105 protein-coding genes and 8 pseudogenes (2 of these 113 only partly in view) are annotated in these 115,343 nt (G+C 57.2%); 75 read left to right on the forward strand and 38 right to left on the reverse strand.

The window, feature by feature from the left end:
- The 8 genes from ACX3M4_RS20300 to ACX3M4_RS20335 form a co-directional block, all read right to left on the reverse strand.
- Positions 1–2,258, reverse strand: partial view of an FtsK/SpoIIIE domain-containing protein gene (locus ACX3M4_RS20300; protein WP_459354798.1) — the beginning only. Its footprint begins 2,998 nt before the window's first position; 2,258 of the gene's 5,256 nt are visible here — the first part of the coding sequence; the start codon lies at positions 2,256–2,258; the stop codon falls past the left edge of the window.
- A 5-nt stretch (positions 2,259–2,263) separates the two neighbouring features.
- A complete protein-coding gene (locus ACX3M4_RS20305; RefSeq protein ID WP_459354799.1) occupies positions 2,264–3,793 on the reverse strand; it encodes a hypothetical protein in 1,530 nt (509 codons plus the stop codon).
- Complete coding sequence (locus ACX3M4_RS20310; RefSeq protein ID WP_459354800.1) at positions 3,786–5,561, reverse strand: hypothetical protein; 1,776 nt, start codon at positions 5,559–5,561, stop codon at positions 3,786–3,788. The genes ACX3M4_RS20305 and ACX3M4_RS20310 overlap by 8 nt, the downstream gene beginning before the upstream one ends.
- A 135-nt stretch (positions 5,562–5,696) precedes the next feature.
- On the reverse strand, positions 5,697–6,551 hold the full coding sequence (locus tag ACX3M4_RS20315) for a phosphoadenosine phosphosulfate reductase family protein (RefSeq protein WP_459354801.1): 855 nt from the start codon (positions 6,549–6,551) through the stop codon (positions 5,697–5,699).
- The gene (locus ACX3M4_RS20320; RefSeq protein ID WP_459354802.1) at positions 6,541–9,999 is read right to left on the reverse strand and encodes a hypothetical protein; all 3,459 of its coding nucleotides are present in this window, start codon (positions 9,997–9,999) and stop codon (positions 6,541–6,543) included. The genes ACX3M4_RS20315 and ACX3M4_RS20320 overlap by 11 nt, the downstream gene beginning before the upstream one ends.
- Entirely contained in the window at positions 9,992–10,942 is a 951-nt protein-coding gene (locus tag ACX3M4_RS20325) for a DUF4007 family protein (protein ID WP_459354803.1), read from the reverse strand. Before ACX3M4_RS20325 ends, ACX3M4_RS20320 begins: the two co-directional genes overlap by 8 nt.
- On the reverse strand, positions 10,935–12,128 hold the full coding sequence (locus ACX3M4_RS20330; protein WP_459354804.1) for a cysteine desulfurase family protein: 1,194 nt from the start codon (positions 12,126–12,128) through the stop codon (positions 10,935–10,937). Before ACX3M4_RS20330 ends, ACX3M4_RS20325 begins: the two co-directional genes overlap by 8 nt.
- Positions 12,121–12,489, reverse strand: a complete 369-nt coding sequence (locus ACX3M4_RS20335) for an XRE family transcriptional regulator (RefSeq protein WP_459354805.1) — start codon at positions 12,487–12,489, stop codon at positions 12,121–12,123. Before ACX3M4_RS20335 ends, ACX3M4_RS20330 begins: the two co-directional genes overlap by 8 nt.
- A gap of 873 nt (positions 12,490–13,362) precedes the next feature.
- Here ACX3M4_RS20335 and ACX3M4_RS20340 point away from each other — a divergent pair.
- The 8 genes from ACX3M4_RS20340 to ACX3M4_RS20375 all read left to right on the forward strand — a co-directional run bounded on the left by ACX3M4_RS20340 (position 13,363) and on the right by ACX3M4_RS20375 (position 21,739).
- Positions 13,363–14,559, forward strand: a complete 1,197-nt coding sequence (locus ACX3M4_RS20340; RefSeq protein WP_459354806.1) for a DUF932 domain-containing protein — start codon at positions 13,363–13,365, stop codon at positions 14,557–14,559.
- Positions 14,560–14,726: 167 nt separating this feature from the next.
- A complete protein-coding gene (locus ACX3M4_RS20345) occupies positions 14,727–15,215 on the forward strand; it encodes a JAB domain-containing protein (protein ID WP_459354807.1) in 489 nt (162 codons plus the stop codon).
- 268 nt (positions 15,216–15,483) lie between these two features.
- Positions 15,484–17,589 (forward strand): ParB/RepB/Spo0J family partition protein, encoded by a 2,106-nt coding sequence (locus tag ACX3M4_RS20350; protein ID WP_459354808.1) that lies wholly within the window; start codon positions 15,484–15,486, stop codon positions 17,587–17,589.
- A 177-nt stretch (positions 17,590–17,766) separates the two neighbouring features.
- Positions 17,767–18,807, forward strand: coding sequence for a DUF7146 domain-containing protein (locus tag ACX3M4_RS20355; RefSeq protein WP_459354809.1), 1,041 nt, complete (start codon positions 17,767–17,769; stop codon positions 18,805–18,807).
- Positions 18,808–19,129: 322 nt separating this feature from the next.
- On the forward strand, positions 19,130–20,065 hold the full coding sequence (locus ACX3M4_RS20360; protein ID WP_459354810.1) for a DUF2493 domain-containing protein: 936 nt from the start codon (positions 19,130–19,132) through the stop codon (positions 20,063–20,065).
- A gap of 158 nt (positions 20,066–20,223) precedes the next feature.
- Positions 20,224–20,640 (forward strand): hypothetical protein, encoded by a 417-nt coding sequence (locus tag ACX3M4_RS20365; protein WP_459354811.1) that lies wholly within the window; start codon positions 20,224–20,226, stop codon positions 20,638–20,640.
- A gap of 212 nt (positions 20,641–20,852) precedes the next feature.
- Positions 20,853–21,035, forward strand: a complete 183-nt coding sequence (locus ACX3M4_RS20370; RefSeq protein ID WP_459354812.1) for a hypothetical protein — start codon at positions 20,853–20,855, stop codon at positions 21,033–21,035.
- A gap of 302 nt (positions 21,036–21,337) precedes the next feature.
- On the forward strand, positions 21,338–21,739 hold the full coding sequence (locus ACX3M4_RS20375; RefSeq protein ID WP_459354813.1) for a single-stranded DNA-binding protein: 402 nt from the start codon (positions 21,338–21,340) through the stop codon (positions 21,737–21,739).
- 295 nt (positions 21,740–22,034) lie between these two features.
- Here the strand turns inward: ACX3M4_RS20375 and ACX3M4_RS20380 are convergent, their stop codons facing one another.
- The 3 genes from ACX3M4_RS20380 to ACX3M4_RS20390 form a co-directional block, all read right to left on the reverse strand.
- Positions 22,035–23,438: a radical SAM protein gene (locus tag ACX3M4_RS20380; protein WP_459354814.1), complete on the reverse strand. Its 1,404-nt coding sequence runs from the start codon at positions 23,436–23,438 to the stop codon at positions 22,035–22,037.
- Between the two features lie 16 nt (positions 23,439–23,454).
- On the reverse strand, positions 23,455–23,634 hold the full coding sequence (locus ACX3M4_RS20385; protein ID WP_459354815.1) for a hypothetical protein: 180 nt from the start codon (positions 23,632–23,634) through the stop codon (positions 23,455–23,457).
- A 192-nt stretch (positions 23,635–23,826) separates the two neighbouring features.
- Positions 23,827–24,165: a hypothetical protein gene (locus ACX3M4_RS20390; protein ID WP_459354816.1), complete on the reverse strand. Its 339-nt coding sequence runs from the start codon at positions 24,163–24,165 to the stop codon at positions 23,827–23,829.
- A 207-nt stretch (positions 24,166–24,372) separates the two neighbouring features.
- On the opposite strand from ACX3M4_RS20390, the gene ACX3M4_RS20395 reads away from it, so the two are divergent.
- Entirely contained in the window at positions 24,373–26,859 is a 2,487-nt protein-coding gene (locus tag ACX3M4_RS20395) for a hypothetical protein (protein ID WP_459354817.1), read from the forward strand.
- Positions 26,860–27,011: 152 nt separating this feature from the next.
- Here ACX3M4_RS20395 and ACX3M4_RS20400 read toward each other — a convergent pair whose 3' ends face one another.
- Positions 27,012–27,260 (reverse strand): helix-turn-helix domain-containing protein, encoded by a 249-nt coding sequence (locus tag ACX3M4_RS20400; protein WP_459354818.1) that lies wholly within the window; start codon positions 27,258–27,260, stop codon positions 27,012–27,014.
- 279 nt (positions 27,261–27,539) lie between these two features.
- Between ACX3M4_RS20400 and ACX3M4_RS20405 the strand changes: the two genes are divergently transcribed.
- The 17 genes from ACX3M4_RS20405 to ACX3M4_RS20485 all read left to right on the forward strand — a co-directional run bounded on the left by ACX3M4_RS20405 (position 27,540) and on the right by ACX3M4_RS20485 (position 43,456).
- Entirely contained in the window at positions 27,540–27,806 is a 267-nt protein-coding gene (locus ACX3M4_RS20405) for a DNA -binding domain-containing protein (RefSeq protein ID WP_459354819.1), read from the forward strand.
- A 122-nt stretch (positions 27,807–27,928) separates the two neighbouring features.
- Positions 27,929–28,156 carry a transcriptional regulator domain-containing protein gene (locus tag ACX3M4_RS20410; protein WP_459354820.1) on the forward strand — a complete coding sequence of 76 codons (228 nt, stop codon included), beginning with the start codon at positions 27,929–27,931 and terminating at the stop codon, positions 28,154–28,156.
- Entirely contained in the window at positions 28,140–28,697 is a 558-nt protein-coding gene (locus ACX3M4_RS20415; protein ID WP_459354821.1) for a DUF2285 domain-containing protein, read from the forward strand. Before ACX3M4_RS20410 ends, ACX3M4_RS20415 begins: the two co-directional genes overlap by 17 nt.
- Positions 28,698–28,833: 136 nt before the next feature.
- Positions 28,834–29,115, forward strand: coding sequence for a helix-turn-helix transcriptional regulator (locus ACX3M4_RS20420; RefSeq protein ID WP_459354822.1), 282 nt, complete (start codon positions 28,834–28,836; stop codon positions 29,113–29,115).
- 11 nt (positions 29,116–29,126) lie between these two features.
- A complete protein-coding gene (locus ACX3M4_RS20425) occupies positions 29,127–30,008 on the forward strand; it encodes a replication initiator protein A (RefSeq protein WP_459354823.1) in 882 nt (293 codons plus the stop codon).
- Positions 30,009–30,219: 211 nt separating this feature from the next.
- Positions 30,220–30,873, forward strand: coding sequence for a ParA family partition ATPase (gene parA / locus ACX3M4_RS20430; protein WP_459354824.1), 654 nt, complete (start codon positions 30,220–30,222; stop codon positions 30,871–30,873).
- On the forward strand, positions 30,870–31,121 hold the full coding sequence (locus tag ACX3M4_RS20435) for a hypothetical protein (RefSeq protein ID WP_459354825.1): 252 nt from the start codon (positions 30,870–30,872) through the stop codon (positions 31,119–31,121). The genes parA and ACX3M4_RS20435 overlap by 4 nt, the downstream gene beginning before the upstream one ends.
- A complete protein-coding gene (locus ACX3M4_RS20440) occupies positions 31,118–31,633 on the forward strand; it encodes a DUF2840 domain-containing protein (protein ID WP_459354826.1) in 516 nt (171 codons plus the stop codon). Before ACX3M4_RS20435 ends, ACX3M4_RS20440 begins: the two co-directional genes overlap by 4 nt.
- Entirely contained in the window at positions 31,633–32,202 is a 570-nt protein-coding gene (locus tag ACX3M4_RS20445) for a S26 family signal peptidase (RefSeq protein WP_459359472.1), read from the forward strand. The genes ACX3M4_RS20440 and ACX3M4_RS20445 overlap by 1 nt, the downstream gene beginning before the upstream one ends.
- A gap of 4 nt (positions 32,203–32,206) precedes the next feature.
- Complete coding sequence (locus ACX3M4_RS20450; protein ID WP_459354827.1) at positions 32,207–32,926, forward strand: lytic transglycosylase domain-containing protein; 720 nt, start codon at positions 32,207–32,209, stop codon at positions 32,924–32,926.
- 243 nt (positions 32,927–33,169) lie between these two features.
- The gene (locus ACX3M4_RS20455; protein WP_459354828.1) at positions 33,170–34,909 is read left to right on the forward strand and encodes a relaxase/mobilization nuclease domain-containing protein; all 1,740 of its coding nucleotides are present in this window, start codon (positions 33,170–33,172) and stop codon (positions 34,907–34,909) included.
- A 352-nt stretch (positions 34,910–35,261) separates the two neighbouring features.
- Complete coding sequence (locus ACX3M4_RS20460) at positions 35,262–35,630, forward strand: hypothetical protein (RefSeq protein WP_459354829.1); 369 nt, start codon at positions 35,262–35,264, stop codon at positions 35,628–35,630.
- Positions 35,627–37,033, forward strand: a complete 1,407-nt coding sequence (locus ACX3M4_RS20465) for a hypothetical protein (protein ID WP_459354830.1) — start codon at positions 35,627–35,629, stop codon at positions 37,031–37,033. Before ACX3M4_RS20460 ends, ACX3M4_RS20465 begins: the two co-directional genes overlap by 4 nt.
- A 117-nt stretch (positions 37,034–37,150) precedes the next feature.
- Positions 37,151–38,260 carry a hypothetical protein gene (locus tag ACX3M4_RS20470; protein ID WP_459354831.1) on the forward strand — a complete coding sequence of 370 codons (1,110 nt, stop codon included), beginning with the start codon at positions 37,151–37,153 and terminating at the stop codon, positions 38,258–38,260.
- Positions 38,257–40,875 carry a hypothetical protein gene (locus ACX3M4_RS20475; RefSeq protein WP_459354832.1) on the forward strand — a complete coding sequence of 873 codons (2,619 nt, stop codon included), beginning with the start codon at positions 38,257–38,259 and terminating at the stop codon, positions 40,873–40,875. Before ACX3M4_RS20470 ends, ACX3M4_RS20475 begins: the two co-directional genes overlap by 4 nt.
- 161 nt (positions 40,876–41,036) lie before the next feature.
- Complete coding sequence (locus ACX3M4_RS20480) at positions 41,037–43,022, forward strand: conjugal transfer protein TraG (protein ID WP_459354833.1); 1,986 nt, start codon at positions 41,037–41,039, stop codon at positions 43,020–43,022.
- Positions 43,023–43,027: 5 nt separating this feature from the next.
- Positions 43,028–43,456 (forward strand): CopG family transcriptional regulator, encoded by a 429-nt coding sequence (locus ACX3M4_RS20485; protein ID WP_459354834.1) that lies wholly within the window; start codon positions 43,028–43,030, stop codon positions 43,454–43,456.
- Between the two features lie 337 nt (positions 43,457–43,793).
- On the opposite strand, the gene ACX3M4_RS20490 is transcribed toward ACX3M4_RS20485, so the two are convergent.
- Positions 43,794–44,261 carry a MarR family winged helix-turn-helix transcriptional regulator gene (locus ACX3M4_RS20490; RefSeq protein ID WP_459354835.1) on the reverse strand — a complete coding sequence of 156 codons (468 nt, stop codon included), beginning with the start codon at positions 44,259–44,261 and terminating at the stop codon, positions 43,794–43,796.
- 274 nt (positions 44,262–44,535) lie between these two features.
- Here ACX3M4_RS20490 and ACX3M4_RS20495 point away from each other — a divergent pair, with 274 nt between their 5' ends.
- The 16 genes from ACX3M4_RS20495 to ACX3M4_RS20570 all read left to right on the forward strand — a co-directional run bounded on the left by ACX3M4_RS20495 (position 44,536) and on the right by ACX3M4_RS20570 (position 59,006).
- Positions 44,536–44,952, forward strand: a complete 417-nt coding sequence (locus ACX3M4_RS20495; RefSeq protein ID WP_459354836.1) for an organic hydroperoxide resistance protein — start codon at positions 44,536–44,538, stop codon at positions 44,950–44,952.
- Positions 44,953–45,016: 64 nt separating this feature from the next.
- Positions 45,017–45,772 carry an alpha/beta fold hydrolase gene (locus ACX3M4_RS20500; protein ID WP_459354837.1) on the forward strand — a complete coding sequence of 252 codons (756 nt, stop codon included), beginning with the start codon at positions 45,017–45,019 and terminating at the stop codon, positions 45,770–45,772.
- A gap of 153 nt (positions 45,773–45,925) precedes the next feature.
- Positions 45,926–46,960 (forward strand): alpha/beta fold hydrolase, encoded by a 1,035-nt coding sequence (locus tag ACX3M4_RS20505; protein ID WP_459359473.1) that lies wholly within the window; start codon positions 45,926–45,928, stop codon positions 46,958–46,960.
- Positions 46,961–47,076: 116 nt separating this feature from the next.
- Positions 47,077–47,643 (forward strand): TetR/AcrR family transcriptional regulator, encoded by a 567-nt coding sequence (locus tag ACX3M4_RS20510; RefSeq protein WP_459359474.1) that lies wholly within the window; start codon positions 47,077–47,079, stop codon positions 47,641–47,643.
- Between the two features lie 52 nt (positions 47,644–47,695).
- Positions 47,696–48,664 carry a quinone oxidoreductase family protein gene (locus ACX3M4_RS20515; RefSeq protein WP_459354838.1) on the forward strand — a complete coding sequence of 323 codons (969 nt, stop codon included), beginning with the start codon at positions 47,696–47,698 and terminating at the stop codon, positions 48,662–48,664.
- Between the two features lie 731 nt (positions 48,665–49,395).
- Positions 49,396–50,388: a P-type conjugative transfer ATPase TrbB gene (gene trbB, locus ACX3M4_RS20520; protein WP_459354839.1), complete on the forward strand. Its 993-nt coding sequence runs from the start codon at positions 49,396–49,398 to the stop codon at positions 50,386–50,388.
- Complete coding sequence (locus tag ACX3M4_RS20525) at positions 50,385–50,717, forward strand: TrbC/VirB2 family type IV secretion system protein (RefSeq protein WP_459354840.1); 333 nt, start codon at positions 50,385–50,387, stop codon at positions 50,715–50,717. The genes trbB and ACX3M4_RS20525 overlap by 4 nt, the downstream gene beginning before the upstream one ends.
- Positions 50,717–50,998, forward strand: a complete 282-nt coding sequence (locus tag ACX3M4_RS20530) for a VirB3 family type IV secretion system protein (RefSeq protein ID WP_459354841.1) — start codon at positions 50,717–50,719, stop codon at positions 50,996–50,998. Before ACX3M4_RS20525 ends, ACX3M4_RS20530 begins: the two co-directional genes overlap by 1 nt.
- A 15-nt stretch (positions 50,999–51,013) precedes the next feature.
- Entirely contained in the window at positions 51,014–53,446 is a 2,433-nt protein-coding gene (trbE, locus tag ACX3M4_RS20535) for a conjugal transfer protein TrbE (protein ID WP_459354842.1), read from the forward strand.
- Positions 53,443–54,198, forward strand: coding sequence for a P-type conjugative transfer protein TrbJ (gene trbJ, locus ACX3M4_RS20540; protein WP_459354843.1), 756 nt, complete (start codon positions 53,443–53,445; stop codon positions 54,196–54,198). The genes trbE and trbJ overlap by 4 nt, the downstream gene beginning before the upstream one ends.
- A gap of 18 nt (positions 54,199–54,216) precedes the next feature.
- Positions 54,217–54,489: a putative entry exclusion protein TrbK-alt gene (trbK-alt, locus tag ACX3M4_RS20545; RefSeq protein ID WP_459354844.1), complete on the forward strand. Its 273-nt coding sequence runs from the start codon at positions 54,217–54,219 to the stop codon at positions 54,487–54,489.
- A 3-nt stretch (positions 54,490–54,492) separates the two neighbouring features.
- Positions 54,493–55,845, forward strand: a complete 1,353-nt coding sequence (trbL, locus tag ACX3M4_RS20550; protein WP_459354845.1) for a P-type conjugative transfer protein TrbL — start codon at positions 54,493–54,495, stop codon at positions 55,843–55,845.
- A complete protein-coding gene (gene trbF, locus ACX3M4_RS20555; RefSeq protein ID WP_459354846.1) occupies positions 55,842–56,531 on the forward strand; it encodes a conjugal transfer protein TrbF in 690 nt (229 codons plus the stop codon). Before trbL ends, trbF begins: the two co-directional genes overlap by 4 nt.
- Positions 56,528–57,577, forward strand: a complete 1,050-nt coding sequence (gene trbG, locus ACX3M4_RS20560; protein WP_459354847.1) for a P-type conjugative transfer protein TrbG — start codon at positions 56,528–56,530, stop codon at positions 57,575–57,577. Before trbF ends, trbG begins: the two co-directional genes overlap by 4 nt.
- On the forward strand, positions 57,574–58,740 hold the full coding sequence (locus tag ACX3M4_RS20565) for a TraB/TrbI/VirB10 family type IV secretion system protein (RefSeq protein ID WP_459354848.1): 1,167 nt from the start codon (positions 57,574–57,576) through the stop codon (positions 58,738–58,740). The genes trbG and ACX3M4_RS20565 overlap by 4 nt, the downstream gene beginning before the upstream one ends.
- Positions 58,741–58,742: 2 nt before the next feature.
- Entirely contained in the window at positions 58,743–59,006 is a 264-nt protein-coding gene (locus ACX3M4_RS20570) for a DUF2274 domain-containing protein (protein ID WP_459354849.1), read from the forward strand.
- Here the strand turns inward: ACX3M4_RS20570 and ACX3M4_RS20575 are convergent.
- Positions 58,957–59,874 carry a LysR family transcriptional regulator gene (locus ACX3M4_RS20575; RefSeq protein ID WP_459354850.1) on the reverse strand — a complete coding sequence of 306 codons (918 nt, stop codon included), beginning with the start codon at positions 59,872–59,874 and terminating at the stop codon, positions 58,957–58,959. The genes ACX3M4_RS20570 and ACX3M4_RS20575 overlap by 50 nt on opposite strands.
- A 193-nt stretch (positions 59,875–60,067) precedes the next feature.
- Positions 60,068–60,469, reverse strand: a pseudogene (locus ACX3M4_RS20580) ((2Fe-2S)-binding protein); the annotation flags it as partial.
- 795 nt (positions 60,470–61,264) lie between these two features.
- Between ACX3M4_RS20580 and ACX3M4_RS20585 the strand changes: the two are divergent.
- The 5 genes from ACX3M4_RS20585 (at position 61,265) to ACX3M4_RS20605 (ending at position 65,035) form a co-directional block, all read left to right on the forward strand.
- Entirely contained in the window at positions 61,265–61,465 is a 201-nt protein-coding gene (locus ACX3M4_RS20585) for a hypothetical protein (RefSeq protein ID WP_459354851.1), read from the forward strand.
- Between the two features lie 446 nt (positions 61,466–61,911).
- Positions 61,912–62,862, forward strand: a complete 951-nt coding sequence (locus ACX3M4_RS20590; protein WP_459354852.1) for a LysR family transcriptional regulator — start codon at positions 61,912–61,914, stop codon at positions 62,860–62,862.
- Positions 62,863–62,959: 97 nt separating this feature from the next.
- Positions 62,960–63,670 carry an SDR family NAD(P)-dependent oxidoreductase gene (locus ACX3M4_RS20595; protein WP_459354853.1) on the forward strand — a complete coding sequence of 237 codons (711 nt, stop codon included), beginning with the start codon at positions 62,960–62,962 and terminating at the stop codon, positions 63,668–63,670.
- A 24-nt stretch (positions 63,671–63,694) separates the two neighbouring features.
- The gene (locus tag ACX3M4_RS20600; RefSeq protein WP_459354854.1) at positions 63,695–63,934 is read left to right on the forward strand and encodes a tautomerase family protein; all 240 of its coding nucleotides are present in this window, start codon (positions 63,695–63,697) and stop codon (positions 63,932–63,934) included.
- 30 nt (positions 63,935–63,964) lie between these two features.
- Complete coding sequence (locus tag ACX3M4_RS20605; RefSeq protein ID WP_459354855.1) at positions 63,965–65,035, forward strand: NAD(P)H-dependent flavin oxidoreductase; 1,071 nt, start codon at positions 63,965–63,967, stop codon at positions 65,033–65,035.
- Positions 65,036–65,077: 42 nt separating this feature from the next.
- Here ACX3M4_RS20605 and ACX3M4_RS20610 read toward each other — a convergent pair whose 3' ends face one another.
- From ACX3M4_RS20610 to ACX3M4_RS20620, 3 genes are all read right to left on the reverse strand, one after another.
- Positions 65,078–66,109: a D-cysteine desulfhydrase family protein gene (locus ACX3M4_RS20610; RefSeq protein WP_459354856.1), complete on the reverse strand. Its 1,032-nt coding sequence runs from the start codon at positions 66,107–66,109 to the stop codon at positions 65,078–65,080.
- A gap of 247 nt (positions 66,110–66,356) precedes the next feature.
- Positions 66,357–67,211 carry a pirin family protein gene (locus ACX3M4_RS20615; protein ID WP_459354857.1) on the reverse strand — a complete coding sequence of 285 codons (855 nt, stop codon included), beginning with the start codon at positions 67,209–67,211 and terminating at the stop codon, positions 66,357–66,359.
- A gap of 165 nt (positions 67,212–67,376) precedes the next feature.
- Positions 67,377–68,270, reverse strand: a complete 894-nt coding sequence (locus tag ACX3M4_RS20620; protein WP_459354858.1) for a LysR family transcriptional regulator — start codon at positions 68,268–68,270, stop codon at positions 67,377–67,379.
- 316 nt (positions 68,271–68,586) lie between these two features.
- Here ACX3M4_RS20620 and ACX3M4_RS20625 point away from each other — a divergent pair, with 316 nt between their 5' ends.
- Together ACX3M4_RS20625 and ACX3M4_RS20630 are read left to right on the forward strand one after the other, a co-directional pair.
- On the forward strand, positions 68,587–69,165 hold the full coding sequence (locus ACX3M4_RS20625; protein ID WP_459354859.1) for an NADPH-dependent FMN reductase: 579 nt from the start codon (positions 68,587–68,589) through the stop codon (positions 69,163–69,165).
- A gap of 284 nt (positions 69,166–69,449) precedes the next feature.
- The gene (locus tag ACX3M4_RS20630) at positions 69,450–69,815 is read left to right on the forward strand and encodes a helix-turn-helix domain-containing protein (protein WP_459354860.1); all 366 of its coding nucleotides are present in this window, start codon (positions 69,450–69,452) and stop codon (positions 69,813–69,815) included.
- A gap of 518 nt (positions 69,816–70,333) precedes the next feature.
- Here ACX3M4_RS20630 and ACX3M4_RS20635 read toward each other — a convergent pair.
- Positions 70,334–71,302, reverse strand: a complete 969-nt coding sequence (locus ACX3M4_RS20635; protein ID WP_459354861.1) for a GlxA family transcriptional regulator — start codon at positions 71,300–71,302, stop codon at positions 70,334–70,336.
- 122 nt (positions 71,303–71,424) lie between these two features.
- Between ACX3M4_RS20635 and ACX3M4_RS20640 the strand changes: the two genes are divergently transcribed.
- On the forward strand, positions 71,425–72,228 hold the full coding sequence (locus ACX3M4_RS20640; protein WP_459354862.1) for an SDR family NAD(P)-dependent oxidoreductase: 804 nt from the start codon (positions 71,425–71,427) through the stop codon (positions 72,226–72,228).
- A 56-nt stretch (positions 72,229–72,284) separates the two neighbouring features.
- Positions 72,285–73,466, forward strand: a complete 1,182-nt coding sequence (locus tag ACX3M4_RS20645) for a Bcr/CflA family efflux MFS transporter (RefSeq protein WP_459354863.1) — start codon at positions 72,285–72,287, stop codon at positions 73,464–73,466.
- Between the two features lie 146 nt (positions 73,467–73,612).
- On the opposite strand, the pseudogene ACX3M4_RS20650 reads toward ACX3M4_RS20645, so the two are convergent.
- From ACX3M4_RS20650 to ACX3M4_RS20665, 4 genes and pseudogenes are all read right to left on the reverse strand, one after another.
- Positions 73,613–74,136 (reverse strand): annotated as a pseudogene (locus ACX3M4_RS20650) (GlxA family transcriptional regulator); the annotation flags it as partial.
- A 406-nt stretch (positions 74,137–74,542) separates the two neighbouring features.
- Entirely contained in the window at positions 74,543–74,914 is a 372-nt protein-coding gene (locus tag ACX3M4_RS20655) for a response regulator (protein WP_459354864.1), read from the reverse strand.
- Between the two features lie 35 nt (positions 74,915–74,949).
- Entirely contained in the window at positions 74,950–75,816 is an 867-nt protein-coding gene (locus ACX3M4_RS20660; protein WP_459354865.1) for a hypothetical protein, read from the reverse strand.
- A 56-nt stretch (positions 75,817–75,872) separates the two neighbouring features.
- Positions 75,873–76,403, reverse strand: a complete 531-nt coding sequence (locus tag ACX3M4_RS20665; protein ID WP_459354866.1) for an MEDS domain-containing protein — start codon at positions 76,401–76,403, stop codon at positions 75,873–75,875.
- A gap of 135 nt (positions 76,404–76,538) precedes the next feature.
- Between ACX3M4_RS20665 and ACX3M4_RS20670 the strand changes: the two are divergent.
- The 6 genes and pseudogenes from ACX3M4_RS20670 to ACX3M4_RS20695 all read left to right on the forward strand — a co-directional run.
- Positions 76,539–76,839 (forward strand): annotated as a pseudogene (locus tag ACX3M4_RS20670) (LysR family transcriptional regulator); the annotation flags it as partial.
- Positions 76,840–77,329: 490 nt separating this feature from the next.
- Positions 77,330–78,625, forward strand: a complete 1,296-nt coding sequence (locus tag ACX3M4_RS20675; RefSeq protein WP_459354867.1) for an epoxide hydrolase family protein — start codon at positions 77,330–77,332, stop codon at positions 78,623–78,625.
- Between the two features lie 95 nt (positions 78,626–78,720).
- Entirely contained in the window at positions 78,721–79,530 is an 810-nt protein-coding gene (locus tag ACX3M4_RS20680) for an SDR family NAD(P)-dependent oxidoreductase (protein ID WP_459354868.1), read from the forward strand.
- An 84-nt stretch (positions 79,531–79,614) separates the two neighbouring features.
- Positions 79,615–80,643: a D-cysteine desulfhydrase family protein gene (locus ACX3M4_RS20685; RefSeq protein WP_459359475.1), complete on the forward strand. Its 1,029-nt coding sequence runs from the start codon at positions 79,615–79,617 to the stop codon at positions 80,641–80,643.
- A gap of 37 nt (positions 80,644–80,680) precedes the next feature.
- The gene (locus tag ACX3M4_RS20690; RefSeq protein WP_459354869.1) at positions 80,681–81,274 is read left to right on the forward strand and encodes an NADPH-dependent FMN reductase; all 594 of its coding nucleotides are present in this window, start codon (positions 80,681–80,683) and stop codon (positions 81,272–81,274) included.
- 182 nt (positions 81,275–81,456) lie between these two features.
- A pseudogene (locus tag ACX3M4_RS20695) lies at positions 81,457–81,677 on the forward strand (transposase); the annotation flags it as partial.
- Here ACX3M4_RS20695 and ACX3M4_RS20700 read toward each other — a convergent pair.
- Positions 81,643–82,201 (reverse strand): annotated as a pseudogene (locus tag ACX3M4_RS20700) (SDR family NAD(P)-dependent oxidoreductase). The pseudogenes ACX3M4_RS20695 and ACX3M4_RS20700 sit on opposite strands and share 35 nt — an antisense overlap.
- A 260-nt stretch (positions 82,202–82,461) precedes the next feature.
- Between ACX3M4_RS20700 and ACX3M4_RS20705 the strand changes: the two are divergent.
- Together ACX3M4_RS20705 and ACX3M4_RS20710 are read left to right on the forward strand one after the other, a co-directional pair.
- Positions 82,462–83,556, forward strand: a complete 1,095-nt coding sequence (locus ACX3M4_RS20705) for an NAD(P)H-dependent flavin oxidoreductase (protein ID WP_459354870.1) — start codon at positions 82,462–82,464, stop codon at positions 83,554–83,556.
- Between the two features lie 162 nt (positions 83,557–83,718).
- Positions 83,719–84,717 carry a YbfB/YjiJ family MFS transporter gene (locus tag ACX3M4_RS20710; RefSeq protein WP_459354871.1) on the forward strand — a complete coding sequence of 333 codons (999 nt, stop codon included), beginning with the start codon at positions 83,719–83,721 and terminating at the stop codon, positions 84,715–84,717.
- A gap of 205 nt (positions 84,718–84,922) precedes the next feature.
- Here ACX3M4_RS20710 and ACX3M4_RS20715 read toward each other — a convergent pair whose 3' ends face one another.
- Positions 84,923–85,603 carry a response regulator transcription factor gene (locus tag ACX3M4_RS20715; RefSeq protein WP_459354872.1) on the reverse strand — a complete coding sequence of 227 codons (681 nt, stop codon included), beginning with the start codon at positions 85,601–85,603 and terminating at the stop codon, positions 84,923–84,925.
- 320 nt (positions 85,604–85,923) lie between these two features.
- On the opposite strand from ACX3M4_RS20715, the gene ACX3M4_RS20720 reads away from it, so the two are divergent.
- Both ACX3M4_RS20720 and ACX3M4_RS20725 read left to right on the forward strand, forming a co-directional pair.
- On the forward strand, positions 85,924–86,598 hold the full coding sequence (locus ACX3M4_RS20720) for a type 1 glutamine amidotransferase domain-containing protein (RefSeq protein ID WP_459354873.1): 675 nt from the start codon (positions 85,924–85,926) through the stop codon (positions 86,596–86,598).
- 15 nt (positions 86,599–86,613) lie between these two features.
- Entirely contained in the window at positions 86,614–87,078 is a 465-nt protein-coding gene (locus ACX3M4_RS20725) for a YybH family protein (RefSeq protein ID WP_459354874.1), read from the forward strand.
- Positions 87,079–87,915: 837 nt separating this feature from the next.
- On the opposite strand, the gene ACX3M4_RS20730 is transcribed toward ACX3M4_RS20725, so the two are convergent.
- From ACX3M4_RS20730 to ACX3M4_RS20760, 7 genes are all read right to left on the reverse strand, one after another.
- Positions 87,916–88,956, reverse strand: a complete 1,041-nt coding sequence (locus ACX3M4_RS20730; protein WP_459354875.1) for an alpha/beta fold hydrolase — start codon at positions 88,954–88,956, stop codon at positions 87,916–87,918.
- A 647-nt stretch (positions 88,957–89,603) separates the two neighbouring features.
- Positions 89,604–91,925 carry an FdhF/YdeP family oxidoreductase gene (locus tag ACX3M4_RS20735; protein WP_459359476.1) on the reverse strand — a complete coding sequence of 774 codons (2,322 nt, stop codon included), beginning with the start codon at positions 91,923–91,925 and terminating at the stop codon, positions 89,604–89,606.
- Positions 91,926–92,080: 155 nt separating this feature from the next.
- Positions 92,081–92,941 (reverse strand): enoyl-CoA hydratase/isomerase family protein, encoded by an 861-nt coding sequence (locus ACX3M4_RS20740; protein ID WP_459354876.1) that lies wholly within the window; start codon positions 92,939–92,941, stop codon positions 92,081–92,083.
- Positions 92,942–93,242: 301 nt separating this feature from the next.
- The gene (locus tag ACX3M4_RS20745; protein ID WP_459354877.1) at positions 93,243–95,663 is read right to left on the reverse strand and encodes a PAS domain-containing sensor histidine kinase; all 2,421 of its coding nucleotides are present in this window, start codon (positions 95,661–95,663) and stop codon (positions 93,243–93,245) included.
- Positions 95,663–96,889, reverse strand: a complete 1,227-nt coding sequence (locus tag ACX3M4_RS20750; RefSeq protein WP_459354878.1) for a hypothetical protein — start codon at positions 96,887–96,889, stop codon at positions 95,663–95,665. Before ACX3M4_RS20750 ends, ACX3M4_RS20745 begins: the two co-directional genes overlap by 1 nt.
- A 323-nt stretch (positions 96,890–97,212) precedes the next feature.
- Positions 97,213–98,268 (reverse strand): N-acyl homoserine lactonase family protein, encoded by a 1,056-nt coding sequence (locus ACX3M4_RS20755; RefSeq protein ID WP_459354879.1) that lies wholly within the window; start codon positions 98,266–98,268, stop codon positions 97,213–97,215.
- Positions 98,258–98,746 (reverse strand): YkgB family protein, encoded by a 489-nt coding sequence (locus ACX3M4_RS20760; RefSeq protein ID WP_459354880.1) that lies wholly within the window; start codon positions 98,744–98,746, stop codon positions 98,258–98,260. Before ACX3M4_RS20760 ends, ACX3M4_RS20755 begins: the two co-directional genes overlap by 11 nt.
- Positions 98,747–99,493: 747 nt before the next feature.
- Here ACX3M4_RS20760 and ACX3M4_RS20765 point away from each other — a divergent pair.
- The 13 genes and pseudogenes from ACX3M4_RS20765 to ACX3M4_RS20825 all read left to right on the forward strand — a co-directional run bounded on the left by ACX3M4_RS20765 (position 99,494) and on the right by ACX3M4_RS20825 (position 111,765).
- Positions 99,494–100,093 (forward strand): annotated as a pseudogene (locus ACX3M4_RS20765) (IS6 family transposase).
- Positions 100,094–100,224: 131 nt separating this feature from the next.
- On the forward strand, positions 100,225–102,828 hold the full coding sequence (locus ACX3M4_RS20770; protein WP_459354881.1) for a PAS domain-containing protein: 2,604 nt from the start codon (positions 100,225–100,227) through the stop codon (positions 102,826–102,828).
- A 542-nt stretch (positions 102,829–103,370) separates the two neighbouring features.
- Positions 103,371–104,657: an epoxide hydrolase family protein gene (locus tag ACX3M4_RS20775; protein ID WP_459354882.1), complete on the forward strand. Its 1,287-nt coding sequence runs from the start codon at positions 103,371–103,373 to the stop codon at positions 104,655–104,657.
- A 70-nt stretch (positions 104,658–104,727) separates the two neighbouring features.
- Positions 104,728–105,270 (forward strand): hypothetical protein, encoded by a 543-nt coding sequence (locus ACX3M4_RS20780; RefSeq protein ID WP_459354883.1) that lies wholly within the window; start codon positions 104,728–104,730, stop codon positions 105,268–105,270.
- 16 nt (positions 105,271–105,286) lie between these two features.
- Positions 105,287–105,943, forward strand: coding sequence for a cysteine hydrolase family protein (locus tag ACX3M4_RS20785; protein WP_459354884.1), 657 nt, complete (start codon positions 105,287–105,289; stop codon positions 105,941–105,943).
- 69 nt (positions 105,944–106,012) lie between these two features.
- Entirely contained in the window at positions 106,013–106,435 is a 423-nt protein-coding gene (locus ACX3M4_RS20790; protein ID WP_459354885.1) for an organic hydroperoxide resistance protein, read from the forward strand.
- A 153-nt stretch (positions 106,436–106,588) separates the two neighbouring features.
- Positions 106,589–106,681 (forward strand): annotated as a pseudogene (locus ACX3M4_RS20795) (IS6 family transposase); the annotation flags it as partial.
- A gap of 158 nt (positions 106,682–106,839) precedes the next feature.
- Complete coding sequence (locus ACX3M4_RS20800) at positions 106,840–107,013, forward strand: hypothetical protein (RefSeq protein WP_459354886.1); 174 nt, start codon at positions 106,840–106,842, stop codon at positions 107,011–107,013.
- A 335-nt stretch (positions 107,014–107,348) separates the two neighbouring features.
- A complete protein-coding gene (gene fdhD / locus ACX3M4_RS20805) occupies positions 107,349–108,224 on the forward strand; it encodes a formate dehydrogenase accessory sulfurtransferase FdhD (protein WP_459354887.1) in 876 nt (291 codons plus the stop codon).
- Positions 108,217–108,459: a hypothetical protein gene (locus tag ACX3M4_RS20810; RefSeq protein WP_459354888.1), complete on the forward strand. Its 243-nt coding sequence runs from the start codon at positions 108,217–108,219 to the stop codon at positions 108,457–108,459. Before fdhD ends, ACX3M4_RS20810 begins: the two co-directional genes overlap by 8 nt.
- Positions 108,456–110,579, forward strand: coding sequence for an FUSC family protein (locus tag ACX3M4_RS20815; RefSeq protein ID WP_459354889.1), 2,124 nt, complete (start codon positions 108,456–108,458; stop codon positions 110,577–110,579). Before ACX3M4_RS20810 ends, ACX3M4_RS20815 begins: the two co-directional genes overlap by 4 nt.
- Complete coding sequence (locus ACX3M4_RS20820) at positions 110,569–110,772, forward strand: DUF1656 domain-containing protein (RefSeq protein ID WP_459354890.1); 204 nt, start codon at positions 110,569–110,571, stop codon at positions 110,770–110,772. Before ACX3M4_RS20815 ends, ACX3M4_RS20820 begins: the two co-directional genes overlap by 11 nt.
- 81 nt (positions 110,773–110,853) lie before the next feature.
- A complete protein-coding gene (locus tag ACX3M4_RS20825) occupies positions 110,854–111,765 on the forward strand; it encodes an efflux RND transporter periplasmic adaptor subunit (protein WP_459354891.1) in 912 nt (303 codons plus the stop codon).
- A gap of 191 nt (positions 111,766–111,956) precedes the next feature.
- Here the strand turns inward: ACX3M4_RS20825 and ACX3M4_RS20830 are convergent, their stop codons facing one another.
- Positions 111,957–112,139, reverse strand: a complete 183-nt coding sequence (locus tag ACX3M4_RS20830) for a hypothetical protein (RefSeq protein WP_459354892.1) — start codon at positions 112,137–112,139, stop codon at positions 111,957–111,959.
- 106 nt (positions 112,140–112,245) lie between these two features.
- Between ACX3M4_RS20830 and ACX3M4_RS20835 the strand changes: the two are divergent.
- Positions 112,246–112,341, forward strand: a pseudogene (locus ACX3M4_RS20835) (transposase); the annotation flags it as partial.
- A 257-nt stretch (positions 112,342–112,598) separates the two neighbouring features.
- On the opposite strand, the gene ACX3M4_RS20840 reads toward ACX3M4_RS20835, so the two are convergent.
- The 5 genes from ACX3M4_RS20840 to ACX3M4_RS20860 form a co-directional block, all read right to left on the reverse strand.
- Positions 112,599–113,057 carry a MaoC family dehydratase gene (locus ACX3M4_RS20840; RefSeq protein ID WP_459354893.1) on the reverse strand — a complete coding sequence of 153 codons (459 nt, stop codon included), beginning with the start codon at positions 113,055–113,057 and terminating at the stop codon, positions 112,599–112,601.
- Between the two features lie 322 nt (positions 113,058–113,379).
- Positions 113,380–113,802, reverse strand: coding sequence for an OsmC family protein (locus tag ACX3M4_RS20845; protein WP_459354894.1), 423 nt, complete (start codon positions 113,800–113,802; stop codon positions 113,380–113,382).
- A 20-nt stretch (positions 113,803–113,822) separates the two neighbouring features.
- Entirely contained in the window at positions 113,823–114,338 is a 516-nt protein-coding gene (locus ACX3M4_RS20850) for an NADPH-dependent FMN reductase (protein WP_459354895.1), read from the reverse strand.
- Positions 114,339–114,388: 50 nt separating this feature from the next.
- Positions 114,389–115,114 carry a hypothetical protein gene (locus ACX3M4_RS20855; RefSeq protein ID WP_459354896.1) on the reverse strand — a complete coding sequence of 242 codons (726 nt, stop codon included), beginning with the start codon at positions 115,112–115,114 and terminating at the stop codon, positions 114,389–114,391.
- On the reverse strand, positions 115,111–115,343 hold the 3' end of the coding sequence (locus ACX3M4_RS20860; protein WP_459354897.1) for an enoyl-CoA hydratase/isomerase family protein. Its footprint extends 721 nt past the window's final position; 233 of the gene's 954 nt are visible here — the last part of the coding sequence; the start codon falls outside the window, past its right edge; the stop codon is at positions 115,111–115,113. Before ACX3M4_RS20860 ends, ACX3M4_RS20855 begins: the two co-directional genes overlap by 4 nt.

Consider the following 115,343-nt stretch of genomic DNA (forward strand, 5'->3'; position numbering starts at 1 on the left):
AGCGAGTAGTCTCCCTGAGAGTCGGCGAGCGAAAGAAGCTCCGGTTTTCGACCCGTCCATGACACGACCACTTCTGGATAGAATATATGCCGCATGTCTTCAGCCAAGTCGCGAAAGAACAACTTCGTGTCCCCTTCGAGCCCGCCGGGAAGATCGATGATGCTCCGTACCACCTGCCGGGCGAGGTGCGCTTTCCGCCAGCTGGCGGCCAGCCTCATCGGATGCCAGGGAGCGACAATGGCAGATGCAGCCCCGTCGCCCACCGGGGCCTGACCCATTTCCAAAAGAGGACGAAGCAGGAGCTCTTTATTCCGGTCTCCCGGCGCCATCTGTCGAACTTTGTCGAGCAGATCTGCGTAGCGGCTTACCTGCTCGCGGCAGGCCGGGCTTGAGCTGCCCTCCTGTCGGAATTCCGCTATTGCCTCCTCATAGCTCTCGCAAAACCGCTCGAAGGTCGCCCGAAGTTGCTCGGCGAAGTCCTCACTGAGGAGGTTCTGTTCGCGCGCTGTAACAAGGTTAGCCTTCCAAGTCAGGCGGAGATCCCGGTCCCGCCGATAAGTGGGAACCAGGGAACCACGATCGCGGTCATATGCGGGAACAAGCGTCTTTACGTTGGAAAGGTCGATAGACCCCGGCCGGCGACCGGCGGTTCCGGGCTCGCGTCCACATCGAAGCGCAACAAAAGGGTGATCGCTCAAGCGGTCCCAGTCATCCGCCAGCTGGGAGGAGATTACGTCGGGTCTATATTTCCATATGAGCTGAGCTGATGCGGTCGTCGTCCCGCCGTCGAAATCGGTGGTCTCGAGTTCCAGATGGAATCGTAACTGCAGCGCCGCCTTTGCTACAGACCTGTTGACGGCGGACTTGTCCTTGCTCTCTCGCCATGCCTGCAGAACGGCCGGGTAATCCAACAGAGCGCCAAACTCGATCGAAACCCCTGGACCGAAAAGCTTTTGCAGTCCCGCATGGCGCAGCGAAAAGAAAAGGCCGGCTTCGGTGTTCAAGCCACGGAGATCTCTCTTGGTGGCAGAATCGCACCGAATGGTCAGATGCCGCTTCACGCCGATCATCGCGCGCGCATTCAGGGTTTCCATCATCAGAGCGACGCCAGACAGAAAGTCATCCGTCTCCAGGGGGCGGCCGTAGATGAACTTGTCCCAAGAGGATTTGAGTTTTCGATCCTCTCTTATCTCGTCACGATGGCGGTCATAGAACGAGATATCCTCGTCCTCCGGTGTTCCTGTGGTTTTGCGTTTGACTAGTAGTTCCAGGTACTCTTCGTCCTCGCTGGAAAGCAGGTCTTCGGGCCCCTCTGCGTAAAACCGTTGTGTATCCTGGCCGAGATTTGCCTTCTCTCGTGCCAGGCCCTCAAATAGCGGCTTGATGTGCTCCCATTGGCAGTTGGCCAGGGCCTCTGAGCTGGAATTCCAGCCAGGACGACTTTCGATGAAGAGCTCGATGACAGGATGCGCAATAACAGGAATGACATCGCGTGCTTTTTCGAATGCATCGCGAAGCTCTGCCTCAGATATGACGATTTGGTTGGGATTTTGCTTGAGGAGATAGGGATGCCGCTTGCGGCGCAAACCAACAAACACGCGGCGCCAGACCGAGGGATGACGTAGAGATCTATCCTTTATTCCGGCAAACGCAGCGGGATCGCGCGGCAGCTGAAGGGCTGGAAGCGCATACCCCAATGCCTCGACGACGGGGTATCCTTCGTCGATCACGGCTTCTCGTGTCGATACCACGTACCGGGCAAATCGCTCCAGTGCAGTTGAACCTACCTGCACAAGCCCAGCCAGAGACCTTTCCCACCAGGTCTTCGCATCTTCGGTGAGCGCCAGTCCCGAGCTTGCGATCGCGACCCATGCTGGCAAAAGTTCCATCAACTGTGCAGAGCCGATGGGCGTCACCTCATGAAGTGACATGTCTTCGGCCTGCCCCTCTTCAGAGGTCGCATTCGTAATGAGGAAGGCGGCTTTGTCACAGTCGGCGCTGCGATAGAATGTGGCGTTCCGGTCGGTAAGAATGTCCTCAGGTAAGCCATGGCCTTCGAAGAGCACGTTGGGCAGCTTGATCTCGATGCGTTCTGATAAGAAAACGTCAGCCAGCACGGCCCTTGTGACGGCAACAGTTTGCAGGACACTTAGCCCATCGAGCAGAAAGCGCGCTGTGCCTGCCTCTGCTGCCGCATCGCTCAACTCCTCTTTGAGGATCGAGCATGCAACCTTCCCAATCAGTTCGTGAATATCCATCGGCGTCACATCCTGAGGGAAAGCGGGTTTTCGACATAGGCGCAGGCATCCGACAGTCGGCGCAGCATGCCCAGAGTTCGCAACCGGCGTTCCAAACGCGCCGAATTCATCTGAAATGACTTGCGATCGAATTCATCGTCGGAGAGGACCTGGACTGCTTCTCGTTCGCCGATCACAAGCCCATACCGCCGATACAGCAGGTCTAGAAATTCGCTGTAGTCCATTCGGGTCGACACGTTTGCCAGGATCAGAGACTTCAGCAGGGCATCCGTCGGAGCATATCGCAACTGATTGGTCCCACGCCTGGAAACCAAACCACAGCCCGCGCCGTAGGATCTGTGAACCGCCGCTACATGCTGCCGGTGTCGTGCCTGAGCGGCCCGTTTGAGATCAAGAAGCAACGCCGTTTCGTCCGGAGGGCCGCTGTAGTCATCGTCAGCAGGCCAGCGCACCTTATCGACCAGCAACCGCCTGCAGTCGGGAAACGGAGTCTCGCCGCCTTGGCGACGTCGCCACTCGTCGCTTCTGCCGATGGCATCGATATATGCGTCAACCGCCCTCGACGGCAGTGTATCGTTTATCTGGAAATTCGAAATAGACAGCTCTCGGACGGGTGTTCGCCGCGGGGCAAGCACCTCGCAAATGAAATGCGGTTTGCTCACAAAACAATAGTCTGCGGCAACCAACAGCTGATAGCGCAGGAGATGGAGGCACGTTAGTGCAGCCAAATGAGGATAGGCATCAAATCGGGGCAGGGGACCCCGCAGCAACGCCAGCCAATCTTGCGCCAAATCATCGAACGTCTCATGGCTGGCATAAGGGAGGTAGCTGTTGCCGCGAGTTGACTTGTCTTCCTCATAGTCCGGCTCCAGCATTTGCAGCAGCCGGTCACAGGAATCGCCATCGAACATCTGAGTGATTTCCGGAGCGAGCTCAGCCGCCAGCTGGGAACGGCAGAGCATCTGGTAGACGAGTTCGCCCGGCAGACCAAAATTGATGTATTCGCGCGACGCCGAATTATTCCTGACGTTCAAGTCCTCGTAGAGCGCATGCCGGCCGAACGGAAACACGAAACGCGAGGACCAACGCTTGTTGGAACCATTCTCTATTGTCGTGCCGCGCAGCATCGACACCAACGCGACGAAATCCGAGAATGAGCTGAAGCGCTTTCGTAGGTAAGAAAAGTCCCGCACCGGTACGGCTTGCGCACGGTCGGCCATTGCCGTCAGCCATTTCTCCCAGGCCGCGTTGTCGGCCAGACCCTCATCGGCGATCCGCAATAACGACTCGTTGTTATAAAGGATATTGCGAACATACATCCGCTGCGCCGGTTTGAAGCGAAGCGGATACGGGGTGCCACCGTCGTCGAGCAAAGACCGATCACGCTCCTTGGCTTCAGCGACGCCGAGCAATTCCAGAAATATCAGCCAGGGATTTGTCGTGTCCCAAAGACGGTGGCCCCAAATCTGCTCGTCAACCCACATGTCATTGTTGGGATGATCGTTTCGCGGCGGCGGCGGAAGGGTCTCAAGCACAGTTCACCTCGATGACGTCGTCTACTGGCTCACCCGCGCTGTTGAGGCTGAGGATTCGGAAACTGAGATCATTGGAGTCTTGGCTCGGACGGGATCGTGCGAGTGCGGACAGGATCGTGCTTTTGAAGGCAAGGATGTCCTCGTGGCACTCCTTTGAGAAGCTGCCCGGCAAAGCGCCTCCGGCGACGCGCATAAGAAACTCGTATCGGACCAGGTTAAGATCCAGTCGCACTTCGATACCGCTGTCGATTTCGACGATCAGCGTCGGTAAGCTGCCAGCACGCAGCTCGATCCGCTCGTGACGACGTGGCGCCACGCTGATGCGCTCCACGAGTATCTGACTGAGACCTGCTGCCGATCCAGACAAGCCCGCAGCGACCAGCAGCTCGCGGTCCGTCGTGACCAGCATGCCGGTGAATATTCGATTGAGACCGTTTACCAAGCGACCTAGGATGGTGCGGCTCACTCGTCCGTTCTGGCGCAAGGGGATGACTACGTCCCGGAGGAATTCGCCAGCGTGACGAAACACGGTAAGGTCCCAGAGCCGCAACTCCTCTGACTGTTCTTCATCAATTTGAAAGAAGATGGCGCGGCGTTGCGCCTGCAGGCTATCCAGGAACAGGTGCTCACCGTCTTGTGTGCCATCGGGCCGTTCAAGATAGTCATTGCGCAGAGCCGACAACTCGTCGAGGGCTTGCGGGGAAAAGGCACTTTCGACGAAGTCGACATAATAGGGCCTCAGCGTTTCGTCAGAGGGCCCGAAAACAAGGATGTTGTCGATCCTGTTGGTTGTCTCGTCTCCGATGCCAAACCGGTTGAGAAACTCGAAAATTTCCAGGCTGTCACGACGAGGCTGGGTCAGGTTGGCCCCGAATAGGTTCTGGAAGATATCGCCTGAATGCGCCTTGCCGGACCGCAACAAGGGTCGGACATCGACAGGCGACATCAGTCTGTCTTTGGCAAGCGGGTGACCCAGGAGCATGTTTGCGATCAGCAGTAAGACACGCCTAATAGGTGTGTGAAGCTCGTTGAGATCCATCAGTTCAAAAAGCTGCCTGAGGCGCGATCTGAATCGCGGAGAAGACAGAATCTCGTAATTGCGGCGTATGGGACAGGCTTCCGAGAAAAAACCGTCAACCTCAGCTTCGGCATAGGCGGCCGCCCAACCGGTATGTCCGATGATCGCCTCGAGTGTCAAATCGAGGATCGTCGCACACGAGACCGTGCTCAGGTTGAAGAATGCCACTTGGCCTTGGCTTGCCGGTTTCCCCTCGACCAGACAGGCCTCAAGAAGCTCATAGCTTTCGTCGGACAATGGCACCTCGACAGCGCGCCGCCATGTATCGAGAAGTTGGCCATCATTGGCCGCTATTACAAAAATGAAATCGGGATCGGGATCGAAAAAACTGCGGTTGACGGCCCCAAGTAAGGCCGGCTTACCGGACCAGGCCCCGTAAATTCCGTTCGCTGGCAGTGCGGTCAAGTCACGGATGATCCCGACCGTGCGCGCACGACCGCCCACGACCGCCGAGATCTCCTGATAGATTTCGTTCGCAGTCCATTCGCTTGCATCCCCGCCCAGCTCGGTCCAAAGGCGCCCACAAAGTCGGCTTTTCCCGTCGCCCGCGGTGCCTGTGAGAACTATAGAGCAAGACCGGCTGACATCCTTGGAGACCGCAGCGAAAAGATCCGTTTCGAGCGGATGGACAAAATCCAGCGGTTCAACGTCGTAACGACGAGCAGACCGCCTGATCTGTTCGTCGTACATGTTGTCATTCCTGGAGATGGGTCCGTATTGCTTAACGAAGCGAACCCATCGGCTCCCCAGCCCATTCATCCGCCTCTCCCCCCTCACTTGTCCGCGCGACCGTGGTTATCCCTTCGCGCAGCGTTCGTTTCCGATCTAGATCGAGCATACCAGGCAACCGTCGCGTAGGTGGCTATCGTCCTCAACCTCAAGCCCCCCCAAGGTCTCGACGAGAGACAAGGACTTGCGGTTTGCCTTCTTGCGTGCCTGTGCCTTTTCCCAGTCAGCCTTGATCTTTGCGACTCGTTCCGGTTTCGCTAGTTCGCGCAGCGGCTCGTTCTGGCACCAGAAGAATTGCTCGCCGAACTGGACAGCCTTCTCCTCGTAGGCCTGTGCCAGTTCGAAATAGCTGGGATGGGTTTCGAGAAGCCGCACCCACTCGATCTTCTGCTGATAGAAGCAGAAATAGCAGCCGGACCGGGAGCGGCCCCAATCCATGTAGGGCGGAAGTCCCAAGCCCGACTCTTCCAGGATCCTCATAATATCGGACCGCACTAGCCCGTCGTCCTGGAATGGATAAACCGCCAAAATGTTCGGCTTTGTGCTGATGTAGCCAGACCGATTCTCGTCAGCCCGAAGGCCCACGTAATTGATGACCGGCCCGTCCCCGACATAGGCCTCAAACGGCTTTAGCTTCAGCATCTTGGTGCACCACCGCCGATGGTTGGACGGCAGCATTCCCCTGTAGACGGTCAGCCAATGGTCAAAGCTGTCGACAGGCGTCGTACGCACGATGGGCTTGCCCAAAATGGCCTCGAGCCGTCCGATATAGTCATATGTCTCCGGCAACTCCTTGTCGGTGTCGTGGAAGATATATTCGATCTCTGGAACCCGGTCGCGCAAGTAGATGGCGAGCGCGGCACTGTCTTTTCCACCCGATAGGCTCAGAATGTGGCGTGGCGGCTTTCCGCCGAAGGCGGTCGATATCTGTTGAGCGTAGTCAGTGGTCATGAGGTAGCCTTATCTCGGACGCGTCGGCAGTAGTGTCTTCGTCGGACGAAACTTGCCGAACACGCTCCAATTCCTCCCACAGGAGGTTCGCAAGAATCTGAATTCGCTGCGTCTCGCCTCGAGGCAGCCGCTTTGCCAACGCCTGCAAGGCTTCCTGATCTCCCTCGTCGAGCGAGACCGGGTGCAGGACCCGCACCAGATCCCTGCCATCCCCCCTGGTCAGGTTCAGCCGGATGGCGTCGATATCGGGACGATCCTCCGATGAAGAAAATATCGTGCTCTCGACCCTGGCGAATATTTCCGCCAGGGCGCCAATCTCTTCGGTGAAACGGACCTCGTCGCCGGGGAGCCAACGACTGGGCGGCTTGGCCACCACGAAGCTTGCCAAAGATTCAGCCCATGCCTCGTCGTGCAGAGCAGGATCCCGCAGTCGCAGTGCAAATGCCCGCAAGCGGGGTTCACGGGCCGCCAGGGAAACCCGAGCCGCCCGCGATGCCAGCGTCACGCGATCGAAATGCTCGGGATCCTGGCCGATCGCCTCGCTCGTCGCCTTAACGATGCGCTTGATGAGTTCGCCATAAGTGTTCTGCAACTCCGCAACGGCATCGGTGAAGCGCGCTATGAAATCATCGATCGAACCGCCATCGGCCTGATCGATCTGGAATGCGGCAAGCCCGCAGGCGTGGGGCAGGTCGGCAAAGAGCAAGCTCGCCGGTTCGCGAGCCGAGAGCAGCGCATCACGCACGGCGAGCGTCGTTGGAGAGAGAGCTTTGGTCCTGCGTGTGTATTCCGGCAGTTTAGCCGCGAACTGACAAAGCTGTGTCACAACATCCAGCAGGACCGGCTGGCGCCCTTCAACGCCGGTGGCAAAGAGACTGGCGAGCCTGACGAAAACGTCCGATCTTACGCCCTTAACGCTACAATATTGGATCTCGAATGTCTGCGGGGCCTTTGTGAGACGGAGAAATTCCATCGCCCCGAACTTTGGGAGGAACGTCCCGTTCTCATAGAGCGCGAGCTCATGTCCATGCTCCTTGATGACCAGAGCCAACAAGATCGGAGCCAAGCCGTTTCGTACACCGAAGGGGCGACCTGCCAGCCTGGCAAGAATGTCAGCGATCTGAACGCGGCAGCCGCGGCCTTTGCGTACCAGCTTGAGGATTTCAGTCAGGCTGGGGCGCAGATGGAGTGGATCCTGGGATGCAAGAGGGGTCTGGAGCACGAAGCCCTCGCCTTGGGCGACATGCAACGCGCCCTTTTGCAGGACTGACAAGTACATCGACTTTTCGGGCGGCGACTTGCGTTCATCGATTCCGAGAAGAGCCTTCCCCTCGGAGTCGAACATGCCCTCGATCAACCGCATGCGAGCTGACGCCGCCGCGCTGCTCAACACGTTGCGATTGACCAACTCATTGGTCACCCGCGGAGCCAGGGGATAGAGGTCCGAGCACAATTGCGAGACGATTTTTGGCAGATTGCCGACGTTTTCGAAGGGTTGGCCTTGATAAACCCACTCGACTCGTTCACCCGTGCCAACCTTTGTTAGCTCTTCGAACTGGGCTCGCAATGCCTGACGACAACGCGTGATCTGACGCTGCACTTCCGCAGAAGCAAAATCATCACTGGCGAGGTCCGGAGTATTGCCCTCGACCCACTGCCATATGACAACGTCGCGCAAATAGGCGGCAAGATGCCAAACAGGAGGAAGCAGGCCGATCAGGATCGTTGGCTCGCCGGCGATCTGCGGCGCGAAGGCTGCTTCCCTCGCGATCTTTTGATGTTCCTTCTGGTCGGCCAGCGACAAGATGATAAGACCGTCCGCCTCTGTCGGTCTGCTCGCAGCCGCGGCAACGTCCTCGACAGCCGCGTAGCGAAGCTCGAAATAGCGCATCGTCCCCGTCTCGAGATAGTGCCGGCGGGCCAGCACCATTTCGCCATCAAGAAGGCCGCCCAGTGCAGGGCCGACCGCCTCGATTGTCCCGACTGCTCGCCTGGCAGCTTCAACCGCTCCCTGCAGATTGATGCTCGATGTCGGCCAGAGCCGGTATGCCCCGGTGCCGCCGCGCTCAAACAGCAGTCCCGATCGACCGAGGCGTTCGATTGCCTCGTTGACCTTGCTGGGACTGAACATCGACAAGCAGGCTACAACGCTCTTGTGCGTCGGGAAGAGATCGTCCGAATCCAGGAGGTTCAAGATCCCTACGGTTTTCAGCACCTTAAGTTCAAGAGGACTCGCGTCAATACAAGCGTCGATCGTGGCGACGATACGGAGCCACTGATTTTGGTAGTTCGCCGCCGACAGACGATGTCCAAACGAACTGCGGACATAATCGTAGAATTGGGAGACGTCGAACCAGCCGGACCCCAACGGCGTTGTCTCGGCAAAGGCTTGCAAAGCCATGGGTTCGCTGGAAAGCAGGAAGCCGAAAAGGGAGCGCTCGCTTTGCCCGAACTGGGAAAAGAATCGCACCATCACCGGGAGGAGGGATGGGTGCAATGGGTAAAAGCTTGCCGCATCGATGTTAAGGCCACGCCCACCCAGCCATCCGATCTGAACAGCACCTTCAAGCGCGGCATTTGACCGAGATCGTACTTCATTAGAGAGCTTTTGCTGGTCGATCCCGAGCGCGCCTGCGATCAACGCGGCGGTATGAACCAGGGGCTGGTCGAAGACCACTTCCTCGAACCTGCCTGCCACCTTGTCCCACTCGTGACGGAGAGTCAGGGGCAGGCGCTCGGCATATGCTTGAAAGCCCTGGTGCAAAATGCCGACGAGCAAGAAAGGCCGATCACCACTTCGAGACGCCATCTCGCCAAGGCGCTGGAGTGCGAAAACGTCTTCATGGTCCGGGTTCATCGCCGCGTATTCGAGCAATTTACCCAGTTCGTCGATGACGAGCAGTACGCCAAGACCGCGGTCGGTGGCGCGCTTGACCAGTTGAGCAATTAGCTGTTCCAGCGCCCGCACCGTGCCCTCAGTTTCACAGACAGCAATGCTTGCCTCAATGCGAGAGTTGATCAGATCGGTGCTGCCCTGCTGTACCAGGCTTTCACGCACGCCACGCGCGACTGCGGTAGGGATGCCTTCTCGACTGCCCGTTACCAGGATCGGCAGAAAGTGCTTGTGCGCGGTTCCACTGTCCCAGCCAATGGCGTTCACGACCCGTTGCACGTCCTTCGCGTTCGGGTCGCAGAGAATGCGTGCCAGCACAAGGGCGAGGCTCGATTTACCGACCCCGTAGTCACCCGTGATGCGCCAAGCCCGGCGCTTCGATCCATCCCGAGTACAATCAAGCATCCGATGCAATGCGTCTGCCATGGGGGGCGTGACGATGTAACCTTCCAAAGCCGCGGGGTCCAGAAAGTCCTTCTCCAATTGGGCAGACCGCAGGAACCGGCCTGGCGCGGCGAATACCTCGGAAATTCTGGTGTCGGCCTGTTCAACCATGTCTGATCGCCCCATTCTGATAGACTGCTCTCGCGTTCGCCTTGATCATCGACTCGCGGGTCAACAATCCCTGGATGGCAGAGGGGCGATAGCTGAAACCATATGTTCCGTCGCGAGAGAGTGTCTCCAGGCGCGAGCGAACGTCTTCTTCGGGAAGCTTGAAGGCCTGTCCAGGCGCGCCCGGTGCCGAAACGACAGTCCTGATGAGCATCGTCTTTTCCGCCGGAGCAACGCGATCCCAATAGTCCAGCAGCGCATAGGCAAAGAGATCGTTCGATATCTCCGGCTTGGGTTCCCGTCGAAACGCGTAGACCGGCTCCCATCGTCCCGTATCACTTCGACGTTCCCCAGTCTGCTGGAGAAGGCGCAACTCAACGAAAGGGCCGTCAAGGGAGTCTTCGATGCCAACACGCGCGCTTCGCGCAGATTGATAGGTGTGCAGAAAGACATCCAGATGCTGGCTCAGTGTGACACTTGAATGGGTATAGCCGAGACGTTGGGATTGTCTGAGGAACGCGGTCAGCGCCTCTGAGCGGGAAAATTCCGGATAGGGCCACGAGCCCAGGAGGTAATTCCAGGCAAACAGGGCGGGCGCGGCGGCAGAGGAAAGGGTCCAGTGCAGCAGCCAAAGCGTCTTGGTTTCTTCGAGGAACGGGTCGCAGCCATCGTCTCCGAAAATCACATCTCCCAAATCTGTGATTGCGTGGGTCCTGTCGGCAGTCGGCCGCGCCACTCCCATGGCGTCCACCCAGAAACGCAGGGCGCGGACCATATTCTTACCGATACCCAACTCGACCATCGCGGCGTCTTCATTGAAGAAGATATGCGGATCTGCCTTGATCGCACGGTAGGCTTTGGGTAGCCAAGCATAGCGGCAGGCAAACGTCTCGTGTCCAGAAAATCGGTAGCTCGGTTGTCCCTCGGACAGAGCTAGGTCAAGCATGGTTTGCTCCAGAGAAACTCGCACGCAAGTCGTGTACCGCATCTGCGATCAATGTCACCGCAGCCTCGACGTCTTCCATCACAGTCCATCGGCCAAGACCGATCCTCAGGCAGCTTTCCAGCAGCGCATCCGGTAAGCCCATCGCCCGCAAGACGTGCGACGGCTCTTGTGCCCCAGTGTTGCATGCCGACCCTGTAGAGACCGAGAGCTTGCCTCGCAGTCTTGCGAGCACCACGTCGTTCGGGGCGCCTGGTACGGAAAAATTCAGGTTGTGAGGAAGACGATTGGACAGGTCACCATTGATGACCACGCCTGGCACCATGGCAAGCAGGCGTTCCTGCATTTGATCGCGCAAGTGTCTGAGCCGCGCGCTCTCCTGAGCTCCTTCAAGCTGCATAATCTCGCACGCTCGCCCCATAGCGACAATTCCGGCAACGTTGGGTGTCGGGCTATGTGCGCCCTGCAGACCGTAAACCACCGACCGATCAAACCTGGGAGCAACGAGAGCACCGATCCCTTTCGGCCCATATACCTTGTGTCCGCTCAAGGCGACATAGTCGAACATCTCGTCCTCGATATCGAAAGCCATACGGCCAATCGCCTGGGTCGCATCTACCAGAATGGCCGCTCCATGATCGTGACACGTCTTGGCGATCCGCCGCACAGGGTAGATTGTCCCGACTTCGTTGTTGGCGGCCATGATGCAGACCAAGTCGACACCTTGCGAGAGCACCCCCTCTAGGCTCGTCCAGTCCAGCCGAGCCTTGTCATCCACCAAGACCCAGGACGTCTCGACAAGACCCATTCGTTCGGCTCGCAAGACGGTGTCAATCACCGCCTTGTGCTCGACGCTCGACATCGCGATGCGCAGTGGCCCAGGGTGCACGGCGATCGCATGTGCGATGGCAAGTTGAATTGCCTCTGTAGAACCGGATGTAAAATGAACGTCTTCGCACTCTGCTGACACGATCTTTGCGACGAGAGCTTTGGCTTGTAACACCGCGTAGGCGGCTTGCTCGCCGTGAACGTTTTCTACGCCGTTCGCATTCCCGAAGTCCTCTGCCATCATCCGGATTGCGGTCTCAAGAACCCGGGGATCAACAGGGGTCGTGGCGTGATTATCCATGTATATCGGCCAACGTTCGGTAACGTCGGCAACTGCTAAATGCGGGAGAAATTTATTCATTGAACGTCGCCTTGATAGCGCCGCCCGTCGAAGCAGTTGGAAACTTCACGCTGATCTCCACTGTACATCCGAGCTGTACAAGCCAGCGCAATAGTTGATCTGAACTTACGCTGTCACTTCGACCCGACAAGACCTTTGAGAGCGTTGGCTGGTCGGTGAAACAAACCTTCGCCGCCCGTGTTTGGCTGAGTCCAGTTTCGGCGACAACGCGACCAAAGATCGCGCGCAAATCCGAACGCACCACCTGGGTGACGTCAAGAAGATCGTTGGCAATCACTGCGCGTAAGCCTGATTGTACCACAATTGCCCCCAGCAATGATTCGATGCAACCATTATGGGAAATTTTCCATAAGCTTGGCAAGGGTATCCCTTTGTCGTTGGCTAATAATCAAGAGGTTTTCGGCAGCTTTTTGCAGAATTATCTGAGTTATGCGGCTTTCGTAGTGTGTAGACCATCTCTGGAATCACGGATGAAGGTAAAAGCCTAAATATTATGTCGATTTATTTTTGATGTAAAATTGCCAACACGCAGAATGCGATTGTCATAAGCGAGTTAGTTCTAAGTTAGCCGGAAAGTATGATGTGCTGTATCCGAAATTTATTGAAACTAGTTCTTGGGGTGAAATGCAACGAAGGCGCGAAATAATTCAATATCTCCGCGCAAAGTGCACTAACTGAACGCAATCTATAGAATGACAAATCATTCCGCGGTCGTAAAACATCCCTGACCTTAAAGCTGTTGACGTTCCTTGATGGCTTCAACCCGGGGCTTGTCTAAATAGATGGCAAGGTCGATGAGATGTCCTTTCTTTGCGCATTAAAGATATATCTCCATGCGGACAAGAGGCAATACGATGTCGTCAGCGGACACTTTGCGGATAAACTTGTCAGTGGTTAGGACCGAAAAGTCCCGTGCTATGTCTTCGGTTGGGGGACCGGGCGGCCCGAATGCATCGCCATGAGCAGGAATGCGGTGTTCATGGTTCTGGACAAGAAGGCATAACCGTAAGGGAGAACGGTGGCCGACGACGCGATGTGAAGCTGAGTAGCGCAGAGTGAAATCAGAAAGACCGTTCAGAACACCGGTCTGTCCAATCGCAGACACGCAGCCGTGTTTTGGCAGGGTCCTGCGGTGAAATTGGATCTTATGAAGAGTGAGAGTGCGGGCGTGACATCCGTGACGGGTTGAAAGCTGGAGGAGAGCCTCCGGTGCTCGTCGTGGAGATATTTCCCCATGACCCAGGTTGAGTTTCTCGATGGCCGCAGTAACGCGCGTGGCGGCTACAAGGTGGACGTCACGCGCGGCGAACTGATCGATCGCGTGTCGTCTGAGTGGTTTTCGCGTCCGGACGATGAGCGCTATCTGTCGCTGGACGACCTGACCCGGTCGGTTCGCGCGCGCTCGGAGAGCAGCCGGTCCCGCGTCGTGGAGAGCGCGGCGATCCATGTCGAAGCGAACCGCGACAATCCCGAGCGGATGGTGCTGCATTTGCCCGGTGCGGAAGCGCCTGTCACCCCGACCCACTGGTCCTTCGGGCAACTGGCCAGCATGGTGGGCGCGCCGGCGGCCTATCTTCGCCAACTCCCTGCGGCACTTGCCAGCATCAACCTGCAATACGGTCTGGCCTCGAACCGGGCTGAACAGATCAAGACGCTGGAAACCGACAACGGCCGGGTCGATCTGCGCGCCGCCACCGGTCCGGATTACGGCAGGATCCATGACTTTGAACTCGCTGAAGCCGTGCAGAGGATCGCGGGCAACGGCACGGGCGATACCCGATGGAAAGTTCCCGGCGTTCTCGACTGGTCGACCGGGATCTACAATCCGCACGTCGATGTCACCAGGGACACGACCACGCTCTATGCCTCGGACCGCGATATCTTTCTGTTCCTGGTCGACGATCTCAATCCCATCGAGGCAGGCAAGCTGCCCGACGGGTCACCGGACATCTTCTTCAGGGGTTTTTATTGCTGGAACTCCGAGGTCGGTGCCAGGACGCTCGGAATCGCCAGCTTCTATCTGCGAGCGGTTTGTCAGAACCGGAACCTCTGGGGTGTCGAGGATTTCCAGGAAATCACCATCCGTCACTCCAAATATGCCGCCTCCCGCTTTGCCCACGAAGCGGCACCGGCTCTCCAAAACTTTGCCAATTCTTCGCCGATGCCCTTCATCAACGGCATCAAGGCGGCACGTGAGCGGATCGTCGCGCGCGACAATGGCGACAGGGCGAGCTTCCTGCGGAACCGAGGTTTCTCGAAAGCCGCAACAGTCAAGATCATCGACACGATGCTTGCCGAAGAAGGCCGTCCGCCGGAAAGCATCTTCGATTTCGTGCAGGGCATCACCGCGGTCGCCCGGGGCAAGCCTCACCAGGACGCGCGGCTCGAGATGGAAGGGAAGGCAAAGAAGCTGCTCGATCAGGCAGCCTGATTTCCGCGGAGCCGGAGATGCGTCTTTGCGTGTTTCCGGCCTTCCGTATTTGCATTTTTCCGGTTTTGCGGGTTTGCGCCGCTCTCTCAGAGGAAGAGGGCGGCGCGACGCCTCGTGACGGGTTGAGGGCTTTGGCAGAGTGCGGGCCGCCCGTCGGGAGACGTGACATGACCCGACATCAAAAGACATTTGCTTTGGAACCGCAGTCCGTACCGCTCTCGGCCGAAGAGCAAGGCGTCATCTATGAAGCCCGCCAGATCCTGCTGCGCCACCTCAACCTGAACCCGGTCCTGTCATCCTGGCAGGCGGTGCTGGATTATTGCGCCCTCACCATCCGCGGCGAGGTCGAGCGGTTTCATGTGCTTTATCTCGACAAGAAGAACCGGCTCATCGCGGATGAATGCCTCGCGACCGGAACGGTCGATCACGTTCCGGTCTATCCCCGCGAAGTTCTGAAACGGGGGTTGGAACTCAACGCGACCGCGCTGATCCTCGTCCACAACCATCCTTCCGGCGATCCTGAACCTTCGCGCGCCGACATTACGATGACCAAGGAAATCCAGACGGGCTGCAAGGTCCTGGGCCTGATGCTGCACGATCACATCATCGTCGGGATCGGCCAGGAGGTCAGTCTGCGCGCGCGGGGAGACATCTGATTGTTTTCTTCTGGTCCGGCTGTGCCGGGCTTACCCGCCAGGAGGCGCGGCCCGGGATGGTAACATGCAGAGAAGCTGCCCGATCCAAGGCCCAGATTCCCGCCGAGCCGGAGATGCGGCTTTCCGTGTGTCCGGCTTTACGCTTCTATCCTTTTCCGGATCTCCGATTTTGCGGCGCTGCCCTCCCAGAGTAAGAGAGTGGCGCGTTGCTTCGTGACGGTTTTTGAGTTGAGAGAGAGGCTCTCGGCGCCGTCGCGGAGAAAAGACCATGGCAAGTGCCAACCAGAAAATCACCCTCGCATCCTCGCGAGACATTCCCTTTAACAAGCTGGAGCTCAGCCAGGCGAACGTGCGGCGTATCAAAGCCGGCGTGTCGATCGAGGAACTGGCCGAGTCCATCGCCCGGCGCGGCCTGATCCAGAGCCTGCATGTCCGGCCGGTCCTCGATGGCGAGGGCGCGGAAACCGGACTGTTCGAAGTGCCGGCCGGCGGACGGCGGTTCCAGGCTCTGGAGCTTCTGGTCAAACAGAAGCGTCTCAACAAGTCCGCACCGGTGCCTTGCGTAGTGTCCGATGCCAATGACGGCATTCTGATCGATGAAGTGTCGCTGGCGGAGAACATCGAGCGCGCACCACTGCATCCGCTCGATCAGTTCCGCGCGTTCCTGTCCTTGCGCGAAAAGGGCATGAGCGATGAGGAGATCGCGGCCGCTTTCTTTGTCTCCGCTCAGGTGGTGAAGCAGCGCTTGCGGCTCACTTCGGTCTCGCCGTCTCTGCTCGAGGTCTATGCCGGGGACGACATTACGCTTGAGCAGCTGATGGCCTTCACGGTGTCCGATGACCATGCCCGTCAGGAACAGGTCTGGGAGGCACTCCAGCACAGCTGGCAGAAAGAACCCTACCAGATCCGCCGCATGCTGACTGAAAATACGGTCCGCGCTGCCGACCGCCGCGTGCGTTTCGTTGGACTGGAAGCTTACGAGACGGCTGGCGGCGCTGTCCTGCGCGATCTCTTCGAAGACGATCAGGGGGGCTGGGTCGAGGATGTTCCGCTCCTGGAACGCCTTGTTGCGGAGAAACTGAAGGCCGAAGCGGAAACGGTGGCCGCAGAGGGCTGGAAGTGGATCGAGGTTTCCGCCGATTTCCCCTACGGCCATACCCATGGCCTGCGCCGCCTGCAGGGGACGCTCCTGGATCTGACCGACGAGGACCATGCAACGCACCAGGCTTTGCGGGACGAGCAGGACCGGTTGGAAGCGGAGCACGCGGAGGCAGACGAACTGCCCGATGAGGTGGATGTCCGTCTCGGCGAGATCGAGGAAGCGCTGGAAGCCTTCGAAAACCGGCCCTTGCAATACGATGCCGGCGAGGTCGCGCAGGCCGGTGTTTTCGTCAGCATCCGCCATGACGGGCAACTCGCCGTCGAACGCGGGTTCGTGCGTCCGGAAGACGAGGCCACTGAGGAGTGCGAAAGCGGGGATGCTTCCGAGGAGAAAGATGATGCCGGCAACGAGACAAACCTGACTACCCACCACACCGTGATTTCCGTCGGCGGCGAGGTGGACCAGCCGGAGGATGAGGTGGACGATGGCATCAAGCCGCTGCCGGATCGTCTGGTGACAGAGCTGACCGCCGAGCGAACGCTGGCGCTCCGCAACAAGCTGGCGAACAACCCGTCCATCGCCTTCCTGGCCGTGCTGCACAAGTTCTGCCGGGACGTCTTCTCCCGCTACATCTCCTATAACCCGACTATGGAAGTCTCTGTGCGCAACACAGGCTTCTCTCTGCAAGCGCCCGGGTTGAGCGAGTGCCCGGCGGCGCAGGCCATCGAGGAGCGCCACAAGGCATGGGAGGCGCGCTTGCCGGCGGACGAAACAGCTCTCTGGGATTGGCTCGTCTCGCTCGACGGAGCCGAGCAGGCCGAACTCTTCGCGCATTGCGCTGCCTTTGGGGTCAACGCCCTCTACGAGAAGGCAGATCGCTATGGCGGCGGCACTGTCACGGCATATGGCATCCACCAGCGCCTCGTTGAAGCCAACCGTCTCGCACGGGCGACCGGGCTCGACATGGTGGAAGCCGGCTGGGAGCCGACGGTCGAAAACTATCTCGGCCGTGTCACCAAGGCCCGTATTCTGGAAGCCGTTCGCGAAGGCGCCGGCGAAGACCGGGTTCAACTCATCGATCATCTGAAAAAGGACGACATGGCCCGTGAGGCCGAGCGTCTGCTCGCCGATACCGGCTGGTTGCCGGAACCGCTTCGGCTACCCGGACAGCCTGTCGATCAAGCGGCCGAAGGGCCCGATGCCGATGACGAACCGAGCGAAGAGGTCGCAGCGCCCGTCGAAAACCAGGCGGTCGTGATCGCCGCGGAATAGCCACCTCGGAGTGGCTTTTTCCGTCCCAGACCTCATCGGAAAATCAAGCGCCCGGCCGATCCCTTGTGATCGCCGGGCGTTTCCATTTCCGTTTGCTAAAAGGGGCTCACCCATGAATATTCGGCCTCCCGCCGCCACGGCGAGGACCATGCCTCCGTCCTCAGAGGAAACCAGCTGATGTTCCGACAAGATGCATCGGATCTGGCATACCGCCTTGGCCGTGAGGCCGAAGCGGTATGCCGGCATTATCTTGCCCTCGGCCGCCGGCAGGGCAATTACTGGCAGGTCGGAGATGTCCGGGGCGATCCCGGCCGGTCGATGTTCGTCCGCTTGCACCAGACGGCCAGAGGTCCCGCGGGCAAATGGAGCGATGCGGCGACAGGGGAACACGGGGATCTGCTTGATGTGATCCGTGAGACGCTCGGTCTGACCGATTTCAAGGACGTTGTGGAGGAAGCACGCCGGTTTTTGAGCCTGCCGCGTCCAGCATTGGAGTCTGTGCTTCCAGCGGGAAGACAAAACTGCCTGCCTGTGCCTTCTGGATCGCCTGAAGCCGCGCGGCGGCTCCTTGCCATGGCGAAGCCAATTGCCGGAACAATCGCAGAAACGTATTTACGCAATCGCGGCATTACGGCTTTCAACGAAACTGGAGCCCTGCGCTTTCATCCGCGTTGCTACTATCGTCCGGACGAGACTGGTCCGACCGAGGGTCTTCCGGCCATGATCGCCTCTGTCACCGACCTTACCGGCCTCCAGACGGGCGCGCACCGCACCTGGCTCGCTCTGGACGGATCGGACAAAGCCACCGTCGATCTCCCACGGAAGGCGATGGGGAACCTGCTCGGGTCCGGCGTGCGGTTCGGCAAGGCGGAAGACGTGCTTGCTGCGGGCGAGGGAATCGAAACAGTGCTGTCCGTTCGCACTGTCCTGCCGCGCCTGCCGTCGTTAGCGGCACTCTCGGCGGGCCATCTCGGTGCCATCCTGTTCCCCGATGGCCTGAAGCGCCTTTACATCCTGCGGGATCGCGATCCCGCCGGCGACCGGGCCTGGGACACCCTGATTGCCAGAGCGAATGCAGAGGGGATCGAGGCGGTCGCGCTGACGCCGCTGCTGGGGGATTTCAACGAGGACATTCGGCATCTGGGGGCCGTTGCCTTGAGGACGGCTCTGCAGGACCAGCTTCATCCCGAGGACGTCGGCCGGTTCCTCGCTGCGTGAGGCCGTGGAAGGGTAAAAAGACCGGTCCGGAACAATTCCAGCGCTGCCGTCATTCCTGTCAGGTCTCCTTTGCCTGAGGGGAGGCCGCCCCCGGCCTTCTTGAGAGGGCAGGCGGCCCACAAGCGGACCGACCGGGCAATGGCCGCGCTTCGGCTATTTTCCGCCGCGCGCCGGTGGCGCGCTTTGCATCGCGAGACAAAATAGCCGGGCTTGGCCATCCGGAGCCTTCGCCTTGCTCAGGTGCCCGGCCGAACCGCCCGTGGGCTAGTCGCTACCACGAAGGCCGCGATGGGCGCGGCACTTCCGGCAAAGGAAACCCGACATGCCTTACCAAGACCGCGACAGGGAATTTGAACCGGCCCAGGGCTCTTCACCAACCGACCACGCTCTCACCGAACTCCAGCTCTACGGCTGGCGCCCGTTCCAGGACGAGCCCGACCCGAGGCCTCTACCGGAAGCCAACGTTGTCGCCTCGGCCGTCGCCGATATCTTCGATGCCCTGGTCGCCACGCTTGGCGAAACACGCCTCGAGCCCGACCTCGGCGAACTCCTCTGGGGAACGGTCAACCTCTTTCACCGCGCGACCACCCGGATCGAGCGGGACCTCGATGGTAACGAACAAGCGCAAAAGCGTCTCCAGCGCGAACAGGACGGCAGCGAGGTGAAATCCGTGGAGCTTGAGCGCCTGACGGCGGAAGGGCAGAGCCTGATCGAGCGCCGGAACGCACTGGAACTCTTCCGCGATCTCGCCACGGAGAGCTTCGAGCAGCACCAGGGCAAACCGTGGCTCCCCCGCAACGGCTCGCGGGTCAGCCATCGCAATCTGACTTCGGCGATGATCGACAGCCGCGACTTCCTGGCCGCGAAACGCCGGGCGGAAACCGAGATCCTGCTGCCTGCCGGTCCCAGGATCGCCATTACCGGCGGGATCGACTTCAACGATCACCGGCTGATCTGGGCAAGGCTCGATCAGGTCCATGCCAAGCATCCCGAGATGGTGCTGCTTCATGGCGGCTCGCCCAAGGGAGCAGAACTCATAGCCTCCCGTTGGGCGGAACATCGCAAGGTGATGCAAGTGGCCTTCCGCCCCGACTGGGCCAAACACGCCAAGGCCGCGCCTTTCAAGCGCAATGACGCCATGCTGGAGGCGCTCCCGATCGGGGTTCTGGTCTTTCCCGGAACGGGCATTCAGGAAAACCTCGCCGACAAGGCCCGCAAGCTCGGCATCCCGGTCCTGAAATATGGGGGCGGCGCGTGAGCGCCCCCTTTTCGTTTCCGACACCCTTGACCCCGGACGTCGTCCTGGAGTCAAATGATCAGACTTGCAAAACCGGCGAAGCAGCTTAGTCGCAGGCGGAGCGTATCCATAGGCAGCCTGTCGTGATCCCTCAAAAATCACCGACGCCGGAGGCTGTCATGACGCTCATTCTGCTCGCCATCTCTCTTTCCATCATGCTCTGCATGCTCGCCTTCAACTTCGCGGTCTACGCCCTGCCGGTCATGGCCGGGATTGTGGTGTTCCAGCATGTCCATGCCGCTGGCATCGGTTTCGGCATGTCGGCGCTTGCGGCGCTCGGCAGCGCGGCATTCTCCGTTGGTCTGGTGATCGCGGGACTGGGCTTTGCCAGGAACTTGCTTCTGCGTCTGGTGGCGTTGGCAGTGTTCGCTGCACCGGCGGCGGTTGCCGGCTATGCACTGGCCCATGGACTGGTGAAACACGCCCTCGACTCCGCGGTCGCACTCAATCTTCTCTGCGGAACCTGTGGGTTGATCGTCGCTGTCGCCGCGATGATCAATCTCAGCGCGCTCGGCGAGAATGTGCTGTCACGGTGACTAAACTTGAGCAGGAGACCTTCGAGGCGTTTCCAGCTTCGCACGTAATAAATACCGAACGCCCTTGCTGGGGACATATGGCCTTCTCTACCAAGAACGAGCTTCAACCGGTCTGTGATGGTCCGCCTGATCGTGGCCAACCTGGCAGGCTTTGGAATTCTATGAGTCGACAAACGTTTCGGTGTCCAATGGAGCCGCGCCGGAGCGGATTGATGGGTACCGTCACCGTGCCGGACGCAAACTTCATGCATTCCCGCGACTTGAGAGCCGGTTCCTCGTTTTTCCACAGGACCGGTGCCAGGGGCCCAAGCCCGGAACCATTCGCGCAATCTCTTCTCACCATGGAAGTCATTGCGCATTTGCCGACTGACGAAGTGGCCCGTCACCGGCATTGAGAGTGGGTGGCGGGACTGCCGATGAGTTCCTGCCAGCTGGGATGATGTTTCTGCACCGTGTCTCCGAAGACGCTTTCCCGAAAGATCCTGTCCCTCCTCCTGAGTGACTCCCTAAGCCCGTTCGGTTTCGGCCGGCAACCCCCGCGGCGGGACCCGTGTTGGCGCGTACCTCGCCTGCCCGCACCTCGTCCCGCCTTGGGGGTCGGGCGGATGCCAAGGCATCCGTGCAGGCCTCTCCCGACGGTCTTGGCCGGGCATCATCGGAGGGACGGTCCCTCCGGTTGAAGCAACGGAGACTGAACATGCAGAACATCGTCATCCTCGCCGGCAACATCGGTCAGGTCCCGGAAACCCGCACCACCCATGGCGGCACCTCTATCACCCACTTCACCCTTGCCACCTCGCGCCCACGTTATTCCGAAGGCAAGGTGATCCGCGACGCAGAAGGTCACCGCGTCCAGGACACCGAATGGCACCGCATCACCTGCTTCAACGGCCTGGGCAAGACGGTCCAGCAGTATTGCGAAAAGGGCATGAAGGTCCTGGTCCGGGGCCGCATTCACTACACCAAATGGACCGATCAGGCGGGCGTCGATCGCTACGGCTGCGAGATCATCGCCGAAACGGTCGATTTCCTGAGCCGGGCCAAGCAGACCGGGAGCGATGGTGACGAATCCGGTGACCAGGACGAAATCCCGTTCTGAGGCGGGTATTTTCGGCCCGGCGGAGCAATCCGCCGGGTCATTGAAATCTCAACCGCCCGATCTCGGTACTTCAACAATTGCGAGGAGACTTCCCAGTCGATGTGCGGATCCGTCGGAACAATCATTTGTTACTCTTGCGAGAGCGACTGGAAGGGGCCGTCTCCGATCATCTGTCTTGACCGTCTCGATCTGGAAAAGCTGTCATCGCTACACAATACTCATACTCACCGGTCTACTTGCATCGCCACACCAAATCTACACCCAACATACTGCAAGTCCCTACAAGGCGGTGACTCTAGTGGACATCCTGCGCTGAGGCTTTGAATTGATCTTTTGCCGTCAAGGCAAAATTGGCTGGTAGCTGCAACCCGAGCGATGAAGCCAATCGTCTTGGCAGCATCGTTCGCCAGAACTTGCTTTGTTGGTCGAGCAATGCCGTATCACGCTCGAGATGGAGCTTTGGGCATGCCCCCCAGCAAAGCGGCAGAAATGAACAGGCGCTGCACTTTTCATTGCGTGTCGGATCGAAGTCGTCCCACCATTCTTTTTGTGTGGCCTGCAGTGCCGTAGACTTTGCGTCGAGTTGACCGACAGCGCGGTGAGGTTCGGTCACCTGCAAGCCGCAATTGTAGAGCGAGCCATCGGCACCAATTACAACGGAATTCTCGGCAATCGCAGCACAGACGGACCGGCGCGGATGTGGATAACGATCCAATGCGGCTGTCTTGTCGAGATAGATCTCCGGGACGAAGGCGCGGACAACGTCCCTTGTCGCCTCGAATTCCGCGTAAGCTAGCTCTGTCTTGCGAATAAACTCAACCTCGCTCGAATAGGGCGTCAACTTGGCGATCTGCAGCTTTGCCCTCGAGCCTGGCTCGAACCAACCGTTCGCCATCCCGAACTCGGCAAGGGACACCAAATCCGCGCTGTTTTTTGCGCTCAAATTGAAGCGTATATCGACAGTCACATCCGTTTTCAGGGCACCGATCAGTCTGATCGCGCTCTGAAACTGATCCTCACCGGAAAACTCGCGCCGATAGCGACGCACCTTGTTATGGGATTTCGCAAATCCATCGAACGTGATCTGTACGCGCTCTATCTTATTAGCACGGGCGAACGCGAGCGGATCGTCCGGCCATAGCGTCCCGTTGGTCAAGATAGATGCCGAGTAGCGGCATTCGAGATCCTTGCAGAGCGCCTGGAGACGTGACGAGGCCCCTTCCAAAAAGGATCGGTTCAACATGGGCTCGCCGCCGTACCAGTCTATGTGAAGCGCGGACTTTCCGGAAGAGGTAAGAATAGTCTCGACGTGCCGAACGATCTTGTCGATATTGGTAGTCTCGAGCTTGGCCTCATTACGTTTCTGAAAGCAATAAAAACACCCAAGATTGCAATTGTTGGTCGTGGTAACCGTCACGATAATTGGAGATTCGGCCTTAGTCTCCAGGAAGAGTTCCCGGATCTGCTTTATTTCGTCGAACCCCTGTTCAACAACAAACCCCCCGCTCAGCAAGGACTCTGACAAGGTCTCCCTGAGGTTGGTCAGATCAATCTTTGCCGGATGATTACACAGAGCGAAACCGAGATCCCCAGCGTCGCTTCCCGCAAAATGACACGATGCGCCCGTGCGCGCATTGTAGAGAATGACACTGCCAGTCTTTGTGGGGATCGAGAAGTTGTAACGTGACGTTGAATACATGACACGCCGCCAAGCTTCAGCTTTCCTCGATCAACGCCACGCAGTAGGTTGTCTCATGGCCGCAAAGTGTCGCCAAAGGCTTCGATTGCCCCTTCTCGTCGGCAACTCTGATGTCGATCTGCTCGATGCTTGCGCCCGGTTTGATCTTAATTGTCGGCTCGTTCTCAGTTGACTCGATCAAAGTAATCTTTTTCATGGCCTACGATCCTTCTCCATGAAGATCCGTCAACATATGATCAACTAGAGCGGGTAGATTAGCAAGTACAATCGACCCAGTTGCTCCACAATCTAACGCTGCGCAATCACCGCTACCTTCTTCGACAGTCGAAATTGTCTTCAATAAACACGTGTCAGATATCCCGGGCGGCCATTCGCCATCGTCCGCGGTTCAACCGCGAAAAAAATCCATCACATTGGCGCGTGGCGACCGGGCCGTTTCCGCACCGGCAGCGCCCGAAATGACCTTCTGAAGTATGAGCGGGGTCAAGAGACCGATCTGGAATGCCGTCAACGCCTGCGCTTGGCTGCCAAAATTCAACCAAGTAAAAGCCCCCGATACAAGTATCATCAGCGCTGTTATAATCCAATACATTGCGCTCTTGAGATATTCGGGAAACCGCGGATTTGTTCTTAGGCCATACCAATGAACCAACTCGGCGACCAGCCCTCCGAAAAGGCCAACCAGAAAAACGCCAAGTGCGGTGGTCAAAGCAACTCCGCCGCTCATACCCAATCCTCCAGTTCGACTGATCATCGACCCAAGTACGTTTGTAGTATAGCTGCTGACCGCTTTTCCAGTCCGATCTTCATGGGTTCGCGGTCTCGGTTGCATTTTTCTGTGGAGGGAACCTTTGCGTTAGCCAGCGCAATTGCGGTCCTTCTGTCCTGCGATCCGCCTGTAAAACTCCACGATGAGGAACTTACCCGTGGATCGTTGGAAGACATGTTTCGAGGTTTAGGATCCAACGATAAGCAGGGTCACTGTGAACTCATTCTTGTGTTGTCGGGCCATGGCGACCAAATCGATACAAAAACCGGGTTTTGTACGTATGAGGCGCACCCTGATCGTGTAGACCTCACAGGCCGTGAGCTCGCATGTCTGGTTATGCTTGCCCGACCAGCCAAAGTGACGGCCGTGTTTGACTTCTGCTATGCTGGCGGCGTCGCGCAGGATTTTCGAACCGCGCTGTCAGATCACTTGGGTTGCGAGAATGTTCTGATTATTGCGGGTGCTTCGTCGCAGCAACTGGCTTACGAGCACCCCGCTCTCGGCAGGGGGCTGTTCACGATCGCTCTGCACGAAGCACTCGTTGACAAGCGGCTCTTCGCACTTGCGGAGGCGGCCGAGGCTACCCTGCAAAAATCGTTCTTGGAACCGGCATCGTGCGACCTGGCGCGACTCTTTGTTTTCGCAAGAGAGCGCACTGAACAGCTCGCCTATCTATTCGCCGGCGGGCGCATGCAAACGCCAGCACTGTACGGCGCCGGTCATCTTGCGCTTAGGTGGTCAGACGAAGCGGTCGGGCCGCCAACGGCGCCGGAATCGAGGCGCGCGTTAGCGCAGCGCGTTCGACGTGTGTTTAGCTGGAGCGCGACCATCGTTCTTACAGTCAGCTTGCTTCTCTACTTCCTGCAGTACCACATCGCTGTTCAGCCGAACGGCTGGATCGAGTTGCGGCCTGGACCTCCCTGGATGTCTTCTTTGCTTCCGGACGCGATGGGATCGGGAGTGCAGTTGGCGGTCGCCGTCGACGATCTCGAGCCTGCGTCACCTCGCTGGGATGATGAGCGGATCGTGGCACGGACGACTTTGATGCGAGGAGGCATAGGCGGGTTTGTCAATCACCCGATAGGCGATCAAGAGAACTGGGAAGCTCGGTTGGCCTCCGAGTTGTCTGAGGAAGCTGCACGGCGAATGGATTTCATCTCGTCGCACTCGGAGATGATCGACGTCTGTGAGTCTAAGGAAATTCGGCGTGACCGGTTCCGCGACTTTCAATTCGCGCTCGAAGCTGCATTGCTCGACCGCGGGCGGTCGTGCCCCGCCAGCTATTTTCTATTGAACGGTCCCGAGATCAACGATCTTTATGACGTCGAAGACGTTCGAATGGTCGCGGACTTTGGCCTTTCAAAGCTTTCCGATCAGGCTGTACGGATATACTTGGCCGGACTTGCTCTGGCTTACAGCGAGACTCGCGATGAGGAAGAGCGACGGCGCGCATTGGAAGCAGCAATATTGCTGGTCTCCTTTCGGGCAGAACGCGGTGTGGTGAGATCACCGGACTGGCTCGCCTTCTTACGGTTCGTCGAGGACGTGGCGCGAAGTCCCAGACTCACAGTGCCACCGAACGGTGCGGTCTTTCCACGTCTAGATAAATGTGGAGCGGGCTGGTGCGAATTGGCGATGAAAACTGCGGAGTATTTCGCGGCAGGCCCTGAGGCGTCTGGCATGGGCAGCGCCGCCGGCATGATGATGTGGCTGATGGCGAAAGACTCGGAGCGTCAGCCAGCGGAAGGTGACGCAACACACGCTTGGTCGCTCCCGCCCCTCCTGCTCCTAGCTCGCAGCGGTGGACTAGAAGAACGGGACCTCGATTTAATCATCCGGCGCTTTGGATTGTTTGCGGTGAGCGACGATCTTTTCTTTCTTGATCCAACGTGGTTGCCAAGGTTCGCGCGCGTCCTTCCTCTGAGTGAGGAGTGGACCGTTCCCTTGTGGCGCTGCGCGCTTGGCAAGACTGACAACTCACTTCCCTGCTTGCCACTCGATTCCGCTCTTGCTGCACGCGTATTAGCCGCGCAGGGCCGCTTCCTGAGCACCCAGGGCTTGGCTCAGCTCGTCGCGCGACTTGACGATGGCATTAAAGACCAGCGTGATGTCGTAACCTATGCCTCCGAGATAGTAGACCTTGCGTGTTGGGCGCCTATGCCGGACCGCTGGGTCGCAGGTCTGGAGAGAGGCGTTGCGTACGACGTTCAGATAGCACCGCCACGGGCTGCAGATCCGCTAACGGGCGTCCAAATCATTGAGGTAACAGATGTGTCGGTCGCACAGGCACTGGCGGCATCGGTGAAGAGTGATCACGGCAGCACGCCGGCATCCATAGACCTGCTGATTCGATACGCATCCAACCACTTGTCGTACACGGGTCTCGATGTTGTTTATCGCGCATTGGCAGATAAGCTGCGACAGACGAGCGATCCAACACCGTTTGACCTCGCGCGTTCGCTCCAGGGTTCAAAATCCAGTGCTCAGGCACGAGCAGTTCTGCTGCGCGCCCTAATAATCGCAACGGAGCATGACGTGCTTAAGGACATCCGCGTCGTGAGTGGCCCCCGTTTCTGGCGCCTCGATGCGGTCCTGGCCGCGCGCGGACAGCTTGGCGACTACCAGTTTGAACTGGACCAATACTGCGATTAAATAAAAGAACTTCATCTTTTAGCCAGGGATCGGATCGATTTAGCGTCCAAGAATGGACGTGATCGCACAGGCACAGCAACGCCGCACAGTTGAGTCCGGCCTAATTAGTACTGACGAGCAAGCGCATATCGAAGCGAGGTTTACAAATATTTCTAATCGTCAAGCACGGACTTCGAATTTTCTGAACCAGCAGAGGTTCGTTTCAGCAATTGCGCGGCTTCTACACCGAGCACTTGCGCCAATCTGTCAACGACATCGATGCTGGCGTTGTACATGTTGCGTTCCAAGGCGCTGATGTAGGTCCGATCAATCCCCGCCTCGTGCGCAAGTTCCTCCTGTGACAGGCCTTTAGCCTGCCGCAAAGCTCTCAGGTTTTGCGCGAACACCTCTCGGATTTCCATAAATCCGAGAGCAGCGCCTTGAAGAGTATTTCACCACGGAGTATTCTCTACAAACGAACTTCGGCGGGCTTGATCCTCGGGTTGCATTCGTACGCTTACGCAGAAATCTCTGAGTAATCGACGGTTATTGCGGGCCGAATTCGTTGTTTTTCGCCCGTTCCGATGCGCTGCGTGCATCACGCGATGCGTTGGGCGAACCTTACAGCCATTCTTAATTGTTGTTACAAAGAGATAGGCATCACCGCTTTCACGGCGGTACCAGGTAAAGGGGGACGCGCGATGACTGAGCCGGGATTTCTCGATCAGGCACCGGACACAAATCAACTCACCGACTACGACAAAAAGCACTTCAAGCTTTATATGCGTCTCCTCGACGCCAAGGCGGACGGTGCAGATTGGACAGAAGCCGTCCAGGTCCTGTTCGGCCTTGATCCGGACCGCGAACCCGAGCGGACACGGCGCATTCACGACAGCCATCTGGCACGCGCGCAATGGATGACGGAACACGGCTACCGGCTGCTCCTGGCGGAAGGCGAGGGGAATTGACCTCATTTGGCGATGCATTCCGCGCATCATGTTCTCCCAACCCAAGGGGTTCCAATCCCTACTACAACTTATGATGGTTCCGGCCTCCAATTGCATGTTTCCTGCATTTCAGGAGGTTGCCGATGGTGCCGGATGTTTCGCAGTGGCGTTCAGCCGCTGCGTACGAATATTTTGACGATTCGAGTGTCCCCAACCTTTGCTGGGAGGGCCTCAGACGAAGTTCTAATTATCAGCGAGAATTTGCAGACCTGAAAGCCGAAGGGAGGTCTCCTGACGAGATGGACGCATTGCTCCGCGCTCGCTGGGGGATTTCGTTTCGCAACAAGTCCGGATTTGACGGCTCTGGATGAACCCATTCACTGGGAGCCGGTTGCCGATACGTCGAAGCTTATCCTGAAAAAAGCGGTAACCGGGTTCAGAACGGACGAAACTAGCCTTTTCAATATTCAAACCCTCCGCGGCGGGATCACCCGTCATAGCCCTGATGGAATGCATGTCATCCTCGGAAAAGGGCTGAAATCCGTCCATCTTCTGCTTCAGGACACTCACTTTACCGAATATCCGCTCACTATTTTTTCCCCACTGGACCACAGTGCGCGCGCCCGGCACAGGGCAATGGGGCGCTTCCTGGATTTCCTCGAAGGCAAAGAGATGGGTGCGGACCGCCGACTTACCCCGCAGAAACGCCTTCGGTTCAAATCCATGTTGCGGGCGGTTGATGGCCGCTCAAACGGTGCCTCCTATAGGGAAATTGCCGAAAACCTCTTCGGCGCCAGGCGGGTGGCGTCAGAGCCATGGAAAACCTCTCCCCTTCGCGACACGACCATGCGGCTTGTACGGGACGGCCTCGCCATGGTTGCCGGCGGCTATCTGGACCTGCTTCGCCGCTAGGAAGCCCGAAAGTTCGAAGGGGTGCGATTTTCGTCCTCCCATCTTCGCACTCCCTCTTCGCTTCTTCCCTCCGCCATCGTGACCTCCATCGGCCGCTGCTGACCAGCGGCGCTCACCAATCCCTGGAGGTTCGACCATGCCCGATCCGCTCGCCGGAATGCCGCCGCGCTTTCTGCGCACCCCCGAAGCTGCGCGTTTTCTCGGCCTCTCCGGCCGCACGCTCGAAAAGCATCGCACATATGGAACGGGCCCTGCCTATCGCAAGCTCGGTGGCCGTGTCGTCTATTCGCTCGAGGACCTGCAGGCCTGGGCCAATCGGGGCGCTGTCACGTCGACTTCCGACCCGAGCGGGCAGGTGCTTCCGGCCAAGCGCCACAATGCGCAACAGACAGACGGCTCCGGCCGTGCCGTGCGGTGAGGCGTGCCGTGATGGACCGCGAGTCCCCTTCACCTCACGATCAGCTCGATCTTTTCCGGGCGCTGCCCGGAGATCTTGCCCCGCGCGATGCGCAGGATCTGATGGCCTATCCCTTCTTCTCGCTTGCCAAATCCAGGCGCTTGAAGCCGATAGACTTCAGGGCAGGGCCAATCGTCATTCGTGTCGAAGCGGTGGCAGAGCACGGCATGGCGACCATCTGGGACGCGGATATCCTGATCTGGGCCGCTTCGCAGATCGTCGAGGCACGTGATGCCGGTCTTCGGACCTCGCGCCTGATGGCGGCCACTCCTTACGAGATCCTGACCTTCATCGGGCGGGGTGTCAGCCGGAGGGATTACGATCGGCTCAAAGCCGCTCTCGACCGACTGCAGTCGACGACAGTCGCGACCTCAATCCGTCAGCCGACCGAACGGCGCATGCATCGCTTTTCCTGGATCAATGAGTGGAAGGAGAGGGCCGACCATCGTGGTCGTCCTCTTGGCCTCGAGTTGATCCTGCCCGACTGGTTCTACGCCACCGTTCTCGAAGACGCCCTCGTGCTGACCATCGACCGCGCGTATTTCAGCCTGACCGGCGGTCTCGAGCGCTGGCTTTACCGGCTCGTACGCAAACATGGCGGCCGCCAGGAATATGGCTGGAGCTTCTCGCTCAAGCACCTCCACGCCAAGTCCGGCAGCCTCTCACCGCTCAAGCACTTCACCTACGACCTGCGTGACATTGTCCGCCGGCAGCCTCTGCCGGGCTATCGCCTGGAATTGGTGCGGGCGTCAGATGCGCCACCGCGCCTGTCTTTCGCGCCGACCGGTGAGGCGTCTGTCTCCCGCACATCTCGTCAACGCCGCACCAACATTCGATCTGGGGGAAAGCTGTGAATTCACTCGTGCTATCAGGGACCGAAACTGTCGTGCCATCGGGGACCCGAACCTCGTGCTATCGGGGACCGAAATCGGCAAATCCGGCAGCAGAAGCAATAGGTTATTCGCCCCGTAACTTTCCTAACCAGAATTCCTTCGGAATTCTTCTAACGCCGGCGCGGTTTTGGGCCTCTACGGATAAGTCCCCAAAGTGTCGTGGAGCAGCGACATGATCATCGCGTTGCTCAACCAGAAGGGCGGTGTCGGCAAGACGACGCTGGCGCTCAATCTCGCGGGAGAATGGGCAAGACGCGGCAAGCGCGTCACGCTCATCGACGCCGACCCGCAGGGATCGGCTCTGGACTGGTCGGAAGCTCGCAGTCGGGAGGGCCTGCCGAGACTGTTCGGAGTAGTCGGGCTTGCCCGAGACACGCTGCATCGGGAAGCTCCGGATCTCGCCCAGAGCGCCGATCATGTCGTCATCGACGGACCGCCCCGCGTCGCTGGCCTGATGCGCTCGGCGCTGCTCGCCGCCGACCTGGTTCTGATCCCGGTGCAGCCATCGCCGCTCGACGGCTGGGCGTCGGCGGAGATGTTGGCTCTCGTGAACGAAGCGCGGATCTACCGGCTGCAGTTGACGGCGCGCTTCGTTCTCAATCGCTGCGGCGCCCGGACCGTCATTGCCCGCGATACGGCCGAAGCCCTGTCCGACAACGATCCGCCAGTGCTTGTCCAAACCGTCGGCCAACGTGTTGCCTTTGCGAGTGCCGCGCAGTCCGGCCGGCTTGTGAGCGAACCGGACAAGGTGACGTCGGGTGCCAGGGAAATCGCAGCCCTGGTGTCGGAGATCGACAGGCTCGGGATCGAAAGGTCCGGGCCATGAGCAAGCAGTCCAACCGCCAAGGCTTTGCATCGCGGCCGGCTGATCCCGAACGTTGGATCAAGTCGGCTGAGGGCAAATCAAATGCCACAGTCGCGAACGGCTTTACCGCCCGCCTTACGATCGACGTGACACCCGATCAGCGCGCCCGGATCAAGATCGTGGCCTTCCAACGCGGCATCACCGTTGCCGACATGCTGCGCGATCTCTTCGCGCGCGAATTCCCGATCACCGACGGAGAAAAGCCATGAGCGAGAAACCGCGCCGCAGATGGATGGGCAATCCCTTGCCCGATGACGTCACCTCGGAGATGACCTTGGTCGAACTCACATGGGAAAAAGGCAAGATCGAACACTGGATCCGTTTCGGCCGCCAGTCCTATGAGCATATTCTCAACGGTAGCGACCGCATCGTCGGGTTCGCGCCCGGGTCGATATTCTGTTTCGTCCGTTGGGCGGCGAACGGCTACGGCACCATCGTCTCGCGCATCGATATCTTGAGTGCGGTCGGACGCGGCGCCCCTTACCAGACATTGCCCTTCGTGCGGCCCGGCGGGGAATTGCTTCTGAAGATCCATGGCTGGCCGAAGGTTGAGCGGGTGCTGCAGGCAATCGACGCGATCGAGACGCTCGCCATCGAGCCGGCGGATGCCTCACCGGACTATTGGCGTCATCTTCACAACCGCCTGACCGTCGGAGAAGAAGCCCATCCCTATACGCGGCCCGAGCATCACGCCTGGCTCAAACGGCGGCGGGCACAATGATGCGCAGGCGTAGATTTATCTTCGCGGGAACTGCCTTGTCCGCCGCGCTCACCCTGACGCCAGTGGTAGTCGATTGGCGCCCGCGCCTGATCTGGAATGCCTCGGCAAGTGTGCCGGTCGGGCTCTATTTTGCGCAATCCGTAGGTCGTTTGGAGGTCGGTAATCTGGTTGCCGTCACGCCGCCCAAAGAACTCACCGACTTCCTCGCTCAACGCGAATACCTTCCGCGTGGTGTGCCATTGATCAAGCACGTGCTCGCGCTGCCGGGCACCGCTGTCTGTCGCAAGGGGGCGACGATTTTCGTAGACGGCAAGCCGTTTGGACAAGCGCGGGAACGTGACCGGTTGGGCCGTTCTCTGCCGCGCTGGCGGGGTTGCGGCTTGCTTGCTGAAGGCGAAATCTTTCTCATGAACCCGGACGCGCCTGACAGTTTTGATGGCCGGTATTTCGGGCCGCTCCCGGTCACCGCGATTACCGCAAAGCTCACGCCGGTCTGGACTGACGAGCCCGCTCACTTCGAGCAATCACCGAACCGCCGCCCTCCTTCCCGATCGAGCGGGCAGGGGTAATGCCATGCGTCACACTGCCTACCTTCTCCTTACCGGCCTGTTCCTCGATTGCATTTCGGCTCATGCGGAGCCGGCAAGTGCCGAGACATTCAGGTTGCGAGCGGCAGGTGATCCATATGCCGCTCACATCGCGGAAGCTTCACAGCGTTTTGGCGTTCCGGCGCATTGGATCAGAGCGGTCCTGGACATGGAAAGCGACGGCAATCCGAATGCGGTCTCCGCCGCCGGCGCCATGGGGCTGATGCAGGTGATGCCCGAAACCTGGGAGGAACTGCGCATCCGATACGGTCTCAAGTCGGATACATTTGATCCACACGACAACATCCTCGCGGGCACGGCGTATCTCCGGGAGATGTTCGACCGGTACGCCGACATCACTGGCATGCTTGCCGCATACAATGCCGGTCCAGCGCGCTATGACGCCTATCTGGAAGACTGTCGAACATTGCCTGCTGAAACGCGGACTTATGTCGCGCTGCTCGCCCCGGCACTCGGCGGCCATCCGCTCCTGGACGTCAGCGGTACATCCGCTTGTTCGTCGGATTGGCGCGACGCACCTCTCTTTGCGGGTAGTGAAACCGCCGATGCGACGGCAAATCGGCAGCAATACGACGGTAGGTCCAGTGCAACCCGGCGTGCAGCTGAAATTGGCCACAGGTACGCTCGTTCCGAGACGGATGAAACTCTGTTTGTCTCCAGATCTTCAGGTGAGGGTTTTCGATGAGCGCGGTCGACGGAGCCCGCACTCTGGAGTGCATCTGCGCAGGACTGAGCAGATTAGGGCCGGCGGCGTGTGACGCGGCCGGGGGATGGCGAGATAAAAGGGCGCAAGGTGCGCTTGGGTCGGTCGGTTGTTTTTGCTTGTCTTTTTGTTGTGTTTCGCAATGTGCTGCCAAAATCCGCAATCTGCGCTCAACGCTTATCGTTCTGAACTTGCTTGGATTTTTGCACCTTGCGGAGATGCATCATGTCCGATGAGCACGATTTCCGCATCCGGCCCGGACGCGTCCGGTCATCGCGGGCGCAGCGGACCCGCCCGTTTATTGCCCAAGCACTGGCGGCTGCCCAGAAGGCTGGCGGACATGTGTCGCGCTCGGGCCGGATCAGCACCGGCAAACAGTCGCGCTTTGGACGCGGAAAAAGGGCGAGCGTTCAGGCCAATAGGTTGCTAACCGGAAGATCCCGTGTCGTGGTCATCAAGACGCGGGTCGTTCGGCATTCAGCGCGATCCGCGCCACTTTCCGCGCATCTCAAATACCTTGGCCGGGAAGGGGTGACGCGGGACGGGGAAAAGGCTCGGATGTTCGGTCCAGGAGACGATGCTGTCAATCCGATGGAATTTGCCGAACGCTGCAAGGACGACCGGCATCATTTCCGTTTCATCGTCTCGCCGGAAGACGCCTCGGACCTTGCAGATCTCAGACCTTTCAGCCGGAATCTGATGTGTCAGATGGAAAAGGACCTCGACACAGACCTCGACTGGGTCGGCGTCGATCACTGGAATACGGACAATCCCCATGTCCACATCATCCTGCGTGGGAAGGCCGACGACGGCAAGGACCTGGTGATCTCCCGGGATTACATTAGGGAAGGCATGCGTGCCCGCGCCCAGGATCTGGCGACACTGCAACTCGGACCGCGCACCGACCTCGATATCCGAAACCATCTGGAGCGCCAGGTCGAGGCAGAGCGCTGGACCCAGCTCGATCGCCAGCTTGTTCGCAACAGTCGCAGAACCGGCATCATTGACATGGCGCATGACCCGGCCCAGCAGCCGGATGAATATCACGCCCTGAAGGCTGGACGTTTGCGCAAGCTGGAGGCTCTTGGCCTGGCAGATCAGGTCGGTCCCGGTCAATGGGTGATTGGCGACGGTGCGGAAGCAACACTGCGCGAACTCGGCGAGCGTGGCGACATCATCAAGCGGATGCACCGGGCGTTGACCGATCGGGGGATCGAACGTGGGTCGGCAAGTTACGTCCTTGCTGCAGAGAGCCTGGACTCGTCCATCATCGGCCGCCTGGTCGAACGCGGTCTGGACGATGAGCTGAGGGGATCTGCTTATGCCGTCGTCGACGGTGTCGACGGGCGGACCCACCACATCAGACTTCCCGCCATTGACGCCGCCGGCGACAGCGCACCGGGGTCAATCGTTGAACTTCGACAATTCAACGATACACGCGGACAGCGGCGTGTGGCGCTTGCGGTCCGTTCCGATCTCGACATCGAGCGGCAGGTCACCTCCTCAGGCGCAACCTGGCTCGACCGGCAGAACATCGCCCGCGAACCTGTTGCGATCTCGGAGGGTGGTTTTGGAGCTGAGGTCAGAGACGCTCTTGAGCGCCGGGCAGAGCATCTGATTGAGGAGGGCCTTGCCGAGCGGAAGGCTCAGCGTATCACCTTCGCCCGAAGCCTTCTCGAGACGCTACGTCGACGCGAACTTGGTGCCCTTGGCGAGAGACTGGCAGCCGAGACCGGGCAGCCATTCAGCCGTTCTGCTTTCGGTGACCATGTCGCCGGCACCTACCGCCAACGCTTCGACCTCGCCTCCGGCCGCTTCTCCATGATCGATGACGGTCTCGGCTTCCAGCTCGTACCCTGGACACCCTCACTCGAAAAACACCGCGGCAGTCATGTCTCCGGCATCACTCGCACCGATGGCGGTGTGGACTGGAATCTCGGGCGCAAGCGCGACTTGAGTATATAGAAAGTAAACATTGAGCCAATCAGTATTTCATAGTGCAACTTTTGCAACTAGCGTTGAAGAATAGGTAAGAATTTTGCAAAAATTGATTTTAATATATATTTTTCTCGAGTATTTAATAAATTCTTTTTCAGAAACCGAAAATCAACGGTTTGAAAAGCGTACAACGTAAAAGCGCATAAAGCGGGTTAATAGCAATTATTACGCAATATTCTATCCCACTCTTCAGCAAATGCAGAATCGGAGTGAATGGATTAGTTGAGTGGCCGGGGCTTGTTCGACTTAGCATTGTAAATTAAGGTGTTTACCAGATGATATTCTTCTACTTGATCTATTGTAGTGGGGGTGGTGGCTGATGGCTTCGAATGATCTGGTCGGCTTAGAAATTGGCAAAGTGGTTGTCGACGAGCGTGTTTCAAAGCAGGAGATGGAAGCGCACATCGCGGCCATTCTCATTATGGCGCAGAAGGACGACAGCCTAAGCACCCAGGCCAAAGCGTTAGCAAAGCAAGAAGGTGTTTTTAGTATCGATCGCGGGGCCAACGTCGGCCTCGTTGAAGGTACTTTACTTTATACATTTGTTGTTGCTGTCGGCAAAGGTGCAGCGTCTGCTGCGGGTGCAATCATTGTTAAGGAATTGTGGGGATTCGTTAAGCAGCGACTGCAGCGGCGTGATCCGACTGGAGTTCGAGAAGTAACTGACGGAAGAGCTGAAGGTAATTGAAGAGTTTTCCTGTGTCGGTTCGAAAGTTCGATCTAGACTACTCCGGCCCTGATCGAGACTTTCGGGTGCGAGCTTACCTGCGCGCTAAAATTGCTTGTTGTTTGGAAACCCCAGCGCTCTTTCCCGGAAAGGACATTGGCCCTGCCGGGTATGAGCGCCTAAAAATGATTTACAGGTCGCTACTACTGGAGATCGACGAAACGGAAAATCTCTTTGAGGCATATGATAAACTTACAACAATAGCAAATGACCAAATATTGTCGGCTGTGGGAATTGTGAGGGAACAAGCTATAGTCCCCAATTCCTCGCAAACTGATGAGCAGACTAAGCATTTTGAGGACTTGGTACAGCGCTTCGCGTATTGGTTCGGGAATGGTCGAATTTGCTCCTGTGAAGTTTGCAAGAATGATCACGACCCATTCGACCTCCCGCCAGCGAGTTTTAGGCAAGACGATACGGACCCTGTGTCTGCCTGCCTGCGACGGCTGGTGCGAGAAGTTGAGCTCGCGCGTTTCTTTGTCGAGCAGCTTTATGGTGAATTATTGCCGTCTGGCGGAGTACGTATTGATATTGCATTTGCTAAGCCGGCATCGGACCAACTTCACGTAAATGGGTCTACGCAGTATCGTGACCCAAAAGCAATGCGTCGAAAAATCCGCGAGCCATTACCTATACGCACAGCAAGTGTGGTGTTGAGCTTACCAAATAAACTAAACGCTGAGACGTTGCATTCTATTCTCTATGTTGCAGCTCATGAACTAGGTATTCACAGCGTTCAGCAACTGGGACTCAAGAGCGCTCCGAACGCGGACGATACAGATCCAATTTTCTCCGAGGGAATGGTCGAAGCAGCTATCCATGATGCGCTGCAAGAGATTATTCGGGAGGAAGAGGGGCACATGAAATTTCTTAAAGCGAAAGCGTATCAAGAAGCGAGCTTAAAGCGGCACTTTCTGCACACATCTCCAACGGCGAGGGGCATGACTGATCCGGTAAAAATTTATATCGGCGCGGAATGTTACGGGCGGTTGAAAACCTTTATAAACGCGGCAATGGCCGCTCGCTTACTAAAGGCAGAAGAATACATCAAAGGTGTACGGCCGATACTTCAGCTTTCTCGAGCTCGTAACGGTGACCGTTGGGCGCGGCGCTTGATGTTGGCTTTCAATCTGCTTCCATTCAATAGCAGGCAGCAGGAACAATTGTATTATTGGCTCGAGAAGCAAATGAGCCTGTTCAGCCCATTAGAGAAGTGGCTTGCAGAACTGAGTGACTGCAAATCCAAGGGAGGTCTTCCTCCTGAGGATGAGTTGGTGCGATTTCTGCATTTGCTGCAGCAAATTTGGCGAAATCCCCACAATCCGCGGTTCCAAACTCGACTGCTGCACGAAATTGAAGGTTAAAATTAGCAATTTTGCGTTGCATCATCGGGCGGCTAGTTATATTACGTTACCTTAAGAAATGTAAGGTAACGTAATAGGCGTGCGATAAATCCGCGACGATAGCCGAAGGAGCATGGTGTGGAGCCGGGGCCAAGCGACATCAAATCGACTCCAAATGATTTGCCGTTGACGCAGGTGCAAAAACTTGTCGTCCGCGCGGCTTTGTCTGAAGAAGAGTTTAGCTATTTGGATTTGGCAGATCTGACAGGTCGATCACTAGGAAATTTACGCAAAATCAAGAGCGGCCTGAATGATCGCTTTCCGGATATTTTTGTAGAAGTTGGGCGGGAAGAAGCGGAGATCGGTCGAAAGTCCAGCCTTTGGTCGGTCAACCCTAAGTACGTAAAGATCCTCAAACAGCTAACTTCAGTGGAAGCAGTAGAATCGCAGAGGCGAATGCCTCGAATCGAAGAGTTTCCAATCCTTGGTCATGTGCGAAGTCTGTTGGACTCTGTTCATGGCGTCGAACCGGACAAGCGTTTTGGCCTTGTCCTAACTGCGCAGAATTTGATTGAACGCACGCAGAAAACTTTCGATGCCGTTATTGGGGGTGGGCAGCACATTGACTCTGTTCTACTGAGCGCTCTTGATGCAGTCCGGAAGAGCGCTGAGCAGATCGATAATGAATTGCGGGGGCGAGATGCTAAAACCGCAAACATGATTTTGAACTATTGCGGCAAGAATGGCGAGGACACCTCAGTCTCTGTGAGGAAAGTCAAACCACTGCGAAATTTGGTCCAATTCATTTGCAGTGCACTTCCGGGTGCCGGTAACAATCACGTTTTTGAATTCGACACAGCCCTAATTTGCAGCGTGGAAGATTCAGGCGCTACCGAAGAGCGCAAGCAGATTTCTCGGGCTGCGGACAATCGTATCTTTCTAGACAATGTAGCGCAGAGCGCCTTCACGACGCTACGCAATGCAACGCGCGTAAAAGCTTATGAAGATGTTGCCAAGTACCTTATCGATAGTCTGTTGTCTCTCGGATTAAAGCCGGATACGGCGACTGCCAATAAGATTAAGGGTGCAGCAGAAATGGACGGTCTCGACCCGCAATTGAAAGAGGAAACTCGCCGGCTGGCGGATACGTTGCAACCACGCGGCATGCTCGCAGGAGACACAAAGGCGCAGCCATTTACTCTCCCAGAGGAGTTTCGTGACTCACTTGCTGACAGGAGCGCAGCATGACCGGTTCACAGATTCATTCCCAAGGAACAGATACCCAGCAACAGATTTCTCAGCATCAGCTCGACTATTTGGGTGAGGTCATCCGACTGCGCCTAATCCAGGAAATGAATGTTCTCGACACTGCGCGGAGTCATGAGGGTAAAGAACAGATCACTTACGTTGCGGATTCAAATATATTCTATTTTTACATCAATACATTTGCCAGGAATGAATATCTAAAGGCAATTGCTTTGCCACAAGTGGCCAAATTGATAAACGATCACGCGACAACTGAACAACATAAGTTATCGAACAGGAGAAATGTATCAACTGCCGTAATAACGGCAGAGTATCTATTTTCTGGGCATCTACCAGGTCAAAACAGATTTCCAATCTACATCACCGACGAACATGCAGGCGAGTTTCAAAAACGTGTATCTGAGATTCGGAACGAAATAGTCGAAACCGCACATACGCTGACCGACGATGAACGACAAAACTTGTCGAAGCGCGTGAGGCGGCTTGCGCGACGCCTTACAAAACTTGGGATGGGAGAGTCGTCGAGCAAGGAGGCGATGGTCACTCAACTTCGAGATATTCTAGACAACAAACTACCTGAACTAATTTCGGATTACGCGCTCGCTGAAGTCGATCGTGCAGTAAATTTACTTCATCTGATGGAGGATGATGTAGCTCGACCACTTCGGCTTGCACCGGGTTTAAACCGTGCGCTTGTTAATCGCAGCCCGGACAGCAAGCGTATAGGCGAATGGGAGAAACTTCTCCAGGATTTTCATGAAGCCGAGCTAAGGTTTGAAACGAAGCGGAACTCGGAAAAAACTAAGGATCTATCATGGAACGTGAGCGCGGATGCGCGGGCGTTGGCCAGATTGGAAGAAATTAACGAAGATTGCCGCAGTCGAGGAATTGCGAATAGGTTCGTACTGATCACCGCCTCGACGTCCATTCTGTCAGCGAGCGTTTTTCGCTTAGCCGAAAAAAAACACACAATTGATCATAGTTTTGTACGACCGCTCATTCAATTCATACCGATCCTCAACTTTCAAGATATGCCTAACTTTGTCAAAAGCCATGATGCGTCTTTCCGATTACGCACCGCACTTGACGGTTTGTTTCAATGGAGGCTGGCAAGTGGTAACGAGGGTTGGGTAATGTTTTTACAGCAACTTGACATACATCTTCGCAATTTAAACCGACTTGGCGAAAGAATTAACTCCGCGAAACAAGATGAAGAAATTATCGCGAGGCAAAAGGACATCCTTATTGCATTGCGTCAGGAAAGAATGAACAAAGTTTTCCAAGGTATGAATTTGGAAACATTCGATAAGAGCCTTCGTAACATAGGTGATCTATGGAGCGGCATGGTCGAAAACGCGATAGGGCTGAATGCGGAGCTATTAGTCGAACACTATAAACGACACCTCGGTCGTCTGGCGGAAGGACTCGCTTCTCTTAAAACAGAGACAAACGTGGCGACCACTTTGAGTGTTTCTTACGAGGGAAAACAATTTGATTTAATCGACAAATTATCTCGGATGCATCTCAAGATGGCGGTGAGATTAATGATGGCAAATCCACATAGCCCATCTGGGCGCCTAATAAAGGTCGTGCGTGGTGCCCGCCCATCGCTGTATCTCGGGGAGGAAGATGAACAAGCTCTTTTCAACATAGTTGATCTGCTAACTGCGGGTGATTTGGTTCGCGCAGAATCTCAGCTTATGAGTTTCATTGATCATGATCATTTGAACTCGGCTGAACTCAATCTTGCAATTGCGACTATCGCTCTACGAGTTGGACTTTGGGATAACGCGGTGAATTTTGCCCGCCAAGCAGAAACTCATGCGATGGAGTGTGTACTCGGCAAAGAGGTTGGAATTCAGAGGAGTCAAAGTTCAAAATTGCTTGCAGCCGAAGCAACCTGGCTTGCGGGAACGGCCCGCCGGATAGCGGCGACCGAATACGCGCGTGATAAACTTTTCGATTCTCGACCAGTCAAGTTTGGTTTGAAGAGAGCCACAGAATATCAAAAGAAGGCGGCAGACGCTTTTAGTTCACTCGACGATTTTCTAGGCCAAGCTCGGAGCGCCACCGAACTAGCACTCATTGATACGGCGCTGATCATGGCTGATTTGGAAAGCGGTGAGCCTGTATTGGAAACACGAGTAATCGAATGTTGGAATAGAGCTCTCGATGCAAACATACGAATAGGTGGTCTTATCGCGAATGAACTAGGGATGAACCTTAAGACGATTGTAACCAGGCGAACTAGACTGATGGCACAGATGGCTCTTGTCGAAACTGTACTCCTAAGTAAATTGCTTAATATTACGATCGACGAAGTGTCCCGGGAATTTATATTATCTATCTCCATCACAGCAAAGGGAGACATGAACGAAATAGGATATGAGTCTTTTTGTTGTTGGCCGGTTTTTTTGGAACTTTTAGATTTCGCAATTGCAAAGACTTCTTCAGCAAATAGCATAGATATGCTCCAGAAGAAGGTCGAAAAGGACATGGAAAATAATGGTGCGATAGCAACGGATTTGGAAAGGAGATTTGCATTTCGGATTCTTAGTGCTTTTAAAAAGGAGGAAAGCAATTTCCGTGTGATCTGAAGGGGACTGGGAGAAATAATTTCATTGTGTATTTGAAACTTTATAGTGCTCTATATTTTTTATTTTTTCGCTAAAGCGCTCTATCATACGTGAGGCGTTAAATTTTACTTGAAATCCACGTGCCGATCATCCGATTTGTCCTGCGCATGGGAGATCGACAGGTGTCTGGAACGAAAATTCTATGGGGTCAAATTGTTGTCGTCACCCTAATCAATACGACATCGATTTGGAGTTCCACACAGTACGTCGCCTGGAGTCTGAATTTTCAGGTGCAGCTCGGAGCCCCATGGTTCGAACTGTCTGGTTGGTCGGTCTACTACCCGCCGGCCTTTTTCTGGTGGTGGTACTTCTATGATGCGTATGCGCCGAACGTCTTTCTTCACGGCGCTGTCATCGCTGCTTCCGGCGGATTTCTATCCATTGCCGTTGCCATAGGCATGTCGGTCTGGCGGGCGCGCGAAGCAAAACGCGTCGAAACCTACGGGTCTGCTCGATGGGCCGACAAGAAAGAGGTGAGGGCGGCGAACCTTTTCAATCCTGACGGCGTCATTCTCGGCTGCTATGAACAGGTCTATCTCCGTCATGATGGATCGGAGCACGTGCTCTGCTTCGCCCCCACCCGCTCCGGTAAGGGTGTCGGTCTGGTCGTCCCCTCGCTGCTGACCTGGCCGGGCTCGGCCATCGTTCACGATATCAAAGGAGAAAACTGGCAGCTTACCGCCGGCTTCCGCGCCAGGCACGGCCGGGTTCTGCTGTTCGATCCCACCAACCCGAAATCGGCTGCCTACAATCCGTTGCTTGAAGTGCGCCGCGGTGAATGGGAAGTACGCGACGTCCAGAACATCGCGGACATCCTGGTGGATCCGGAAGGGTCGCTCGAAAAGCGGAACCACTGGGAGAAGACGTCCCATGCGCTTCTCGTCGGCGCGATCCTGCATGTCCTCTATGCCGAGAAGGACAAGACACTGGCGGGTGTCGCGGCTTTCCTTTCCGATCCGAAACGTCCGATCGAGTCGACCTTGTCCGCGATGATGAAGACCGCCCATCTGGGGGAAGCCGGACCGCACCCTGTAATCGCGAGTGCGGCGCGCGAGCTTCTGAACAAATCCGAGAACGAACGTTCAGGTGTGTTGTCGACGGCCATGTCGTTCCTGGGGCTTTACCGGGATCCTGTGGTTGCCCAAGTGACACGCCGTTGCGACTGGCGGATCAATGATATGGTGAATGGCGCTCTGCCCACAACGCTCTACCTTGTGGTGCCGCCCTCTGACATCAATCGCACCAAGCCGCTGATCCGCCTGATCCTCAATCAGATTGGCCGCCGCCTTACGGAAGACCTTCGAGCAAACTCGGGCCGGCACCGGCTGCTTCTGATGCTCGACGAATTTCCGGCTCTGGGCCGCCTGGATTTCTTCGAGTCGGCGCTCGCCTTCATGGCCGGCTATGGCCTCAAGAGCTTCCTGATCGCGCAATCTCTGAACCAGATCGAGAAGGCCTACGGGCCCAACAATTCGATCCTCGACAATTGCCATGTCCGCGTCAGCTTCGCCACGAATGACGAGCGGACCGCCAAACGTGTTTCCGATGCTTTGGGCACTGCGACAGAAATGAAGGCAATGAAAAACTATGCCGGCCACAGGCTGAGCCCCTGGCTCGGTCATCTGATGGTCTCCCGGTCCGAGACAGCACGTCAGTTGTTGACCCCCGGCGAGATCATGCAGCTCCCACCGACCGACGAGATCGTCATGGTCGCAGGGACGCCGCCGATCCGGGCGAAAAAGGCGCGCTACTATGAGGACAAGCGGCTCAGTGAACGCATCCTGCCACCACCTGAGCCAGCTGCACTCGTCCAACGACAGGCTGATGATTGGAGCGACCTGCCGCTTCCATGTGGTTCTGACGTCAGCCGACAAACGTCGGAGTTTGTCGAGGTCGACGAGGATCCAACCGGATCCGAACGCCGGCACCAACCGGAACTCAGCAGGGTTGAGCCTGTCGAAGCGAAATTACCAAGCGAAAACGAATTCGAGATCGACGTAGTGGACGAAACTGAAGACGACACAGTGCGAAACAGCCGGATGACCAGGGTCATGCAAGGTGTGGCGCGACAAGTCTCGCTTGATCCTGGCGATGGCATGGAGCTGTGACGGCGATGGCGGCTCGAAAGAAAAAGGCTCAGATCTCTGCCTATCTCGACCACGACGTCATGAAGATGCTGTCCGACTATGCCGCGCGCCAGGACCTCTCGCGGTCATTGGTCGTCGAGGCTGCCATTGCCTCCTTTCTGTCGCCGGACGCAGATGAGCGGCGTGAGGCGGCTATCACCAAACGTCTTGATCAGATCGATCGGCGGATGACCAGGCTTGAGCGGGATCTCGGGATTGCTGTCGAGACACTCGCCATCTTTGTCCGCTTCTGGCTTGCGACAACACCGGCGCTACCGGAGCCGGCAGCGCAAGCTGCGCGCGCGAAGGCGGGAGAGCGATACGATGCTTTCGTCACTGCGCTGGGGAGACGATTGGTCAAGGGGCCGAAGCTGAGGCAGGAGATCTCGGAGGATGCTCCAGGCGAGCCAGATTAGGGTTTTCCGATAGTGGTAGCCCTTTCTGGGCCCGAAAGAGGGAGGATTTGATTTCAGAACATCCGTAGAGCGCCCTTGTTTCGTTCATTAGGCGGTTCGCGACCTGAGCGTGAAGGCAGCCTTTTCCGCGGCGCAAATTGGCGCTGAGGACGGGAATGCAAACCTGCTTAAGCGTATTCACCGTACCGTAGCAAGTTGGCACTTTGGTAGAATATCTTCAAAACTGGTATCAATTGGACGCTCAAGTTCATCACCAGCGGCGGCAATTGGAAGCCTGTGTCAACCGTGTTTCACTGCTGCAGACTTTAGCGTGCCTTCATTGATGCCGACGCTTATGTCAGACGTCATCCTCGACGGACATAATGAGATTGTTCCGAAGTCTTGCCACTGCCTTTTGAAGCACGGCAAATTCGTCCGGTGCGAGGCCTGAGGCTGCCACGGTCTGCTTGCCGAAGCCAAAACCTTTCTCCCGCAGGCTCCTGCCTGCTTCTGTCAATGAGACCCAAACAACTCTCTCATCTTCCAGATCTCTGGTGCGGCTCACGTACCCCATTGCCTCCAGCCGCTTGATCATCGGCGTGATGGTGCTTGGTTCCAGATAGAGCTTTTCCGCCAGGCCTTTCACCGTCAACTTGCCGTCCTCCCACAGGGCGATCAATGCGATGTATTGCGGATAGGTCAGTCCCAGTTTTTCCAGAACCTGCTTGTAGGCACGGGAATAGGCGAGGTTCGTCGAATAAATCGTGAAGCACATGAAATCCGCCAATTTGACTGCGTCGGCGGGCGAATTGGTCTGATCAGCCACGGGTTCCTCCATCAACTTTTTGTCAGAATGATTATCACGCAAAGTTTCTTATTGACAAGCATGTAATTATTTCGCAAATGATTATCGTCATAATTTAATAGGAACTGCAGATGCGCTTGATCGTCATTCTGTCCGCAGTCGCAGCAACGCTGATAGCGCCTTGTGCATGGGAAACACCCTTGGCCCAGGCTCCCTGGAATGCGGCAGCCGCGCTGCTTCAGGCGGCATTCGGCTGACTCTGCGTCTTCAAACCTGAAACACGAAAGGAAGAGACATGTTCACCGTCGAAAATATTCTCTACACGGCAAAAACCCATACGACCGGCGGACGGGATGGAACGTCCCGCAGTGACGACGGCCGGCTTGACATCAAGCTTTCCAGACCCGGCAGCGCCGGAGCCGGTACCAATCCGGAACAGCTCTTTGCGGCCGGCTGGTCCGCCTGTTTTGAAGGTGCGATGGGACGGGCGGCCCAGAAGCTGAAGATCAAGATGCCCGCCGGTGTTGCAATCGACGCCGAAGTCGATCTGGGAACGGCCGGCGACGAGTTCGGTCTTCAGGCGCGCCTGTTCGTCAGTCTGCCCGGACTTGACCAGGAAACGGCACGTTCCCTGATCGAAATGGCCCATCAGATCTGCCCCTATTCCAAGGCCACGCGGGGCAACATCAACGTCAGCCTCAATCTGGCCTGACATTTGTTCGCCGAAGCCGGTTTTTCTCCGGCCACGGCTGATTGCTTTGCCCAAGGAAAATCAGATGAAACGCCTTCTAGCAGGACTGCTTGTCGCCGCAGCGGCAATTACCACTCACACAGTCTCTTCTCAGGCAGCAGAGCCTACCGTCGTGCTTGTGCACGGGGCCTTCGCGGATGGCTCGAGTTGGTCGAAGGTGATCCCGCTCCTGCGTGACACAGGACTGAACGTCGTGGCCGTGCAAAATCCATTGTCGTCGCTTGAGGCCGATGTCGACGCGACGAAGCGGGTGATCGATCAAATTGAAGGCCCGGTTGTCCTTGTCGGACACAGCTGGGGCGGCGTGGTTATCACCGAAGCCGGCAACGACCCGAAAGTGGAGTCGCTGGTCTACGTGGCGGCCTTTGCTCCGGACAACGGAGAGTCGATCGCAAGCATGACGGCGGACGCGCCGCCACCCCCGTATGCGCCATATCTGCAGAAGGATGAAGGTGGTTACCTTACCCTGACTGCGGAAGGCGTTCAGAAGCAGTTTGCGCAGGATCTTTCTTCCGATGAAGCCGATCTGGTCGCGATCACACAGGGGCCGTGGTCACAGTCTTGCGTGAGTGCCAAAGTCTCGCACGCGGCGTGGCGGGACAAGCCTTCCTGGACCGTGATCGCCGAAGACGATCACATGATCCCTTCTTCGCTTCAGGAGACGATGGCAAAACGGATCAATGCGACCGTGACGAAAGTCGCGGCCAGCCACGTTGTGATGCTGAGCAAGCCGAAGGAAGTGGCTGAAACCATTCTTGCTGCGGCCGCAAGCGTGCATTGATCGTCGCGCATGACATGAATGCAAGAGGGGCGGCAGACGAATTGCCGCCCCGGACCCGGCTCAAGGAACAATTTGGCCTCAATCAGGTTCCCGGGATCGCACAACTTGAGTGCGGGCAAAGCGTCACCACGAAAATCCCTTATGGAGAAAATCATGTCCAACGAGTTGGATTTCAGCCGTCGTCGGTTCCTCGGTATGTCAGCTTTGACACTTGCAGCCGCCGAGTTCGGTGCGGCATCCCTTGCAAGGGCGGCATCAAGCGCGGGGGCAACCGTCTCCGGCGGTTCCGTTGCTTTCCAGAACCTCAAGCAGATCAAGGCCGGGGTTCTCGACATCGGGTATGCGGAGGCAGGACCCGAAGACGGACCTGCTGTCCTTCTGGTTCACGGCTGGCCTTATGATATTCATAGTTTCGCCGACGTCGCGCCCATTCTCGCATCGCGAGGATACCGGGTCATTGTGCCCCATCTTCGCGGGTATGGAACGACCCGCTTTCAGTCCACGGATGCACCGCGCAATGCGCAGCAGTCCGTGTTTGCCGCAGACATGATCGCACTGATGGACGCCCTCGGCATCGAGAAGGCGATCGTTGCGGGTTTTGATTGGGGCGCTCGCACGGTCAACATCATGGCGGCCCTCTGGCCGGAACGCTGCCAGGCGATGGTGTCGGTCAGCGGTTATCTGATAGGCAGCCAGAAAGGCAACGGCAAGCCGCTGCCTCCGGCGGCGGAACATTTGTGGTGGTACCAGTTTTACTTCGCGACGGAGCGAGGCCGTCTCGGCTACGAAGAGCATACTCGCCAGTTCGCGAAGCTGATCTGGCAGACGGCGTCACCGACATGGAAATTCGATGACGCGACTTTCGACCGCTCGGCCATTGCGCTCGATAATCCGGATCACGTGGCGATTACCATTCATAACTATCGCTGGCGGTTGGGGCTTGCTGAAGGAGAACCTCAGTACGACACCTTTGAAGCCAGGCTCGCCACAGGACCCGTAATCACCATTCCCACAATCACGATGGAAGGTGATGCAAACGGTGCTCCGCATCCCGATCCGGCAGCATACGCAGGGAAGTTTGCCGGGAGGTACGAGCATCGCACCATTACCGGGGGGATCGGCCACAACTTGCCTCAGGAGGCGCCTGAAGCCTTCGCACAGGCGATCCTCGATGTAGCCGCTTTCTAGGCCAAGCCAGGTAATAGGAGTGCCGGACACTGGGACGATCCGTTTCAAAGAGAAGACATTCTACGGAGTGCAATTCTTTATTGAACGATCGTTCCAGTATAGCTATAGTCCTGTGCATGGCGAGAATTAGAGAGTTTGATACGGATGCAGCGCTTGACGGCGCGATTGCCGTCTTTCGAGAACACGGGTTCGAGGGCAGTTCGGCCCAGATGCTGGTCGATGCGATGGGGATCGGGCGCCAGAGCCTTTATGCTGCCTTCGGGGACAAATGGCAGCTCTATTGCGCAGCCGTGCGCCGGTATGGGATGGGCGAATGCTCCGCCCATTTCAACGCTCTTCGAAGCGGAGCCCGCGCACTTGAAGGCATCAAAGCAATGCTTCGTCGCGTCGTTGAAACGGCCAATTCCCCTTGCCTTGGTGTAGGTTCAATTTATGAGTACGGAACGTCGCGACCGGACTTGAACGAAATAAACTCAGTTTTGGCAAAGAGCCTTAAGGACGCAATCGCAGCCCGCATTCGGGACGGTCAGCGGGAAGGCGATATCGTCCCGGATCTCGACCCGGCGAATGCTTCCGAGTTTTTGATCGCAACGATCGCAGGAATACGGGTTGCCGGCCGTGCCGGCGCAGATAGAAGCAGTTTGGACAACTTGGCGGACACGGCTTTGAGAGCATTGAAATAGGTCCTGTTTTTTTGTCCAATTATGGAACGATCGTTCAAGAAAGGAATGAAAAATGAAAGCCGTTGTGATGAATGGCATAGGCGGAGCGGACCAACTCGAGTTCGCCGAACGCCCGGACCCCGTAGCCGGGCCGGGCCAGGCCTTGATAGAGGTTGCCTTCGCAGGCGTTAACTTCATGGATATCGGTGTGCGGCAGGGGATGGCCTGGACAGATGTTCCAGACCCTAAGATCCTCGGTGTCGAGGGGGCTGGCCGTATATTGGAAGTCGGAGCAGGCGTTGAGGATTTCCACCCCGGTCAGAGAGTTGCGTGGGTTTATGCACCTGGCAGCTATGCAGAGAAGGTTGTCATCCCGACTGCAGCCCTGGTTCTTGTTCCGGATTCCATTGAAGATCGCGTGGCGGCTTCGGTCATGATGCAGGGAATTACCGCCAGCCATTTCGCGACAGATTTCTATCCGGTTCAGCCGGGTGATGTTGCCTTTGTCCACGCCGCAGCGGGCGGCCTCGGACTGTTGCTGACACAGATCATCAAGCTACGGGGCGGCACGGTCATCGGACGAGTGTCGTCGCAGGAAAAGGCGGACCTTGCCAAGGAGCACGGCGCAGATCATGTAATCGTGGATCGCGACGGGCAGTTTGTCGATGAGACCTTGCGGCTGACCCGTGGTGAGGGAGTGCATGTTGTCTACGACGGTTCCGGACCGGCAACCTTCCAGGGATCGCTTGATATACTGCGCCGGTCAGGCACGTTTTGTTGGTATGGCCCGGTTCTTGGCGGTCCGGGACCACTCGACATCATGAGCCTGCCAAGAAGCATCAAGATCGGCTACGCGGTGTTCTTCGATCATATACACACGCCCGATTTATTCCGGAAAAGCTCTGCACAGCTCTTTGCATGGTTGTCAGAAGGCAAGATCAAGATTCACCCCGGAGGTGAGTATCGACTGGCTGAAACTGCAATTGCTCACACCGACATGGCTGGCCGCAAGACAACAGGCAAGCTCCTCCTGGTCCCATGAACACAGCCTAGGTATTGGATTTCGATTGGCCGTGCGGTATTCGCGCGGCCAATACTCTGTGTCACGTCGAAGGCAGGACGTTTTTGGAAGGAGATTTGGAACCATAGCCACTCGCCGAACAAGTGTAGCCTCAGTTAAGCTGACTTGCGTGAGCCATAGCGTCACGGCTGGTCGCGATAAATACGTACTGCATCGCAGCAATTTGTAGCTAAAATTGGGCCTTTAGGTTGCCCATTGTAATATACTTACTTGCGCTTTTCGCAGATATATTAAGCCATCAATCTCTCGGTCTTACTCATTGGGCGTAGTTGATAATTTGCACGGTTGCCGGATCGGCAAAAATGACCCTCAACGAATTCTCGCCTCGGGTCGATTTTACCGAACCGGAATAGGTCCACGACTGGGAAAGTGCAAATCTGCGGTAGCGAGCGCCACGTTAAGCAGACATGCTCTTGACAGGGCCGTGAGGACCCTGTTCCGGGCGCCTATTCCCTTCAAGGCAGCGCCCGGCTCAGTTAATACTTCTTCTTCCAATCCCCTTTCGGTTCCTGCCAGTTGTTCACCCGAGCAGTCGGACCACGCTATTTGTATTGGTCTAACCGCCCTTTCCCTGTCTTTCTTCGCCACACTACTCCGCTGCCAAATAGCTATTGAACCCCTCCAATATCAGGTCCTTTTAATCATCCCCGTCCGGGAGCGTTTCTATCGCCCCCGGCAGCAACGGGGATCCCATGGCACCATCACACCAAGACCCGGAAGGTCACGCACGTAGCGCGCGGATGCTCCGCACGGCACTCGGGCCGGCGATTGCCCGTCTTCTGGAAGATCCTGCTGTCATCGAGGTGATGCTGAACCCGGATGGGCGCATCTGGGTCGACCGTCTCTCCGAAGGCCTGTCCGATAACGGAGAGCGGTTGTCACCGGCCGACGGCGAACGCATCGTACGCCTCGTCGCGCACCATGTCGGCATGGAAGTCCATAGCGGTGCGCCGCGCGTTTCGGCCGAGCTTCCCGAGACGGGTGAACGCTTCGAGGGCCTTCTGCCGCCGATTGTTGCCGCTCCGACCTTCGCCATCCGCAAGCCCGCCGTTGCTGTCTTTACCCTTGAGGATTACGTTGCCGCCGGGATCATGACGCCGGCACAAGCCGAGACACTCCGCTCGGGCGTCGTGACACGCGCAAACATTCTCGTCGCCGGCGGCACGAGTACCGGCAAGACCACGCTGACCAACGCCCTACTGGCCGAAGTCGCCAAGACCTCAGATCGTGTGATCCTCATAGAAGACACGCGCGAGCTTCAGTGTGCCGCACCCAACCTCGTCGCCATGCGCACCCGGGACGGCGTCGCCTCGCTGTCCGATCTCGTTCGCTCTTCCTTACGCCTTCGCCCCGACCGCATCCCGATCGGCGAGGTGCGTGGGCCCGAGGCGCTCGATCTTCTGAAGGCTTGGGGAACGGGTCATCCAGGTGGCATCGGCACGATCCACGCTGGATCTGCCATTGGAGCCCTGCGCCGGCTCGAACAGCTCATCCAGGAAGCCGTCGTTACCGTCCCACGCGCCCTGATCGCGGAAACGATCGACCTGATCGCCGTGCTCGCCGGCCGCGGTTCTCAGCGGCGGCTTGTCGAACTCGCCCGAGTGGAGAGCCTCGGTCCCGACGGCGACTACCGCATTTTCCCGGCCGTTCCCGCAACTTCCTCCCACTCAGGAGACCAATCATGATCCGAACCATCCTTCGTTTGTGCCATCCCATCGCGACGGCCGTAGCTGTTGCCCATGTCAGCGTGTTGTCAATTTCCGCCGCACACGCTGCCGGGTCTTCCATGCCCTGGGAGGCGCCGCTTCAGTCGATCCTGGAATCCATCGAAGGTCCAGTCGCCAAGATCGTCGCGGTGATCATCATCATCGTGACCGGCCTGTCGCTGGCCTTCGGCGATACATCCGGCGGCTTCCGGCGTCTGATCCAGATCGTTTTTGGTCTGTCCATCGCCTTCGCTGCCAGCTCCTTCTTCCTGTCGTTCTTCTCCTTTGGCGGCGGGGCGCTGGTCTGATGGTGGAGACCTTCGAACAGTCTGACGTGGTGCCGGGTTTTACCGTGGCAGTTCACCGGTCGTTGAGCGAGCCAATCCTGCTTGGCGGCGCGCCCCGTGCCATAGCGATACTGAACGGCACTTTAGCAGGGGCCGTCGGTCTCGGCCTGCGCCTCTGGCTGGTCGGACTTGCCATCTGGCTCATTGGCCATCTCGCCGCCGTCTGGGCCGCAAAGCACGATCCGCTCTTCGCTGAAGTTGGACGCCGGCATCTGCGCTTTCCCGCGCATCTGATCGTGTGAACGAGGAACCGGTTTATGATGAACCTCGCAGAATACCGAACGCGCAATAGCCGCCTTGCCGATTACCTGCCCTGGGCCGCGCTGGTCGAAAAAGGCGTGGTGCTCAACAAGGACGGCAACTTCCAGCGCACGGCCCGGTTCCGCGGTCCGGATCTCGACAGCGCCGTTCCAGCCGAACTCGTCGCTTTCACCGGCCGTCTCAACAATGCCTTCCGCCGTCTCGGGTCCGGATGGGCGATCTTTGTAGAGGCTCAGCGCCAAGCCGCCAATCACTACCCCGACAGCATCTTTCCGGATGCGGCCTCCGCACTCGTCGATGCTGAACACAAGGCGAGTTTTGAAGAAGCCGGCGCGCATTTCGAGTCAAGCTATTTTCTGACCTTCACCTATCTGCCGCCCGCCGAAGAAGCCGCACGTGCGGAACGCTGGCTGTTCGAAGGCCGGGAGACCAATGGCCTCAATCCGCAGGAAGTGCTGACCGGTTTCGTCGATCGCACCGACCGGATTCTCCAGCTGATCGACGCCTTCATGCCGGAATGCGAATGGCTCGATGATGAGGGGACACTGACTTATCTGCATTCGACGGTCTCGACCAACCGGCAGAAGGTCCTCGTGCCGGAGACACCGGTCTATCTGGATGCGCTGCTTGCGGATCAGTCACTCGCCGGTGGCCTGGAGCCTCGGCTTGGGGACAAGCATCTGCGGGTCCTGACCATCACTGGATTTCCGACGGCGACGACGCCCGGTCTGCTCGACGACCTCAACCGGCTGGCCTTTCCCTATCGCTGGTCGACCCGCGCGATTCCGTTGGACAAGACGGACGCGACAAGACTCCTGACCCGGATCCGCCGTCAGTGGTTCGCCAAACGCAAGTCCATTGCTGCGATCCTGAAGGAGGTGATGACCAACGAGCAATCCGCGCTCGTCGACACCGATGCCGCGAACAAGGCGGCCGATGCCGATCTGGCGCTGCAGGAACTTGGCGCGGACCATGCAGCCATCGCCTATGTCACGGCAACCGTGACTGTCTGGGATAGTGACAGCAAGATCGCCGAGGAGAAGCTGCGGCTCGTGGAAAAGGTCATCCAGGGCCGCGATTTCACGTGTCTGCCGGAGACCCTGAATGCGGTCGACGCCTGGCTGGGCAGCCTGCCGGGTCATGTCTACGCCAATGTCCGCCAGCCACCCATCTCAACCCTCAATCTCGCCCACATGATCCCCTCTAGTGCGGTGTGGGCGGGGCCGGAGCGGGACGAGCATCTTTCGTCTCCTCCCTTGCTCTACGGCAAGACGGAAGGCTCGACCCCGTTCCGGTTTTCCCTTCATGTCGGTGATGTCGGCCATACGCTGGTTGTTGGACCGACTGGGGCGGGCAAGTCCGTCCTTTTGGCGCTGATGGCGCTGCAATTCCGCCGATACCGGAACTCCCGGGTGTTTGCCTTCGATTTCGGGGGATCGATCCGCGCGGCATGTCTCGCCATGGGCGGCGACTGGCATGATCTCGGCGGCGGCCTCACCGAAGGCGGCAGCGTGTCGCTGCAGCCCCTTGCCCGGATCGATGCCGCCGCCGAGCGCTCCTGGTCCGCCGACTGGATCACCGCCATCCTCATGCGCGAAGGCGTCACCGTCAACCCGGAGGTGAAGGACCACATCTGGACGGCGCTGACATCACTCGCCTCAGCGCCGGTAGACGAACGTACGCTCACCGGGCTTTCCGTCCTGCTCCAGTCCAACGACCTCAAACAGGCCCTGCGGCCCTATTGCATCGGCGGTGCCCATAGTCGCCTGCTCGACGCGGAAAGCGAACAGCTGGGGTCAACCAGCGTTCAGGCCTTCGAGACCGAGGGGCTGATCGGCACGGGGGCGGCACCCGCCGTGCTCGCCTATCTGTTCCACCGGATCGAGGACCGGCTCGACGGATCGCCCACCCTGATCATCATCGATGAAGGCTGGCTGGCACTCAACGACCAGGGGTTTGCGGGCCAGCTCCGGGAATGGCTGAAGACGCTTCGCAAGAAGAACGCCTCCGTCGTCTTCGCCACACAGTCGCTGTCCGACATCGATGGCTCTGCCATCGCGCCAGCGATCATCGAGAGCTGCCCGACGCGGCTGCTGCTGCCGAACGAACGGGCGATCGAGCCGCAGATTGCCGGTATCTATCGCCGCTTCGGTCTCAACGACCGCCAGATCGAGATCCTCGCGCGGGCGACACCCAAGCGCGACTATTACTGCCAGTCCCGTCGCGGCAACCGGCTCTTCGAACTGGGACTTTCCGAAGTAGCCCTGGCCCTCTGCGCAACCTCCTCGAAGGCCGATCAGTCAGCCATCTCCCGCATCCTCGCGGACCACGGCCGCGAAGGTTTCCTCGACGCCTGGCTGCGCCACCGCGGTCTTGCCTGGGCGGCAGATCTCATCCCCGACCTTACAAACCTGGAGACCTCGTCATGACGTTCCGCCGATCCCGCGCGCTTGTTGCAGCCGCCGCACTCCTCACCATTCCCACATTGGGCTCCGTTGCCTTTGCCCCGCCGGCCCATGCCTGGAGGGTCGTGTTCGATCCGTCGAACTATGCCCAGAATGTGCTGACAGCGGCCCGGACGCTGGAGCAGATCAACAATCAGATCGTCCAGCTTCAGAACGAAGCCCAGATGCTGATCAACCAGGCCCGCAATCTGGCCAGTCTGCCTTATTCGGCGCTGCAGCAGCTCCAGCAGTCGGTGCAGAGGACGCAGCAGCTTCTCCAGGAGGCTCAGAATATTGCCTTCGACGTCCAGCAGATCGATCAGCTGTTCCAGCAGCAGTATGGCAACATCGACCTGAGCGCGACCGAGCAGCAACTGATCTCTGGAGCGCGCAGCCGCTGGCAGAACACGGTCGGCGGCCTTCAAGACGCCCTGCGCGTGCAGGCGGGCGTCGTTGGTAATATCGAGACCAACCGTGCGCAGATGTCCGCGCTGATCGGACAAAGCCAAGGGGCGACCGGCGCGCTTCAGACGGCCCAGGCCGGTAACCAGCTTCTGGCTCTCCAGGCCCAGCAGCTTTCAGATCTCACTGCCGTCGTTGCCGCCAATGGCCGGGCGATTGCCTTGAGCGAAGCGGAACGAACGGCCGCCGCCGAACAGGGTCGTGTGCAGCGGCAGCGCTTCCTGACGCCGGGCTCCGGCTACCAGCCCGGCAACGCACGCATGTTCAACAACTGATTTTGGGAGGACATCCCCATGGACGGCAAGATGCTGGCCCGGCTGGCTGCGATCGTTTTTGCGGCGATCGCCATCACCGCGAGCCTGATCGAGATGTCCCGCAAGGACGAGCCGGCGCCTGTCCTGTCTGCACCGGTCGCTCCCTCATCCTCCGATCCTATGCGCACGGATCTACGCCGCTGTCAGCAGATGGGCAGGGCTGCGCTCGACGACAAAGACTGTCTGGCAACCTGGCAGCAGACCCGGGACCGCTTTCTCGGCCGGGCTCCTCAAAGCGGCGAGGAGCGGTGATCCATGGGCGGCACGGGTGTCATCGATAATTTCCTTGGGGTCTTCAGCAGCTACATCGACAGCGGCTTTGGTCTGCTCGGTGGTGAGGTGGCCTTTATCGCGACAACGCTCATCGTCATCGATGTGACGTTGGCCGCGCTCTTCTGGCCCTGGGGTGCCGATGACGACATCGTTACCCGTCTCGTGAAGAAAACGCTGTTCGTCGGCGTCTTCGCTTATCTCATCGGCAACTGGAACAGTCTCGCCCGGATCGTTTTCGAGAGCTTTGCCGGTCTCGGCCTGATGGCCTCCGGCACCGGATTTTCCGCCACAGATCTGTTGCGCCCGGGCAAGGTGGCGCAGGTCGGCCTCGCTGCTGGAAGGCCGCTGCTGGAATCGATCTCCGACCTGATGGGCTGGGTCGCCTTCTTCGAGAACTTCATTCAGATCGCCTGCCTGCTCTTTGCCTGGGCGCTGGTGATCCTGGCCTTCTTCATTCTCTCCATTCAGCTCTTCGTCACGCTGATTGAGTTCAAGCTGACGACCCTGGCAGGCTTCGTGCTCATTCCGTTCGGCCTCTTCGGCAAGACGGCCTTCCTGGCCGAACGTGTGCTCGGCAACGTCGTATCTTCAGGCATCAAGGTGCTGGTGCTGGCCGTCATCATCGGCATCGGCTCGACGCTGTTTGCGCAGTTCACCGCCGGCTTCGGCGGTGTCACGCCCACGATTGACGAGGCGATGGCCGTGGTTTTGGCGGCCCTGTCCCTGCTCGGCCTCGGGATCTTCGGCCCGGGCATCGCGAACGGCCTCGTTTCAGGCGGACCGCAACTGGGTGCCGGATCCGCCGTTGGCACTGGCCTCGCGGTTGGCGGCGCTGCCGTCGCCGGAGTTGGGGCCGCCGGGCTCGCGGCCCGTGGTGGCGCGCTCGCCTTGTCCGGGACCGCCGCTGCCGCTCGCGGCGGTGCAGCGATGGCGGGTGGAGTCTCGACCGCCTACAGCCTCGGGTCGGCCGGCCAGTCAGGCGTTTCTGGTGTCGCGTCCGGCCTTGGCGCTGTGGCAAGTGCCGGGGCGCAGGCCGCGGCATCGCCGCTCAAACGGCTGCAGTCAAAGGCAGCGGAAAGTTTCCAGGCGAGCCATCAATCCGGAGCCCGGACAGCCTTCGAGGCGACGGGTGGCACGATTGGTGACGGAGGCACGCCTGATGCCTCGGCCACGCCCCCAACTCCCGCTGCCGATGGCCCGCCTGCCTGGGCAAGGCGCATGAAGCGGTCCCAGCAACTTTCCCACGGTGTGTCCGCTGCTGCCCATGCCGTTCGTTCGGGTGACAGCCACGGTGGCGGCGCTTCTATCAATCTCCAGACAAGCGATCGCTCATGAGCCTCTTCAAACGGTCAACCGTTCACTACGGCAAGTCCCCAGAGCCCATCACACCTTACCAGAAGGCCGCCCAGGTCTGGGACGAGCGCATCGGCTCGGCTCGCGTCCAGGCAAAGAACTGGCGGCTGATGGCCTTCGGTTGCCTCATCCTCTCCGGTGGTTTTGCCGCGGCACTCATCTGGCAGTCTGTCAACGGCACCGTCGTGCCCTGGGTGGTGCAGGTGGACAAGCTCGGGGAGACGCAGGTGGTTGCTGCCGCCAACCCCGATTATGAACCGTCCGATCCGCAGATTGCGTTTCATCTGGCGCGGTTCATCGAGAAGGTCCGCAGCATTCCGGCCGATGCCATTGTTGTCCGCCAGAACTGGCTGCGGGCCTATGAGTTCACCACCGACCGCGGGGCGCTCGCCCTCAACGATTACGCACGCTCAAACGATCCCTTTGCCAGGGTCGGCAAGCAGCAGATCGCGGTCGAGGTCTCCAGCGTCATCCGGGCCTCGCCCGCCAGTTTCCGCGTTGCCTGGATCGAACGGCATTACGAGAACGGGCAGCTTTCCGCGACAGAACGCTGGACGGCGTTTCTGACCATCGTGATCCAGCCACCGCGTGATGCGGAGAGGCTGCGGGCCAATCCGCTTGGCATCTACATCAATGCCATCAACTGGTCGCGGGAGATGGGGCAATGAGGACGGCTTTCCGTAAATCCGCGTTTCCGGCTTTCCGGATCTCCGCAAGCACGGCTTTGCTTCTCTGTGCAACGGCTTTGGCGGGCTGCGCGACCTACACGCCTCCGCAGATCACCTACGATCAGACTGTGCCGCCCCTGCCGGCGGTACCCAAGACTGAGAGCGATGAGCGGCCAAAACCCCTCCATACGCCGCCGGCATGGCCCCCGGCCAAAGGAGGCAAGGTGGCAAAAACGTCAGCTGGCAGGATCGAGAATGCCAATGCGGCTGCGCGCATCGAGCCGCGCCGGGAAGGTTATTACAATGCCATTCAGATCTATCCCTGGTCGGAAGGCGCTCTCTATCAGGTCTATACCGCTCCCGGAAAGATCACTGACATTGCGCTGGAACCGGGGGAAGCCCTGACCGGTGCCGGCCCGATCGCGGCAGGCGACACGGCCCGCTGGATCATCGGCGATACGACCAGCGGCTCCGGCGAAGAGCCCCAGGTCCATATCCTCGTCAAGCCGGCGCGCCCGGACATCGAGACCAATCTGGTCGTCACCACAGACCGGCGGGTCTACAGGATCGAACTGCGCGCAAGCGAGGGCTCCTATATGCCCGCGGTCGCCTGGAACTATCCCCGACCTTCGTCTTCACAGCGTCCCGTCGTCCCGGCAACGCCGCGCATTCCGGCAGTCTCTGCACGGAACTATCGCTATGGACTGACCGGCGACACTCCGCCCTGGCGTCCGGTCGCCGTCTATGACGACGGCAGGCGGGTCTATGTCGAGTTCCCGGGCGGAATCGTCCAGGGGGAGATGCCGCCGATCTTCGTTCTCGGACCCGATGGAAAGCCGCAAATCGTCAACAGCCGCGTCTACAGGAACATCCTGATCGTCGACCGGATTTTTGGTGCCGCGGAACTTCGCCTTGGCAGCGGCAAGCATCAACAGACAGTCAGGATTGTTCGAACGAATGGAAAACACCATGACCTGACAAAGGAACATGGTGCTGGTGATCCTTCAGAGCAACCAAAGGTCGGCAATAGAGGCGAGGGGGCATGAACGATCAAGAACAGAAAAGGGAAGGTGGCGATCCACACACCAATGCTGACGTTAGGGCGGCAATGCGGCTGCGACCCGATCCGCCCCGGGTCACGCGTCTTTCGCGCAAGGTGCTGGCGGGGGTCGGGTTCATTGCCTTGCTGGGCATCGGCGGTGCCTTAATCTATGCGCTTCAATCACGGGACCGGAGCGAAGGAGGCGAGGAACTGTTCTCGACGGAAAACCGCAACACCGCTGATGGCCTGAGCACTCTGCCGAGCGACTACACCGGCCCGGTACTCGGCCCGCCCTTGCCGGGAGATCTCGGCCGGCCGATCCTCAAGGCACAGGAACGCGGGCAGCCGGTTGTGCCGCCGTCGATCCAGACACCCAAACTCGATGAGCAGGAACAGCGCCGCCTCGCCGAGGAAGAGGCGGCGCGCACCAGCCGCGTCTTTTTCCAGACGGGACAGGCCGCGTCGGGTGGTGCAGGGCTCGGCGCAGTGCCGTCGATCGGCGGCAGTGCTCCAGGTGGTGTTGCGGCACAAGACAGCAATACCGCGTTCCTGAATGCCTCCGTGGACCGCCGGACCACGGCACCCGATCCTGTCATGGCGCCGGCATCGCCATATGTGCTGCAGGCCGGGTCCGTCATTCCTGCCGCGCTCATTACAGGGATCCGCTCCGACCTGCCCGGGCAGATCACTGCTCAGGTCACTCAGCATGTCTATGACAGTCCGACCGGGAGACTGCTTCTCATCCCGCAGGGCACCCGTATTATCGGCGAATATTCCAACGATGTCGGCTTCGGCCAGCGCCGTGTGCTGCTCGTCTGGAATCGGCTGATCTTTCCGAATGGCCGCTCCATCGTGCTCGAACGCCAGCCAGGAGCGGACACGCTTGGACATGCCGGGCTGGAAGACGGTGTCGATTACCATTGGTGGGATCTTGCCAAGGCGATCGGGCTGTCGACGCTGCTCAGCGTTGGGGCGGAGCTCGCGGCAAGTGACGACGATCGCCTGGTTCAGGCGATCCGCGAAGGCGCTCAGGACACGATCGACGATGCTGGGCAGCAGATCGTTCAGCGCCAGTTGCAGGTCGCTCCAACGCTGACAATCCGGCCGGGGTTCCCGGTGCGGGTAATCGTCACCCGTGATCTCGTGCTCGAACCCTATGGAGGCTGACCATGGTAAAATTGAAACTGGGGCCGTTGCCGGACGACAAGCCGGTCAAGGTGAATGTGGAGTTGCCGGCGAAACTGCATCGGGATCTGGTGGACTATGCCGAGATACTTGGAAGGCAGAGTGGGCAGTCCGTTGAGGATCCTGCAAAGCTGATCGTTCCGATGCTGGAAAGGTTCATTGCGACGGATCGTGGGTTTGCAAAGGCGCGGCGTAGTGTCAGTCAAGACCGGCAGGTGAGGGGTATCGCTCTTCCAGAAGAGCGATGAAGTTGGCCAATGCCGGATTGTCGTTGTCATGTCGCCAATGTGCCGCATAGTTTATCCGGCTCGGACCGTTGCCATCACAAACTTCACGGTAGACAACACCGGCATATTTTGCGCCCATAGAAGCTTCCGCTGTAAGAGTTATTCCGAAATCCGCTCCCACCAAGCTTTTGATGGTTTCTCGACTAGCTTCATGAAGAATGACATTCGGTCGCTTGCCGGGCCGCGCTAATTTGGCTTGGATAATATCCGAGAACTCCAATCCTGGATCATTTTGGCTAATCAGAAACGTGTCATCCTTGAGATCTGTCCAATGCACGACGTTGTGCTTGGCAAATCGATGGGATTCAGGTAACGCCGCTATAACGCGTTCCGTCCATAGTGTCATTGATTGTGCCTTACCGGAAAGCGGTGTTCCGGTTGTCACGGCAACATCAACGGCACCGCTAGCAAGTCCGGAACGCAATCGTTCACGTGAGCCTTCAACCGTTCGAATTTCGACGTTGGGAAATCGATGCCAAAAGTCGATCAGGCTGGCTCGAAGTTTGCCGGTCGAAAGAGAGGTGTTAAAGCCAATCGTGACGCGACCGGCATGGCCTTGGCCAATTTCCTCAGCGCTCAAAAGCAAGTGATCGAAGGTATCGACCAAATATCTTGAGGTCCGCATGATTTCAACACCGGCTGCCGTAAGTCGCACACCTCCGCTGGATCTTTCAAATAGCAAAACACCAATTCGAGCCTCCAACTGTAATACACAGCGACTTAAGGTAGATTGCTTAATGCAAAGCTCTTCAGCAGCGCGACGAAAACTTCCCAATTGTGCAGCAATAGCGGCGTATCTCAGATGCCTTAACCCGATTTCCCTTTTCAAGGTATCTGTCTCCGTTGTCGTCAGTTTTTCTTGCTTGCTGCAGTTGGGTCATTTTCCCGAAACGAAAATTAACTTTATTAGTAGCGATAAGAGCTGAATATAACGCGTAATTACTGGTACATTCAGTTGTCAGACTTCGGAATCTACCTTTGTCCGATCGATAAGCCCAATCGGAGTTCAGATCTCTTGTTTGATCGCGAATGCGTTGATTGGTGCCACAGCGGCAAAGGTTCCCCGACATGACCTCATCAATTTCCACGTCGCTTGGCTCGGGGCTCTCCGACAGCAGCGCAGATGCCGACATGATCTGTCCGGACTGGCAATAGCCGCACTGAACGACTTCCTTGCCGAGTCAGGCTTTCTGGACCCTGGATCCGGCCTCGGTGTTCTCTATCGCCTCGATTGTAGTAATCTGGGCGTCATCGATGCCGTCGACAGGCGTGACACAGCAACGTGTTGGCCGACCGTCGAAATGAACGGTGCAGGCGCCGAAAATTGCCATACCGAAACCGAATTTTGTCCCGGTCAGTCCCAGTACGTCTCGTAGTACCCAAAGCAACGGGGTGTCGCCATCGACATCGACCTCATGCTCCACAACGTTTACCCGAAGTACGGTTGTCGTTTTGAAAGTCTCTCCCTGTTAACATTTGATCTAGTTTCCAGAGTAAGGTCCCGAGGCAATGTCTCATATGTCATTTAGGCGGCGATTTATGACATAGCCCTGCCGATGGACGGGATGCGAGCATCGGTGGAGAATGAACACCGCGCAGGCCGCCAGACAGCGCTGCAGGCTTTGGTGGGTGGATGATTTAGGGTTGGTGCGGGCGTGCCCTAAATCGCCGTTTATTTGACCTTTTCGAAATAAAATTTTCGCACAAGCAAGATGAAACAGTCTAGAAAGAATGCGTCATGCAGCGTTTAGCGCTTTCCCGCAAGTTTGGAACAGTGTTGCGCAATTCCTTGCAATTCCTCACGCTGAAAACGGCCCGACGTTGATGGAGTGTCGTCTGCACGGCGGCGCAAAATAGTCGGTACAATGCTGACACCCTCACCGACGGAAACCTTCTGGCGATGCGGTCCGTCTAAGCATCAGAACATGACGTTGGCGGTGCAAAACAGTCACTGCGGCAATCATTTCGAAAGCCGATTGGCAGGCTGCTGCATTTCGCAGCAATTGTCGGAAAGGGGCAATTACGCCATGGAGGGGGAAGCTGGCGATGGATTGCGACAAACACGGTGTTTGCAATCAACTCAAACGCCGAATTCGCAAAGGTCAACTTGATCGCGGTCGTTCGTACGCCTTCCGGAAGTATTAGGCATCCTTGCCACGATTGCTTCTTTCGTCGGCGATCATGCCATCGCCGTGGCCAGTGCGGAGCAGGATCTCGAAATGCCTTCAGATGCATCCACCCTGGTCCGGGAAGGCGCGGAGTTGATGGATCTCAGCGTGCAAGATGACAAGAGCTTCAACGTGGTTCACGGTTACTCGCTGCCCAATTTGAAGCGCGACGACTTCACCTTGGCACCACCACACGCCGCCAGAACGACTAACCAATCCCAATTTCAAACCAGTGCCGTAGAAATACGGTAATGCCAGACGCGACAGTTGCCTCGTAACATTGAAGGGGGGACAGCTTTACGGCAGGTGGATTAGACCGAGAACTGCAGGGGGCGAAAGCTGGTATCGTCGAGCGCAGGCTTGTCCTCCCATATGGTATTTTCCAGTGAGATTTTGGAATGCTACCCCTCATGCCCTGGGGATGGGATATCGTCTTTCAGGCCATCGACGATCGCTTCGATGAGGGCCGCAATTCGTTGCGGACGAACTGACGAGATGGATGAAATGCGTGGATCGGCAACTCCGGCTTTGCCCACTCGGGTAGTACTTCCACCAACTCTCCAGACTTCAAATCATCGCATACTATATTGATGCGTTAAAACTAAAATAGCTAGGTAGTGCAATTATGTTAACGAATTATCTATGGTTATTTTATGACAGACTTGGAAAGTCTTTTACTTGTTTTGGGGGATATATAAGTGGATAGAATAGACGCAATGAAAGTCTTCGTCTCGGCTCTTGATGAAGGCAGTTTCGCCGGAGCAGCAAGACGTCTGGGAAAGTCGCCGGCAGCTGTCAGCAGAGCCGTTGCCTTCCTGGAAAGGCATGTCGGAGCCGAGTTGCTTCATCGCACAACACGTTCTCTGAAATTGAGCGATGCGGGCGAACGCTATGCTGCTGCCTGTCGGCGTGTGCTTGCGGAACTGGAAGAAGCCGACATTATCGTTGCCGGTGAGCGCTCCTCTCCACGTGGACTGCTAACAATCACAGCACCTGTGGCTGCCGGAGAGGAAATTCTTCGGCCGATTGTCGACGATTTCACGGAAATCCACCCCGCCGTCAGCGTTAGGCTGCATTTTCTCGACCGTCCGGCCAATCTGATCGACGAAGGTATGGATCTGGCGCTTCGCATTGCTCATCTGGCCGATTCAACACTCATCGCGATCCGTGTCGGTGAAGTCCGGCGCGTGATTGCCGCCGCACCTCGCTACCTCGACACCAATCCCGTCATTCGAGAACTGGGCGATATTGCCAATCACCAGATCATCGCCATGACTCATTTCGGCATCGACAGCTGGAGCTTTCCTTCGGCAGACGACTCAGCGGTCCCGCGCACAGTCAGATTTTCACCGCGCCTGATCGTCAACAGCATTCGCGGTGCAGTTGCGAGCACCGTCGCCGGACACGGCCTCACGCGCATGTTTTCATACCATATCGCAGAGCCGCTCGAGAACGGTTCGCTCAAAATTCTGTTGCCCGAAACAGAAGCAGCCCCTTTGCCGGTGCACCTGATCGCTCCACAGGGCCGGCTTCAAGTCCCCAAAGTGCGCGCCTTTGCTGATTTTGCGGTCCCGCGGCTCAAGTCGCATTTTGCAAAACTGAGCATCGATGCCGATCGCGCGGCAATTCAATCGCCCGGCGGAAGATAGACTTCCAGTCAGCGGCTATTCGAACGCCATTTGCTCCATCCCAAATGTTCGGTGACCGGAAAGACCGGTTTGAAACTTGAACATCAAGAGGACTGTCATGAGTACCGAAAAGAAAGTCGCTGTCATCACGGGTGCATCGCAAGGGATCGGAGCCGCATTGGTCCGTGCCTATCTGGACCGCAACTACCGTGTCGTCGCCACCTCGCGCTCAATCAGAACGTCCAGTGATCCGGATGTGCTGACGATTGCCGGCGATATTGGCGATCCTGCCACTGGTCGGCAGGTTGTCGAAGAAGCGGTGCAAAAGTTCGGCCGCATCGACACGCTTGTAAACAACGCAGGCATCTTTGTCGCAAGCCCATTTACGCAATACTCTGCCGAACAGTATGCCCAGGTGGTTTCGACCAACATCAACGGATTCTTCCACATAACCCAGGCTGCGGTCGACAAAATGGAAAAACAGGGAAGCGGTCACGTTGTCAGTATCACAACCGCTCTGGTGAACCAGCCTCTTTCGAAGGTTCCATCCGTCCTTGCATCACTCTCCAAAGGCGGTATCGACGCAGCAACACGCAGTCTCGCGGTGGAATATGCCGGCCGAGGTATCCGGGTGAATGCCGTCGCGCCTGGCGTCATCAAAACGCCAATGCATGCGCCCGAGACCCACGAATTCCTGGCAGCGCTGCATCCGGTCGGACGGATGGGTGAAATCAGCGACATCGTCAATGCGGTTCTTTATCTGGAATCGGCTGGTTTCGTAACAGGCGAGACGCTTCACGTCGATGGCGGCCAAGCCGCAGGGCACTAACCAATTCACTTAAAGGGAAACGAGATGCCTTTCGTAACAGTTCAACTGACTCGCGAAGGAACCGAGGCCGGCGTTGATCACGTCACAGCCGAAGAAAAGGCCGCCATCTATGACGGCATCAGCAAAGTATTGCAGGACGTTCTTCGCAAGCCTCCGGAATGGACTTGGGTCGTGATCCAGGAAGTCGAACTTGAGGATTGGGGCTGGGGCGGATTGCCTGTTGCTCAATACCGCAAAAAACTTGCCGAAACCCAGTCCGCTTAATCGGCCTGGCACACCAGCGAGGAGAAGCTCATGTCATCGTCTCATCATCTCCTTGAACGAATTGGCATCCGATTGCCAATCGTCCAGGCACCGATGGCCGGCGTCTCCTCGCCGTCTATGGCTGCGGCGGTCAGTAATGCCGGAGCGCTTGGCTCTATCGGCGTCGGGTCCACCGACACCGCGGGCGCTAGGGCCATGATTGCCGAGATACGTGCCCAATGCGCGCTGCCTTTCAATGTCAATCTATTCTGTCATCGGCCTGCTGTTTCGGATGCTGAACTCGAAACGAGGTGGATAGATCGGCTTCGTTCGGAATTCAGCATTTTGGGGTCAGCACCTCCCGATGGCCTGACAGAAATCTACAGAAGCTTTGTCGAAGACGATGAAATGCTCGCGATGCTGCTGGAAGAACGGCCTGGGGTCGTTAGTTTCCATTTCGGACTTCCTCGCAAAGACGCGATCCGGGCACTTCGGGAAGCAGGAATTCTGTTGCTTGCCTCCGCGACAAGCCTTGCCGAAGCCCGTTTAGTGGCAAATTCGGGCGTGGACGTGATTGTGGCTCAAGGCTGGGAGGCCGGTGGACATCGCGGCGTCTTCGATCCCGATGCCCCGGATGATCGCATCGGTGTAATGGCTCTTACCCGTTCGATCATTGTCAACACCGGTTTCCCTGTAATCGCCGCAGGTGGAATAATGGACGGCGCAGGGATTGCTGCCGCACTTCGGCTCGGGGCATCGGCCGCGCAGCTCGGTACGGCCTTCATTCTTTGCGAAGAAAGCCTCGCCGACGATGGGTATCGCACCGCACTTCGCGGAGAAGCCGCATTTCACACTGAAATGACCAGTGTAATTTCCGGCCGCCCTGCCAGATGCCTCCCGAACAAATTTACGAAATTTGGTGCAGGTATCCAAGCTCAGAGCGTGCCGGATTATCCAATCGCCTATGATCTCGGCAAAACCCTGCATGCATCTGCGAAGGCAAAAGGAGATTTCGGGTTCGGTGCGCAATGGGCAGGTCAAGGAGCTCCGCTCGCTCGCGCGATGCCGGCAGCCGCGTTGGTGGCCGAACTGGAGACAGAGCTCCGTCAGGCGACACGCTGAGACGATCGCCTTCAACGGTGTCCTAGACGCGCGGCGCTGATCTCAATGGTGTGCGACCAAGTGGTGGGAATAAGCGAAAAGTCCAGGACTGCCGCCTGTCATGACAAATAAAATCTCTTCGCCCGGGTTGAATTTCCCCTCCGCAAGGTCGGCCAGAATTCCGGCGAAAGCCTTGCCGCTATAAACCGGATCGAGCAACAAGCCTTCCTGTGTGCCCATGAGGTGCACTGCCTCCACCATAGACTGCGTCGGCAGTCCATAGCCGGCGCCCAACTGGCTATCGGTTGTGTGAATGTCGTCTGGAACAAGTGTGGGCTGGTATCCCAACATCTCCAATGTGGCATTGGCCTTGTCCAAGGTTGAGCCGCAAGCCGCTTTGGCGTCTGTCAATACCGAGTAGGATCTGATTTCATCAGATCTGTTCCCGAGCGCGCACCATCCTGCTAGCAAGCCGGCATGGGTGCCTGCGCTACCATTGGGAACCAAAATTGAAGTAAACCGAGTGCCGAGCTCCCTTGCTTGCTTCTCGATTTCAAGTGCGCATTCAACATAGCCTAGACACCCGATTGGCGACGACCCGCCAAGTGTTGCGACATAGGCGGATCGACCGGACCGGGCCAGGTCTTCAACTAGCCGACTTACGTATCCGCCGACTTTATCGCCCGAAGACAGCTCATGAATTCGCGCCCCAAAGATTTGATCCAGCAACACGTTCCCGCCATGCACATAGTCAGGATCTGAAATCTCAACCATGTTTGCGAGTACAAGTTCACACGACAGTCCGTTGCGGGCAGCTGCGGCGGCTGCCAAACGAGCAAAATTTGACTGACGACCTCCGGTCGCAATCAACGTGTCAGCGCGTTGCGACAGGGCGTCGCCAAGAAGATATTCTAGTTTTCTGAGTTTGTTGCCGCCACCGCCCAATAGCATCACATCATCGCGCTTGACGTAAAGCTTGATGCCAACAGCGGTCAGATTAAGCGCTTTCTCGACACGTTCCAGTCGGTGAATAGGTGTTCTACCACTCATCAACTTACATTTGGGCCAAACTTTCAGGGCGTCGAGCAGTGACATGGGTGTTCCTCTGCGAGTTCATCGAACCAGAGCAAATTTCGGCAAGAGTAGTCGCCTGTGGATTTCACGATTAGACTCAAATCTTTTCCGCAGTAGCTTTGACCAATGAGGAATTACCCCATGTCTCGTCCCAGTTCTAAAAAGGTGAATATTGTTCTATTTGATCGAATCTCAAAGCGATGCGACATAAGGAGCGCTTCATTTCTTCAATCAGAGAACGACCCCTTGAGTGAAGATTGCAATAGTACTAAAGACGCCCTTCCTTTTGTAAGTCTTGCTGAATTCTGTATATGCGCTCTTCGGCTGCTGACAATGCGAGAGGATGCGTGTGAACGGAAAATCGGCCGAGCACAAGATCGTAAGGATGAGGTGCAGCTGATCCGATGACTAAGTCGGTAGGTTCACAAGCCAAGAACGTAATCGCGCCACCACCTGGCTCGAACACGACAAACTCGCCTGCACCTATCGGCGCGGGTGTGCGGAGGCTGCCGATACTGACTGCTGCCCATCCCACAGTGTGTCCCTCGGGTGGCTGATATGTCCAGATCTCATTGGCTTTTAGCCTCACAGCCAAATAATTAATGGGTGACGGAGACACCCATGGACTTGTCGCGTTTCCGTACGTGCCAATGATGACGCTGGCAGGACCGATTGTTTCGATCTCCGTTTCGTCCCGGTAAAGGCTGAACGGGTCGGCAAGCTCTTTGTCTCCAGGAAGGGCGATCCAGAGCTGAAAGCCGCGAGCTTTTTCACTGTCGCCTGCCCCACCCCCATGCCAAGCACCCCCACCAGCGCTGAACCACTCAACGCTTCCTTGTTCAAGCAACCCAGATTGCCCGTTGGTGTCTTCGTATCTCACATTGCCTTCGAACAGGTAGGTTACGGTCGCAATTCCTGAATGCGGATGCATGTCCATGCCTGGAAAGGCGTTGCGATTGAGATCAAAATGGTCGAGGAAAACGAAAGGTTTTAGAGTCTCCCCCAGATCACTTGGACTCACAAGACGTGTGATCCCGTTGTGACCATTTCCCCGCGTCCGCCCTACGATGTTTCTGGTCGGAAAAATGTCAGCGATTGAACAAGGGTCCGTTTGTTGCATCATGTGGCTCTTTTTCGTCAGGTGGAGGACAAACCGCGAAATTTGTAGATAACCTTCCGACAGATATCGCTACGGTCGGCAAGGGTAAATCCGAATAAATTTGACAAAATTTTTCAATTTTTCTGAATAAGGCCAATCGGTTTCGTTGCTCTCCCGGTACATCACCATTCACAACCTTTGACAAATCTGCTCCATCATCCAGGTTCCTGCCGGTCCAGGTGGTGCATCGTTCCGATAGGCAATCTGCATTGGATATTTACCTCCAGGGAAGTCACGCAGCTTGAGTGCGTAAAGCAGACCGGCTTTCAGATCATCTCGTACCATCGGTTCGGGCATACCGCCCCAGCCAATCCCCGCAACCAACATTGCGCGCTTCGTTGTCAGGTCTCCGACGCGCCAGAGCAATCCTGACACGACACCGTATGCGTTCTGATCTATCGCCTCTTCACTTTCCGTGAGCACGATCTGAAGATGCTCACGCGCTGCACCCGATTTTTGAAGTGCTGGTCGCGCCAATGGGTGATCCGGGGAAGCAACAGGAATGATGTTCACCCCATCTAGCTGATGTGTCGTAAGGCCCGTGTTGTCCATATGCACCAGGCCACCGATCCCGATTTGAGATCGGCCAGACCTGAGCAGTCTTTCGACTCCTTGCATACTGCATCGTCTTAGCCGGAGCGGAACCGTGGGAAAATTTTCGCGAAAAGCCTTGCAGAGTTCAGTCAGCACTCGCACGCAAACCATCTCGTCGACTACAATGGAGACTTCAGCTTCTAATCCTTCCTGCAGGCCCTTCACGCGCGCGCGCAAAGTGTCTGCAGCATGCGCAAGCGCGCGCGCCTCCGCCACCACAGCTTCGCCGGCGGCAGTCAGCCTTGGCCGGCGCGTCGTGCCCCGGTCAAACAATGCGACACCTAATTGCTCTTCAAGCGTGTCAATTGCATAGCTGATGGCCGACGTAGCGCGATTGAGCTTGCGAGCCGCCGCAGCAAAGCTTCCGGTTTCGACCACCACAAGCAAGACCTGAATTTGATCAAGGCTGAGCGCAGGCGCGACAATCATATCAAAAATCCTGAATAGTTTTTTCGATATTATCCATATTTTCCTACTGCTGCCATAGTCGGTAAAGCTAGCTGCAAGCGATTTATGCCGCTTGGCGGTGTTGCGTGGACCGGACTGCGGCGATCCAGTTCGTCACTCGCCAATTCAGTCCTGAATTCCAATGCGCTCAGAGGCCAGCTGTGTTGGAGCGTCGGGCAAATGACTGGTACCGAATTGGGGTCGCCGGACTCCGGGCAAGAACGCTGAGAGCGCATTCGGAAGTCGCCATCAGCAGAAATGACCTCTCTTTTGTCTAACTTGAAAGGAAATTCAAAACATGGCGGTGCCGAAAATAGCAATAATCATTGGCAGCACGCGTGACGGACGGTTTGGTGAAAAACCAGCCAAATGGATCCTGGAATTGGCCAACGCTCGCGGCGATGCGGCTTACGAAATCGTAGACATCCGCGACTATCCACTCCCGTTCTTTGACGAAGGCGTGCCACCCACTTATGCATTACCCCAAAATGAAGTGGCTCAACGATTTGCTTCGAAAATCGCTGGTTTCGATAGCTTCATATTCATCACTGCAGAGTATAATCACGGCATTCCGGCGGTACTGAAAAACGCTTTGGATCATGTCTATCAGGCGTTCAACCGAAAGCCGGCAGCGTTTGTGGGCTACGGTGGTGTCGGTGCAGCGCGCGCAGTAGAGCAGCTTCGTCTAAACTTGATTGAACTTCAAATTGCTCCGCTCAGGAATGCGGTCCACATCGGAATGGTCGAATTTCTAGGGCTATTGAATCAGGAAAAGGTCTTTTCCGATTTCCCTCATCTGGAGGCTTCTGCGAAAGATATGCTCGACGACCTCTTCTGGTGGACGGAAGCTCTCATGGTTGCCCGAAATACTGGCTAGCTTCTCAGTCCCGATATTTGATACGACCTGCCACTGATCATTTATCCAGCTGCAGCCAGAGTCTGGTTGTTTTTTACGCCGTTTGGCCCAGGTAGAGCATCGCTCGCCGCGCTGAGATCTTATCTTGCTCAGCGGGCGGGCGGTTGCTTCGGTCAGGGTTCGTCCATAGTCAGCCGGGGTCTGGTGTTCAAGGCTGAATGCGGGGGGGTTAGGTGTTGTATGACCTGGCAAGCGAAAACCCTAGCCTACAGCGGGTTTCAGATTGATCATTAGGAGCGCCTGGATTGAAATCATCCGAGACAGATTCAGGCCGCCGTTCGCTCGGTCAGTACTTGGCGTCCACCCGCCAAGATCGGAAATTGACGTTGCAAGATGTTGAAGAGGCCACCGGCAAAGAGGTCTCCAACGCCTATCTGTCACAAATGGAGAATGACAAGATCAAGAGGCCATCTCCGAATATATTACTTGTTTTGTCAACAGTTTACGACATTAGTTACGAACAGCTGATGGAGATGGCCGGGTATTCCACTTCTTCGAAGAAAGCAAAACCTGGTCGACGGAAGGTTCCCACATTTGCCGAACACAACCTGACCGCCGAAGAAGAACAAAAACTGTTGGAATACCTCCAGTTCCTCAGAAGCAGGAAGTAGAAGTCCAGCACCAACAGAGCGTCTAATCAGGGCCTCTCGCAGGCGGGTGAAAACGCGGTAAATGCTTGGTTTTGATGATTATTCTGTAACTTTTGGAGGAGTTGTTTTGATCAAGACGTTTCAAGCGGCATTTGTATCGGCCAATTGAGGCAATAAGGCCTATTTTAGATTCTGACGTACATGACATTTACGCAACGATTTATGACATAGCCTTCTCATAGCCACTGACTCAGATGAATAATGAGGTAATTTGAAATCGAGAGTTTCAGCGAAATCAGAGAAGCTGTCCAAGAAGTGTTGAAATCGGCCGGATTTTTGGAATTGCTCACGTATCGGTTCACAGCCTAAAACGCGCTCGGCTGCAGCTGTGGTGCAGAGTTGGGGCGGCCAACTCAAGTCTGTCGGCAGGGCAAAGGGATTTCGGAGCCGTTTGCCGCACCGCCCACGCGATTTGCGGGACTGTCTGTTGGGAAATACACGTTGCGGGCCGTAATGCCCTTAATCTGCCCAGTCGGGGATCAAATCGTCGCCTCGGCAATTTGCGTGTCCGAACCATAGACACGGCGCAGGCTGCGACGCATGGCTTGTGGCGGTTGCCCGTAAACGCGTAGAAAGGCGCGGCGCATGCGTTCGCGGTCTCCGAAGCCTGCGTCTCGAGCCACTTCGTCAAAGGAGTGCCGACCTTCTTCCAGCATGGTGCGGGCAAATTCAAGGCGTAGTTGTTCCACCATTTTGGCTGGGGGCATTCCGGTTTCGTCGTGGAAAACCCGGCTGAACTGACGCGGACTTAGGCCTGCGACATCGGCCAATTCCTCGACCGACAGTGTCGATTGCAGGTTCTCTCGCGCGTAAGTCAGCGCTCTGCGAACGCGGTCCGAGCGCGGCTTGACATCGAGCAGCACCGAGAACTGCGATTGGCCACCAGTACGCCGGTAGTAGACCACGAGCCTCTGCGCGACGCCGCGGGCAATTTCTGCGCCGAGATCGTCTTCGATGAGAGCCAGTGTCAGATCGATGGCGGCGCTCATCCCGGCTGAGGTCCAGACATTGCCGTCATTCACGAATATCCGATCTTCTTCGACGCGGACGTCCGGATAGTCCTGCTGCAAGTTCCTGGCGTAGACCCAATGGGTCGTGGCGGTGCGCCCGTCGAGCAGCCCCGCCTCAGCCAGAACAAAGGCTCCGGTGCAAACGCCGGCAACGCGCCTTGCCTCTTTTCCTGCGCGGGCAAGATAGGCCTTGAGTGTCTCCGTGATCGGCTTGGGCTTCATCTTGCCCAACACCATTAGTGTGTCCGGCATAGCGTCCAAAGGTTCTGTCTGGATGCACAAACCCAGCGACGAACGCACCTGTGAGCCCGCCTCGGACATGACCGTAACTCGGTAAAACTCCCGTCCAACCAGCATGTTCGCGAAATCGAAAGCTGAGAGGGCGGCGAGACCCATGACCTGGAAACCATCCTCCGTCACGAAGCCAACTGTCCTCATGTCGCTGATCCTTCTCAGTTGGGGGATGTCTTATTTTGTTGTTTATATGACATTTAAGTCAGACATGTCCAGAGCTATGATCCGTTCAATCAAACTCGTTTTACGATTGAAAGGAAATTGCAATGACCACGTCAAAGGGCGTCGTGCTTATCACCGGAGGTTCTTCAGGAATCGGTGCCATCTATGCAGATCGATTTGCGTCCAGAGGACACGACTTGATCCTGGTGGCGCGCAATTCGGAGAAACTTAGCGCCGTCGCAAATAACCTCAAAACCCTATATGGCGTCGATGTTGAAAAGCTTGTGGCCGATCTCACCGAGCATGGGGATCTAGCTGTTGTAGAGCGTCGACTTGCTGATGATCGTTCAATCACCCATCTGGTGAATAATGCCGGCTTTGGCGCAGTGGCGCCGCTCGCCCAATCCGACGCAGACGACATGGAACGGATGATTGCGGTCAACGTGACCGCGCCGATGCGATTGTCTCGTGCCGTAGTGCCGGCTTTTGTCGAGCGCGGACAAGGTACGATCATCAATATCTCTTCCATTCTCGCTATTTTGCCGGAAATCGCGAACGGCGTTTACGGCGGAACCAAATCCTTCCTTCTGTCGTTCAGCCACAAGCTCCGGTCCGAACTGGAGGGCACTGGTGTCCATTTGCAAGTCGTCCTGCCCGGGGCAACAGCGACTGAATTCTGGGACGTGGCGGGCCTGCCGGTCTCGAACCTTCCGCAAGAATGGGTGATGTCGGCAACCGATCTCGTCGACGCTGCACTGGTGGGATTGGATCGGGGTGAGTACGCCACAATTCCTTCCCTGAGCGACGAGAGCCAGTGGGACGCTTGGGAAGCCGCGCGGCAGGCGATGAACTCTCATCTGTCAAACGTGAATGTTGCGCCTCGTTACACAACATCAAGCGCTGCATAAGCAAACGGATGGGTCGGCAGTTGCCCGGCCCAACCTCCAGTGTTTTGGGAAATGTCATGACCGGGTCCTCTTTCCTTGAACTTTCGTCGGCGAACCGCGGATTGATTGCTCTGCTTGCAAGCCTTGCTGCCATCGGCGCACTCTCCACCAATATCATTCTTCCTGCCTTTCCCGATATGGCAGCTGAGCTGGGTGTTGGGTCGCGGGCGATGGGTTACGTTCTGTCTTGCTTTCTATTTCCGTTCGCAGTTGGCCAGCTTTTCGTCGGACCCTGGTCCGATCAGGTAGGGCGCAAACCTGTGATTCTGAGCGGGCTTTTGCTCTTTGCTGCCGGAAGTATCATTTGCGCTGTGGCACAGGACCTTTCGTTGCTGCTCGCAGGACGCGCCATACAGGCTCTCGGTGTTTCTGCGGCAACGGTGTTGTCGCGCGCCATTGCGCGAGATCTTTTCGAGGGTGAAGCGCTGGCAAAGACTCTCGCCCTCACGATGACCGCCATGGCTGCCGCTCCAGGATTTTCCCCACTATTGGGAAGTGGTCTCGCCGCGACGGTTGGCTGGCGCGTCACTTTTGTGCTGGTTGGGGCGTCAGGAATCGTCATAGCTGGGATCTATTCGTCCAGGCTTGGTGAGACGCGCTCTTTGCACTTGCGACAGCGTCTGAGTTTCGTGACTATTGTTTCTTCCTACATTGCTATCGGGCGAGACCAGCGGTTCATCCAGCCAGCGCTGGCTGTCGCCCTGGTGCTTGGCGGGCTTTATGCCTTTTTCGGCATCGCGCCGTCGATCCTGTTGGGGCGTATGGGATTATCGCCGGTGCAACTTGGTCTGTTCTTTGCAGCGACTGTCTTCGTGGTCTTTGGCGCGGGAATGGCTGTGCCGCTGCTGGTTCACAAATTTGGAGCCACAGCACTCTGTCGTGCCGGGACGCTGTTTGCCATCGTGGGAGGGGGCGTCCTAGTGTGGCAAGGCGATAACCTGCCGGGTTTCAGCGCGGGTCTGGTCCTCTACCTGTTGGGCATGGGATTGCTGAACCCCGCCGGAACCGCGTTGGCGCTGCAACCATTTGGCCGTGAGGCGGGACTCGCGTCAGCCCTTCTCGGGTTTCTGCAGATGGTGGTCGCCGGCTTTGGAACCGCTGCGCTCGCGACCTTTTCAGTTTCGCCTACGCTGGCCCTGGGAACAATGCTGACAATTCTTGCGTTCCTCGCGTTTTTTGTCATTCCGCGATCGCACTGATGTGAATGCCCCTTCCCTGACTGATAGTGTTTATGAGTTTGCCTCTTGCGGGAGCAATGTCGGCAGGCGACCCGGTTCCGCCCCGAGGGGCGCCGTGCTTCCCGTACGAGGTCAAACGCACTTGCTGTTGATCATCAGGTCTTTCATCATCCAGAATTGACAGCGTGGGCAATGGTCTGGTCAGGACAATCAACGCAAGTGGCGGATATCCAGTGAAATCCGCATATCGGGAACGCTTGCGCCACCGGGTACCCGTAAACGCATAGAAATGCGCGGCGCATGCGTTCGCAGTCTCCGAAACCTGCGTCTCGAGCCACTTCGTCAAAGGAGTGCCGACCTTCTTCCAGCATGGTGCGCGCAAATTCAAGGCGTAATTGTTCAACCATTTTGGATGGGGGCATTCCGGTTTCGTCGTGGAAAACCCGGCTGAACTGACGCGGACTTAGGCCTGCGACTTCGGCCAACTCCTCGACCGACAGTGTCGATTGCAGGTTCTCTCGCGCGCAAGTCAGCAGATTGAGCGCGGCTCGAGATCGAGCAGCACCGAGAACTGCGATTGGCCACCAGTACGCCGGTAGTAGACCACGAGCCTCTGCGCGACGCCGCGGGTAATTTCTGCGCCGAGATCGTATTCGATGAGAGCCAGTGTCAGATCGATGGCGGCGCTCATCCTACACCTAGGTATGATTAACTTCCGGCCCTACCTCAACTACCGTTGCGTCATTCGCATCATCGTATTCCTCCCCAGTGATGCGTATGACGTGCACCGTACTTGAGCCGGTATCTGCCCCTCGGCTGAAGATCCCCAATGCAACGTCTCACTTGACCGCCTCCTTCCCCCAGGAGGCGGTCTTTTTCTATTGGCGCTGATGCCAGGAGGAAATGAAAACTCCAGATTCAGGCGCTCCGAACTACGGGTCAAAGCAATTAACCGAAGGACTCCGCGCTGAACTGGAAGAAGTTTATAGCTGGTCGCAACCCATTGAGAGGGGCAAAGCTGCCTCGCAACCGGTCTTCGGTATGTTCTTTTTCTCCCGGAAATGATCGCTCAATGGTTTGCGACAAGGACTCTCGGATTATTTCAAAGCTCGATCCAGCGCATCCTGCAATGCGACGTCGCTGAATGGCTTGACCAAGCAGTCCACTGCGCCGCTTTGAAGAAGTGGAATTCTCTCATTCTCATTCTTGTGCGCAGTGATGAATACAATTGGGATCTTTTCCCCTCTTCGAAAAAGCTCTTCCTGGAGTTCAGGACCTGACATGCCTGGCATTGCTACGTCGAGAACAAGACAATCCGTTTTTTTCAGCCATTCGGACAAGAGGAATTCGGCCGCAGAGGAGAATGCACGGACGTCAAAACCAAAAGTCCGGATAAGGTCGGGTAGGGCCTCCCTAACTGACTCGTCGTCATCGACGACTGAAACGAGTGGATCTTGCATCTTGATCATGAAATTGGTTCCGAAGGCGGCGTGTTATTCTTTGCTCACCTGTTGACTGGTAGAGCGAAGCCAAAAAAGGCGCCACCGGAAGAATTATGTTCCTCCCAGATTCTTCCTTGATAGGCCTCGACAATGGAGCGGCTGACCGTTCCATCGTCACCCAAAACGGGATTGGCGCGAAACAAGCACCATCGAGACTGCCTGTTCCATCTTATAAGTCGTGCCTCGGTTTCTCCCAGAGCGCCTGACGCGAGCAACCACTCCCACACGGATTGGAGTAGATCAGAGTCATCAGAGCGTGGCGCCGCCGTCCGTCCCGCAGCCCTCTCTGTGATGATCCCAAGATATGCCAAGAAGTGCTCTTTGAAGAAATCCGCGCTGCCATCTGGTTCCGTCGACCAAGCCATCTCAGGGATGGCGTCAATCACATTGTGTAGTTCGCCAGCGGCTAAGGCGCGGGTGTCGGCACGAAACCACAATGCCTCGTCGGCTGCAATAGCCGCTTGGCTGACGGCAATGTGCAGGACGATGCGATCCTCATCGCTAGAAAACGATGAGGCCATTGATCCGGCGACGAGCACTCCGACTCTTCCGTGGATACCGAGCTTTTCGGTCGCACCTTTAACAGGATACTGACTGCAGTCGAGATCGGCATAGCGTGGCCAGTCGCTTGCGTTCGTTTCTACGGTTTCGATCAAGTCATCGATCAGTGCCGATACGCACCCAACTGAACGTTCGTCATAACGTTCAAGCAGTACATCGGAGTAGTCCCCATGCCCGACAACTCTCAAAAAGAGGAAGTCGGCATCGAGTATCGCACTTAATGCATCGAGCAACACCACACCGATGTCCTTGGCGGTCCCGCCAGTCCATACTGCCGGAAGAGCTGGTTCACTCAAGATATCGTTCATGCAGCGCCGGAGCCTTTCGTTCTCTGGCGCCACCATGACCATTTCTGGCATCTCATTCAGCAGCGGCCGACTGCTCCCCCTTTTGCAGAATTTCTTCCATGCAACTCCTTTAAAAATTGGGCTGGCGGGATATAGAACGGGTTCTCCCGAAGAACGCCGCCGATGCCCACGACCGGGTGTGTCCGCAGAATGTCAACGATTGTGTCGCCGCTGAACTTTGTCAGATCGTAAGCACTGATCACGACGTCATCGTGCTGGTCCCACAGATCGTTGACACAGGACTCGAACTCAATGAGATCAGGAAGATGCCGCTGGCTGTCGGCCGCCCATTCCAAGTCACAGACGTTGGTCCTCAAGGGAAAGATTCCTTGCGGATTGCCACTCACCAGAGCGGTGAAATCATCCACCATGCGATCTTGATCGAAGATGCCGGCACTTAGGTAACCGTCGACGATGGTCCGAACTTGAAGTTGACCGGAACGCTGCATGGCTGCGGGCTGTATTTTCATCACGCGACCCCGCTTATCGAGCATGCCGATGTTATCTAACTGCAACCGTTTTCCATCCGCACGTGATTCCAAGCGCATGCGTTAGAGGCTGCACGATGGATTTTCCGTAGGGTATTGTCCAATGGTATCGGGTCGTGAGCGGCTGCGATCGGCGGCTTTGCCTCGGATTGTGCTGCAAGGATGTGAGGATAAGAACGTCGCTGGAGCTGGGCAATGGATCGTATTGACGCGATGAAGATGCTTGTCACTGTTGTGGAGGAGGGGACTTTGGCAACTGCCGCTCGGAAGTTGCAGCGCTCGTCTGCAGCAATAAGCCGGGCGCTAGGTCTTTTTGTAAAGCATGTAGGCGTCGAACTTCTCCATCGCACCACTCGCAGCCTAAAGCTCAGCGAAGCCTGACAGCGTCATATCGAAGCCTGCCGAAGAGTAATTTTTTGATTTCGAAGAAGCAGATATTATTGCCGGAGGCGAGCAGTCTCCGCCACGCGGGGTGCTGACAATCTCAGCGCCCCCTACCAGTCCGTTCAGTGCTCGTTGTCGTTCCCCCCCCGTTCTTTTCTCATGCTCTTAATGACCAGCGGCCGCGCAGCGAAGCGCTGATGCATGGTCAGCGGCCGAAACTTAAGCCGAAGCCATCGCATCGATTCGACCGAGAAGGCGACTGGTCATTTCCTGGAAAATCCAGCCGTTCCCACCAGGATCGCTGAACGAAGCGAAGGTTTCATAGCTCTCGCGTCAAGGGGGCGGACCAGGAGGTAGATTTCTTTATCGCGACGGTGAAACACATCGCCTGCGTCATGGAAAACGCCGCTCTTCTCGGCGCCGCAGGAGGCAAAAGCCGAATGAGCCAACTCGATGTCGGCTGTCCATTATCCGGTCGTGTCCGCTTCCGACCTATTTCGGCCAATCCATAAGTATCGCCGATACCATGGTGCAATAGCGCCAGAGCGGCCACCGACTGACCCTAGACACAGCTGATAGGTGTCAAATCAACGGAGCACGTCATGTCAGAAGATGTTGAAGCAAACTCCATTTCACTCGCGCCGACCCGGCGCGAACTTCTCGCCGCTACGGCGGCGACAGCTGCACTCAGCGTCCTGCCAGGACACCTTCGAGCAGCGTCTCCTGACGACGCGATCCGGCCTTTCAAGGCGGCCATTCCGCAGCAGGAAGTCGATGAACTGCGTCGCCGCGTTCGTGCGGCTCGGTGGCCCGGGATGGAAACCGTCGTGGATCGTTCCCAGGGCGCCCAACTCAGGAAGTTCAAACCGCTCGTCGAATACTGGGGCACCGGTTACGATTGGCGCAAATGCGAGAACAAGCTCAATTCGTTTCCGCAGTTCATGACAAAGATCGACGGGCTCGATATTCATTTCATTCAGGTAAAGTCGAAGCACGAGAACGCCCTGCCGCTGATTATGACACACGGTTGGCCGGGCTCGATCCTGGAAATGATCAAGACCATCGGACCGCTGACGGATCCGACCGCACACGGCGGCACGCCGGAGGACGCGTTCCACGTTGTGATGCCCTCGATGCCAGGATACGGCTTCTCCGAGATACCGTCGGACACAGGGTGGGGTCCCGATCGTATCGGACGTGCATGGCATGTCCTGATGAAGCGCCTCGGTTATGACCGCTACGTTTCGCAAGGTGGTGACTGGGGCGCTGTGATCTCCAACGCGATGGCTCGGCAGGCACCGGAAGGGCTGCTCGGCATCCATATCAATATGCCTGCCACTGTGCCTCCCGATGTGGCCAGGTCACTGACAAACGGCGAACCCGCTCCGGCGGGGCTGTCTCCGGAGGAGAAGGCGGCTTACGAACAGATGAACGCGCTGTACACCAAGGGTGCGGGATATGCCCTGATAATGGTCACTCGTCCCCAGACCCTCGGCTATGCGTTGACGGATTCCCCCGTCGGCCTTGCTGCCTGGTACTACGACAAATTCGCCGACTGGACCTACAGCGGCGGCGATCCCGAGAAATCGCTCACACGCGACGAAATGCTTGATGACATCTCACTCTATTGGTTCACCGGAACGGCCGCCTCCGGCGCACGGCTTTACTGGGAGAACAACGCCAACAACTTCAACGCCGTTGATATCAAGATCCCAGCTGCCATCACCGTCTTTCCAGGCGAGATCTATCAGGCGCCAAAGAGTTGGGCCGAGAAAGCCTATCACAACCTCATCTACTACAACAAAGTCGATAAGGGTGGGCATTTCGCAGCATGGGAAGAGCCGGACCTTTTCAGCTCCGAACTGCGAGCCGCGTTCAAGTCACTCCGCTCGGTCTAGCAGTCTGGCCTGATGAGCCTCGCAGCGGGATCCGGCCAACCCGGATCCCGTCGTGGGCCAGATCAACTTATCCCGCAAACATCAGGAGACTTGAAATGACCATCATTGGGGAAGGAATCGCGCTTGTCACTGGCGCGTCATCTGGCCTCGGAGCGATTTACGCCGACCGCCTTGCTCGTCGCGGATATGACCTTGTGCTCGTCGCTAGGAACCAGGATGCCCTCGCCAAAGTCGCGAAGGACCTTTCGAGCTCGACCGGACGCACGGTGACCACAATTCGAGCCGACCTTGCGCAGCGGGAGGATTTGCTGAAGGTCGAAGGGATCCTGCGAAGCAATCCTGCGATAACGATGCTCGTCAATAACGCAGGCGTCGGCGCTGTCGAACCTCTGCTGGTGTCCGACGTCGAGGCAATGGAGCGGATGATCAAGGTCAATGTGACGGCATTGACGCGCCTCGTATGCGCGGCGGCGCCATCGTTTGCCGCTCGCGACAACGGCACGATCATCAACATGGCGTCGGCGCTCGGAATCGCACCCGAAATTCTCAACGGAGTCTACGGGGCTACCAAGGCATTCGTAATCGCGTTGACTTTCTCGCTGCAGAAGGAGTTCGCGGACAAGAACATCAGGATCCAGGCTGTGCTTCCCGGCGCCGTGGAGACACCTTTCTGGGATGCCTCGGGCGGGTCGCTGGATCGGCTTCCGACCGACATCGTGATGAAACCCGAGGATACCGTCGATGCAGCTCTGGCGGGATTGGACATGGGTGAGCTTATCACACTGCCGTCAGTGCCTGATGAAAATGACTGGAAAGCTTACGAGGCCGCACGCCAGAAGCTGATCCCGAACCTGTCGCGAAGTGTTCCGGCGCCGCGCTACCACGTCTCCGACGTGACGCACTAGCAGTGGTCAGGAAACGGGCTGTCGTGTTGCGGGCCGAATCAAGACGCGGCCGCTCAACAACGATAACATTTGAGGGTGTCGATGATGACCGACCGAGATCTTTTGCGCAGCTTTCCCCGAGAGCGACTGCTGAAAGGTCCAACGCCAATCCACCGCCTGGCACGCCTCGAAGATGTGCTGGGGGGACGGAGTAGGGGCGTATCGATCTGGGCGAAAAGAGACGATTTCATGGAACTTGGCGGCGGCGGCAACAAGCTCCGCAAGCTTGAATTTCTCTTGGGGCAGGCGAAAACGGAGGGATGTGACACCCTCGTCGTGACGGGAGGAGTTCAATCCAACTTCGCGCGACTGGCCGCCGCAGCGTGCGCCAAGACGGGGCTCGCCTGCGAGCTCGTTTTAGCCCAGATGGTCCCTCGAACGACCGAAATTTATCAGGCGAACGGCAATGTTCTTCTCGACCGCCTGTTTGGTGCCCGTGTTCACATACTGAACCCGGGCGATGATGCTGGCACGTATGCGAAGCGTCGTGTCGATGAGCTCGCCGAAACTGGTAGGAGAGCCTTTCTTGCACCCCTCGGCGGCTCAACGACGATCGGTTGCCTCGGTTACGTGGATTGCGCTTTTGAACTCGCCCAGCAATCAGCTGAAATGGGTGTCGCGTTCGACCAGATCATCATCCCCAACGGCAGCAGCGGCATGCACGCCGGGTTGGCTGCTGGCCTGGTTCTTTCGGGGTCTCACCCTTCGCGGATTGCCGCGTACACAGTTCTTTCGCCTGCAGACAAGTGTCTTCCCGCAACCGCGGACAAGGTGAACGCGGTCCTTGAACGACTTGCCAGCGACGCTCGCGTAATCGCGGGCGATCTCCGGATAAGCGGAGCGCAGCTAGGCGAAGGATACGGCATGCCGACTTCCAGCATGATCGACGCTGTCGAGCTTCTCGCGAGATCAGAAGGGCTCCTAGTCGATCCTGTCTATGGCGGCAAGACTTTGGCGGGACTGTTGTCTGACATCGACAGCGGGACAATCGCACCTCAGTCCAAGGTTCTCTTCATCATGACCGGAGGCTCACCCGGACTTTATGCATACGCCGACGTCCTTACGTCCAATTAGTTCCATCCTGTCCCAATAATCAGACAACGAGGTTTCCATGGCAAACAAACCTAAAATCGCCCTCATAATCGGCTCCACCCGCCCGACGCGGTTCGCCGACAAGCCTGCGCAGTGGATGCTGAAGCAAGCCCAGCAGCGTGACGACATCGATGTCGAAGTCGTCGATCTACGAGATCATCCGCTGCCGTTCTTTGATGAAGTGGCGTCGAACGCATGGGCTTCCAGCGAGAGCGCCGAGGCTATCCGGTGGCAGAAAACCGTGGGCCGCTACGACGGGTACATCTTCGTCGTTTCCGAATACAATCATTCGATCACCGGGGTCCTGAAGAATGCGCTCGACCAAGCCTACGTCGAATGGGGCCGCAAGCCGTTCACCGCAATAGCCTACGGGAGCATGGGTGGTTCGCGCGCACTCGAACATCTCCGCGGCATTGGTGTGGAGCTCCAGATGGTCTCGACCCATGCCGCGGTGCATATCGGCGCCGGTGACTTTTTCGCGACTTCACCGGTTGGAGCCAACAAACCGATCGAGGAGATCGAGGCCAACCTCTTGCCGTCTGCCAAAACGGCGCTCGACGAGTTGGTCTGGTGGGCAAAAGCCACCGTCGCTGCAAAAGCCTCCGTACAATAACTGGCAAGAAGCCGCGCGGGCGTCAACTGAGCGAAAGTTCTCTTGAAGCCTTCGACACTTCTGAATAGCCCTGAGATTTGTAGACGCCTTGTTCCCTGATTTTGAGGCAAGGAGGCGATGATGGGCACGAGAAATTTCAGTGACGATTTCGATTCGCGGTCCTTCGGTTCAAACGGTAAGCAGTGGCGCAGATCACCGAGCGGGGATATCCGCTTGCGGAGGCTTCGAAGCGCCTGGGTATGAGCGCACATTCGCTTTATGCTTGGAAGAAGAAGTTCTCCTAGTCCCCGATCCGGGCGTAGTTAACCAAGCCGCGGAAATCCGCCGGCTGAAGCAGGAGCTGGCTCTCGTCACCGAGCAGCGCGACATCAAGAAAAGCAACCGCGTACTTCGCCAAGGATGTTGGACGCTTCCGTGAGATAGATCACGCTGTCCACGATTTCCTGCGCCGCCGTAATGGTACCCTTGGGCGACAAAGATCGGAAGTAGTCCCGTGAACCCGTAGCATGGAGCTGCGTGTCTACAACACCAGGCGATACCGCGTTTACCCGGATGTTGTCGCTGGCGAACTCCAGCACCAAGCTCTTGGTAATTGCGTTCAGCCCGCCTTTGGTGATCATCGGCATGTTGCTTTGACCCTGGCGATGGGGTGGTCGGTCAGCGACGACGTAATCGTAACGACGCTTCCACCGGATCTCTGGCGAAGCATCTCTTTGACAGCTACGTGAGATACCCGCTCCGCGAGCTTGGGATCGCCAACATCGCCGTCAATACGCTCAGGCCTTCTCGCACGGTCGAACGATGTCGTCTCGCTGATCAGCCGCGACGTCGCGACGACGTTCCAGCTTTGTCCACGAACGTCTTGTCGAGCCCGGCGCCAATGCCCTGCGAAGCACAGGTAATCACAGCCGTCTTGTGCACATTCATTCGTGCTGCCTCCATTTGCTTTTTCGAACGACGGTGGCCAGCGAACGGGCACTGGAGCATTGTATTTGTCGAAGTTCAGAGGCTGCCCCGTAGGGCGCTGGTGGCGACTTTCTCGCCAAATAACGTGCCGACGCTATCGTACCAAGGTGTTTCCGATATCTTTGGGTCGGTCAACATTATGAAGGACACCAAGGTACAATAGATCCGGATTGCCTGTTCAACTAAGCATTTGCGAACAGCGCATCGAACGGAGTTCCGAGATGAGAACGTGGCATGATCGCCGAATTCTCGACCTTCTGGGAATAGAGATTCCTGTCATACAGGCGCCGATGGCCGGAGCAACGACCGTCGAAATGGTGATTGCCGCTTCTCAAGCTGGCGGTTTGGGTTCGATGCCGAGTGCGCAATATTCGGTCCAGCAATTGCGGGAAGCCCTCTCGCAGATCACTGCTGGAACTGCCAAACCAATAAATGTCAATTTCTTCAGCCACCTGACGCCTGATGCCGATCCTGTTGGTCAGATGAGATGGAGAGCACTCCTGGCGCCTTATTTCGTAGAATGTGGCCTTGATCCCACAGCCATGACCAGCGGGCTCGGTCGAGCTCCCTTCGACAGCGAATTTTGCGAAGTCGTCGAAGAGTTCTGTCCCAAGGTGGTGAGCTTCCATTTCGGTCTTCCGGATCGGCAACTTGTCGACCGGGTAAAAGCCACGGGGGCGAAAGTGCTGTCGTCCGCGACGACTGTTGCCGAGGCCGTCTGGCTCGAGAGACACGGTGTTGATGCCGTGATCGCAATGGGTTTCGAGGCTGGCGGGCACCGCGGGAACTTTCTTACGCAGGACATGACGACCCAAGTCGGAACGATGGCACTCGTTCCGCAGGTCGTGGACGCGGTTGAGGTTCCGGTCATTGCTGCAGGGGGAATCGCAGATGGCCGCGGAGTTGCCGCGGCATTGATGCTCGGAGCGTCTGCGGTTCAGATCGGGACTGCCTATCTGTTGACTCCAGAGGCCAGAATTCCGGATCTGCACACCTATGCTCTCGGCCAAGCAGGCGACGCCAGCACTGCCATCACGAATGTCTTTACGGGAAGGCCCGCGAGAGGCGTTGTGAACCGCCTAATGCGGGAACTGGGTCCGCTTTCGGACGTGGTACCTGCGTTCCCGACTGCTGGGGTGGCGCTCGCCGCCATCCGCGCGAAGGCAGAGGTTGAGGGACGCAATGACTTCACCAACCTTTGGGCGGGACAGGCCATTGGTTTGGTGAAAAGGCTTCCTACAGCAGAATTTACAATGAAGCTGTTCGAGGACGCGATGGCAACTTTAGAGGCGGGTTCGACCATCAGTCGTCTCTAGAGGTTCGCGGCAGACTGCCTCCCGCAGCGCGTCGGCTCAAGGTGGAGATCCGAGCGCATATCTTGGTACGGCAGAGACGCCAAACTGAAGAACCATCCCATGGATCTTCCTGCAAAGTCACATCGGACAGCAATCAGACCGTCTTACGCCGGAGGAAACTCCATGTCGCGACGAGTGACCGACCAACTTAAAATCGTTCTCGCAGGCTCAGCATCTCTCGCAATCACAATGGGTGTCGGCCGATTTGGGTTCACTTCAATCCTGCCGATGATGCTGCACCATGGAACGGTCGATCTCGCGTTTGCGGGAAGACTGGCAACCGCAAATTACGTTGGCTATGTCGTTGGGTCGCTAGCAGCGATGCTCATACCGAAGGCGTGGTCGCAGACGGATGATATCAAATCCGCTCTCTACTTGACAATCGTACTGACTGCTCTGATGGCGATTCCGCTCCCATCGACATGGATAGGTTTGAGATTTCTCGTCGGCGTCGCCTCGGCGATCGGCTTCGCAATTACATCGGGTTGGTGCTTGGTGGAGCTTTCCGCGGCACCTGGCTCAATCGGCGGCGCAATCTTCACCGGGCCAGGAGCTGGGATTGCCATTTCGGGTCTGGCAGCTAGCGTAACGACAGCACTGAGCTTTACTAGGCATTGGGGCTGGACGGCATTTGCAGTCCTGTCGGCAGGGATGAGCGCACTTATCTGGCGTGCTTTTCGAAAGTCCAGCAGAGACGTCGAACCATTTTATTTTGGCAGCGCCAGGACGTCGAGTCGGGTCCTGCGAACCGAAATGCCCATGTTCGCCGTCGCCTACGGTTTCGCTGGTTTCGGTTACATCGTGACTGCTACATACCTGCCTGTCGTCGCGAAGAAAGCAATACCGGACTCCCCTTTGCTGACCGTCTTCTGGCCGCTGTTTGGCATTTCCGCCGTAGCGGGTTCACTTCTGGCATCGCGCGGGCGAAAGAGCGCCGACGCTCGCCTATGCCTCGTGGGTTCGTATCTCGTGCAGTCGACAGGCGTCGCAATGCCTGTCGTGTGGGAGGATGCACTCGATCTCGCCCTGTGCAGCATTTTGGTCGGAGTTCCGTTCACCGCGATCACCCACTTCGCCTTAAATCAGGTAGGGAGAGTACGATCAAGTCACCACGCCCGCTAAATGGGATTGCTAACGGCGGTGCTCGCAGTCGGCCAGATCATGGGGCCGCCTGTCGTGGGGGCGATTTTACTCGCCAATCTAACTCCGACAGCGCGTTCGGTTTCGCCCTGGGCATTGCAAACATGACCCTCGTAATGGGTGCTGTTGTTCTGGTGGCAATGATTGTAATGTTTCCGGCGAGGGGCCATCATAAACCACAGGCACGCTAGTGGGTCTCTCGACCATTGTCGATCCTCAGCTTCGCCGCCATGTTTACAAGATCCGGCAAGGACCGAGCGCTCATTTTTCGCATTACCTGGCCGCGGTGCGCCTTAACTGTGATCTCGCTGATGTCGAGCTCGAACGCGACCTGCTTGTTCATGAGACCCTTCACCACGCCTGACATGACTTCGCGCTCTCGCGGGGTTAGGGCATCGTAGCTCTCTTGAAGGCGCATCAGCTCTTCCTCATCGCGGATGAGTGCCTCGCTCTCTGAAAGAGCTGACTTTATAGCGGCAATGAGTGTCTCCGGGTCGATCGGTTTCGTTAGGAAATCGAGAGCGCCACCCTTCAAGGCCTTCACGGTCATGGGGACATCGCCGAAACCCGACACAAATATAATCGGGGTTCGATTCCCGCTGTTCGCAATCAAGGACTGTAGATCCAGGCCATTGAGCCCCGGCATGTTTACATCCAAAATGAGGCAGCTCGGTCCTGCATTTGGTTTGGCGCTCAGAAAAGACTGAGCAGAGTCAAAAACAATTGGTCGCCACCCTGCCGAACCGATTAAGAGTTCAAGAGATTCTCGCACAGATATGTCGTCGTCAACCACGAATACCGTCGGTCCACTCAGAGTGTTCAGAGGCTCGGTACTCACATGGTTCATCGCCGAGGTCATCCGGTACATATGTTGCCTCCTTAAGGGGGCGCAAACTCATCGAGTACAAACACTATATCACGAGTGAGCGCCGACACTATTGCCCTGAAGAGCGATATCTCATCCCACAGAGCAGAACATGCGAGTTTCCCAACGTAAATCCATTGTACGTTGGTATCGGCATCCGTTTTCGACCTGTTTCCACGACACCATCGTACAATGGTATGCGACCCGTCAATTTAGCATGCTCATTTGGTCGATCACGCACGCCGCCTCCGTTCAGCGAGCTGGCCTCTGTTCGTCAGATCGGAAAAGACGCCGAACATCCCAACATTTTCAAGGAGATAACGATGAGCAAGATTCTGATGGTTCTCACCTCGCATGATCGGCTTGGCAATACCGGTCGGAAGACCGGGTTCTGGTTGGAGGAATTTGCTGCTCCGTACTATGTCTTCATGGACGCAGGCGCCAGCGTTACCGTCGCCTCACCGCGGGGCGGGCAGCCGCCAATTGATCCGAAGAGTGACGAGCCCGGCAATCAGACTGCCTCCATGACCAGGTTTAAGGGCGACAACGACGCTCAGTCCGTACTTGCGAACACGGTGCGCCTCGCGACCGTCGATGCCAAGGATTTCGACGCGATCTTCTATCCGGGCGGGCATGGGCCGATGTGGGATCTCGTCGAGGACCGGAAATCAATCTCGCTGATCGAGGAATTCTATGGCTCCGGTAAACCTGTCGTAGCAGTTTGCCACGCACCTGCAGTCTTTCACCACGTAACGTTCCAGGGAAACCCGCTGGTCAAGGGCAAGCGGGTGACCGGATTCACTAACTCCGAGGAGGAAGCGGTACAGCTCACCAAGGTCGTCCCGTTCCTGGTCGAAGATGATCTCAAGTCGCTCGGAGCGCTTTACGAGAAGGCAGGCGACTGGGAGAGCTTCGCGATCGTGGATGGCCATCTGGTCACGGGCCAGAACCCCGCCTCGTCCACGGCTGCAGCGACGTTGCTTCTCGGCCTTCTTTGATCGGCGAGCTCTGATATGAAGCCCCATCTCGCGGAGATTGAAGGTGTCGAGCTCAAATCTGGAGACGGCGGCCCACTCGACGTCCTGATCGAATTCTACCGTGCCTTTAACGCAGGGGATCTGCGAGGCCTCGAATCCGTATGGTTAGCAGGCGACACCCCAAGCATGAACAACCCGATTGGCGGCATCCGGCGAGGAGCGGCAAGGATCAAGGAGGGTTATTCCAAGCTCTTCAGCGGGCCTGCCAAGATCCACGTCACCTTTCATGACTTTACCAGTCAGGGAGGCCCAGATTGGCATCTCTTTGTCGGTAGGGAGCGCGGCAATTGCGTTACTGCGGACGATGAGCTGAAGATCGCATTTCGAACGACACGTTGGTTCGTAAGACGTGACGATTCCTGGCGGCAGCTCCATCACCATGGCTCAGTTGAGGACGCGGACATGCTTCGCAACTACCAGCGCCTGATTTTTGGCCAATAGGCATAGAGAACGGCGGTGCAGATCGCCGCTCTCCTAATGCCGCGTGCAACCAGGCCCGTTCAAGATAACAGAATCTCAGACCTGACGTCGCACTCGATGACAACGGCCGCCCCACGATCGACATGAAGCAGAAGCTTGACCGCAACGGTAAGGGCTACGTCTTTGGGACGGGACGAACTGGATCGGAATCCTAATGCCCACCGACTGTGCGACAAGGTATCTTCGTCTCTCCGCGGATATGCGTCAACCGGACTTTCCGAAGACGGCTTGATGACGCATGTTGCATCCCGGTGGCCAGGGCGGCGCTCAGTATTGTCACCAGAGGATTGGCAGGGCCGCGTTCCAAGAATTATGTTCGCCGCTGGCCAATTGGCTCGGAAAGGTTCCGCCCAGAGCTAAGTATCGTGTTGCGCTCTTTTTCGAACTCGTGGGTAATGGCGAGGCCTGCGAAATACCATGACCGAGTTACAGCGAGCGGTGCGAGCCGTCTCGCCGGCAATGCGGGGCCACCGCTTGTAAGGTCCAGAGCTTAGCGAAAAGGATCATGCGTCGCTCCAGTGCTTCGGCAAACATGGTCATCATCGTTGCGCACTCGCTTGGGTGTGGCCTAGGCCATGGGCCGTTCTCAAGCGCGTTTGCCGCGGACGCGATTGTCAGATCGATCTCGTCTGCCGTTGTTGTCGGTTCCTTGGGGAGTGACCGTCCGTCAGTGGGATCAACAATCTTTTTTCATTCGGTTCCAGAAGCTCTCACCCAATGTCCGCTGACAACGAAGCTTTCGAGGATGTGTGGTGGAAATTGTTGCCAAATCTTTCGTTGTGGTATCCACTTATTCAGCTAGGACCACGCATCCACGTCGATAACCGCCTGAGCAAATGCGGCGGGCGCCTCTTGGGGAAGGTTGTGACCGATGCCCCCAGAGATCAGGCGGTGTTCATATTTTCCGTTGAACTTGCCAGCATAGGCCTTCGAATCGGGGTGTGGCGCGCCATTGGCGTCGCCCTCCATGGTGATTGTGGGGACAGAGATTTCTGGGCTTGTCGCGAGCTTTGCCTCGTATTTGTCGAACTGCTTTTCTCCCAAAGTCAGCCCGAGGCGCCATCTATAGTTGTGGACTACGATCTCCACATGATCAGGATTTGCGAAGGCTGCCGCCGTCCGGTCGAAAGTAACATCATCGAATTTCCACTGAGGAGAGGCGAGCTTCCAGATTAGCTTGGCAAAATCGTTCGTGTACTTTGCGTAACCCTGACGGCCACGTTCGGTCGCGAAATAGTACTGATACCACCACTGCAGTTCTGCGGAGGGTGGCAGGGGAACTTTTCCAGCCGCCTGGCTGCCGATGAGATAGCCGCTGACCGAAACCAGCCCCCTGCAGCGTTCGGGCCAGAGCGCAGCTACGATGTCGGCGGTGCGTGCGCCCCAGTCGAACCCTGCTATGGTGGCGCGATCGACCTTAAGGGCGTCCATCAATTTAATAGCGTCGACGGCGAGCGCTGACTGCTGTCCGTTGCGTTTCGTCTCCTTCGAGAGAAACGTGGTGCCGCCGTATCCACGCAGAAACGGAACGATTACCCGGTGTCCCCGTCCAGCCAGGATGGGTACAACTTCTGCAAAACTGTTGATGTCGTACGGCCAGCCGTGAAAAAGGATAACGGGTGATCCGTCCTGCGGGCCGACCGACGCGTAGGCGATCTTGAGGTCGCCAGCGTTGATAGTTTTTTCGGCGATCAAAGGAAGCGTGCCTTGTTTCGGGGGAGTCGTCTGATCCGCACGTGCAGTAGCCATGACAGAACCGAGGATCTCGGCGGCGGTCAAACCGAGGGCCGCGCCGCTGAAGGAACGACGGGTCAGGTTGACAAGATTGATGTTGCTCATGATCTTTTCTCCTGGGCATTGTTTAGGTCCTGTCCGCGGGCGCGTGCAGCAGCCCCTGATTTCAGCAACATTTTGGAGAGATCGACGGGATGCTGATACTGAACGAAGGTGTTGAACATACTAAGGTATCGGCGAAACCTATGTTCAATCCCGCCTTAGAGGACATTCGACATCAATATCTCCATTTCGGCGCCCAACTGCCGAAAGGAGATAGTGAATTCGCGTGACTACTGGCCCGCGAGGCGGATCCGCTCCAAAAAAACACGGCTCCTGGAAGCGGCCATCTCGAATCTGCTCGGCGAACAGTCGAAGCTGACCGAGAGTGCGAGCACGCTCACCTTCGAGCCTTGCACGCGGCAGACCAATTTCTGCTATTGCTCTGACTATAAGGTGGCCGCCAATCCTCTCGCCCTCTTCAGCAACTGTCTTCAGGAAAATCGCTCAGGATTGGAGGACGATCTCCCGATAGACGCCAGAAGCCGCCCAGGCTTGGCTCGCAGCGCGTGCGACGTACTCGGACGATGCACTGCCGTACGACACGGAAAGTGGCCTGCCAGTAGCTTTTTCGGCTCAGCAGAAATCAGCGTTGGCGTCGCGGTTTTCCTATCCCGAATAAGCAGATTTCTCTTGATCGTCATGCTCGAATTTCACGATTGAATTATCGAGCTTGACATCGGAATTCCGGTAGCGCGTGTCACCATGACAGGCACCCCCTTGTAAGAAGGGGTGCCCGATTGCGGATCGAAATGGGATAGCGACATGACCGGATTCATTTCAGGGTAATAGCCTGCGATCGAGCCACTCGGGATGTCATACGCCACTGCCGTTAGGCCTCCGATCGAATGCGATTCTTCATCGTCGAAAAGGCTGCGGATTTCGATTCGATCTCCGTCGGCAAGTTCGCGACTGGCCAAGTCCTCTGGGTTCATGAAAACTACGTCGCGTCGGCCAAAAACGCCTCGGTAGCGATCATCGTGGCCATAAATAGTGGTGTTGTACTGATCGTGGCTGCGGATGGTCGTCAGAATGAGCGCCTGGTTGGAAGCAAGTGCCGGATCCTCGCGGATGCCGGGTGCCACTATGAAGTTGGCCTTGCGGCTGACGGTATTCCAGCGACGGAACGAGGCCGCAACATCCAATCGGAAACCACCCGATTTGCGAACCCGCGTATTGAAGTCGAAGAAATCGGGAAAGACCATCTCGATCTTGTCGCGAATGCGATCGTAGTCTCCAACAAGGCCGTCCCAGTCGATCCCGTATCGATCACCGAGCGTAGCCTTCGCAATTCCGGCGATTATCGCAGGTTCAGATCTAACCATGTCGCCAGGCGGCTTCAGAAACCCACGCGATGCGTGTACCATCGACATGGAGTCCTCGACGGTGACAGCTTGGGGGCCCGACGCCTGAGCATCGAGATCCGTTCGACCAAGGCACGGGAGGATTAGCGAAGTCCTAGCAACCAGGAGGTGGGAGCGATTGAGCTTTGTTGCGATGTGGACTGCCAGATCGAGCTTCCGCATCCCCGCGAAAGTAGCCTTGTGATCAGACATCGCGACCGGAAGATTTCCCCCGAGACATATTAACGCCTTTGAGGTGCCTGCAATGACTGCCCCCATGGCCTCCACCGCGTTGTGCCCCCTGTTCGCACGCGGCAGGAACCCAAAGGCCCGTTCGATGCCTTCCAACAGCGCCGTGTCCGGGATCTCGGTGATGCCGACTGTCCGGTCGCCTTGGACGTTGGAATGACCGCGAATTGGAGCGATTCCGGCGCCTTGGCGGCCAATGTTTCCCCGCAGCAGAAGCAAATTGGCGATCTGCTGGACATTGGACGTACCTCGGGCGTGCTGGGTAATGCCCATCCCGTAGCAGACGATGGCGCTTTTTGCATGCGCGTAGACCGAAGCGGCGCTCTCGATCGCTGCTTGTGACAATCCGCTTGCAGATACTATTTCATCCCAAGTGGTCGATTCGATATCAGCCTGAAGGATGTCGATTCCCATCGTGTGGTCAGATATGAAGGCGCGGTCTAACACGCCCGACTCTCCACGATTCAGACTTTCGGTATCCATCGCGAACACGGCTTTCATGATGCCTTTGAGTGCTGCGAGATCACCGCCAACCCGTACCTGATGATAAGCGGACGCGATGCGGGTCGAAGAAAGCGTCACCATCTCAATCGGGTCTTGCGGTGCGGCGAAGCGCTCTAGCGCGCGCTCTTTCAGAGGGTTGAACACAATGATTGGAACGCCGCGGCGTGCCGCCTGATGAAGAGTGGACATCATGCGCGGATGATTGGTGCCAGGGTTGTGTCCAAAGCTGAAGATCGCGTCGGTGTGATCGAAGTCTTCGAGAGTTACGGTGCCTTTGCCGACTCCTATGGATTTGGTCAAGCCAACGCTGGTAGCTTCGTGGCACATGTTCGAGCAATCCGGGAAGTTGTTTGTACCGTAGGCGCGCACGAAAATCTGATAAAGAAACGCAGCTTCGTTGGAAGCGCGTCCGGAAGTGTAAAATTCCGCCTTGTCGGGATCGTCGAGCTTGTTGAGGCCGGCGGCCGTCAGCGCAAACGCCTTATCCCATGCAATCGGTTCATAGTGATCAGTGTCGGGATTATAACGTAGCGGCAGTGTCAATCGGCCCGCATCTTCAAGTTGATGATCGGACCACTCCCAGAGTTCCGAGACTGTATGCTGCCTGAAGAAATCGACATCTATCCGCTTGGCGGTGGATTCCCAAGCGATAGCTTTGGCACCGTTCTCGCAGAATTCGAAGGAAGAAGTGTGTTTCGGATCCGGCCAAGCGCAGCCTGGGCAGTCGAACCCTTCGGGTTGGTTTGCCTTCAACAGCGTGCGGCTACCTTGGGCAAAGATTCGTTGTTGCGCAAGCGTCTTAGCGACCGCCTTCAGGGCGCCCCAACCTCCGGCCGGGTGTTTGTACTGCTCAATGCCATCCGGGCGTCTTTTCATTATCGCTGGCTCCCTAGTTCCGAACAGGTGCGATGGCGACCTGCATCTCAGTCAAATGGCGCATCGTAAAGATCGCATGAGTCGGCTGACTCGCTCGGCCTCCCGATCTCAGAGGCTCCAACGGTGACACGATCCAATGTGAGAGTTGGCGTTGTTCGTCACTGCTCCGGTGCAGTAGTCTCGCTTGACAGGTCGCTAACCCCGATCGACGCTATTCGCTGGCCAAGATTCAGCTCGATGTCTGAGCGTTTCTGCAATCCCGCTTCCAAAAGCTTCGCTATTCGAGCTCTCGTAGCGGGGCGTTTGGCCGAGATGAAGAACTGATCGAGAGCGGGTGGAAAGAGCTCGTCATCAGGAAGGGATGTTTCGTCAATAAATCGCTTCGCCTCAGAAAGTGCGTCCTTGTCGAATCCTGCGATCCTCCGGGCGAAGCGATCGACGAATGCGTCGAGAGACGCATCGGGAATGGCTCGATTTACGTACCCGTATCGTTCGGCCAAGGCCCCCGGGAAGTCGTCGGCGCCGAGCACCACTTCGATTGCGCGACCGCGTCCCATTAGGCCCGCCAGCCTCGCCATCGGGTTGCCGCCTGGCACTGCGCCGACTCCGACCTCAAATTGTCCGAGTATCGCCTTTTCGGCGCTCGCAAAGCGAACGTCGCACGACAAGGCGAACTCGCTACCTGCACCACGAGCCCGACCGCGAATTGATGCAATCGATACGACAGGAGCTCTGGAGAGGCGCACCAAGACGTCGAGCCAGGGATGCATGCCTGTAGCCCCCTTGGTCATTGTGGCCGTTCGGTCTTTGTCGACGAGCACGTCGTAGTGGGCGAGGAAAAAGTCCGGATCGGCGCTTTCGAACACGATGACCTTGATGGCCGGATCAGCTTCCAGTTGCTCGATCAGAGCGGAGAGTTCAACAATAGTGTCCGGATCGATGAGGTTGATCGGCGGGTTGTTGAATATCGCCCGCACTAAGCCTGGAGCGGGAAAGCTAAGTTCGATTTGCTTTTTCATGCGGATTACCTCGCGTCGCTGTTAGGCAATCACCTAGCCGTGCCTAAGATTTAAATCCTATGGCACAATAGTATCGCCCGCTGCCCCGGTTCACTTGAGCCCGGGCGAAGGCCGCCTCCGGGCAGGTGGAGTCGGTCTTCAGCGGATCGGAACGATCCGCGCGCTCCGATGGTGGGGAGGATGCGGGAGCGCTGTGGCTGTATCAGCCCATCGCCGTGGGTGGAAATGGCGACGATCAGAAAATAGCTATCTTCAAGGTGTTGCAAAACCAGACTTAGGTATCGGCTGCCTGGTGCGGACTTTACGGCGTCGATCGGTCCGCCGGCTTAGTAAGTCTAGGGAGAGAAAAAGCAAAGGTCGCGCCAGGTCCGTCATTAGGCAAGGCCCACATTCGACCGCCAGAATTTTCAATGATCGAGCGGCTGATAGAGAGACCTATACCCATCCCGTCGCGCTTTGTCGTGAAGAACGGTTCGAACAATTTGTGCGCAGCGTCAGCGGGGATCCCGACGCCGACATCCGAGATTGACAAAGAGGGCTGCTCCTCACTCACCAGTTCAGTTCGCACGAACAGACGGCGAGGCCGCCCCTCGATCTCTTCCATGGCTTCGATCCCGTTGAGGATCATATTCAGAATGACCTGCTGAAGCTGTATGCGATCACCACCGACAGGCGGTAGCTCTGCCGTCAGACTGGATTCCAGGACGATAGATTTCTCACGCATTTCTCGCGCCGATAGTGCTATGACCTCGCGAGCTATCTCATTGAGGTCGATTTGCTCCATGGCTGGAGACTGCCGATTGAACATAGCCCGAAGTCGCTTGATAACTTCGGCCGCACGCATGGTGTCTCGGATTGTCCGTCGGGCAGTGTCTGTTGCGGAGGCGATGTTCGGTGGATCGAGTGCCAATAGACGGACACATGCATTGGCGTTCGCAAGTATGCCCGAAAGTGGTTGGCTTACCTCGTGCGCTATGGAGGCTGTCAGAGCATTAATTGTCAAGACGCGTGATACGTATGCGAGTTCTTCCCGGGCCTTTAGAAGTGCTTCCTCACCGCGTCGGAGAGCATCTTCCGCTCGCCTCGTCTCGGTGATGTCCTGTACCGTTCCCATGAACACCGGATGATCGCCGATGTAGTGTGTTACCCTAGCAAGTCCTCGAATGAATCTAACGGACGCGTCTGTCCTGATGATCCGGAAGACGAAATCGGCTGCCTCACCAGCCATCCCTTTATTTATCTCCGAGTCAAAGAGGTCTAGGTCTTCCGGATGGACCCGCTCCCTGACCGCATCGATGCTTGGCTCGATATCAGGGTCAAGGTCGAATATTCTGTAGAATTCCTCAGACCAAATATTCTCATTCCGCTGGATATCAGATGTAAAGCTGCCCGTTGAACTAATCCGTTGAGCGGCAACGAGTTGCGCCTGGCTCCGTTCGACCTGCGTCTCTCGCTTGAGAAGAGCTTCCTCGTGACGTGTCCGGTCTATGGAAATAGCTGCGATATGCTTCGCTCGATCTACTATCTGCTGCTCGCGAGGTTTAAGTTTTGCTTGCTGATGTCGGAAAATCGCAAGTATCCCGGCCGTGTTCCCATACGGAGAGAGAATAGGAATTGCCTGGCAGTAATTCAGACCGTTGGCCAACATGATCTTGCCCATCGACGTCTCACGCTGGTCGCTTTCGGGCAGATTTTTGATCTCAACAGTTTTTTTTGTCAGAGCGGCAGTGGAGCAGGGGTTGTCGTCCGAAATCACGCTCTTGCCGGCGAAGATCTCACTGAACTCGCCAGGCAGCCTGGTAGCCGCTCCCATTCGGAAGAGCTTGCGGTCAAGCGAAAGTTCAAGAAAACCACAGACGACGTCTGGAACCAGATCTGCGACGACATCGCAAAGCCGTTGAAGGACGCTTGCCGAAGGTGCGCCTCGCGCGACCATTTCGAGTATCTCCATTTCCTGCCCGAAGAGGTGGGTGGATTCCCGACTGTCCTGAACGTCGGTCTGAAGTACGCAAAAGCCGGCCAACTCTCCGTTTTGCATCCAAATTTTTAGGATCTGTGCCTCCAACCAGCGCAGTGTGCCATCTGCAGAGAGCGCTTGATACGAAACGACAGCTGGGTCATTTCGGGCTTGTCCTGCCTGCTGCTGGAAAATTTCCTCCAGGTTGCCAAGATTGAAGTTGGCTGGTCTGACTTGCATCGGAATGCTTAGCGACGATCCGTACCAGCGCCAGGCTGCTTGATTTGCGAACTTGAGCTCCAGATTAGGAGCTAGCAGAAGCGCCTGGAGTGAGAGCGAGTCTAGTAAGTTGCGAAAATCACGATCCGCGTTGCCAATCTGGTCGTTGATCCTCTCTAGGGGTTCTGTCGCAAGCCAACACAAACCTCCTCCCGGACCGTTTATTGGTGAAGTGGAGAGATTGAGGAGTTTGAATTGTCCGTCCCGCTGCCGCAAACGGGCAGCGAAGTGTTTAACGTCGCCCTGTTGCGCGTCCTTCTGCATCCGATTTGTGTGTAACGCATCGTCTGGATGCAGAAAGCTTGCCAACTGCCAGGAGCCGCCCTGTTCCATCATCAGGCCAGTGAAGTTGGCGAACCGCAAGTTCGCATAGCGCAGAGTTCCTGTTCCGTCCGTTGTCCAGACCAGGCCTGGCAGGCAGTTGAGGATCCCTTGGCCATCGTTGGACCCGGATGTGACTTCTTCTTCGTCGTGTGAAATTGACATCAACAGTCGTTCCGTTCAATTCCTCGCCCCACTGCCAAGGCGGGAACCGTTGCTAGTCCGCTCGCGCCGTTAAACTGTGCCTCGGTCCGCCGTCGCCCAATGACGATGTCCTTCAAAAGAATTGCTGCCAGCGCGCAAATGAGCATACAAATCGAGGCGGTCAGGGTGACCATGACAGAGGTCCAGCCGATAGTCGCCGCGGCTAGGATGGTTCCCACTGAGGTCGACATTTTCAGCACGGAGAAAGCCTCAGCCCTCATCTCTTGTCTCACCAGTCTGTTGAGCTGCAACGAGTAATGGATGCCGAGCGATGAGGCGCATATCCCGACAAGCGCGCAGCCGAGTATCGATAAATTGAAGGAATTCTGAAGTACCAACGCCACACCGATGATAAGCGAGAGGAACATCGCCGCGACCTGATGCTTCGAGTAGGCTTTGTTGAGCAGGCCGTTTCCCACGGACGCGGCAAGCGACGCCGCACAAAGGGTTCCGGTGAATAACGCACCGTACCCAGCTTGCAAATTGAACCCCATCGCGAGCGACACCGCGCCCACTTCGATCCCGCTGACCGCGGCGGCACTGGCGCAGGCGCATCCGAGCCACAGAAGGACTTCAGGCGACAGCGACTTGGTTTGGGTTTTCGCCCCTTGCGGCTCTAAATTGCTTCGCGCGGCCGGCAAAATCATTGCGGGCACCGCGCCGAGTATTGCGATTGCAGCTATAGAAAATGATGCGGATAACGATCCAAGACTGGCCGCCAAGATCGGCGTGACGAGAAAGGTGAAATCCGATGCAAAAGCTCCCAAAGCAACGGCCCTTGTCATCTGTGACTGCATCACAAAATAGTTTGCGCTGTCGCGCAGATAGCCGAAAGCCGCACCTTGCACGAGGCCGGCGGCCACTGCCGCTGTGATGAAAACTGCGAACGGCGCGCCCGTCCCACATGCAGCGGCGCACACCAAGAGCGCTGCTGTACGAACAATGATAAGAGCCTTGAAGAAGGTAACCGAGTTCGCACCCCGCCCCAACCGGCTAATTGGGAAGGCTCCGACAAGTTGCGCGGTTGTCATGGCCGCAAGTGCGGTAGCTCCACCAGCTGGGTTCCCCGTGATTGAGAGTGCCGCCAAAGCAAAGGCTATAGACGCGCCTGAGCGAGGTGCACCAAACAATCCGCAGGCAACCGCCCAGCGAATAGTCTGATGACTTTGTAAATCGCCCCAGTTCATTTTTTCGTCAATTCTTGTCGTAGCGTCCGCAGATAAATCTTGCCGAATATTTGCAGCACACGTGGTAGGAAGAGCCTCGCATTCAGTGACTTTGTAGCAACGGTGGCACTCTTCATCAGGATGAGCTTACCGCAAACTTGCGCCAAGCACACTACACTTAGGTATCGCGTCTGATCTTAAATGGCGGAACTCCGGCCAAGCTACACTACTACTCGTAAGTCAGCAGGCATGGTCTCCTCGTGGATCATTGGCAAGAGGCGCGGATTGCGCGGCTACTACGTCTAGCAAGTCATAATGTATTCGGCGCATTGATGGAGCTCCGCTCAGTCGTAATAGTCCGGCAAAAGCCTGAGCTCGTCCGCTTGATGTTTGTCGTGATTGATGAAGAGCTGCGCATTGTATTGGCGCATAATCTCTTTGATCCGTTCCATCGAGTAGATGGATTCTGGCTTGTCGACATTCAGCTCGGGAACGATGTCTCGCTCGAAATTATCCTTGAGATGCGCCACGTCTCCGGACAGTATGACGTAGCCAGTATTGGCAAGATGGACCATCAATGACTGACTTCCAGGAGTGTGCCCCGGCGTCGATAGCAATCTGACGCTACCGTCGCGAAACAGATCTATGTCTCCTATCACCAATTCGAGGCGGCGAGGATGTCCGAGCAGCTTGCGGGCAAGTTGGACAAGCGTGTTCAGGTTCGGATCCGATGGTGGAGGTGAATTGATCCACTCATATTCAGCCTGCTGCATCACAACGGTTGCGTCGGGAAAAAGCCCCACATTTCCAATGTGATCGCCGTGCGTGTGCGACAATAGGACATATTCGATATCGGAGGCTTTTAATCCGATTTGGGCAAGCTGGGAGGTGATCGTCTTGTCGAGATGATAGACGATCAAACTGGGAAGTGTTGACCACCCCTTCGGGTCGCCGATAGCCGTTTCGGGCACCCCGGTGTCCCACATGAGGTATTTGTTCCCATGTTGGATCAGGTAGCATGTCGAGGAGAACTCAATCGACTTGCCCTTGTTTTCGCCGGGCGTCCATACGGACTCGTCATTTGCCAGAGAATGACCGCAATCGACCCGGTACAGACGATCGATGGTGGCTCCAGGATTTTTTACCTCCGTCGCCGAGAGTTGCGAAGTGTGCGCCGTTGAAAGCAACACGACGGCGATTCCCACCGATTGAGAGATTGCAATTAGAGGTTTCATTATCGGTCCCCGATCTAGATGCGCAGCGATGTTTCCTGTCCAGCAGAAAAGTAGTGTCGATATTGAAAGGAGCATTCCACCACTAGCCGCCATTTTTTGATCTATTTCATCGAAGTGTTCGATATACGGATATTGCTCGGCCTGGCGGCTGTGCTCATCGACCATTCCACCGAAGTCGAAAGGAAGCTGTCAGAAGGCATACGGATGCGGCGAGAAGAACGAGGTCCTTGAGCAAGAATTGCCCAGGCACAGCGGAGATTGCAGGGAAACCACCCGCGGTTTCTTCTGACACGCCTGGCGTACTCAGCATGAATGTGAGGGTGATCGCGAACGTCACCGTCGACATTGCGGCACCCAAGGCCGAGAATAGCGGGCTGAAGGCACCGAAAACTAAGGCAACCGCAGTTGACAGCTCGAGTACACCCACAACATAGCTCGCTCCCTGCACGTCGAACATCTCGCTCAACCAAGCCATGATGGGGCTGTGTTCAATGAATGGGGCAATTCCAGCAGCTTCGTAGGCTGTGAATTTCATTGCGCCAAACCATATGAAAATGACAGCTAACGACCATCGCAACAGGGCGAGAGAGCGATCTGATTGCTCGGCGATCTTCAGCTGAGCTTTTTCTCCAAGCAGTGTCATTGCTGATTGTCCTTCCAAAGTGTTGAGTTAACCAGGAGCAATGGATACGCCGACGCTGACGCGAACTGCAGGCGTTAGTAAGTGTGTGCCTTCGGAGGCTGGGGGCACGTCACGATAACGCGATGGCCACAGTCAGCAGAATGAGGTTCGGCCCGCCCGAAGCTGTTGATATCGTAACGTCCGCCCTGCACCGGCAAGACTGGTAATCCAGCCACTGGCCCGGCTTTGACATACGAGGCGAGCAGGTCTCCTGCCATAAAGGTCTTGTTTGCTTCGAGTGAGGCTCCGGCAGCAGTCTCAGATAGGTCCACGTGAATGGTCGACTGGGAGGCTTCAGCCATCGTTTCGCCGAGCGCAATGCTGCCAAACGATCGGCGTGTGTGATTTGCGGGTACAAATTTGAACATTGCGCCAGTCTCCGATGGTGATTACTTGCCTTGCGAAAAGGGTGCGCACACGATCCTGATACTGAGAGTGTTGCGCCGGCCTTCCGCATCGAGATCCTTTGTCGGATCCGTACCGCGGAACAATGAGACTGGCTTCGGCGGCGCGCTACTGCACAATGGTATTGCCCAACGGTCAGCGCTTAATGCCGGCGACCACGCGCTTCATACAATTTTTCCTATCGCTGCATTCACCAAGAGCTGACCATCGAACTGCAGCTACCCAATCGTTGCCCTTATCTCAAATGGGCCTCATTGACCATCGTCAGTGAAACTGGCGCTCCCGATGTTGTGGAGTGAGCAGATAATCCTGAATGCCATTTCCGAGAAGTTGAAGCTGCGGTCTAAGGATGATGCCTAAAGCCAGGCATTTCGAAGCATGGCTTATCGTACAGGCGGTGCCCTGGTATCTACGTTTCTGCTTAGCTGGCGAGACTTTGAGGAAATGTTCCGGGAACGTAGTTTCGAGGTCGATCATAGCTATGTGGATAGTTGGGTCCTGGCTTATGCGCCGATGATCGAAAGGCGGGTACGCTAGTTTTGGCGCCCTCATTGCGGTTCGGTGCGGATCGACAAAACCCACTCCCCGATCCGAGGCAAGAGGCGATATCTGTACCGGGCGATCGACAAGCACGGAAATTCCATGGGTTTCCTGCTGACAGCCAAGCGAGACCTTGATGCCTCAAAGAGGTTCTTCCGCAAAATGCTGAAGGACGAGCCTTTGGTATCGCCTGAAAAGAGCGGTGGTCTCCGATCCTTCAAAACGGTGCGACGGACGATCGCAAGCTTTGAAGACATACACTAGCAGAAGACGAGCTTCAGCCTTGGCGGCCAATGGGCCGTCAATAATCAAAAGGATCTACTCGCGCACCTCTTCGGACTGCAAAAGTTTAACAAAGCATAAGGTCCGGCGTGATACGGGTCATTCTGACATGCAGACAGTTTGTCACAAGGCCCACCCAACACCTTAGAATAATGTACGGCAAGTTGCCGAAATCATAGGCTGAGTAATCAGCTGAGTTCGAAAGGAAAACCATGGACGCGGGGCTCGTTCGAGTTCTCGACACTTTGCCGGGTATGGTGTTCAGCATCCGACCCGGTGGGGCTATCGACTTTGTGAATAAAGCCCTTGCAGAATATTTCGGCATCAAACTGCGTGGCGCAAATGATTGGACCTGGCCCATAGACGATGGACATCCAACCTCTGCGACTTTCGCATCGAGGTTTCGATCGATGCTTTCGCAGAGAGAACCGTTCGAAATGGACATCCCCGTCAAGCTCGCCAATGGAGTCAGTCGGACGCTCCACATTCGTTGCAATCCGATAGAAAATGGCCCCGGCGAACATAACTGGTACGGGATCGCAACTGAACTTGACGCAGATGTCCGCCCTCCTGGCGACAAAAACGACTTTCAGAGGATTGTGGACAGCATTCCGGTTCCTGTGGCGGTGACGACGCCCACAGGAGACGTCGAGGCGCTTAACAATCCGGCCCTCGAATACTTCGGCATGACGCTGGAAGCACTCAAGAATTGGAAGGCAATAGACGTCGTACATCCCGACGACCTTCAAGCGACAATTCAAGATCAGCTGGAGGCACATCGTACAGGCACTTTCTACAACGTGGAGAGCCGACACCTGCGCCACGATGGAGCCTACCGTTGGCACAATGTCCTGGGACTTCCCTTGCGCGACGTGGATGGAACGATTCTGAGATGGTTTCATCTCCTGATCGACATCGATGACCAGAAGCGAGCAGAGCTGGAATTAGCTGTGCGCGAGCGGGAAGCACAGCTCGTCCTTGAAAGTATCCCTGCCGGAATTGGCGTTATTGGGATCACTGGAGAAGTTGAAGCAATCAACGGGCCACTGCTTCGCTACTATGGAAGGACACTGGAAGAACTTCGTGAATGGCGTGGTACTGATGTCGTCCATCCCGATGATATGCCCCGGATGATTGATGCTGTCGATCGTGCTGTCACACTCAGAGAACCATATGATCTCGAGGTTCGACTGCGAAGAGCCGATGGAACCCATCGCTGGTTTCAGGTTACGGGCTCTCCACTGACTGATGACGAAGGGCAAATTGTTCGCTGGTATGCCTTGCACGTTGATATCGACGACCGCAAGCGAGCTGAAGAAGCCCTTGCGGATCGCGAACGAGAATCGAGATTGATTGTCGATGGAATCGCGGGAATGATTGCTATTTTCTCGCCGAACGCAAAGCTTATTGGTGGCAATCAGCAGATAATCGACTACTTCCAGCGCCCCATTGACGAGCTTGATAACTGGGCTACTAACGGGATTACCCACCCTGACGACTTGCAAATTTGCATCGACAACTTCATGGGTTCGATTGAAACTGGTGAACCCTACGACTACGAGACTCGTTTCTTGCGCCATGACGGTGTGTGGCGCTGGTTCCAGCTTAGAGGACTGCCCCTTCGGAATGCCGACGGGGAGATTATCCGCTGGTACGGGCTATTGACCGACATCGATGATCGCAAGAAGACTGAGGAACAACTCCGAAGAAGCGAGGCCTTTCTGTCTGACGCGCAGCGGTTGAGCAAAACTGGCAGCTTTTCCTTGCTGTTGGAAACGGGGGAGGTTGTTTGGTCCGCAGAGACATATCGGATATTCGACGTCGATCCGGACAGCCCGATCACCCTTCAGACTGTGCTTTCGCGTCTTGATCCCGACAGTGTCCTCATCATGCAAAGCGTCGTCGAACGAGCGCGTGCAGGTAATGGCGACTTTAACTTTGATATCCGACTGATCATGTCAGACCAGACCGTCAAGAATGTTCGTATCCTAGCTCATAGCGAGAAAAATAAGGATGGAGAGCAAGAGATGATTGGAGCGGTTCAGGATTTCACAGAAAGCCGAAAGGCCGAGGAAGCCCTGAATGAAGTTCGGTCAGAACTTTCATATGTTACGCGCGTATCCAGCCTTGGCGTTCTGACTGCATCAATTGCGCATGAGGTAAACCAGCCACTCGCTGGGATTGTGACGAATGCGAATACCTGTCTTCGTGTTCTCAGTAGCGAGCTGCCTAATCTTGAAATTGCCAAGGACACTTCGCGCCGTATGATCCGCGACGCAAACCGGGCAGCCGATGTCATCATACGGCTGCGAGCACTTTTCAGTCGGAAGCCACCGCTGATTGAACCCATAGACGTGAACGAGGTCGCCACAGAGGTGATCGCTCTCGCCTTTAGTGAGATTCAGCGAGCTCGCGTTTCGGTCGTAACCGACTTTGGCGCAGCACTCCCTTCCGTTGCAGGGGCGCGCGTACAGTTACAACAAGTGATCATGAACCTGCTTCGCAACGCTATCGAGGCAACATCAGTCGTCACCGGGCGCCCAGGCCGCATACTTATCAGGACGGAAGCTAGAGACGCAGAGGTCCAACTGATCATCGAAGATACTGGGATCGGCTTCGGGATGAGTGGCACAGAGCGGATCTTCGACGCCTTCTACACGACCAAGTCCGATGGAATGGGCATTGGACTGTCAGTCAGCCGTTCGATAATCGAAAGTCACGCTGGTTGCCTTTGGGCACGGAACAATGCTGTGCACGGAGCGACCGTCGGTTTCTCTGTGCCAATATTCTCACCGGGACAAGCTAAAACTCTTTAAACGGATGGCCCGGTGGCTCCAATCGAGAGCCCAGAAAACGGGAGCGATGACAAAACCAAAACAACCCTCCGTGGTGGATCACGATGAGTTCGTAGGAGAGGCGCTGCCAGACCTTCTACGCTCAGTCGGATTTGACGTCCATACCTTCAACTTAGCTGAGAGCTTTATGCACGCGGAGGCATTCGCATTTAGCGATGCAAATATACATGACATTGTAATGCACGGCATGATCCGATTTGAGCAGCCCTAAGACTTTTCGAGGCGGGGAAACCACGTTTCGGCAATATCTATAACTACGCACAAGGATAAGATCCTGTCGCACTCGTCTGATGAAAGATAGCTCTACAGAATTACTGTTCAAAATATTTGGGCATGAAGTACTTCATGAAGAGCTATCTGCGATAAACTTGGTTCCCTCGTGCAGCCATGACTGCGGCTGCTACCGATACCAAAGTGTCGTCCATACTATCGTGCAATAGTGGCAGCTCTTCTGAGATGTGACCCTACTCCTGGCTAAAACCAGCATCATTCAGGAGGATGCCATGTCGCAGATACAAGCACAGCTTACCCGCCGAACGCTTCTTGCTACGACCGCAGGTGCTGTGGGGATGATTTCTCAAGGGCTTGCCGCCAGCGAGTATCCGGCGATTAAGCCGTTCAAGTTCACGGCGAACGATGAACAGCTGATTGATCTCCATCGCCGGGTGGCGGCCACCCGATGGCCGGACGAGGAAACAGTAGAAGACGATTCCCAAGGCGTGCGCCTCGAAACAATGAGGAAGCTCGCAGAGCACTGGAAGCAACATGATTGGCGCAAGGTCGAGGCCCGCCTCAATACGTTTCCGCAGTTCACTACGGAGATCGACGGTCTCGACATTCACTTTATTCATGTAAAATCGAAGTACCAGAACGCTCTGCCGATCATCATCACCCATGGTTGGCCGGGTTCCGTGATTGAACAATTGAAGATTATCAAGCCGCTTACGGATCCTACCGCCTATGGCGGCTCGGAGACCGATGCGTTCCACGTCGTCATTCCTTCCCTGCCCGGCTATGGCTTCTCAGGTAAACCACGCGAAGCTGGATGGAATCCGCCACGGATCGCAAAGGCCTGGGCGGTGCTCATGGATCGGCTCGGCTATAAAAAGTATGTTGCACAGGGAGGAGACTGGGGTAACTCGGTCTCCGAGTTCATGGCCGTCCAGCAGACTTCCGGCCTCCTCGGCATACACACGAACATGGCCGCGACCGTTCCGGCCGAGATTTCGAAGTCCCTGACCGAAGGGACACCGCCGGTCGGCTTGTCTGCCGACGAAAGGCGGGCGTGGGACCAGCTCGACGACTTCTATAAGAACGGACTCGGCTATGCGATCGAGATGAACAACAGGCCGCAGACGCTCTATGGGATCGCTGATTCGCCCATTGGACTCGCTGCTTGGATGCTAGACCACGATATCCGGAGCTATCGGATGATCGCGCGATCCATCGACGGCCAGATGGAAGGATTGAGCCCTGACGACGTCCTCGACAACGTTACCCTCTATTGGCTGACAAATACTGCAATCTCTTCGGCGCGTCTTTACTGGGACAATGCTCACCGCCCGAGCGGCGGCTTCTTCGACCCTCGCGGCATCAAGATTCCCGTCGCTGTCAGTGCCTTTCCGGACGAAATCTACCAGGCTCCGCAGAGCTGGGCCGAGAGGGCGTATCCGAAGCTGATCTACTACAACCGCCCACTGAAGGGTGGCCACTTTGCAGCCTGGGAGCAGCCCGAACTTTTTACTTCGGAACTCCGTGCCTCGTTCAAGTCGCTTCGAGACCAGATCTGAACCTCAAAAATCGGCGGAGCTGCTCCGCAGCCGTTTCCCTCAACTCGAGAACCAAACAAGGAGAACGAACATGCGTGAGAATCAGATCGTGGACTCTAGCTTCACCGCCATTATCAATGCCCCGATCGAGAAGATCGACATCCCGGCATGGTGCTTTTCCCTGCCGGAACAGGAATATCAGGGGTGTTCGCCTGCTCATATCGCAGCTGGCTTCACGACTGCGCCGGACGGGACCCGGATGTCGATCAACGTCGAGACGATCGGTGGCAGCCTGATGGTTCAACACTATACCGAGACGCTCGGCGAGAAGACCCACCTGATCCTCGACTCTGACTCTGACGTTTTCACCCCGACCGGCCGCGTCGTCATTCATGTAACCTGGGAACTCAGCGTGAAGGCACTGGACAAGAACCGTTGCGAATTCACCAACCGGGTTCAGTCGTTCGCAACCGACGAAATGCTCGCGTGGCTGGACCGCCAAGGCATTCCGTTTGAAGTCTTCAAGACCCAGCGACAGCCAATGTCGGTAGCCCACAACAAGGGCGAGACCCCGCTTTTCGCGGCGAGCATCGAGCGGTTCGCACTTTCCCAGAATGCATCCAAGGCAGCCTGAATCCCGGAGCCCCATCATGACCCATCTGACCGTTCCCTTCGATGTAACCAACACTGGTCTACTGGTAATCGATCCCTACAACGACTTCATCTCCGAAGGCGGCAAAATCTGGCCTCGCATCCAAGCCGTTGCAGAAGCAAACCACTGCATCGAGCATATGGCGCAGATCCTGCGGGCAGTTCGCGAAGTGAAGATGCCAGTTTTCTTCGCGATGCATCATCGCTATCGCGAAGGTGACTACGAGAATTGGAAGTATATCGCGCCCATCCAACGTGCCGCTTGGCATCGCAAGAGCTTTGCATATGGCACCTGGGGCGGCGAATTCAGGGCCGAATTCGTCCCTGCTGCTGGCGAGAGTGTAGCGCAAGAGCATTGGTGTTCGAGCGGCTTCGCCAATACTGACTTGGACAACCTGCTCAAGCGCCGCGGAGTCCAGCGCGTGATCGTGATTGGCCTGATCGCACACACATGTATCGAGGCAACGGTAAGGTATGCAGCAGAGCTCGGATATGATGTGACCGTCATAAACGATGCGGTAGCCGATTATTCGGACGAGATGATGCGCGCGGCACTCGAGATCAATATGCCGAATTATGCGAACGCGATCGTCTCAACGGAAGAGGTCTTACAGGCGATCGTCCTGGCCGGAGCCACAGCGGCTGCAGCCGAATAAGATACGGCTTCGGAAGCCGGTCGCCAACCCGACGCCCTCTTTTCACATTGCAATCAAACGGAGCATAATATGGATCAGCGGTCCAAAGTTCTCTATACGGCGAAAACCCATGTCAGCGGCGGCCGCGAACACGGCGTGGCCCGAAGTTCCGATGGTCAGCTCGATCTCAAGCTCGGCCTTCCCGGCACTCCGAAGCCCGGCACGAATCCGGAGCAACTTCTTGCGGCCGGGTGGTCGGCTTGCTTTGAGAGCGCCATAGGCATTCTTGTCAAGCAACAGCACATCAAGCTCATAGGTGAAGTGACCATAGACGCTGAGGTGGATCTAAATCTGTCGCCCACAAGCGGATATTTCCTCACAGCACGCCTCGCTGTCGGGATACCCGGCGTGGATAACGAAGTTGCGCAGCGGCTGATTGAGGAAGCGCATCAGATATGCCCTTACTCGAAGGCGACGCAAGGGAACGTTGCGGTCACATTCACGGTAGTTTGAGGGCTGCGTTTTTTTGGCCGATGCAACGTTGTTGATTGCCACCGAGAATTGACCTGGTGGTGGAGTGAAAAGGCTTATCGCAAAGCTTTTGCACTAAGGTTGCTTCGATGTTTGGCTGATGAAAAGGTCTCCAATTTTTTTAAGTGCGGTTTTATGATCCTGAATGCGGTTGCTGAAAAACTGAAACGCCCGCCGAAAGTCGATTTCAAAGGTCGACAATTCCAGGCATGGCTGATCATTCGAGCCGCCTAGTGCCGGGGTTCCCGCGTCCGCCGGTCCGCATTTAGATGGCCGACGGTTACGGCAGTCAGGCACAGCGGGACCGTAAGAACGATGTTGACAGCGGCAAGCAGGCCCCGCTCATGGGCGCAAGGTCCAGCGTCTGAAGGCTGAAGGAAGAAAAGGTGGTGAAACCGCCGCAGACGCCGATCATGAAGTCGACCCGTCAAAGTTCCTGGAAGACAGTCCTGTCTGGCGCCACTGGCAGGGTGCTGACGAATGCAATGGCGAAGGAGCCGGCTGCGCTGATGAGCTTGATGCCCCAGGGCATGGCCTGGCTGAACCATGTCAGCCTGTAGCGCCCAATTGACTGATCGCGCCGCTTGCGGCGATCGCAAGACAGTTGACGAAGTGGATAGCCATGGTCGGGCAAACTCCACAGGTGGATGCGCACCTGTGAGCATCGGCTATCGGTTGTGGCGGTTCTCGGAATTTTCCGTCGAACAATCCGATCGGTCGATCCAGCCCTAGCGGACCGACCCGCGAAACGGCGAGAATCCGGGCGTATTTGGCTTTTCCCGGCTCGGGAGCAAGGCGCTAAACCCTGGGAATAGGGAAACCAAAGTCAGTTGTACCGGCAATGCCGCCGGCAGCTCCCTCGTGGGAGCCTCTATTACGACGGGATACAAATGCGATGATTGTTCAGACAGCCGGTGAAAGTCGCGCTCTGGCACAGCGCTCGGGGAACATGGCGGAGATTGTCCGCGTCCTGCCGGAGGAAATTCCTGTCGCCCTCGTGTTCGACGGGTCGACCGCCGCAGTGATGATGGCAACGCCGGCGGACATCGAGGACTTCGCCATCGGGTTTTCCCTCACGGAAGGGATCGTGCGAGCACGAGAGGAAATCCGTGCGATAGAATGCATCGATCAGGAGCATGGAATCGAAGCTCGCGTCTGGTTGTGGCCGGACCGCAGCGACGTGCTGGCAAAGCGCAGGCGGAATGCGGCCGGCCCGGTCGGCTGCGGCCTTTGCGGCATTGAGAGCCTGGCGCAGGCGATCCGCCCGCTGCCGCGAAACGACCAGTTTCAACAACTTCTGTCGTTCGGCGAAATCCGACAGGCCGATGAGGCGCTGCGGGAGCGCCAGCCGCTGCATCAAAGAACACGCGCAACCCATGCTGCCGGCTTTCTGCACGCTGGCGCAGGTATCCTGGCAACGCGGGAAGATGTCGGCAGACACAATGCTCTCGACAAGCTTGTCGGGGCGCTCGAGGGGGCGGCCATTGATCCGGGAGAGGGCGCCATCCTGATGACGAGTCGTGTGTCTGTCGAACTGGTGCAGAAATGCGCCATGGTGGGTTGTCCCTGCCTCGTGGCCGTGTCAGCCCCGACGCTCCACGCCCTCCGACTTGCCGAGGATGCGGGAATTACGATTGCCGTAGCCGGCAGAAACCGAGCGCTGGAGGTCTTTACCCATCCCGAGCGGATCTTCGACGAGGGGCGGGACTGGCGAGGAAACCCGGTTCGGAGGAGCGGGACCTTCCCTATGGAGGCTGTGCGTCATGACTGAGAATATCGATTATCGCTCCATAGCCCGTTGTGCAATGGGCCATCTGCTGCCGGTCGCGCTCCGCTGGGATTGGCACGAGTGCAGGATCACCACACGACGGGAGCGCCTGAAGCCGGAGCGACAATGCCCCGATGGATCGGCTGTAAATGCTGACCCTTGCCGCTTCACCGGCAGGACGCTGCCTCTGCGGGCGGTTCTGGATTGTCATGTGCGCGGCCAGAAGGGCGGCATATGACCGGCGCCCGAACGGCCTGGCAACTCGCCGCCCGCTTGCCGGCTTGGATAAATGCCGGGCGGGCCATTCATGCGGGCAACGTTGCATTAGCCGCGATCCTTACCTTATCGATCGCGTTTATCTTCGATCTACAGAACACGTTCTGGGCCCTTCTGACCGTCCCGCTGATCGTCAGGCCGCAGTCTGGGGCGACAGTCTGGCGCAGCGCCGCCCGCATTGGTGGAACTCTGCTGGGCTGTTTCGTCGCACTTTTCCTGGTCGGATTTTTCGCTCAGTTACCTGTTGCGATGATCGCCGCCTTGAGCCTCTGGCTCTTCGGTGTTGGCTTCTGGGCGCGCCTTGAAAGCGGATCGGACGCCTACGCCTATGCCGTCGCAGGATTGACGACGCTTGTCATCGTCCTGGATACGGGTTCCGCCGCGGGTGAGGTTTATACATTTGCTCTGGCGCGCACCACAGAGACCTTCATTGCCGTCGCCAGCGTCTTTGTAGTGCTTCTGGTGGTTTTTCCGCATTCCGCCGCAGACGATGTTGCGCAGAACATCCGGGCTGCCCGGGAAGTTGCCTTCAAGATCGGTAGAGAAGCAGTTGCCATGCGTCCCGTGCTGAATGTGGGCGATCACAAGACAGCAATCGCTCTCCTCGCGGTTATCGCCACCGATCTGCGCGCACGCAAGTACGAGCGTTCGCGCCGTAACGACCGTCTTGGCCAAGCGATCGCCGTCGCGCAAGACCTCACTCGCATCGTAGTGGAAGCCGAAGGCGTGCGCCGGACCCTATCGGAAATTGACCCGAAAGAGCGCGTCGCAGCCCTGAAAGAAGCACGTGAATGGCTGGAGAGGGTTCTCGCGCGGGCATCGGAGCCGCAGGAGAGTTCCCGGTGTTGTCTGCTGGAGGCTGAAAGCGTCGAGGACGTCCGGTCCTCGATCGAAGCGGCGCGGTTGGCCGACCACATCCGGCAATCCGGAACTTTCGGCGACGCATCGCTCCGGCAGGCGGCAGCCCTTTTCCAGTTGCGTATGTTCGCCGGTACCGTCAGCGATTTCCTGAAAAGCGAAGCCGCACTTTCCGACCCGGGATCGCCGCCAACGCCGTTCATGCCCGTTGCAAACCGCTACCCGGATCTTATCGCCGCCTGCGAGACGGGATTGCGGCCCATGATCGTCTTCCTCAGCTGCGCCGCTCTGTGGCTGTCGACCGGCTGGACCGATGGCGGACTGCTTGCGCTGATCGCGAGCGGTTTCACCCTGGTCCTGCCCAGCATTATTCCGAGACCGGTGAGGCTGCACGCGGGCAAGCTGCTCGCGCAGGGGTTCTCGGTCGGTGCCGTGATTTCACTTCTCCTCATGGCATGTCTTTCCAGCCTGGAAGGCTTTTCAGTCCTCGCGCTGCTCCTCGGATCGGCCGTCTTTGTCATATTCTATGTTGCGGGGGATTTACCCCGATTGCCGCTGGCGATCGGTTCGACCGTCATGATCGCCATCGCCCTTCAACCGTCGAACACGCCGCTCTACAGCCCCATCAGTCTCGTCAACGAATATGCTGGCCTCGCCCTGGCGCCAGTCGCGCTTATTTCCGGTCTGACGATCCTGTTTCCGGAAAACCAGGCTTGGCTCAAAAGGCATCTGCGGCGTGGTACCAGCGTCCTTCTCGCGAGGGCCACGGCGGAGGTACGGCCGATCGACGAACATGTCTTTTCGGTCCAGATGATCGACATCCTGGGCGACTATGGGGCCGATCTCGATGCAGACGATCCGCACGCCGCACATCTGATCGACCGGGCGCGTATGGCTAGGCTTGCCGGACAGGAGTGCTACCGCATGAGGCGGCTTGGCGCGTCGGGCGATCTGCCGCCAGAGCTCGGGTCCTTGGCCGGAGCTCTGGTGTCCACCGTTCGAAAGGCGGTCGAAGATCCTTCGTCGGCCATCCGGTCGGATGCGGTGTTTCAGGATCTTGTACGTGCCGTTGGCGAATGGATCTGCAAGGGCGATTGCGAGGACAGGCAATATCTCGCTGTGTTCCATTTTGCGGCAAGTGCCGGACTTTGCCGAATTCTTGTCCGGTCCGGCGACCTGTCGCCAACCCCTCGAGTGCAGGCGGAGCGGGTCCATGCATCATGAAATCGCGGTTCTCGGCATGCTCGTGCCGTCGCTTTTAATTTGTGCCGTCGGGGCCGGGGTCCTCTGGTTCGTGGTGGATGGACTGATGCTGCGCCGCGGCTGGTGGGCGTTCTTTCTGCATCCCCCTCTTGCAAGGCTCGCGCTCTTTGTCTTGCTCGTCACCGCAGTCGCAGGTCTCTGGCCGGACTTTTAGATCAGCGGACGTTCACCCGGAACCGGCCGGCCTCTCAGGGGCGGCCTAAGACCGGGTTCCTTCCACAATGCCGGGGTTCTCATGCTTGCCATTCGTCTCCTTTTCACCGCATCCATGGTTGTTCTCGCAGTCTGCGGCGGCATCTTCGTCTGGAACCAGGTATTCCGGGATCCCTGGACGCGCGACGCCCATGTGCGGGCGGATGTCGTAGAAATCGCGCCAAGAATTTCGGGAGAAATCAGCGATGTGGTTGTTGCGCGCAACACCCTGGTGAAGCCGGGAGACATTCTCTTCACGATCGATCGCACCGACTATGAACATGCCCTGGCCGAGGCCGAGGCGAACCTGAAAAGCGCCAGGGCGCTGGCTACGCTCAAGGCACAGCAGCTCGATCGGGACAGAACGCTGGCGCGGCGGGACAGTCCGGCAATATCCACCGTCGGCCTTCAGGATGCGCAACTCGACCTGAATGCCGCCAATGCCGTCGTCGAAGGGGCCGGTGTCGCGGTAAGCGTTGCCAGAACCAACCTTGAACGCACGGTGATCAGGGCTCCGGTCAGGGGGTGGGTGACAAACCTCAATTTGAGCAAGGGCGATTTTGCGACCACGGGTCAGCCGGCGCTCGCGATCGTCAATTCGTCCTCCTTCAGGGTCGACGCATTCTTTCTCGAAACGATGCTGCCCAGAATCAGCGTCGGCGACGAGGCCAGGATACAGCTCATGTCGGGCGGCGAAGTGTTGCAGGGTCGGGTCGCGGGCATCTCTACCGGCATATCTTTCAGCCAGGATGCTTCGGCGAACCTCCTTCAGAACCCGACGCCTTCGTTTCAATGGATCAGGCTCGCCCAGAGGATCCCGGTGGAAATCGAAATCGATAACAAGCCCGATGGGACGCCTCTGTTTAATGGCGCTACGGCAAGCGTGATCATCGAAACGCCTGTCGGCGCGCCTACCGAGACGCTCTGGCAACGCATCGTGGCCGCCTTTCGCTAGTGCCGGGAAGCGGAAAGACCATTCTTGCAGGATTTGTACAGCGCATTCCCGAACGTAAATCCCAACATGCAGTCTGGCGGTGCTGAAGTCCTTGCCTTCAGTCTCAACGCAGGAAATCAACATGCAATCGACTATGACCGCAACCTCCACCACACCGGCGTTCGCCGACTGCCAGCGGGACATCGACAAGGTCAAAGATACGGCATTAAGTTCGTCCGTACGATGCCGTGCGCACCTACCGTCGCAGCGAGCGGGGCGCCAATCTGCCCGCAAAAGACTACCAAGGCCGGGCCAGGGCCATCTGCAATCGCGCCTTGGCCGGCGATCACCACTGGGTTTCGAGCGTAAGCAATGAGGTTGCATGCCGTGGCCATTTCGGACCCGGCCAGCTGGTATTCCAGCCGGTTGGAAGTTGGATCTTTCCAGCTCCTTGCCAATCTTGGTCAATCAGTACCGTCTCGATCAACTCGCCTTGAAGTCCAGCGAGATCCAAGTGTGCCGGTGGTTAAGATCTGCCGCAAGGAGGGAATCAGTCAGGCGACCTACTTCAACTGGAAAAGGACGTATGCGGGTCTCGGCCTCACTCGCAACTCACTTGGCAAACCCCGGCTGAGTTTGCATCCACCTTCAACCCGATTCGGGCTCTGACGCTGCGCAACGTGAAAAGCTCCGTGCCAGCGCCCGCCGCTTCACCCGCCCGTCAGGGCAAACCCAACGCCGGAAACGAACTCAAAACTGAATAAAACCTGGGGGCAAGGTCAACACCAACCTGAGTTATCAGGTTGAGAGCCATCTCGGGGCCGATGCCGCAAGTTTGGCTTTCGAGACTCGAGTCAGGGGGTGCCTGCGGGCCGCGCCATAACGACCAGATTGCCCACTGATTCCTGAACCGCCTCATCGTTCTGGTTTAGCGTTGTGCTGCGCACTTTGATCATTCCCTGCGTCGGGCGGGATCTGAATGGTTGCAACTCCAGAACTTCCGAGACGACATGGAGAACGTCACCAGGGCGGACTGGGCGAGGCCATTTAAGCGATTCGAAACCCGCTCCAATGATGCCATTGATCGGGGTCATTTCGCCGCCGACCAATAACCGCATGGTCAGCGCTGCAGTATGCCAGCCGCTTGCCACCAAGCCGCGAAAGAAGGAGTCCTTGGCTACCGCCGGATCGAGATGGAAGGGTTGCGGATCGAATTCTTTTCCGAAGCGGATGATCTCATCCTCGGTCACCGTAGTGCTTCCGGAACCGAATGTCTGTCCTACTTGGAAATCCTCGAGATACATTCCTGTCATGGTCTCTCCTTTTTCCAATCGGCGGCACTATCGCGACCTGTTCAACAATTCCGAGGAAAGCATCGCCTTGAACCAGCTGAAGAAACTGCCCGAGGCGGGATTGCTGTCGACGAGTCCGGACCCTGCGCAGAAACAGAAAACCGTCTACAGCCTGACCGAGTCGGTCATCCAACCGGTTTCGCTGCAGGTGCATGGGGCTGGCGCCACACACCTGCAACGCAGGAATTCTGCATCTGCGCCCAACTGCATGAAAAAGGCGGTTCGGAGACCCGCCGAAGTGCCGGTTATAAGTGCGACCTTGCCGTCGAGGAGGCCCACCGCCTCAAACCAGATCCGCGTCGAGCGTGATCACCGCGCGCATCAGCTTCGAGACTGGGCAGTTGAGTTCGGCCTGGCGCGCGAGATCGCGAAACTTCGCGTCATCGATTCCCGGCACTTGGGCGCGAAGCGTCAGGTCGGAGCGTGAGATGGCGAAGCTTTGTCCATCCTGCTCGAGCTTCACCGCCGCCTCGGTCGTGAGCATCGCCGGTGTAAAGCCTGCCGCCTGAAGCTGAAAGGCGAGCGACATGGTGAAGCACCCGGCATGCGCCGCGGCGATCAACTCTTCCGGATTCGTCCCCTTATCGCCCTCGAAACGCGTGCGGAACGAGTAGGCAGTTGCATCGAGCGCGCCCGAATCGGTGAACAGTTCACCCGATCCGTCGCGTCCGGTTCCCCGCCATATGGCCTTGCCTTTGCGTACCATCGATAATCTCCTAGATCAGATCAGAAAGCGGGCGTCGCAGCGCGCGCAGCGGCCAGCGCATCGGTCCACCAGGCCAGCTCGTCCAGCATCAAGTCGGCGTTCGACCCGATATAGGAAAGGCTCGCGACGTCGCGGCCGCCCTGAAGCGCATCGAAGAAGTCGCCGCCCTGGATGGAACCGCCATTGCGCGTAGGCGCCATCTGGAGCTCGACCGTGATCAGGCGCAGCTGCTCGGAGGCGCCCGGCTTGCGCGCCCATTCGGGATAGGCATAGTCTAGCTCATTCTTCAGGATACCGGAGGTAGCCTGATTATATTCGGCGGTGACGAAGATATCGCCGTCGAAAACGGACACCCTTTTCTGCCAGCGCTGCGCCACCCCGTTCGCCGAGGGGACATAAGCGTTCTGTTCGTCGAAAAAGGGCATCGGATAGTCGCGAGGATCGACCAGTTCGACCTCCATGTCGTCGCGCGCTGGCGCGAGATCGTAAATCCACTTCGCGGGCTTGTCGGCAAAGCGCGCCGCGCGTCGTCCCAATGATAATGGCAATCCGGAGGTTTCCATGACTCTATGCACATGCGCTGGGTTCAACTGAAGGTAAATTCGGCGACGTCGATCGACACCATGAGCGGGTCGAACCGAACACTGAGATCGTCATTTCGCTGATAGGCGCGTCGGCGAGTCGGCAGCTTCATTCGCTCGACATCGACATAGTCGGCGACAAGATGCGCCGCCGCAAAACCGCCGGCGACATCGACATGATAATCGTGGCGTCGCAGCAAGCCATCGGGTCCGAAGTAGAAGTCCTGTACGGTGCTGTGTGTCGCGATCCTGTCGGGAAAGGACGCTCGCAGTCCTCTCCATATTTCATCACCGTCCTCGATCGCAGGAACATCGTCGATGCTGAAATCGAGGTCGGCGAGCAGAAAGGGCACGTTGAAGTAAGTCCAGAGAGCATAGCCGCTGAAATAGGCACGGTGCAGCGGATCCCACGGCGTCTTCGGTTCATGCCCCGCGAATGCGACGCGTGGGTTCGATCGTTCGGCGATGATCGCTCCGCTCCCGTCCTCGATCGCAATGCGGTCGGGCGTGAAATACGAGGTCCAGTCGGGGTTCCCATAGCGTTCGAGCGAGCCCCACTGACGGTGCAGGTCGGCGGTCGTGCGGCGCGGGTCCGCATCCTGCTCGATGCCCTTGATGCCCCAAAACTCGCCGCCCGTTACGATTGTCGCCGAGAGGAATTTATGGCTACGCCACTCGGCGAGCCCGCCATGCGCGTCGAGCGCGTCGGACAGTAGCGGGTGCATCGTCATTGCCCCGCGTTCCGCTGGGCGTTCGCTTCGCCGGTATATTTGGCAAGGCGTGCCTCGACATCGGTGTTTGCCTGAAGCCCCTCCTTCAGCAACCGCCCGATCAGTTCCTGCGCCGCCGGGCGCTGAACTGATTCCAGAAAAGCGGCCCATTCGGCGCCGATCTCATCGTCGGGCGGCAGGCTTGCCTGGTTCACCAGTCCCTTGATCTGGCCGATAGACTGTTTGTCGA

The organism is Roseibium sp. M-1 (genome assembly GCF_054515675.1).

Coding starts and splice junctions, on each gene's coding strand:
- ACX3M4_RS20655 (WP_459354864.1), bottom strand. CDS start 74,914: ATGATCAAGATGCAAGATCCACTCGTTTCAGTCGTCGATGACGACGAG.
- ACX3M4_RS20600 (WP_459354854.1), top strand. CDS start 63,695: ATGCCTTTCGTAACAGTTCAACTGACTCGCGAAGGAACCGAGGCCGGC.
- ACX3M4_RS20770 (WP_459354881.1), top strand. CDS start 100,225: ATGGACGCGGGGCTCGTTCGAGTTCTCGACACTTTGCCGGGTATGGTG.
- ACX3M4_RS20645 (WP_459354863.1), top strand. CDS start 72,285: ATGACCGGGTCCTCTTTCCTTGAACTTTCGTCGGCGAACCGCGGATTG.
- ACX3M4_RS20320 (WP_459354802.1), bottom strand. CDS start 9,999: ATGGTTGAACAGGCCGACACCAGAATTTCCGAGGTATTCGCCGCGCCA.
- ACX3M4_RS20605 (WP_459354855.1), top strand. CDS start 63,965: ATGTCATCGTCTCATCATCTCCTTGAACGAATTGGCATCCGATTGCCA.
- trbE (WP_459354842.1), top strand. CDS start 51,014: ATGATGAACCTCGCAGAATACCGAACGCGCAATAGCCGCCTTGCCGAT.
- ACX3M4_RS20810 (WP_459354888.1), top strand. CDS start 108,217: ATGACTGAGAATATCGATTATCGCTCCATAGCCCGTTGTGCAATGGGC.
- ACX3M4_RS20400 (WP_459354818.1), bottom strand. CDS start 27,260: ATGGAAATCCGAGAGGTGTTCGCGCAAAACCTGAGAGCTTTGCGGCAG.
- ACX3M4_RS20660 (WP_459354865.1), bottom strand. CDS start 75,816: ATGAACGATATCTTGAGTGAACCAGCTCTTCCGGCAGTATGGACTGGC.
- ACX3M4_RS20615 (WP_459354857.1), bottom strand. CDS start 67,211: ATGATGCAACAAACGGACCCTTGTTCAATCGCTGACATTTTTCCGACC.
- ACX3M4_RS20370 (WP_459354812.1), top strand. CDS start 20,853: ATGGGTACCGTCACCGTGCCGGACGCAAACTTCATGCATTCCCGCGAC.
- ACX3M4_RS20315 (WP_459354801.1), bottom strand. CDS start 6,551: ATGACCACTGACTACGCTCAACAGATATCGACCGCCTTCGGCGGAAAG.
- parA (WP_459354824.1), top strand. CDS start 30,220: ATGATCATCGCGTTGCTCAACCAGAAGGGCGGTGTCGGCAAGACGACG.
- ACX3M4_RS20620 (WP_459354858.1), bottom strand. CDS start 68,270: ATGATTGTCGCGCCTGCGCTCAGCCTTGATCAAATTCAGGTCTTGCTT.
- ACX3M4_RS20680 (WP_459354868.1), top strand. CDS start 78,721: ATGACCATCATTGGGGAAGGAATCGCGCTTGTCACTGGCGCGTCATCT.
- ACX3M4_RS20455 (WP_459354828.1), top strand. CDS start 33,170: ATGTCCGATGAGCACGATTTCCGCATCCGGCCCGGACGCGTCCGGTCA.
- ACX3M4_RS20750 (WP_459354878.1), bottom strand. CDS start 96,889: ATGAACTGGGGCGATTTACAAAGTCATCAGACTATTCGCTGGGCGGTT.
- ACX3M4_RS20350 (WP_459354808.1), top strand. CDS start 15,484: ATGGCAAGTGCCAACCAGAAAATCACCCTCGCATCCTCGCGAGACATT.
- ACX3M4_RS20830 (WP_459354892.1), bottom strand. CDS start 112,139: ATGGCCACGGCATGCAACCTCATTGCTTACGCTCGAAACCCAGTGGTG.
- ACX3M4_RS20760 (WP_459354880.1), bottom strand. CDS start 98,746: ATGACACTGCTTGGAGAAAAAGCTCAGCTGAAGATCGCCGAGCAATCA.
- ACX3M4_RS20420 (WP_459354822.1), top strand. CDS start 28,834: ATGCCCGATCCGCTCGCCGGAATGCCGCCGCGCTTTCTGCGCACCCCC.
- ACX3M4_RS20840 (WP_459354893.1), bottom strand. CDS start 113,057: ATGACAGGAATGTATCTCGAGGATTTCCAAGTAGGACAGACATTCGGT.
- ACX3M4_RS20425 (WP_459354823.1), top strand. CDS start 29,127: ATGGACCGCGAGTCCCCTTCACCTCACGATCAGCTCGATCTTTTCCGG.
- ACX3M4_RS20755 (WP_459354879.1), bottom strand. CDS start 98,268: ATGGTCGATGAGCACAGCCGCCAGGCCGAGCAATATCCGTATATCGAA.
- ACX3M4_RS20780 (WP_459354883.1), top strand. CDS start 104,728: ATGCGTGAGAATCAGATCGTGGACTCTAGCTTCACCGCCATTATCAAT.
- ACX3M4_RS20775 (WP_459354882.1), top strand. CDS start 103,371: ATGTCGCAGATACAAGCACAGCTTACCCGCCGAACGCTTCTTGCTACG.
- ACX3M4_RS20440 (WP_459354826.1), top strand. CDS start 31,118: ATGAGCGAGAAACCGCGCCGCAGATGGATGGGCAATCCCTTGCCCGAT.
- trbG (WP_459354847.1), top strand. CDS start 56,528: ATGAGGACGGCTTTCCGTAAATCCGCGTTTCCGGCTTTCCGGATCTCC.
- ACX3M4_RS20310 (WP_459354800.1), bottom strand. CDS start 5,561: ATGTACGACGAACAGATCAGGCGGTCTGCTCGTCGTTACGACGTTGAA.
- ACX3M4_RS20790 (WP_459354885.1), top strand. CDS start 106,013: ATGGATCAGCGGTCCAAAGTTCTCTATACGGCGAAAACCCATGTCAGC.
- trbJ (WP_459354843.1), top strand. CDS start 53,443: ATGACGTTCCGCCGATCCCGCGCGCTTGTTGCAGCCGCCGCACTCCTC.
- ACX3M4_RS20510 (WP_459359474.1), top strand. CDS start 47,077: ATGGCGAGAATTAGAGAGTTTGATACGGATGCAGCGCTTGACGGCGCG.
- ACX3M4_RS20355 (WP_459354809.1), top strand. CDS start 17,767: ATGTTCCGACAAGATGCATCGGATCTGGCATACCGCCTTGGCCGTGAG.
- ACX3M4_RS20325 (WP_459354803.1), bottom strand. CDS start 10,942: ATGCTTGACCTAGCTCTGTCCGAGGGACAACCGAGCTACCGATTTTCT.
- ACX3M4_RS20570 (WP_459354849.1), top strand. CDS start 58,743: ATGGTAAAATTGAAACTGGGGCCGTTGCCGGACGACAAGCCGGTCAAG.
- fdhD (WP_459354887.1), top strand. CDS start 107,349: ATGATTGTTCAGACAGCCGGTGAAAGTCGCGCTCTGGCACAGCGCTCG.
- ACX3M4_RS20530 (WP_459354841.1), top strand. CDS start 50,717: ATGGTGGAGACCTTCGAACAGTCTGACGTGGTGCCGGGTTTTACCGTG.
- ACX3M4_RS20820 (WP_459354890.1), top strand. CDS start 110,569: ATGCATCATGAAATCGCGGTTCTCGGCATGCTCGTGCCGTCGCTTTTA.
- ACX3M4_RS20675 (WP_459354867.1), top strand. CDS start 77,330: ATGTCAGAAGATGTTGAAGCAAACTCCATTTCACTCGCGCCGACCCGG.
- ACX3M4_RS20385 (WP_459354815.1), bottom strand. CDS start 23,634: ATGAAAAAGATTACTTTGATCGAGTCAACTGAGAACGAGCCGACAATT.
- ACX3M4_RS20845 (WP_459354894.1), bottom strand. CDS start 113,802: ATGGTACGCAAAGGCAAGGCCATATGGCGGGGAACCGGACGCGACGGA.
- ACX3M4_RS20595 (WP_459354853.1), top strand. CDS start 62,960: ATGAGTACCGAAAAGAAAGTCGCTGTCATCACGGGTGCATCGCAAGGG.
- ACX3M4_RS20360 (WP_459354810.1), top strand. CDS start 19,130: ATGCCTTACCAAGACCGCGACAGGGAATTTGAACCGGCCCAGGGCTCT.
- trbK-alt (WP_459354844.1), top strand. CDS start 54,217: ATGGACGGCAAGATGCTGGCCCGGCTGGCTGCGATCGTTTTTGCGGCG.
- ACX3M4_RS20665 (WP_459354866.1), bottom strand. CDS start 76,403: ATGCGCTTGGAATCACGTGCGGATGGAAAACGGTTGCAGTTAGATAAC.
- ACX3M4_RS20445 (WP_459359472.1), top strand. CDS start 31,633: ATGCGCAGGCGTAGATTTATCTTCGCGGGAACTGCCTTGTCCGCCGCG.
- ACX3M4_RS20565 (WP_459354848.1), top strand. CDS start 57,574: ATGAACGATCAAGAACAGAAAAGGGAAGGTGGCGATCCACACACCAAT.
- ACX3M4_RS20610 (WP_459354856.1), bottom strand. CDS start 66,109: ATGTCACTGCTCGACGCCCTGAAAGTTTGGCCCAAATGTAAGTTGATG.
- ACX3M4_RS20815 (WP_459354889.1), top strand. CDS start 108,456: ATGACCGGCGCCCGAACGGCCTGGCAACTCGCCGCCCGCTTGCCGGCT.
- ACX3M4_RS20460 (WP_459354829.1), top strand. CDS start 35,262: ATGGCTTCGAATGATCTGGTCGGCTTAGAAATTGGCAAAGTGGTTGTC.
- ACX3M4_RS20450 (WP_459354827.1), top strand. CDS start 32,207: ATGCGTCACACTGCCTACCTTCTCCTTACCGGCCTGTTCCTCGATTGC.
- ACX3M4_RS20505 (WP_459359473.1), top strand. CDS start 45,926: ATGTCCAACGAGTTGGATTTCAGCCGTCGTCGGTTCCTCGGTATGTCA.
- ACX3M4_RS20855 (WP_459354896.1), bottom strand. CDS start 115,114: ATGACGATGCACCCGCTACTGTCCGACGCGCTCGACGCGCATGGCGGG.
- ACX3M4_RS20410 (WP_459354820.1), top strand. CDS start 27,929: ATGGTGCCGGATGTTTCGCAGTGGCGTTCAGCCGCTGCGTACGAATAT.
- ACX3M4_RS20340 (WP_459354806.1), top strand. CDS start 13,363: ATGACCCAGGTTGAGTTTCTCGATGGCCGCAGTAACGCGCGTGGCGGC.
- ACX3M4_RS20405 (WP_459354819.1), top strand. CDS start 27,540: ATGACTGAGCCGGGATTTCTCGATCAGGCACCGGACACAAATCAACTC.
- ACX3M4_RS20495 (WP_459354836.1), top strand. CDS start 44,536: ATGTTCACCGTCGAAAATATTCTCTACACGGCAAAAACCCATACGACC.
- ACX3M4_RS20515 (WP_459354838.1), top strand. CDS start 47,696: ATGAAAGCCGTTGTGATGAATGGCATAGGCGGAGCGGACCAACTCGAG.
- ACX3M4_RS20690 (WP_459354869.1), top strand. CDS start 80,681: ATGGCAAACAAACCTAAAATCGCCCTCATAATCGGCTCCACCCGCCCG.
- ACX3M4_RS20390 (WP_459354816.1), bottom strand. CDS start 24,165: ATGAGCGGCGGAGTTGCTTTGACCACCGCACTTGGCGTTTTTCTGGTT.
- ACX3M4_RS20435 (WP_459354825.1), top strand. CDS start 30,870: ATGAGCAAGCAGTCCAACCGCCAAGGCTTTGCATCGCGGCCGGCTGAT.
- trbL (WP_459354845.1), top strand. CDS start 54,493: ATGGGCGGCACGGGTGTCATCGATAATTTCCTTGGGGTCTTCAGCAGC.
- ACX3M4_RS20485 (WP_459354834.1), top strand. CDS start 43,028: ATGGCGGCTCGAAAGAAAAAGGCTCAGATCTCTGCCTATCTCGACCAC.
- ACX3M4_RS20525 (WP_459354840.1), top strand. CDS start 50,385: ATGATCCGAACCATCCTTCGTTTGTGCCATCCCATCGCGACGGCCGTA.
- trbF (WP_459354846.1), top strand. CDS start 55,842: ATGAGCCTCTTCAAACGGTCAACCGTTCACTACGGCAAGTCCCCAGAG.
- ACX3M4_RS20635 (WP_459354861.1), bottom strand. CDS start 71,302: ATGAGGACAGTTGGCTTCGTGACGGAGGATGGTTTCCAGGTCATGGGT.
- ACX3M4_RS20585 (WP_459354851.1), top strand. CDS start 61,265: ATGCCTTCAGATGCATCCACCCTGGTCCGGGAAGGCGCGGAGTTGATG.
- ACX3M4_RS20825 (WP_459354891.1), top strand. CDS start 110,854: ATGCTTGCCATTCGTCTCCTTTTCACCGCATCCATGGTTGTTCTCGCA.
- ACX3M4_RS20785 (WP_459354884.1), top strand. CDS start 105,287: ATGACCCATCTGACCGTTCCCTTCGATGTAACCAACACTGGTCTACTG.
- ACX3M4_RS20730 (WP_459354875.1), bottom strand. CDS start 88,956: ATGAGCAACATCAATCTTGTCAACCTGACCCGTCGTTCCTTCAGCGGC.
- ACX3M4_RS20500 (WP_459354837.1), top strand. CDS start 45,017: ATGAAACGCCTTCTAGCAGGACTGCTTGTCGCCGCAGCGGCAATTACC.
- ACX3M4_RS20625 (WP_459354859.1), top strand. CDS start 68,587: ATGGCGGTGCCGAAAATAGCAATAATCATTGGCAGCACGCGTGACGGA.
- ACX3M4_RS20475 (WP_459354832.1), top strand. CDS start 38,257: ATGACCGGTTCACAGATTCATTCCCAAGGAACAGATACCCAGCAACAG.
- ACX3M4_RS20705 (WP_459354870.1), top strand. CDS start 82,462: ATGAGAACGTGGCATGATCGCCGAATTCTCGACCTTCTGGGAATAGAG.
- ACX3M4_RS20685 (WP_459359475.1), top strand. CDS start 79,615: ATGACCGACCGAGATCTTTTGCGCAGCTTTCCCCGAGAGCGACTGCTG.
- ACX3M4_RS20745 (WP_459354877.1), bottom strand. CDS start 95,663: ATGTCAATTTCACACGACGAAGAAGAAGTCACATCCGGGTCCAACGAT.
- ACX3M4_RS20365 (WP_459354811.1), top strand. CDS start 20,224: ATGACGCTCATTCTGCTCGCCATCTCTCTTTCCATCATGCTCTGCATG.
- ACX3M4_RS20380 (WP_459354814.1), bottom strand. CDS start 23,438: ATGTATTCAACGTCACGTTACAACTTCTCGATCCCCACAAAGACTGGC.
- ACX3M4_RS20710 (WP_459354871.1), top strand. CDS start 83,719: ATGTCGCGACGAGTGACCGACCAACTTAAAATCGTTCTCGCAGGCTCA.
- ACX3M4_RS20725 (WP_459354874.1), top strand. CDS start 86,614: ATGAAGCCCCATCTCGCGGAGATTGAAGGTGTCGAGCTCAAATCTGGA.
- ACX3M4_RS20720 (WP_459354873.1), top strand. CDS start 85,924: ATGAGCAAGATTCTGATGGTTCTCACCTCGCATGATCGGCTTGGCAAT.
- ACX3M4_RS20345 (WP_459354807.1), top strand. CDS start 14,727: ATGACCCGACATCAAAAGACATTTGCTTTGGAACCGCAGTCCGTACCG.
- ACX3M4_RS20330 (WP_459354804.1), bottom strand. CDS start 12,128: ATGAATAAATTTCTCCCGCATTTAGCAGTTGCCGACGTTACCGAACGT.
- ACX3M4_RS20375 (WP_459354813.1), top strand. CDS start 21,338: ATGCAGAACATCGTCATCCTCGCCGGCAACATCGGTCAGGTCCCGGAA.
- ACX3M4_RS20715 (WP_459354872.1), bottom strand. CDS start 85,603: ATGTACCGGATGACCTCGGCGATGAACCATGTGAGTACCGAGCCTCTG.
- ACX3M4_RS20740 (WP_459354876.1), bottom strand. CDS start 92,941: ATGAAAAAGCAAATCGAACTTAGCTTTCCCGCTCCAGGCTTAGTGCGG.
- ACX3M4_RS20640 (WP_459354862.1), top strand. CDS start 71,425: ATGACCACGTCAAAGGGCGTCGTGCTTATCACCGGAGGTTCTTCAGGA.
- trbB (WP_459354839.1), top strand. CDS start 49,396: ATGGCACCATCACACCAAGACCCGGAAGGTCACGCACGTAGCGCGCGG.